Source organism: Carnobacterium divergens, from assembly GCF_900258435.1.
Taxonomy (GTDB): Bacteria; Bacillota; Bacilli; order Lactobacillales; family Carnobacteriaceae; genus Carnobacterium; species Carnobacterium divergens_A.
The window spans coordinates 2,557,889-2,673,231 of record NZ_LT992558.1; the positions used below are offsets into that span (position 1 = coordinate 2,557,889).

A 115,343-nucleotide genomic window follows, 5' to 3' on the forward strand; every position below is an offset into this window, starting at 1 on the left:
CTGTTTCAATGGCTTGATTCGTTTTCTTTAACTGACGTAATTCACTTTCAGAGTCTAAATATGCTTCATTCAGCTGACGGCTACTTGGTTGATTCATGGTTAGTTGAACCCCCATTCTTGATCGGTTTTCTTAATAGCTTCATGAATTTTTTTAAGATTTTTAACGTCAGTATCAACTCCTGTCTGAAACTCTTGAGTTGCTTTTTTCATATCTGACAGACAAGATTTTAACGTTGTCACTGCTTGACTGTTTGAGTATGAAATGGATTTTTTTAATGAAAAGTTCACTTCTTGAGTCGCTTGAACCATTTCTTTTGATAGACTGGAAACGACTGCTTCATTTGTGGCTATTTTTGTCATATGTAGCTCCTTATTTTATTGAATTATTCTAGATAATTAAAATAACAATTTTAATTTAATTCTATTTTATCATAGTTAAGGAGTTATTTTACAATATTAAAAAAAATCGTAAATCCTTAGTAACTAAGGATTTACGATTTAATTTATTCTACTCCCACTCAATAGTGAATAAGTTTTAATTGGATCAATAATACCCGCTTAACAGGATTATAGTCTATTTAAAATCTTATGAAATGAATGAATTTACTTAGATTGTTATCAAAGTGTTATCAAACTATAGTTAGGAGTTTTCCTAATATCGCTCTATGTTACTATATTCATACAAAGAAGAAATATTAAATATTCAAATGTTTAATAATATCATTTATAACTTTTTCAATTTCATCAAAAGAAACTAAATACCATTCTTTAGGATTTTCAATTTTTCCATTAGCTGTTGGTACAGAGATTTGTATTTGCTTATCTTCAAATCTCTGATGAATAACTGTTTCTAACTTTCGACCACTAAAATTCTGAATTTCCCATGTTGCAACTATCTTTACAGGAGCATATAAATAAGTAGCTTCATTTTCAGCATTTGCAATCCGTCTTTCAACGTTTCTACTAGCAAAGCCGATCTTATAAAGATTGTGGTATTTTGATATTTCTGGATTCAAGCTAAGAGATCGGACTACATAAATATATCCAGTAGTGAAATATTCACTAGCTCTTTCTTCAACGGTTGTTCCCTCCATAACATCATCAATTACTTCCGTTACCATTCGACCATGACGAGTTTTGTCAAAGAGATTTGATGCAAATGATCTCAATAAAATCCCTTTGTTTTCAGTTCCGTTTTCATAGATAAGATGAAGCTTTGCGTTACGATGACCGTGTTTATCTTCATAAAAATTACTTACTGTTAGAACGTAAAGCAGGATTCCATTATCAATATAAAATTTTCCCGGTTTAATGTTGTTTTCAGTATCAACAGGAATTATTTTCCGAGTACCATTTGCAATTTCTTTTTGGATAATCTTAAACAGAGGTTCATATCGTTCGAAATGACTAGCTCGTTTTCGGACACTATATTTATCAGCCGCAATAATTGTTCTCTTATATCTTGACAAGTCAAGCATTGAATCAATTTTATCTTTTTTCTCGAAAAATGTGTCATCATTGAGAATATCATCAAGAGATTTGGGACTTTTTTTCGAATTTTCTAAAACCTTATTTTGGCTATCAAGCAAGTTAAGTTCATCACTCTCAGAGAGCTTCTTTATCATTTCTGGCTTGTCACGATAGCCTTTAAGTCTGGAAAATAATTTTCTTTCTGTCATATCATGCGATCTTTCTGGTTCTTTTCCATCATGAATTCTTACCCATTCAACAATCTCTTGAAATTTTTCAAATTCTGGGTCAATTCGCTTAACTTGTTTCTTAGGCATTTCAGCTATTAGTTCGTCAAAAATTGGGTCTAAAAAAATATCATCAAGATTAAGCTTGTCCATCTTGTCTCTCTCTCCTTAGTTGTTCCAAACGTAATAAAGCATAAGCTAATCTTTGCTCGTATTGATCTGAACTAGACTTATCAGGAATTCTACCATTCTCATTTTTAAATTGAACAATTTGAGGATACAACATAACTAGTTCCTTTTCAGAAAAAGTGAATTTTATACCATCCATATAATCTTGGATAAAGCGTAAAGTTGGTGCATCAATTTCCTTTGAAATAACCTCATAAGCACGCTGAAAAGGATTCACTTCATCAATCAAATCAATGGCAATTTCATCAATATTTATAAACTTATTGGCCATTCTAAGAAATTGATTTCCGCTTGTCCCTTCCTCACGTTCAGCAGACTGAATGACAGCTTGTGAAACTAAATGCTGCCGGACCTCCTCAGTCTCGTTATTTGATAAATCAGGATAGGAACTCATTATCACACGCGGTATTAGTTGTTTATTAATAACTTTTGCATCGACACCCGCAGCAATAGCTTGCTGAATTTGACTATCTTGTAAAATAGTTGCTTTCAAATCATTCAAATCGTTTTGAATAATTTTTTTTGACCGATCAGTACTTGGCTCTTTTAAGCCTTTGATAAATATATCTGTTCCTTTTGATTTTTGGTCATCACTATCTTTACGTTTAAAGTTAAAGTTTGGAGCTAATACAGATTCCATCAAAAGACTTGCAGTGATAGCCTTCATGACATTATTAACCGCAAACATGACCTCCCCATCTTGAGCATCTGGTTGAGCAATTAAATTAGTAAATTGTGTATGAGTTTTATTCGAACTATCACGAGTCACACGCCCAATGATTTGTACAACTTCAGTTAATGAATTACGATAGCCAATTGTTAAAGCATATTCTGCGAAAGGCCAGTCAAACCCCTCTTTTGCCATACCTAGCGCAATGATAATATCCAAGTCATCAAGTTCAGACATATTCCGGATATATTCTTGAACTTTTTCACGACCTTCCTCATTGACTAAATCAGCAATTTTTAATACTCGTCCAGATTCTTCAGTTACTAGCCAAACTCCTGTATTTTCATCAAATTTCGCATCACCTAATTCTTCTAGAATACGGTCGACTTCATCGTATTTATCTTTGGTAGATTCACCGGAATTTACATTTGGAATATGAATAATTGTCTTTTTCGTAGTATCTAAAACTTCCGAAAGTGCGTCGGTGTATCGACCTCGATAAAAACTGTAACCCATTGCAAAACTCTTTAAATAGCTATATCCTTCGAGCTGCTCATAATAAGTATAAGTTACCTTATCAAATTTTTGCTCGTCAACACTCTCCAGAATTGGCACTGAATCCCCTCTAAAGTAGGAGCCCGTCATTGCAATAATATGTGCAGAAGAATTTTCCATAATATTACGCATGGTGTTCCCCAGAACAGAGTTATCATCTTGTGATACATGATGAAACTCATCAATGGCAAGTACTACATTATCAAAGTCTGAATCATTCAATTTATCGAATGCCAAACGTAAAGTTGCGTGGGTGCAAACCATAATATTGTCTTCTAAGTTTGTTGAACGAATAAAATTAACAAATTGCGACACTTTACTTTCATTTGTTCCACGATCTGTGAGATTATTTTTTTGACTAATCACCCAATCAGAAAAGAATCCAAATTTTGCTAGTTTTGTGGTTTGAAAAGATTTTCCAATGGAACGTTCAGGAACTGCAATAATTGCTTTTTTTATGCCTTGATTCGTTAACTTATCCAAAGTCACAAACATCAAAGCACGTGATTTCCCTGAGGCTGGGGGAGCTTTAATTAGTAGATATTGTGAAGCTCGCTTTTCATAGACTCGTGCCTGCATTTCACGCATTCCAAATGAATTTGTAGTTTGACTTTTTCCAGTACTATTATAATTAATTTCGAAAATATTTGATGTCATTTTTTCTCCTCATTTATCATTTTTTGATAGAGCCTCAATAATACACTTAATCGTTCTTCATCCGATTTAAAAGGTTCTTGTTTATAGGCTCGTTCTACAATGCCGTCAATTTTTTTATGTGCTTTTCGTAATTTTGTATTCATTGGTTTATTTGCACCACCGTAAAGCTCAGCAAGAGTCCCTCCTTCTTCCTCACGAACATCCAACATCTCTAAAACAGCTTCTTCAATAACATTTTTGCGTTGCGTTGAAAGCTTAGGAATTGGGAAAGTATTGTAAACTATACCCGTTGAATAACGATACCTTGTTTCCAATTTTCCACCAACCGCTCTAAGCCAAGTCATGTGCATACGAGATTCTAAGATACCTAGAAGCCAGATTGGTGCGTCATATAGAACAAATGTTGCATAAGAGGGGATTACTTTCGAGTCAATAATTGCAATAGGTAGGTATTCTCTAGCCTCTGAAGAAACTACAGGGATAATAAATCCTTGCCCTTTTTTATATCGAATCTCACCAAATGCATATGGAGTTTCAGCCTGTTGTTTTGTAACTTCTCTTTTACTACTTAATCTATACATTTTTACTTTTTCAATTCTGCTATTAATAAATGGAATTTTCTGTGCTGTGAATAAATTTTCATCCGAAATCCACAAACAATATTTATATGTTCCATTAATTATGTCATCAGCACTGACATATTTTTTGAAGAAATTTTTTGTTTCCGGAATTTTGGAAACAATGTCTTCATATTCAGATATTGAAAATGTCAAAAAACCATTATCGTAGGCTCCATTTCCTTTTTGCATTTTAGGGAAGCCAGAAAATTGAATTGTACTATTTTCAACAAGAACAATGTCACCATAACTTAAATATGGTGTAATATTTGCCACTTCAATACTCTCGCCTTCTGAAAGCAGATATTTACTGTTGTTTTCTCCTTTTGAAGCTATACCTATAATTGCTACTGTTACACCAGCGTTATTGCTAGCACTATTGCTCCACTTAAAAGAATTATATGCAAAATAAATTTCTATGTTGTAGGAAAGTAGCTTTTTCCATAAAATTGGAACTTGTTCCCCTTGAGTTATAGAGTTTGTTGTTACAAAAGCAAATTTACTTTTTGTATCTTCAATAAATTTAACACCAAGTAGAAACCACGCACTAATATAATCAAGTTTTTTAAATGATTTAACTCCATCAAAAATGATGCTCATTTCTTTTTTATTTTCTTCAGTCTGATTTCTAGATCCTATATAGGGTGGGTTTCCCATAATATAGATTTCATCATTTTTATCATATGCTACAACCTCATTCCAATCTATATGCAAGGCATTACCTTGCACAATATTTCCTGATTCTTGAAGAGGAAGTATTCTGGGTTGATAGTCAGCTAGTGATTCCATCATTTCTACATTCATTTGATGTTCAGCAATATAAAGAGACAGTCTTGCTACTTCATGCGCAAAATCGTCAAGCTCAATACCTGAGAATTGGTTTAGCCTTATCTTAGATCGTTTAAGTAAGTCCCCTTGATAGACATTCTTTTCATTTAAAACTTCATTAATTTCACGAATTTTAACAAGGATTTGAATTTCAAGTCTGCGAAGCTCTTTGTAGGTAATAATCAAGAAGTTACCCGAACCACAAGCAGGATCTAAGAACTTTATTTTACTCATTTGATCAAGCAAACCATATAGTTGGTTGATGATATCTCGTTGTTTTTCGCGTCGTTGTTTTTCACTAATATCGCGTTCTTTGTAATCACCTGCACGGTATGAAAGCCTTTTGTACTCTGCCTGAAGACTGTCCAAAAATAAAGGATTAATAACTTTCATAATATTAGATACACTTGTGTAATGCATACCTGATACTTGACGTTCTTCTTTATTTGCAACAGTTTGAATCATGGCTCCTAAAATATCAGGATTAATTTCATTCCAATTTAACAATTCTCCTGCTTCGATGAGTAGTTTTCGAGTAAAAGCACTAAAATTTAAATCATGGTGTGTTTCTCTAAAAAGGTTACCATTAATGTATGGAAATTCTTTTAACCATTCAGGCGTGTCATGTCTTTGATTTTCTGGAATATCTAAAATTAAAAATAATTTTTTTATGACTGAATTTAAATTGCTTCCATCGCTTTTTGTTCTTGTTTTAAGAATATTAGTAAAAGAACCTTTAGTGATAATTTCTGTATCTTCAGAGAAGTACAAAAAAAGTGAACGAATTAGAAAAAGATTAAAGGATTTTCCATCAGCTTCTTCTTTTGCAAGTTCAGGGTTAATCTTTACCAACTCATCATAGAGTTTTGTGAAACGCTCAGCAGCTTTAATATCTGCTGGATTTTCTTTTTGAAAATCTGCTTTCTCGATCCCGTTCCATGCAAGAAAAAACTCGATGGATGTGGGTAAATCTTTAAAATTAATAGCAAGAGAATCATTCGTCTTTGTATCTTTTGCATAAAGCATTTTAAAATCAGTTGTGATAAGATAACGAGGTTTTTTATTTTGCAATACAATTTCCTTATCAATTTCATCAATAGCACATAACGGATCATTTTCAACTTTTCGATAACGAACTTTATTACGTATAAAAAAATCACCTTCACTGGATTTTGCACGTGTGATACTTAATTTAGGGATATCAAAAAGTCCTAAAAATTCTTCAATAAAAGTCTCTTTATTCAAATTTTCAATTATTTTTTTTGTAATATTTTCAACTTCAATGATAGATAACAAATTTTTATTTAACATTTGGCATGCAGTCCTTTAATTATTTAGTTTTAAAATTATTATAACAAAATTTGTAACAGGGTTATCGTATCAATAGGAGAAGAGATACTACCCATTTAAATATATTGACTTATTATAGATTACTATAAACATATTAAAAACCACGATATGATTCATATATGATTCATAAATGAGATATACATCTTTGCTTCTTATACTTGATCTAGATAGATACAGGGAGATATCTAAACAATTACAATATACTATTCTGTTGTCCATCTGGATCATTTAGCTACCTAATTGAGATAAATTATTTAATTTTTATCTTCAGGAATATTTAAGCTTTCTTTTAAAATTTTAGTCCATGCTCTCTTGATTTCTTCATCAGTCATATTGAATCTTTCTTGACCAATCAATAAAATTTGAGAAATATTTTTCACTAACTCTCCTACTAACTCATTAGATTTATCAGATGACATTTTCTTTATATCTTCAATATTTAGATCCAATAAATTAACATCTATATTTCCGAGTAAATAATCTATAGTAGTGTTTAATTCAGTTGCAAGTTCAACAACTTTATCCAGTTCAGGTTCTCTCTTTCCATTTTCCCAGTTAGTATAAGTTACTCGATTAACACCTACTTTATCAGCTAATACTTGCTGAGTTAACTTTTTTTTTGTTCTCTGTTCCTTTAGACGCTCTGAAAGTTTTGACATGATAAACTCCTTTCAATTTTGTATCAATTTGAAACAAAAAACTCTTGACAATGTATCGATTTGATACTATTATTAATTGTATCAATGTGATACATTTATTATATCATGCTGGATGGATAATTAAAATAAGAAATAATATGGAGGTGAAAAAATGTATGAAGCAGAACAAATTGTTTCTATGATTGAGGAATTGAACAGTGTGTCCACTTTTCACCGATGGCGGAAGTTAGCAGAGGAATGTTGTGACATTTCTTTTCAGAAGAAAACAAAGCAAGTTGGTACAACGAGTTATACAAAATATTATTTGTTCTCTGATTCTGATATTGAAAATTTTAGAAAAGTCGCTATTCTTAGGAATAAAGGGCATCCAATCCGAGAGGCTGTTATTAAAACATTTGAAGTGGTAGCTGTTCCTGATCCATTACCTGAACAAAATAAACAGCTCATTGACAATTTAATACAAGCAGTAGCTGTCATGAATATTGAGGTGCAGAAATTATTGAAGCTATCAATGAATTATGAGCGTCAATCACACCTTTCTACTCAGAAAGTCTATCAATTAGAACAACAGATACAAGAACTCGAAGCAGGTAAGATGGATAAACCGTTCCAACGCAAAAAAGCCTGACAGATTTCCTTTTCAACCAAGGGCGAGCATCAGGCATAGCCCGACGGATTGAAAATAGGAAAAATGGCAGGAGGGAGCGAAGCGGACACACAGTGTTGTCTAATAGCACTGTGTCAACCACCTTTTAAGTGTGATAAATCCTTACTAACAGAGTGTTTTCCGTCATTAAATGCCTGCACGTTTTTTTAAATTGGAGGTGATAAAATCGAAAAGTAGAGAGTATATCACCGCAAAAATTGATTGGCTTCAAATTGTATTCAACTGCTCTATTGAGGAAGTAGTAGAAGCAGTTTTGCGTATTGACCTATCTTGTTTCTTGGTTGAGAATGGGCGAGTTAAACACAAATCTTATGATATTTGCTACACGTACGGATCAATCAAGATTTTCACAGAGGAAACACCTAAAACTGGAAATGTTGAATGCTATTTAGTTCTTAGCGGTGATGGCTGTACAATTTATGAACGCTTGCTACAAGCATTAGATATGAGATGGGCAGATTTTTTTCAACGTTTATTTCGTTTTTATGATGGTCTTTTCCAAGTAAAGCGATTAGATATAGCTTTAGATGATAGAAATGAAAAGCCCTACTTTACAGTAAAGCAACTTATTACAAAATGTGAAAAGAAAATGTTCTATTCCAAAAACCGAAAGCATGATATCTATGAAAGTAGCTTTATAGGAACAATGAAAAGCCGTACTTTATATATAGGCAAACGAAAATCAGACTTAATGTTTCGTATCTATGATAAAGATATGGAAACTGCGAAACAGAAAAAAAAGGCAGTCGAAGAAATTGGTTCTTGGAAACGTTTAGAATTAGAGCTTAAGCGTGATATGGCACATGTTATGGCTCAAATGATTGCTTATGAAGGAACGTCATTGGAAGAGTTGGTACGAGGAATTGTAAAAGAAGAACTCACTTTTTATACAGATGATACTTGTAAAAATATTTGGCGCCCTTGGGAAAGGTATTTAGGAAATATGGCTCCCATCCATATTCCAAGAACTTATGAAGTTACTGGTTTATTGAACACAGAACAATGGTTAATTTTTGGTGGTGGAATGGCAGGTATCAAAGCTTTCCAATTTTTGGCACAAAATAATGCTTTAGGACACTTACAAAATTTGGGCGAAGTAGTAAGTGAAGTAGAATTTAGCCGACCTCTAGCAAAAAAAATGGCTGACCATTTAACAGATATTGGAAGAACTGACTTAATAGAGGAAGTTTATGAAATGACAAAAAAAGAGAACTTAGAAAAGAAATCCAATGAGACTCCCTTGCTAAGCTCCACTTAAAACTCGACACTTTAAGTATAGCATAGCGTGGGTAATCAATGGAAGTAAAACTGGAGGGATTTTATTGATTACCGTTACAAAAGATGATTTGATTAATCTGGGTTTTGGAACAAGCCAGTCACAGACTATTATCCGATTAGCTAAGTACTACATGGTTCAGGAAGGCTTTGATTATTACAATAGTCGAAGATTAGGACGGGTACCTGTTCATGCAGTAGAAAGCATTTTAGGGGTAGCTTTATATACACAAAAGGATGTGAACTTGCATGGCAAATGTGTATAAGGATAAGAAAAAAGGCACCTACTATTATGTAGCCAGCTTAGGTTTTGATGATGTCACAGGAAAGAGAATTCAAAAATTAAAACGTGGCTTTAGGACACGAAAAGAAGCGATACAAGCATACAATGAAATAATGAATGATTATGGTAAGCTTGCTTTTAAAACCAATAGTAGCATGAGTTACAAGGAATATTTTGAATCCATCTTTCTACCATGGTACAAAGGACGAGTTAAGGAACGAACCTATAACAATCGGTTATCTTCAATGAAACTTCACTTTCAGCCGTTCTATAGGAAAAAAGTTTCAGCGATTACACCAATTTCAATTCAAAAATGGCAAAATGATTTAACTGGTAAAGTTAGTAATGCTTATATCCGGAATATCTATGGTTTATTTTCTATGAGCCTAGAGCGAGCATATAAATTAGGTATGATTTCTAATAACCCAGCTAAAACAGTAGGAAATGTAAAAAAGGTTAGGAAAAATGTAGAGTTTTGGACAAAGGAAGAATTTGAACAAATCTTATCTACCCTTGACCTCACAGAATATTATGAACATTTCTCATTTATTGTTCTATGGCTCTTTTTTATGACAGGTATGCGATTTGGTGAAGGACAAGCCTTACAATGGGAAACAGATATAGATTTTGAAAAACAAACATTGAGAATAGATAAATCTATGTTTTATCAAAATGCAACAGAATTTTTCATAACTGAACCTAAAACTCCTGCAAGTAAGCGAGTAATTGCGTTAGATGAAACAACAATCAATTATTTAAAAGAGTGGCAGAACGTTCAGCAAGAAATGACTGGTGAATCTATTTATATACTGTCTTATAATGGTTTACCAACGAATAAGCACACAATCCGCCATATTATCCAGAGACACTCAAAATTAGCGGAGGTTCACCCTATTAGGATTCATGGATTAAGACATTCCCATGCGTCCCTGCTTATCTCAATGGGTGAAAATCCTTTAATTATCAAAGATCGTTTGGGTCATGAAGATATTAAAACAACCTTAGGGACATATGGACATCTATATCCTAACATGAACCGAGAAGTTGCAACAAAACTTACCCATGTTTTGCAATGGGAGCAAAACGAAACAGTTAAAGAAAAGAAAAAAGCCTTTCAAGGCAATCAATATATCAAGAAAGAAGGAATTTAAAATGGCAGAATGGAAAATGAGAGATTTTGATTTAGTAGGACAATTAGGAACAGAATTATTATTGGTAGAAGTTTCACCAAAGCCAAAATATCAAAAAAATGAAGTTACAGGTAGAAATGAGCGAACAGGAGAAATTGATGGCTATATCTATGAAGTTCTAATGAAAGATAAAAAGTATAAGAGTATCAGAGTTTCGGTTCAAAGCGAATCCCCTATTATCACACAAGCTGAATTAGATAGACTTGGGGAAACTTTGGTAACTTTTGAGGGAGTGAGCTGTAACCCATATGTATCAAATAATTTTATTGCACTTTCATTCAAAGCAGAGAAAATAAATCTTAAGAAGAAACAACCCGCATAATAAGCAGCTAGAGGCATACCAAAATGGAATGCCTCTTTTTGAGTTTCTGCCTAAACAAAAACAACTCTACTTGGTTTTTCATAAAGAAATGGTCTTTATTTCTTTATGAAAAATCGAGTTTACCAAACGATAGTGCGGTAGCTTCCCAAACGACTAAAGTAGTTTAAACAAAAATAATCAATAATGAACTGTTATCAAAGTGTTATCACAACAAAGGAAAAGCCTTGAAAATCCCATCAAAACAGGATTTCCAAGGCCTCTTTTCTTACTCCCACTCCACAGTTGCAGGTGGTTTACTCGTAATATCATACACAATACGATTTACATGACTTACTTCATTTACAATACGAACAGAGATTTTTTGCAAAACATCCCAAGGGATACGTGCAAAGTCAGCTGTCATTCCATCGATTGAAGTTACCGCACGGATTCCAACAGTGTAGTCATACGTACGGCCATCTCCCATAACACCAACACTACGGATGCCAGGTAGAACGGTGAAATATTGCCAGATGTCGCGGTCAAGACCTGCATTAGCAATCTCATCGCGTAAAATCATATCACTTTCGCGAACGATTTCTAATTTTTCTTCAGTAATTTCGCCAAGAACTCGAATTCCTAGACCTGGGCCAGGGAATGGTTGACGCCATACTAAACTTTCAGGCATGCCCAACTCGATTCCTAATTCACGAACTTCATCTTTAAATAGAGTATTTAAAGGTTCGATTAATTTAAATTGCATATCTTCTGGAAGTCCACCAACGTTGTGGTGTGATTTGATTGTTTGGGCAGTATCGGTTCCACTTTCAACTACATCTGTATAAAGTGTTCCTTGTGCCAAGAAATCAATTCCGTCTAATTTAGTTGCTTCATCATCAAAAACATAAACAAATTCATTTCCAATAATTTTACGTTTTTGTTCTGGATCGCTTACGCCAGCAAGTTTTTCCATAAAGCGTTCTTTTGCATCAACGCGAATAATGTTCAAACCAAATTTACCTTCAAGGCTTCCCATTACTTGATCGCCTTCATTTTTACGTAACAAACCGTGGTCAACAAAGATACATGTTAATTGATCCCCGATTGCTTTTTGTAAAAGAACACCAACAACACTTGAATCTACTCCGCCTGATAAACCAAGTAGAACTTTTTTGTCGCCAACTGTTTCGCGAATTTTTGCAATTTCAAGCTCGATAAAGTTTGAAATACTCCAATCTCCTGCACACCCACAAATATCAAATGTAAAATGTTTTAAGATTTCGTTTCCGTTAACGGAGTGGCGTACTTCTGGATGGAATTGAACTGCATGGAAGTTGCGTTTGCTGTCATACATTGAAGCAATTGGACAATGAGCACTTGTTGCTGAAATAGTAAAGCCTTCTGGGACTTTAGTTACTAAATCACCATGACTCATCCAAACCGTTTCTTCTTTTGCTAATCCTTTAAATAATGGAGCAGTGGCGTCTTCAATCACGATTTCAGCTTTTCCGTATTCACGGTTATTGGCCGCTTCAACTTTTCCACCTAATACATCCGTCATCAATTGCATTCCGTAACAAATTCCTAAAATTGGAATTCCTAAGTCAAAGATAGCTGGGTCAATTTTAAATGCACCCTCATCATAAACACTGTTTGGTCCTCCTGAGAAGATAATCCCTTTAACGTTCATCGTTTTGATTTCTTCCGCAGTGATTTTATGAGAAAGTAATTCAGAATAGACACCGAATTCACGGATGCGTCTAGTAATTAATTGGTTGTATTGACTTCCAAAGTCAAGCACAATAATTTTTTCAATCGTTGTCATATCAGTAGCTTTGGCCACTTGCGCTCACCCCATCTTATTTTTTTGACTTGTCAAACAAGTCTTGGTTATTCGTATATTGTAGCGATTCTTTTGCCTTTGGTCAACATTTCTCACGCTTTTTGAAGCAATTTCTAATATTTTCTTAAATACAGTTGGTCGATTTTGTGATTGGTGGTTTTATGAATAATCAAATCGGCTCGATTTCGCGTGGGCATAATGTATTCTTCTAGATTCGTTAAATTCACTCGTTTCCAGACGTCTCGTGCCATTGTAAAGGCTTCTTCCTGATTTCCTATGGCATAGGAGTAATAGTAGTTTGTCGGGTCTTTAAAGGCTGTTTTAAGCAACAAGCCAAACCGTTCTAAATACCACTGTTCAATTAAATCTGGCTCTGCATCCACAAAAATGGAAAAATCAAAAAAGTCGCTGACGTAAATTTGTTGATTTTGAGGCAATTGTAACACGTTGATGCCTTCTACAATCAAAATATCGGGTTGGTCAATGTATTCAAATTCCTCTGGAATAATGTCGTAGATCTCATGTGAATAAAGTGGTGCCCCAACATGAGGAACGCCATTTTTCACGTCTCCTAAAAAGTTAATCAAGCGATTCATATCATAACTTTCAGGAAATCCCTTTTTATCCATAATGCCACGTTTTTCTAGCTCATGATTAGGGTATAAAAAGCCATCCGTGGTAATCAATTCAACACGCTTGGTTTTATAAACACGCGATAAAATCATCTGTAAGAGACGTGCTGTCGTGCTCTTTCCTACTGCTACGCTTCCTGCAATGCCAATAATAAACGGCTTTTTCTCTACATTTTTCTTTAAGAAACGCAATTTATTTTCTTGTAGATCTTCATATTGCTTTAAATAAATATCAACTAAATGGGCGATAGGGATATACACTTCTTCAACATCCGTCAAAGATATCCGATCATTTAATCCTTTTAGCTGTTCTAATTCTATTTTCGTCAAAGGAGCGACACTATTTTGATAAAATTCTTGCCATTCATCCCGCTCAATTATATGATATGTCGCTGATTCCTTCATAACAATTGGATCCTCCTAGGGTTAACTTCTTGATTATTGTACCAAAAAAGCAGTCATTTATATAGTTTTCCCACAAGTTTTTTTGATTTCTTTTATTTCTTAAGTTTCACCTTGAGTTCCTGTTAAGTTTTTCTTAGTTTCACGAAGAATTTCTAAAATTTAAGTCATTCAATTTACTATTTGCCATTTATTCGATAAAATAGACTGGTTCACTAGATTTCTCTTAAGCATTAAAATTTCCTTAAATATTGAGATATAATAGTAAAATCAGTTATTCTATGTTAAAATTTTTGGCGGTATGCTTTTTAATACGTTTTGCCTGTTTCTACTATATTAATGTAGAAAATAAGATTGATTATATAGGATAGGAGTTCTTGCAATGAATCAAGAGCCAAAAAAGGGATTCGGGACAGCTAATGGAAAAATTATCTTAATGGGAGAACACGCTGTCGTTTACGGAGAGCCAGCGATTGCAATTCCTTTTCCAGCAGTTTCCATCCAAACAACAATTGAACAAAAAATTGGACCTGCAACTCTTGACTGCACCTTTTATCGTGGCTTATTACAAGAGGCTCCATTACGACTCAACAGTTTATTAACAGCCATTTCTGAAACACTTGCCGTTTTAAAGAAATCTGCTGTTGATTTTTCAATTACAATTACAAGTATGGTTCCACCGGAACGTGGCATGGGGTCAAGTGCTGCCGTTGCCGTTGCGACAATCAGAGCTTTGTATGATTATTTCAATCAGCCTCTTGAAAGAGAACAATTGATGCATTTAATTGATGTTGCTGAAACGATTGCTCATGGCAATCCCAGTGGCTTAGATGCTGCCATGACGAGCGGGACAACCCCTCTTTATTATGTGAAAAACCAAGCTTTTGAAGCCTTTGATTTAAATCTTAATGGCTGCTTGATTGTTGCAGATACTGGCATTACGGGACAAACAAAAAAAGCGATTCAACTAATTGAAGAGCAATTTATCACCCATCAAGCAGCTACTCAACAAAAAATCACCCAACTAGGAACTCTTTCAAAACAAGCAAAACTAGCATTAAGCAGCAATGACAAAGAAACGCTTGGCGAAAGTATGAACCAAGCGCATCATTTCCTTCAACAGTTAGGTGTTAGCAATTCAACCTTAGATTTACTGGTGGATACGGCAATTGAAAGTGGCGCACTTGGTGCAAAATTAACCGGTGGTGGTTTAGGCGGTTGCATGATTGCCTTAGCAGAAACACAAACGGATGCTGACTGGATTGCACTAAAATTAAAGCAAAACGGTGCTAAAAATACGTGGATTTATCAGATGGGAGCAAATCAAATTGAAAAATAGTGGTCGCGCGATCGCACATACCAATATTGCCTTAATTAAATATTGGGGAAAAAAAGACGATGCTCTAATTTTACCAATGAATAGCAGTCTTTCTTTAACGTTAGATGCCTTTTACACAGATACAAAAGTTACCTTTGATTCAACACTTAAAAACGATCAATTTTACTTAAACGAACAGCTTCAAGATGAACTGGCAACTCAAAAAGTCAGCCGTTTTTTAGATTTAGTTCGTGAAAAAGCAGCCATTTCAACGTCTGCAATCATCCATAGTACCAACCATGTTCCAACAGCAGCTGGTTTAGCTTCATCTGCTTCAGGTTTAGCCGCTTTAGCTGGCGCTAGCAGTCAAGCTTGTGGTTTAAACTTAACGCCAACTGAACTTTCTCGCTTAGCTAGAAGGGGTTCTGGTTCTGCTTCACGAAGTATTTTTGGCGGCTTTGTTGAATGGCAAATGGGAAATAGTGATGAAACGTCCTATGCGGTTCCCGTTGATGATGCCAATTGGGATCTTGCTATGCTAATCGTTGTCGTCAACAAACATGAAAAAGCCGTATCTAGCCGTGTGGGTATGAAACGCACGGTTGAGACATCCCCTTTTTATCCAGGCTGGCTTGAAACAACGCCACTTGATTTAGCAGAAATGAAACAAGCCATTCAAGACCATGATTTCCAAAAAGTCGGCGAAATTACAGAACGAAATGGTTTGAAAATGCACGGCACCATGCTTGGCGCTAACCCTCCCTTTTCTTATTGGGAATCAGATAGCATCAAAGCCATGCAACTCGTTCGTGAGCTACGTCATGCAGGACTTCAGTGTTATTTTACAATGGATGCTGGTCCAAATGTAAAAGTGCTATGTAAAAAATCTGAGCTATCATTAGTCAAAGCTCGTTTTAGTCAATTATTTAAAGAAGAACAATTAATTTCAGCAGGCGTTGGTCCTGGTATTCGTTTACTCTAAATCTAGATTTTATTTAATTTGAAGGGAAGTTTAATTTTATGATTGAAGCTTCAGCCCCCGGCAAGTTGTATATTGCTGGAGAATACGCCGTCGTAGAAGCAGGACATCCTGCAATTATTGTCGCCGTTGACCAATTTATTACGGTTCGTTTAACTCACGCAGAAAACTATGGAAGCATTCGCTCTTTTCAATATGGCGAACTTCCTATTCTTTGGACAAGACAAAATGGCGAACTCGTATTAGACAAACGTGAGAATCCTTTTCATTATATTTTAGAAGCGATGAATTTAACTGAACGCTTTGCAAAGGAGCAAGGCAAAGAGTTATCTTTTTATGAGCTGACTGTCACAAGTGAATTAGACAATTCAAATGGGAAGAAATACGGTTTAGGTTCAAGTGGTGCCGTAACCGTGGCAACTGTTAAAGCACTTTCGAAATATTATGAATTGAACTTATCAAAAGAACAAATATTTAAAATCGCTGCTTTAGCGCATTTATTTGTACAAGGGAACGGTTCTTGTGGGGATATTGCCGCAAGCGTCTACGGCGGTTGGATTGCCTTTAAAACCTTTGATCGCGATTGGGTCTTAACAAAAGAAAAAGAATTAAGTCTAAGCGAACTTTTAAAATTAGACTGGCCCTCTTTATCCATTTTGCCTTTAACGCCTCCACGTGACTTGCGTCTCATCATTGGCTGGACAGGTTCACCTGCGTCAACTTCAAATCTTGTTGATAAGGTGAATGATCAACGTAAACTTGATGTTACTGCCTACGAAACCTTTTTAAAAAACAGCACAAACTGCGTGAATGCTATTATCGAAGCATTTCAAAATGGCGATATCGAAACCATTCAAAAACAAATTCGGGTAAATCGTCAATTACTGCTTTCAATGAGTGCCAAAACGAACGTCATAATTGAAACACCCGCCTTGAAAAAACTTTGTGATCTAGCAGAAACCTTTAATGGCGCTGCAAAATCATCTGGTGCAGGTGGAGGAGATTGCGGAATTGTCGTTTTCCAACAAAAAGAAGGCTTGCTTCCATTAGTGACAGCTTGGGAAGAAGTAGGAATCACGACGCTCCCTCTCCATGTTTTTACAGAAAAAAATGGCACCTCAAAAAAATAAATTCAGCTAGGAGGAATGTACAGTGTCCCAATTAAATCGTAAAAATGAACATGTTGAAATTGCTGAAAAATTTTTCAACAAACCAAAACAATCAGACTATGATGCACTAGCCTTTGTCCATCACTCTTTTCCTGAAATGGCTGTTAATGATGTGGATATTCGTACTTCCTTTTTAGATTTTCATCTGTCCTCTCCTTTTTATATCAATGCAATGACTGGTGGAAGTGAAAAAACAGAAAAAATCAATGCTCAGCTTGCGCAAGTAGCGGCAGCTACTGGTGTTGCGATTGCTTCTGGTTCACAAAGCGCTGCTTTAAAAGACCCTAGCGTCACTAATTCCTTCAAGGTGTTGCGCCAATACAATCCAACTGGTCTTATTTTTGCAAATCTTGGTGCAGATCATTCAGTTGAAAATGCACTTCGCGCCATTGACATGCTTCAAGCAAATGCGATTCAATTACACGTAAATGCCCCTCAAGAGCTGATTATGCCTGAAGGCGATCGTGATTTTCATCATTGGCTAACCTCAATCGAAACCGTCGTGAAACAAGTGGATGTGCCTGTGATTGTCAAAGAAGTTGGCTTTGGAATGAGCCGCAATACCCTTTCGTTGTTAAATGAAATTGGGGTAGAAACAGTTGATTTAAGTGGACGAGGCGGTACTAATTTTGCTGCCATTGAAAATGTTCGTCGTGCTTCTCATTCTCTTGATTTCTTAGAGAATTGGGGACAATCAACGATTGTTTCTTTATTGGAAGCTCAACCTTTCTTAACGAAAATGAATCTCCTTGCTTCTGGTGGCGTACGAAATTCCTTCGACATTATTAAATCCCTTTCTTTAGGTGCCAAAGCAGTCGGTGCATCAGGCTTCTTCCTACATTCTATTTTAAACGATGGCGTTGATTCAACCATTCAAACAATTGAAAACTGGCAAGAAGAACTAAAACTCATGATGACGCTCCTTGGTAAAAAGACCCTTCCTGAATTGCAAGAAACCGATCTTATTATTAGTGGATCTGTTCGTGATTGGTGCCTAGCTAGAGAAATTGATTACCAGCAGTTTGCGAAGCGATCTTAAAAAAGCACTTTCAAATATACCTATATCTCAAAATAAAGATAGATAACTCTATCAAATAAAAAAGTAAAACCTATAAAAACAGGTTTTACTTTTTTATTTTCACCAAACACGATAGTTTTGAGAAAATCTATGTTCTAGTGTAATCCAGTTTGAACGACTAGTTGTTCCTAGATAAGTATATCCATTTGGTGCATATCCATTACGAACACTAATAGAACCGTATTCGTAACGATGAAGATTAGGAGCCCAATTCCCCGTAGCTCTCGTTTGATACTGATGAAAATACCTTACAACCGAACCTATGTGGGCTCTAGATTGAATACTACTTTGAGTATTCTCAATTCCATTTGCACTAACTACTATACTAAAAAAATTAAATCCTATAAATGTGGCTAACGCACCAACAAAAATAATCTTTTTATTCATAACCAATCCCCTTTTTTATTTATTTTTATAACTTAAATAATAATAACGTAAAACAAATTAGAAAAACACCCTTTTTTTAATTTTATTTTAATGTTATTATAATTTAACACACTTGCAATTCAACATATAAAGGAGGAGGGTATTTTGAAAGAAGGAACCATCATTACGAACTTATCTGTGGACATAAAAAAAGAAAATTTAATAAAAGGCCTCTCAATAGAACTAAATAAAGGAACAATTACTTGTATTGTTGCTCCAAACGGGACTGGAAAAACAACTTTATTTAAAGCTTTAGCTAATCTATTACCTATAAAGACTGGAAATATAACTATTAATTCAGAGTCTTTCACAAATAAGAAACAATTTAATAAGAATTTTTTTTTTTTAGAAAATTCCCAACAATTAGTTCAAAATTTAACTGCACATGAAAATATGCGATTTATTTCAAAATTATGGGAACATGACTGTGACATTAATAAAATTATTGATTTTGTAGGAATTAGAACGTATAAAGACAAAAAAATAAAATGTTTATCTTTAGGTATGAAACAAAAAGTTTTGGTAGCAGTTGCTATTGCAAGCGGGGCTAATTTTATTATATTTGATGAACCTTTGAATGGGCTGGATATCGAAAACATTGAAAACATAGCAACTATTTTTTTATCATTAAAAAAGGAAGGAAAAACGCTATTATTGTCTTCTCATAATATTTTTGAAACAAGTAAAATATGCGATACTATCTATTTTTTAGTTAACGGTTCTGTAAAGGAAGCTTCTTTAGATTACAAAACCTTAAAAGAACAATATAATAGCATTTTCACTATTAGGAGGGACTAAATGTTAAAATTTGAATTATTAAAAATTTATAGAGAAAAAACGATTTATATTCTATCCGCACTGCTTGCTTTAGTCATTTTCACTCCATTTCTTTTAGGTCATTCTCAATTTGATTATATACAATACTACGAAAGTAACTTCAAAGAAAATAATAAAACTATCGAAAATATTAAAAATGACCCTACCGCTACAGAGACTGTAAGCGATTTAAAAGAAGTGAATGGTTATCTAGGAGAGCTGATTGCATCGATAAAAAATGAAAATAGTAAAAAAATGTTAGATAGTGAATTAAAGTATGAGCATAAAAATTTAGAAGATATGGAAGCTGGAAAATTAAACGCGGGTTCTTTAATAGATCAGAAAACTAAAGTTGCGGTACTCCACTATTTGACTACTCACGGTATTGAAAAAATAAGTGAGAATTCCAAAGATTTGGGAAGTGTCAATTATCTGAGTCTACTAATATCAATGCCACAATTTGTTTTAGTCCTTTTAATTTTAATAAGTTTTCACATTGCCTACATTTTTAACCTTGATTATAGAAAAAATAACTTTATTATTTACAATAATTCTCCTAAAACCTATCTAAAACTCTTTTTTGTTAAATTTTTTGCTAATATACTAGCCATTCTATTAAATATTATTGGTGTATTTGTTCTCGTACTTTCGATAGTAGGGATAAAAAATGGCTTAGGTAATACCAGATATCCTATTGCTACCATCCAAAATAACAGTGAAGTAAGTATTATTTCTACTAGTAATTTTGTATTTAAAGTCCTTTTCTTTCTTTTTTTATTTTGTATTTTCCTCGGACTAATAGGTTTATTTTTATCCATTTTATCTAGCAATTTACTCCTAAATATCTCCGTACTCATACTTCCTCTAGTATTGGGACAATATGACTTATTAAATACCTTTATAAATCATAATCTAAAGCCTTTTATTATTTTGAGTTACATTGATATCTCTCACATAATAGTTGGAGGAAGTGGATTTCAACCAATTACTAATCCTACTATTACTTTTAATAATGGTCTTCTATTATTGCTTTTTAGTATAAGCATTTGTTTAATACTCCTATTGATTATTCTAATTAAATTTCCTAAAAGGCTTATTTATAATAAATTTCCAAAATAACGTTCTAGACGATTAAGTAGTTTCCAGGCAAATCTATAAAAAAAGAACCTCCTATAAGAGGTTCGCTACATACATCATTTATCAACTGAATTATCTTTTTTTAGTTGTTCTCAATCGTTTTTTCAAGAACAACCAAATCCAAACACCGAATACCATTTTCGTAAATGGGTTCTGCATAGTTGCTAAAAAAATTTGATTTAATTGCTACCATCCGAAATCCACATTTTTGATAAAATGCTAAATTGTCTAAGCTAGAGTTCCCTGTCCCTACTTCCATTTTTTGATAGCGTTCACGGTAATAAGCTATCGCTAACATTAATGCCTGTCCACCAAAACCTTTCTTTTGCCATTCAGGTAAAAGACCAAAGTTAATCAATTCAATTGTTGTTTGATCAACTGGAATAAATAACATCACACCTATCGTAAACTGATCCATTAACACTAACAATAGCTCTCCCTTATCAAGGTACTTTTCAACTTCAGTAACCCCCTCATCTCCAATCAACAACAGGTCAAAATAAGGGTCTCGCTTCTTTTTTTCAATTGATTGAAAGTGTATCATCCATCTCTTCCTTTCTTTTTATCCTCGCATTTTCTATCATTTCCCTTTATAGTAAAGAGAGTATAAACAATGATTAGGAGTGTGATACAGTTGACTAACTTTAAAGCTTTACTGGCAAAAAATGAATCGGAGACCATCCAAACAGCAATTGAAGAACTTACTTTAAGTGATTTACCTACAGGAGAATGCCTTATTAAAGTCCATTATTCTAGCGTAAACTACAAAGACGCCTTAGCTACAAAAAAAGGCGGTGGGGTCGTTCGAAACTACCCGATGATACCTGGAATCGATTTAAGCGGTGAAATTGTTTCTTCTACAGATGCCAATTTTAACATTGGAGACAACGTATTGGTCACTGGCTATCAGCTAGGAACTGCTCATTTTGGTGGATTTAGCGAGTATGCCTGCGTCCCTAGTAAATGGATTGTTCCATTACCAACTGGCTTAACGTTAAAAGAAGCGATGATTATTGGAACAGCCGGCTTTACGGCTGCGTTATCCATTCACGCGCTGGAGCAAAATCCATTGGCAGTAACGGATTCAATTCTTGTGACTGGCGCTACAGGAGGCGTTGGAAGTATGGCTATTGCGATGCTAAACAAACTAGGCTATCAACAAATCACTGCTGCCTCTCGAAAAGCTACTGCTTCGACAGACTATTTACACAACATTGGAGCAACAACCGTTACAACACCTGCTGAACTTCAATTGGAAAAAATCAAACCGTTAGAAAAACAAATTTGGCAAGGAATCATCGATCCTGTTGGTGGTCACGGACTTACCCAATGGTTAGCCCAATTAAGCTACGGTGGGACACTCGCTTTAAGCGGTAATACTGGAGGCCTTCACTTTGATTCAACCGTTCTTCCATTTATTCTAAGAGGGATTCACTTAACAGGAATTGATTCCGTAAGTTGTCCTATGGCGTTAAGAAAAAGCCTTTGGAATCGCCTTGCAACTACTATGAAACCCGACCATTTAGAAATGATGATCGACAATGAAATTACCTTGAGCGAATTGCCTACTGCCTTTAACAAGATTTTATCCGGTGAAATGACTGGTCGTACTTTAGTAAGAATCCATTAAGCTAAAGAGTCTCGCCTAACGTTTTCGTTAGACGAGGCTTTTTTTTATTTGATGGTTTCGTTCGATATAAATCGTCCCAAAAAAGCGAGGACGATTGTTTTCAAAAACCAGATAGCTGTCATCATTGATGCCGTAGCCAATTGGTACCTTGGCTTTTTTTAGTCCTGCTCGTAACATTCGGTGTTCCCGCCATTTTGAATAATGTGCACTAATGACGCAATCCGTTACTAGTCCCAATCCTTTTTTCACACGGATTCCAAACAGATTATCCTTATAGGAAACCAACATTGTTTCTGGCATAATCAAGCTTCCCGCTGAAAATCCTACTAAAGGAACCCCTGAGTAATAGGCTTCAATTAACACTTTTTTTACTTCGCCTTTGCTGTAAATCCGGTGATATTTCAAGGTATTCCCAGAGCCAATCAAAATCAACTCTGCTGACTGGATAGCTTTTATGAGAATCTCTTTTTCCACATCATCTCCACAAATCGTTTCAAAATGAGTAAAGCCGGCTTCATAAAATAGCTGACGGCATTGTTCTTGATATTTTACCGCTCCACCTACTCGAAGCGTTAAATATAAAATTCGCGCCCCTGAGGATAAACCTTCTGTCGCATAATCAATGATTTCCTTACTTGGTGGCGGTGTTCCACCACCTAAAATAATTTTTTTCACTTTTTTATCCACCATTGATGCGCCTACTCTCTACTTTTTATTCAACATCATCCATTGATCTAAATCTTGAAATCCTAATCGTTTATAGATTTTCCCGGCTACTGGATTATGATAAAACAAACAAGCCGATTTTCCTTGCTCATGGCAATGGTTAACCAACTCTGACACCACCGCTGAGGCAAAACCATAACCACGCTCTTCAGGTAACGTCCCTACGCCAATAATCATTCCAGAAGTCTGGCTTTCAACCGAGACCTCTCCACCCGCTACAACTTTGCCAGCTTGATTTTTAACAATTTTAATCACTGCTTTACCTGAATTGATTTTATCCGCTACTTCTTCTTTCGCAACGTCCCAACTATCAAAGCACGTGGCTAACAGTTGACAATAATCGGAAATACTTTCAACTTCTAAATCCTCCACTCTTGTCGTATCCACTTTTTCCGCTAACTTCTGACATTCAGCAAAATAAGTACTTGTGGCAATCAATGATGGAAAAGCCTCTTGATAGTCCTTTAAAATCGCTTGTTTTCCTGATAAATAAGTAAAATCAAGGGTTCGAATCAAGGAAATAAATTCCTCGATTCCAGAAAAATCAATACTGTGGGTAGGGATGAGATTCTTTTTATACCGTAATAGAACGCCTTCAATTTCCAACGCCTCATTTTCATAACACCAAACATCTTGACTCGACGAATCAAAGCCATACATCTCAATGTCCCCTATTGTAAACAAGTTTAACTCTGGTTCTTTTTCTAAATAGTCTAATAACCGCTTTTTATCTTTTTCTGTGCATTTTCTAAGCAAAAAAGCCCCTCCCCTTTTTTATCAAGTAGCTGACCATGGTGTGTTGGTTGTCATACTATCCGCAAACGCTTCATTAAATTGATGGTTTGCGATTCTTTTTTGACGACGCTCTTCATATCCACTACAGACCATTTTTTCTTCTTTTGTAGCAGCCTCAATCAGTGGCACAACAATCGTTGGATGCTCAGCTGTTGGAACAGCCACAAAAGTCATAAAGCTTGTTGCCGCTAAATAACGCTTTCCAGTTAACAGCTCTTCTCCCATCACTTTTGCAAAAATCTCCATTGAGCGTTTGCCTACTCCTGTCACATAGGTTTCAACACAAACAGAATGATCCTCAAAAATAGGATGTAAAAAATCAAGCGAATCGGTTGACGCTGTTACACAAACAGCTCTGCTATGACGCGTAGCCGAAATAGATGCTGTGTCATCAATCAGACTCATTAATTTTCCACCAAATAAGGTCTTATGTTGATTTAAATCATAGGGAAAAACACGATGAGTTTGAACAACTCTCGACTCTCCACAAGTTTTTGTTAAACGCTTTGTTTCTTGATTCATGATCCTAATTCCTCCAATAGTTGATTCCTTCTTACTTATTATATCATTATTTCCTTTTAAAATTCCCTTTAATTGCCTTCAAATAAACTAGCAGATTTTTTTAACTTCCTCTATAATAAAAATCAGAGAGAGGAGATCCTTTATGCGTAAACTTATTTTATTTGGAGACAGTATTACAGCTGGCTATGCCAATGATTTTGTTTCTCCCATTTTAACTAAAAAATTAGCTACCTATTTTCCAGAAGAAACAATTCTAAATGTCGGAATCCCTGGAGACACGACAGTCGATGGCATTGCTCGCTTAGAAAAACACGTTTTAAGCAAACAACCAGATTTCGTTACTGTATTCTTTGGTTCAAATGACGCATCCACTGGTCTACTGGTGCCAATTGACGAGTATCGACTCCATCTAACTAAGATGATTGAAACCATTGGAGCGTCAAAAGTAATTTTAATCACACCTGCTTTAAGCAATCAGGCACTCCAACAAGCAGAACGCCCAAATAGTCGCTTAATCCATTATGGAAATATCGTCCGTGAATTGGCAACTCAATACCAAACAAAGCTAGCTGAATTGCAATTGGCTATGCTAGATCGACCTAATTATTTAGATTGCCTTCAAGAAGACGGTTTTCACTTTAGCGAAATCGGCTATGACGTTTTAGCCGAGGAGATTGCAAAAGCCATCAAAGCTTAAACAAGAAGACAGCCCTCTCAAAAAAGAGCTGTCTTTTTATTGATTAAAAAAGAGAAACCATTAAAGAAATCCCTGCAACGCCAAAAAGAATCGACCACATAATATTTTTAGTCCAATAAGCGACAAACAAAATAAGTACGGCAGGTACTAATTTTAAATTCGTAACCGGATTTATCGAAAACGCTCCTTGCCAGAAAAAGATATCTGAACAAATTAGCGCAGAAAAAATAGAAACTGGAATAAAGGACATCCATTTCACAAACTTAGGTGGAATTTCCCGATTGCTTAATAGCAACATCGGCAACATTCTTGGTAAATAGGTTACTACTGCCATTCCCAAAATTAAATAAAGCTGTTCACGACTCATCAGACACCGCCCCTTTTTTGGAAGTCAAATACTGATCTATGAAAAATCCCACAAAAGAAGCTAGAATAGCCGCAATAACTAAGGCAATATTATGCTTCAATAAAATCATTAACACCACCGAAAAAAAGCCTGCAACAATCCCTACTACTAAAAATAATGGAGAAACAAACTGCATCACTAATAAGCAAATAAACATCGCAATCAGCACATAGTTCATAATCGTTGTATTAATGCTTAAATTACTGCCAATAATTCCTCCTATAAAAGTACTTATTCCCCAAACGACATACGGAATAATCCCTGTTTTCAAGGCCTTCGTCTCACTCCATTCATGATTATGAAATTGATTGTAATTCACTGCATAGCTCTCATCTGCTAAGGAGTGCGTGTACAAGAAAATCATTGGAATCGAACTGTTTTTAAAATGCGTTGACATACTTGAACTCATTAGAACATGTCTTAAATTTAAAAAAAACGTCATCATAATCATTGCCGGCACTGTTGCCCCCATCACAAGCATCGAAGCCACCATAAATTGTGAAGCTCCTGCATATACAAGCAAGCTCATTAATAAAATACTTAACGGGCTGAATCCAGCATCATACAACACCATTCCACAAGCCATTCCCAATGATACAAAACCAATTGTTACTGGATAAATGACCTTTAAAGCCTCTAACCATTCTTGCTTTCTCATATTTATGTATCCCCACAATTGTATCTGCCATTATAGCATAAAATCTCATCTTTTTTTCATTTATTTTTAATAAAAATCCAGTCTAAAAAATTTCTCTATTTATCTCTTCACAAAAATGGCAAGAAACGTTAAAATAAAAGACGTAATAAAATGAATCATACTATATTAGTAGAAAGGAAAATTTAAATTGAATAAAATCAAAGTACACTATTTAGCTCTAAGTACATTTTTTTTACTAATGAGCTTTTCTTTACATAATCTATTTTTTATGTTTAAAGACTTTTTAACTATTCGAATTTTTATGTACATATTGGGATTAACCTGTATCTTTTTAAGCTCTATATGTGGAATTTACAATTTATTGAAATTTTCCCGTTATGAAAAAAGTTTTTATTTAACAGCATGGGTTATAATTTTTATCGATATACTCTATTTAACAGTGCAAACTTTTCTTTTTTTCTTTCAATTAGGTTTACTGTTGCCTAATTAGACAGCTCTCTTACGGATTAAAATAAAAGAAGATTACATATTCTAAAATAAGTTGTAAAAAAAAAGCATTCTTGTAGAGTTTACAAGAATGCTTTTTGCAACTAATTTTAAGAACAGCAACGGAATAAGCAACAAAACAATTGGTTCCTTTTTTATAAATAATATTTTTTACTAACCGATAAATCTTCATTTAATTCATAAACTAACGGTTGACCTGTTGGAATTTCCAATGCCATAATATCGTCATCTGAAATGCCCTCAATGTATTTTGCTAAGGCACGCAATGAATTGCCATGTGCTGCTACTAAAACAGTTTTGTGATCCAAGATAGCTGGAGCGATTTGATCTTCCCAGAAAGGAATAACGCGTTCTAGCGTTACTTTCAAATTTTCACCCATTGGAATACGACTTTTTTGTAAGTTTGCATAGCGACGGTCATTTGTTGCAGATCCTGGATCCGTTGGTGCCAATAATGGTGGCAAGGTATCATACGAACGACGCCATAATTGAACTTGGTCTGCACCATATTTTTCAGCTGTTTCTTTTTTATTTAAGCCCTGTAACGCTCCATAATGACGTTCATTTAAGCGCCAAGATTTTACTTCTGGAACCCATAATTGATCAGATTCTTCTAACACGATGTGACAGGTTTTAATGGCCCTTTTTAAGACAGAAGTAAAGGCAACATCAAATTCAAGGCCTGCTTCTTTGATTTTACGACCTGCTTCCGTTGCTTCTGCTAATCCTGCTTCACTTAAATCAACATCCACCCAACCGGTAAATTGATTCAAGGCATTCCAATCACTCAGTCCGTGACGTACAAAAACTAATTTCATTAAAATCCCTACTTTCCTCTTGTTGATACAACTATTGTACACCTAAATACTAGAATATGCGAAAATTTTATTTGTAGAACGAAAAGAGATTTGCTATGATACGTAAAGAGTCCTTTTCCAACAAATACTCTATCATTTTGAATGAAGGGAACGATTCATTTTATGTTAAAAAAAATCGTTTATAGCGCTTGGTTGATTAGTATTATTTATTTTATTTGTTACTTAACAATGCCTTTTCTTGAAAATGCAGTAAAAAACGGTGGCTTGATGATCTACATTCATGTCATTATGGATTTAATTTTAATTGGCGGCTTTTTCTTTGTATTTGTATCAATTATCCGTTTCTTTTTTGCAAATCCAGATAAATAAAAAAAACGAATTCCACTAATGGAATTCGTTTTTTTATTAATGTTTTAAGGCTTTGTAGTATAACGCTGAGACAAATACAGCTCCACCAACAATATTGCCTAAATAAACTGGAACAAAATTTTGAATCAGTTGACTCCAAGTTGCACCACCTTCAAAGATCGCAGCTGGAATCACGAACAAATTAGCCACACTATGTTGAAACCCAATCGCAACAAAGGTCATGACAGGAAACCAAATCCCTAACATCTTACCTGATGCATCTTTAGCACCGTAACATAACCATAAAGCTAATCCTACAAACCAATTACAGCCGATTCCTGAAATAAAGGCTTGCAGCGGACTAGCCGCAACTTTCCCTTGAGCTAAAGTGACTGTTTCATGTAAAAAAGCACCTGAACTTGTTAAGCCTACGATATGACCAAAAAAGTACGCTACGAAAAGTGCGCCAACAATGTTAGCTACTGTAATCGTCAACCAATTGATAAGCAATTCTTTCATTGTTACCTTTTTATCCAACCAAGCAGCCGAAACAGCCATCATATTTCCTGTAATCAACTCGCCTCCACCTAAAAGAATCACAATCAAACCGATTGGGAAAACACAAGCGCCAATAAAGCTTGCAAAACTTCCCCATTCTTCAATCATTGACGAGGCAACCCGAATATAAGCTAAATAGCCTAACGAAATCATCGCCCCTCCTACAAATCCAAGTAATAGCTTACTTGATAACGGTTTGGCAATTTTCTTTTTGCCCATTTGGATGGTAATGTCTAGAATTTCATCTGGTGTGTACATCGTTTCATTTCACTCCTACTGATTAATTAATTAAATCGTATTTTATCATTTATAAGTTCTAATACTTTCTTATTTTACTTGATTTTTTTGAAATTACAATCTTTTTTGTGTTTTTTTTCACAAGATTTAATAAAAAGTGGATTCAAAAAAAGAGATCGACAAAAACGATTCATTAGTCGTTTTTGTCAATCTCCTTTAACTAGTTGAATTAACGCACTTCTTTCACAACTGGACCATTCTCATAACCCACAATGACAGTATTCACACGATCTAAAAACAAGCCATGCTCTACCACGCCTGTTAAGCCATCTAACCACGTTGCTAAGGCATGTGGTTCCTTGATTTCTTTCATGTTTAAATCAATCAATAAGTGACCGCCATCTGTTACATATTTTTCACCAGCTTCATCTAAGCGAAATTCTGGTTGATAGCCTTTTGCCTCAAAAATTTTAAACAATTGAAGACTTCCGTAAGGCATGACTTCGATTGGCAATGGGAACGTGCCTAATTCATCAACCATTTTGCTTTCGTCTACAATCCAAATCACTTTTTTAGAATAATCTGCTACGATTTTTTCAAATAACAGTGCACCGCCGCCGCCTTTAATGCCTTGAAAGTCACGACTGATTTCATCTGCTCCGTCAATCGTAATGTCAATCACATCTACTTCGTCTACACTTTTAAGTGGAATGCCTAAGCCTTCAGCCTGTTCCTTCGTTCTTGTTGACGTCGTTACACCAATAATATTCAAACCTTCATTCACTCTACGTCCTAAAGCTTCCACCATGTAGTAAGCAGTAGACCCTGTTCCTAATCCAACTACCATACCCTCTTTGATGTATTCAGCTGCTTTTTCTCCAACCATCTGCTTTAAATTCACGTCTCGTTCCTCCTAAAAGTTATCTATTTATTTTAAGCCGCATAAACCAATTCAAATTGTTCGCACACAATCTCCATTGAGGGGCTAAACTCCCAATCCATTTCAGCGAATTCACGCTTGAAAAACGCTTCATGTTCTTCACGCCAGTAGGCTAGGGTTCGATCGCCTTCCCCTTCTTCGTAAGCGATGGTTTCTGGAACTTCTTCAAAAGAGTAAATTGTTACTTTACGATTTTGAACAATCCCCATTGCTTCACCATTTCCATCCAAAATAACTGAATAATCACCAGCTTTTGGAATCGGCTCGTTTTCTAATTTATAACCATGCAACGCACTACAAGTAGCTGTTTTCAACCCTGAAAGCACCAATGCTGAAAGTTCATCGGCCATTTCTTTTGAGTCGCCAAATGCCCAAACAGAGTACGTATCTGGTACGTTTGGATTTTGTAATTTAAAATTCTGCCAAAGCTGTTTTGCGGATTCATTTTCCATATCAAACACCATTCTTTCTTTCGCAACTAATAACACATTGCGTCGTGAATCAATAAAATAAATCCTCTCAATTTACTAGGACGTGTTAGTTATTTTATTAAATTTTGTTTAAGACCAGTCTTATTGTACCATATTTTTTTCAAGGATAGGAGATAATCTCTGAGAATGAAGATGTCTCTTATACTGTACCCCAATAAAAAAGCTTCAAATCTTTTAGACTTGAAGCTTTTCCTTCTTATTCTTTTTCGAGTTTTGATTTAATTTTTTCTTCTTGACCTGTCATTCTAGCATAATTATAAAAGCGTATTTTTGCGTCTTCCACCGTTTTTTCAAACAAATGATCTGCAACGCTAGGATTGGCTTTTGAAAGAGATGAGAAGCGCGTTTGGGTCATCATAAATTCTTTCATATCCGCAAATTGAGGCTTTTTGTAATCAAGAATCATTGGGATTTTCCCTTTTTCACTTAACAACGGATTAAAGCGATACAATGACCAATAACCAGAATCAACTGCTTCCTTCGTTTCCTTCAAGGCGTTGCCCATACCGCCTACCAAACCATGAACAATACACGGTGTATACGCAATAATCAATGAGGGGCCTGGGAATTTTTCAGCTTCTTCAAAAGCTTTAATCGTTTGAGCTTGGTTGGCTCCTAAAGCGATTTGTGCCACGTATACATTTCCGTAACTCATTGCCATCATCCCTAAATCTTTTTTAGAAGCGTACTTTCCACTAGCTGCAAATTTTGCAATCGCAGAAGTTGGGGTTGCTTTTGATGTTTGGCCGCCTGTATTCGAGTAAACTTCGTTATCCATCACCAACATATTTACATCTTCGCCACTCGCTAAAACGTGATCGATTCCGCCAAAGCCGATATCATAAGCCCAGCCGTCGCCGCCAATCATCCATTGACTCGGTTTAATGAAAAGATTCCGCTCTTGATAAATCTCTTCCAAAATTGGCGCTTGTTCTTTTTCTTGAAGCAGAGCAAATAACAGCTCATTGGCACGTTCCTTAGTCCCTTCACCTTCAAGCATGCCATTCATCCAATTTTCAAAAGCTTCTTTTAACCCATCACTTGGAATACCCGCTTCAATGGCTTCAATCATTTTAAGGGCAATGCCTTCCCGTCTTGATTGATTTGCTAAATGCATTCCGTAACCATATTCAGCATTGTCTTCTAATAAAGAGTTTGACCACGCAGGGCCACAACCTTCACTATTCGTTGTATAAGGAGTTGCAGGACTTGATCCTCCCCAAATAGAAGAACAGCCTGTTGCATTAGCAATCATCATTCGATCGCCAAATAATTGCGTCAACAATTTCACATAAGGGGTTTCACCACAACCAGAACAAGCGCCTGAAAATTCCATTAACGGTTGTTCAAATTGTGATCCTCTAACTGTATTTTTCTTAAATGGGTTTGCTTTTGCTTTTAACGTCATTGAGAACGCCCAGTTAACAGCTTGCTCTTTTTGTTCTTCATATGGACGCATTTGAATGGCTTTTTCTTTAGCCGGACAAGCGGCCACACACAACCCACAACCTGTACAATCATCTACTGCCACTTGGATACGGTAGTTCAATCCATCTGCTCCACGGATATCCCGTACAATATAACCAGCTGGTGCTTCTTCCATTTCTTCTTCATCTGCTAAAAACGGACGAATCGCTGCATGAGGGCAAACAAAGGCACATTCATTACACATGGTACAATTTTCAGGAATCCATTCTGGGACTTCTAAAGCAACCCCACGTTTTTCATAAGCAGCCATACCAACTGGGATTTCGCCACTTGTCATCTTGTTATCGATTAAGTTTTTAACTGTTAAAGAATCTCCTTCTTGACGATTCATCGGTTCTAAAATATTGAAAACAAATTTTGGCAAATGACTTGTGTCTCGCTCTTCTTCACTAACTTCTTCCGTTGCCCAACTTTCAGGAATCGTCACTTTATGAACTAATTCAACTGCTGCATCAATCGCTTTTTGGTTGGTCTCTGCAATTTTAATAGATTTTTTCCCATAAACCGCCATTGCATCAGCTTTCATCAAATCCACGACTTCCTCAAACGGCATAATTTCTGTTACCTTGAAAAAAGCAGTTTGCATAATTGTATTGATCCGTCGGCCTAATCCAACTTCATTCGCTAACTTAACCGCATTAATGGTATAAAATTGGATATCATTTTCAACTAGGTATTTCTTTAATTTAGTTGGCAGCATTTTGCTAAGTTGTTCATCGTCCCAAGCTGTATTTAACAAGAAAATACCGCCTTTTTTCAAGCCTTTAACGAGATCGTATTGATTTAAATACGCCGCAGTATGGCAGGCAACAAAATCAGCTGTTTCAATTAAAAAGCTTGATTTGATTGGCTCTTGACCAAAGCGTAAATGGGAAACGGTCAATCCGCCAGACTTTTTAGAATCATAGGAAAAATACCCTTGTGCATACAAATCAGTATGATCCCCAATCAATTTAATGGCTGATTTATTCGCTCCCACCGTTCCATCACTACCAAAGCCCCAGAATTTTGCTTGATACGTTCCAGCTGGTGTTAAATCAATTTTTTCCCCTTTAGGCAAGGATAAATACGTCACATCATCCACGATTCCAACTGTAAATCTCGGTTTCAATGACGTTTCATCTTGACTTAAATGGTCAAAAATCCCTAAAATATCGCTTGACGTCACGTCTTTTGATCCTAGACCATATCGTCCACCAATTACTTTTGGACGTATCGCTGAATCATAAAGGACACTTTGAACATCTAATAAAAGTGGCTCTCCACCTGCTCCTGGTTCTTTTGTACGATCTAAAACAGCAATTCTTTCGACTGTTTTTGGCAACTGCTCAATAAAGCTTGCAACTGGAAATGGACGATACAAGCGAATATTCATCAAGCCCACTTGCTTGCCTTGACTATTTAAATAGTCCACAACTTCTTCAATAACCGGCGTCACAGAGCCCATTGCAACAAGAACTTCTGTTGCTTCAGCATGCCCATAATAATTCACCAAATCATAATTCGTTCCTCGCAACTGGTTGATTTCATCCATGTAGTGTTTCACGATCGTTGGAACAGTTTCATAATGACTATTAATCGTTTCTCTTTGTTGAAAATGAATATCAGGATTTTGGTTTGTTCCACTAACCGTTGGATGATTTGGATTCATCCCATTATGACGAAAGACTGTCAGAGCGTCTTTGTTCATAAGACCTTTTAATTCATCGTATTCTAAGACATCGATTTTTTGAATCTCATGACTTGTACGAAAGCCATCAAAAAAGTTTACAAAGGGTAATGAACTTTCTAGTGTCGCTAAATGTGCAACAGCAGATAAATCCATCACTTCTTGAACACTGCCTTCACAAAGCATGGCAAAACCTGTTTGACGAGCTGCCATTACGTCACTATGATCGCCAAAAATATTTAGCGCATTCGTTGTGACTGCGCGACTGGCAACGTGAAAAACAGTTGGCAACAATTCGCCTGCGATTTTATACATATTGGGAATCATCAACAGCAAGCCTTGTGAAGCGGTGTAGGTCGAGGTTAACGTTCCGGTTTTTAGCGACCCGTGAACAACGCCTGCCGCGCCTGCTTCTGATTGCATTTCAACAACTTTCACTTCTTGCCCAAATAAATTTTTCTTGCCATCTGATGACCATTGATCCACTAATTCGGCCATTGTTGAACTGGGGGTAATTGGATAAATCGCTGCAACTTCAGTGAACGCATATGAAATATAGGCCGCTGCCGTATTGCCATCCATTGTTTTTTGCTTTCTCATGTCTTCTCCTCTTTTCAATTTGTTGTTTTAACTAAGTTTGTGCAAAAATAATTTTCTATTAACCCTTTTATTTTAATGTTCTTAGATCATAAATACAAGTCAATGAAGGTTTTTTCACGAAAACATCATGAATTATTGCTTCATATAAGGTTAAGAAATAATACAATTAGTGCTTTTTTGCTAATCGTCCTTACTTTTGTTAAAATAGGTAGGAATTTATCATATGTTTGATTTCTTTAATCATACTAAAATTGGAGGATATCTATGAATACCACTCATTTAAAAACCGTCACTTCCGATGATCTCGGTGAGCTTACTCTTTTAGTAGGAGACCCCGCTCGCGTGACACTCATCTCTCAGAATTGGGAACAGACACGAGTCGTCTCCCAAAATCGAGAACTCACTTTAGTCAGTGGCTTATGGAAGGGCAAAAGAGTTTCTATTTGTTCAACTGGAATGGGCGTAGGATCAACCGAAATTGCTGTAATCGAGCTGATTCAAAGTGGTGCTAAACAATTTGTTCGTTTAGGAGGATGTGGTGCTTGGAGTAACGACATTCAAGCAGGTGATTTAATGTTTAACCATGGAATGGTACGGGACAAAGGGATGCTAGCTAGTTATGTACCGGATACTTATCCTGCAACTGCTGATCCAGTTTTACTCGGAAAACTAACTGCAAAAGCAAGAGAAGATGGCTTTACTAGTCATGTTGGATTAGGCATGACCACGCAATCTTATTACTTAGGTCAAGGCAGAGACCCTCAACTTTCTAATGGACCCAAAGGAGATCCTGCTTTCATGTCTTTCTGGCAAGAGCGGCATGTGTTAAATTGTGATATGGAAACAGCTGTGCTTTATTTATTAGCCTCTCTCTATCAAATTCCTGCTGCTAATTGTTTAGTGGTACATCTTAGCCGTATGAATCAGGAAAAAATAGAAGATACAGACTATGAAATACTTCATCAAAATGCTGCTGAATTGGTGTTAACAGCTTGTTTAACATAAATGATTTCCCAGGAAATAAACAAAAAGAGTACCTAAAATATTAGGCACTCTTTTTGTTTTATTTTACTACATTCACATCAATTGCTTGATAGAAAGCTTTGTCAGTATCTCCGATATTCCATACTGCTAAAATAACATGATATCCCGTACGGTCTGATGGGATTGTTACCATTTGTGTAGGGTCTACAACTGGCAATGCTCCATTGTCATTTTGTTCAGTTACCAATTCAAAATTTTTGATATCTAATGGTTGATTTGGGTCCCAACCTTGTTTAGTCATGTAGTAGTCCCAAGATTTAGTTGAATGAACTGCCGTTAAATGCCAAGTAAATGGTTGTACACCTGTTTTAATATCTGTTTTATGCCATCTTTCAGCTGTTTGTTCATCTAATAATGAAAAACGAGAAATTCCTGCACTTGCTAATTTACCAGTCATAAAAGTATTTTTGTAGTTTTCGACACTTTGTGGTTCATACGCGGCATCCCCAATATCTTTATTTAATGTTCCACCTAATTCAGTTCCTTTAAAAATGCGACTTGCAGGTGAAGAAACATAACCATGTGCTGAAGCTGTTGATGTGTATGCTGCAACTCCTCCTAATACCAATGTAACCGTTAAAACAAATTTCAATAGATTCTTTTTCATAATCACTTCTCCTCTTATTCTATTTTGTTACTTTTTAAGAATAGCACACCTATATTTTTATAATTATAAAAATTAAATTATTTTTATTTTTTATTTAACACTTAATTTTTATTGTCATTAGACCAATTTAACACTATAGTCTCGTTCTTTATTTTTTAAGGATTGTACATCATTTTTTTTAACGGATTTTATCATTTATCTAACTCTTTTTATGCCACTTCATTCTTTTTTATTTCGAAATGAAAATACCAATTTTTATATAACATCGACATATAAATTAAATTATGATTAAAAACAGCAACTTTAGTTTATTATTTTTATGTAAAAAAATGCCATCTCTACTTAAGAAATGGCATTATCGTAGTTTATTTTACAACATTTACATCAATCGCTTGGTAGAATGCATTTACCGTGTCATTGATTGTCCATACTGCATAGATTACATGATAGCCTGTGCGATTTGCTGGAATGGTTACATTGTGGGTAGTTGGTGAAGTCGGAATCGCACCATTATCATTCACTTGACCAATTAAATCAAAGTTTTTAATGTCTAATGGTTGATTTGGGTTCCAGCCTTCTTTTGTCATAAAGTATTTCCAATTAGTTGTGCTGTGTTTTGCTGTTAATGTCCACGTAATAGGTTGAACGCCTGTTTTAATGTCTGTTTTATGCCATCTTGTTGCGGTTTGTTCATCTAGCGGTGCAAATTGTGTTAAACCAGCACTTGCTAATTTACCAGAAATAAAAGTGTTTTTTAATGTTTCAATACTTTGTGGTTCCCATTGAGCTTGTCCAACATTTGCGTTTAAATTACCACCTAAGTTACTGCCTTTATAGGCACGACTGCCTGGTGATGATACATATCCATGTGCCGATGCTGAAGCTGTGAAAATACCTAATCCCCCAACAACTAATGCTGCCACCAAAATAAATTTTATCAACCGATTCTTCATTAAAACATCTCCTCTTCCTATTTTTTGTTTCCGCTTACAAATTGAATATTAACATAATGTTATAATGTTGTCTAAAGATACCCTTTGATTTATTCATTCTTTTTAAGTAGTTAAAAGTATATTTATGTAATCACAATTATACCAATTATGATTAATTAGACAGGTATAAAAAAAGATATCCCTCTAAACCTGATAGGGAATATCTTTCACTGTTAGATTAATTGGTATTTTTTAAAACTTTGATAGATACCATCTCGATTGTGTGTTGCAGTCACATCATCTGCAATTCTTTTTAACTCCTCACTTGCATTTCCCATTGCTACTCCAACATTTACCAACTCAAACATTTCAATATCATTATGAGCATCGCCATAGGCCATGGTTCTTGAAACCTCTTCCTTAAGGTGTTCAAGCAATTGAGTAATCGCAACTCCTTTGTGAATTCCTTTCAAGACGATTTCGCCACTGTCTTTTCCAAAAACAGGAACCGTACTTCGCATCACATTAAATTCAGTCCCAAATTTTTCTTGAACCACTTCAAAAGGAACTTGATTGTTGATAAAGGAAACTTTATTAATAGTAGAATAATCGATAGAATCATTTTTTTCAGTCAAATAACTACAAAAGACATCTAAGGTTGATCTTAAACTTTGATAATCCTCACTTGCTTGATTTATGTCCGAAAAGACAATTTCATTCATTGTTGTTACACAGTTTAAGCTAGAAAATAACCCATCATTTGACTCTAAATAATAAGCCACACCATTTTCATCTAAAAAATCAATTAAATCTAACATTGTCTCTTCTTTAAATTTCAAATGACTTAGAACTTCACCATTGCTTTCAACATATCCTCCGCCAGCTCCTATTAAGCCATCAAAGCCAATCGACATGATTTCTTCATTAAGCTCTGATTTTGAACGTCCTGTACATAAATAGACCAAATGCCCTTTCTTTCTTGCTGCTTTAATCGCCGTTGTAGCTGACTCTGGTACACGTCCAGTATCGTCACAAAGCGTCCCATCTACATCTATAAAAATAATCTTATGACTCATTTTGTCTCCCCATCTCTAAAGTTAATCGTCTCTTTGTTTCTACTATAAAGTATGGGATGCATTTCATGTCAAGCATTCATTTGGTATCAATGATACAGCAGGTCATGAATAATCTCTTTTTTACTCATTTTACTTGGGAAGAACGTCGGCCAATTAGTCATTTCCGTCAACAACGCTTCGTGACTCTCATTTCCCATGTAGATATGAAAATGACCACTCTTATGAGGTTCTATAAGGTGATCGCTAAATTGAACATACTTTGGAGCCTGTGTTTCTTCTGTCTTAGAAGTAAAAAGATAACGAACTCCTTTTTTTCCCGATTCATAGGTTAAAATTTGATAGCCTGCAGATTCATACTCTGCCTCTTGCCACTCACCATCAATAAAATAAGCAATTTTATTAGCGTAAATGTCAATGGAATCTACATTTGATTTGTATCCTGCTTCATAATATTTTTTGTATTCATCGACAGTTTTATCCCCCGTCTTAGCTTTTTCTTTAAATACTTCCTCTAGTGAACCATCCACTAAATAGGGATAAATCGATTTCCAAGAGCCTTGCCAATCTGAAATGGAACGTTCTTTGACTTCATTATCTTCAAAAATTCCCTCGCTTGCTTTTGTGGCGTGATGATGAGTGTGTGTTTCGGTTTCTTTTTTTTCTAATTGACTAGAAGACGTCTCAGTTTTGTTTGTTTTTTCATTTTTCATACATCCCGCACTTACAATTGCAACTATCATTACTAAAACCAATGCCATCTTTTTTTTCATAATGCTCCCCTTTTTAACTCTTGCTTGTTTTAGTGTCTTTGTTCGTTCAATTAATGCAACTAAAATTATTTTGTCAGCTGTATCCCTTGTTTAGTTCTCTTTCTTTTATGTTCATGGATAAGTTTTAATGCTCTTTTTCGTGTTTTTCTATTTGTACTTTTAACTAAACGACGATAGGCGCTTGATAAATCTTGTTTTTCCATATAGAGTCTCTCCTGTCATTTTATTATATTGTGACTACCTAAAAATAGTCTACCAGCTTGCTTTTTTCACACCTGGAATTTGACCCTTCAATGCCAATTCTCGAAAGTTAATTCTCGATAAGCCAAATTTGCGTAAATATCCTCTGGGACGGCCATCTAGTTGATCTCGATTTCTTAAGCGATTCGGATTTGAATCTTTTGGTAATTTTGCTAAGGCTTGATAATTTTTTTGTTTTTTTAATTCTTTACGAATTAAGGCATAGTCACGAACCAGTTGACGTTGTTTTTCTGCTTTTACTATTTTTGATTTTTTTGCCATTGTCTTCTCTCCTTTAATAATTAAATTTCCTTTATTAGATTTAAATCGTAATCGTTACGCTTTATGTTTTTATCATACTATCATGTTGATTTTTAATTGTCAACTACTACCTTTCTCTTATTGCTTAGAAATAAAACCTAAAAAAGCACAGTTTTTAAACAAACTGTGCTTCTTAATTAAATTAATTTGCTGAATAAATATTGAAAAAGTCTGCTGCATTCCAACCGCCAATGTTTAGATACAAACGATCGCCTACATATTTTTCTCCTACAACTTTATACTTATCTTGATTATTGATTTTTCCAATTACGATAGCGTTTGGATTCGATGGATCATCATATAGTGGAAGTGGATTTTCAATTGAAAAATTCATTTTATTCCAATTCCTTTCAATAACATTTTTTTCAGGGAATATTCTCTTTAACTATCTTTTATCCATAATAGTGATCAGTTATTATCTTAATACCTATTCTATCTTCCTTTCTTCAGTCACACCTCTCTAAATTCTTGTTATTCTCTTTCAAGATATCGTCACTTTTCTTTCAAAAGTCTTTTTGAGGTGTATTTTAATTCAAAAAACAGGCAATTGCAGTCTACTTAGACCGCAATTGCCTATTTTTTTATTTTCGGTACATCTTAAACTCTAAAAACAAATCATTGTAAATCGCTAAATAGTCCGCACCTAAATCTTGATACACTTCTAGATGGGACATCGTTTCATCACTTGGATAAAACTGTTTATCATTTGCGATTTCTTTTGGTAGATACTTCATGGCATCCTTATTCGGCGTAGAATAGCCAATATATTCTGCATTTTGTGCTGCATTTTTAGGCTCTAGCATAAAATTAATGAAGGCGTAGGCTCCTTCTTTATTTTTAGCGGTTTTAGGAATAACAAAATTATCAAACCAAAGATTAGAGCCTTCACTTGGAATCACGTAATGCAGATGTTCATTGTTGTCTAACATTTCACTGGCTTCTCCAGAAAAAGTCACTGCAGCAGCACTTTCTTCTTGAATCATATACATTTTAATTTCGTCGGCTACGATGGCTTTGACATTTGGGGTTAAGGTACTTAATTTTGCTGCAGCCTCGTCTAGCTCCGTTTGGTTTTTACTATTTAGAGAATAGCCTAAACTATTTAACGACAGCCCCATTACTTCTCTAGCACCATCAATCAACATTAAATTATTTTTTAGTTCTGGTCGCCATAAATCATTCCAATGTTGCATATCACTCGCTTTTATATATTTATCATTGTAAATAATTCCTAACGTTCCCCAAAAATAAGGAATCGAATAGGTATTTTTTTGATCGAAAGCTAAATCCATAAAACGCGGGTCGATATGGTTTAGACCTTTGATCTTTGATTTGTCTAGCGGAACTAACATCTTTTCTTTGATCATTTTTTGAATCATATATTCGCTAGGAATTGTTAAATCATAGGCGGTTCCACCTTGTTTGATTTTTGTAAACATCGCTTCATTTGAATCAAATGTTTCATAGGAAATTTTATAGTTTGTTTCTTTTTCAAATTTCTTTATTAAAGAGGGGTCAATGTAATCTCCCCAGTTATAGAGGGTAATCGTATTGTTCCCTGAAAATCCTTGTGCTTTTTCTAAATGCTTTGCATAGGCGTAAAGTCCACCACATAGAATTAAAATGGCTGCGATTAAGGTTCCTAATTTTTTCATATCATATCCACCGCCTCAGCATGCTGCTTATGTCTTAGCTTTTGTTTTTTGCTGTAGTTGTGTTGTTGAATAAAATAATAACCTGAAACTAATGCTAGTGAGAAAACAAACATCAAGGCACTTAATGCGTTGATTTCTAAACTAACCCCTTGTCTGGCCCGTGAATAAATTTCTACAGACAACGTACTAAATCCATTTCCTGTTACGAAAAAAGTCACTGCAAAGTCATCAAGCGAATAGGTAAAAGCCATAAAAAAGCCTGCTAAAATACCTGGCGTGATACTTGGCAAAACAATACGACTTAGCACTTGAAGGCTATTTGCTCCTAAATCTCGCGCAGCCATAATCATCGAGTCATTCATTTCTTGCATTTTTGGCAAGACCATTAGCACAACAATTGGAATGCTAAAGGCAATGTGAGAAAGCAAAACTGAACCAAACCCTAGTCCTAAACCTAAAAAGGTAAAGAAAATCAAAAAGCTTGCCCCAATGATAACGTCAGGAGAAACCATCAAAATATTATTGAAGCTAAGCAACGTATTTCTTGTTTTTCTGTTTTTTGTATAATAAATGCCCATTGCCCCAAACGTTCCAATCATCGTTGCAATCAATGCTGACAGAAAGGCTACCAATAAGGTATTCAAGACAATGGTAATCAACCGTTTGTCTTCAAAAACCGCTAAATAATGTTCCCAAGTAAAGCCTGAGAAGCCATTCATATCACCGCCTGCGTTAAAGGAATAAAAAATCAAATAAAAGATGGGCGCATACAATAAACTAAAAACAGCGATTAAATACAAATTTGAACCTTTTAACAAGCCTTTTTTCATTTAAGTTTGCCCCCTTTTTTTTTCTTCTCCCCTGTTAAGAGCATAATGAAGACCATGGCAACAATTAAAACCACGCCAATCGTTGAACCCATCCCCCAGTTTTGTGTTACTAAGAAATGTTGCTCAATTGCCGTTCCAAGGGTAATCACTCGATTCCCCCCAATTAAACGCGTTAGCATAAATAAGGATAGTGAAGGAATAAAGACTGCTTGAACACCACTTTTCACACCGTTTAGTGTTAAAGGAAAAATAACTCGTCTAAAGGTTTCAAAATTATTCGCCCCTAGATCACGGCTAGCGCTAATATAAGAAGGGTTCAATTCTTCAATTGCATTAAAAATTGGCAAAATCATAAAAGGCAGTTCAATATAGGCTGCAACAAACATAAAGCTCACGTCTGTAAATAAAATTTGATGTCTGCCAATGCCAATAAATTCTAAAAAGTGATTGACGCTCCCATTCATGCTAAATATTCCAATAAAAGCATAAGCCTTCAAAAGCAAATTAATCCAAGTCGGCAAAATAATCAACATTAGCCACAATTGCTTGTGCTTCGTTTTATTTAAAAAATACGCCGTAGGATAGCTAATTAATAACGTAAATAAGGTAATTAAAAAGGCATACCAAACGGAATTAAAGGTCATTTTTAAATACGTACCTGAAGTAAAATACGTTTGATAATTTTCCAGCGTAAACTGACCCTCTACATTGAAAAAAGATTGATATAAAATCAATAATAGCGGGGCAATTACAAATAGCACTAGCCAAAAAACATAGGGAATAAAATAAAACGTTTTTGTTTGCTTTGTCATAACACCCCTCCTTAATCTTCCTCGTAACTTTCTAAACGTGCATCAAATTCTTCTTCTGTCTCATTAAATCGCATAACATGAATATCCTCTGCTTCAAAAAACAAGCCTACTTTTGCTCCAATTGTTGCTTTTTTAGTCGAATGAACCACCCATTCATTGGCTTCGCTATCGTGACAAATAATTTCATAGTGAACACCGCGGAACAATTGTGTATCAACGGTTGCAACTAGTTTGCCTTTTTCAACCGATGTAATGGCTAAATCTTCTGGACGAATCACGATCTCAACGGCTTCATTATCTCTCATCCCTGCATCCACACATTCAAAGGTATGCCCGACAAATTTCACTTCATAATCAGCCACCATATGACCTTTTACAATATTGCTTTCGCCAATAAAATTCGCAACAAAGCGGTTAATCGGTTCGTCATAAATATCCACTGGCGTTCCACTTTGAATAATTTCCCCTTTGTTCATCACAAAAATCTCATCACTCATCGCCAAGGCTTCTTCTTGATCATGGGTCACAAATACAAATGTAATTCCTAAACGACGTTGCAGTGCTCTTAATTCATATTGCATTTCTGTTCTCAACTTTAAATCTAACGCGGATAAAGGTTCATCTAATAAAAGCACTTCTGGTTCGTTTACTAACGCCCTCGCAATGGCTACTCGCTGACGTTGACCACCTGACATTTCACTAATCCCACGATTTTCATAACCAGATAATTGAACCATTTTTAGTACATCTTTTACTTTCTCTTTAATCAAAGTCTTATCCATTTTTTTAATCGTTAGCCCAAAAGCGATATTTTCAAAGACATTCATATGAGGAAATAACGCGTAGTCTTGGAAAACCGTATTTACTTTTCGCTTGTTTGCTGGAACATCGTTAACCTTTTTTCCATCTAACAAAATCGTTCCTTCTGAGGCTTCAATAAACCCTGCAATCAATTTTAAAATCGTTGTTTTTCCACAACCAGATGGTCCTAATAAGGTATAAAATTTGCCACGTTCAATTTCAAAATCAATTTGCTTTAAAACCGGCTCATCCTCGTCGTATTGTTTCACCACATGTTCAAATGCGATAATTGAATTTTTTGTCATTTTAAATAACTCCTTTAAGTAATTTCTTTATAAATAAGAGTTCGTTACCACAAGTAACAGCTGGCTTTCGCCATTAAAATCATTTTTTATCTGATGTTCTTTCGTACCATGAAAATAAATGGATTCGCCTTTTTTCGCATAATAACGTTTCAAGCCTATTTCAATACAAATCGCGCCTTTCGTTACATAACCAAATGTTTCTGAAAGAGAGGGCGCAAATTCTTTAAACTCTCCTGATTCTTTAAACGTAAGCAACACAGGTTCCATTTCATTTTCATTTGATTCAGGAACGAGCCATTTCATTTGATAGCCTTTTTCTTCGTCCTCAAAATCCGTCATTTCCTCTGCTGAATAAACCACACGTTGCTCTTTTTGCCCTTCTTCAAAAAAGTCTTTAGGGCTGCACCCTAACACTTCTAAAATATCAAAAAAAGTCTCCATTGAGGGTGAGCTTAAATCCCGCTCTAATTGAGAAATATATCCTTTACTTAAATCCGTTCGTTCTCCCAGTTCTTCTTGCGTTAAATTTTTTTGAATTCGTAAATTTTTGATTCGCTTGCCAATTTCCATTAAAATTCTCCTTTAGTTTCATTGGGTTTCTTGAATCTATTTTGATTGAAAGTTTACTTTTACTAAACTTCAAACGACAATTGTTTACTTTTACTAAGTATTAAGTTTACTTAAACCTTATTTATTATAACGTTTTTTTTCAAAAAAACAAGAAAAGAACCCAAAAATAATTGAAAAAATCAATTATTTTTGGGTTCTTTTCTGAATCGTTTCATTTAATAAAATAACCGTTACTCTTCATTTCCAATATCCATGACTGAGCTTTCTGTATAGTTTACAAAACGACGCAATAAATTCGCTAATTCACGGCTAATTTCACCATTTTCAAACATTTTTTGGATGTCGGTTCTTTCCGAATTTAAAGCTTTTAAACGCAACTCTTGCAATTGTTTTTCATATTCTTCTGAATAATCTTCACCAAAGCGTTTGATCCGTTCAATTTTATTACGGTATTCAACAATCAAATGGTACGCGATGGTTTTATCCACCTTCCCATCTTTTTTCAATTCTTTTTTCATGTACTCGGATAGTTTACGTATCGCACTTTTAGCTGCTTCTTTTTCTAAAGCAAGACGTTTACGATACTGCTCTTGATACGACGCGCCTTTTTTTAGTCTTAAAAGACCACGTAAACTTTTACGATAGGTTCGTTTCAATAAAATCCAACCGTGATTTAAACGTGAACCAATATCACTGTTTAACCCATTTTGACGTCTAGCAAGAACTTGTAAATATTGTTCAGCAGTTTCTTTATCCACTGACCCATTCTCTTTTAGTTCTTTCACTTTTTCAACTTCTGCTGCAATTGCAATTAACCGGATACTTACCTCGTCTTTTAAAAAGCGGGTAATCGTTTCTTGGCTGTTGTACTCCATTTGTAAGCGACGGATCATATGGTTGTACTCATGAATTAAATCATAGGATGCCATTCGATTTTCTGGCCGACTTTCTTGTTCAATTGTACGAATCGCCACTTGCATAATATGAATTCTAGCTTGTGCTTCCTTCAAGTCATCGTCTGCGGAATTGTCAGATTCTTCTTCAGGATAGTCCGCTAGTTCATCTCCTGAAGTCACTAAACGGCGTTTCGATTTGGTTAAGAAAGGCAATGCAACTGTTGCGGCAATCAAGGTTGCTACAATTACGCCAGATGCTAAAAATAGCATAATTGCTCTGCCAGGGAAAGCCTCACCAGAGTTTAATACGTACGGGACAGATAAAATACCGGCCATTGTCACAGCACCACGAACTCCTGTCAATCCTGACATCAACGCGATTTTAAAACTTGGTTTCACTTCTTTTTTGTGTTTTCCAAATGAAAAATCAAACCACATGTAACTGTAGGTCCATAGAATTCTTAAAATCAAAATCACTAACCAGAGAACAATCACGTACTCTACTAATAAAAAGTTCCCCATCAATGGATTTTTCAAAGCTGAACGCATCGCAAATGGCAACTCGATTCCAAGGATTAAGAACACCAATCCATTTAACAAGTAGATAATCACGTCCCATGTCCGCTCCGTTACAATTCGAACTTCAGCCATTCGATTTTCTACTAACACTTGCTTGTTATTTGCCACAACACCTGCAGCTACTACTGCAATAACGCCTGATGCGTGGAATAAATCTTCAACAATTAAGTAAATCATAAAGGGGGTTAAAATTTGAATCAAGGTATGCAAGACAACGTCCTTAATTCCTTGGCTGCTTAACCAATTTTTCAATGCATACAGCAAAAGCTCTAGAACAATCCCAAGAATCATTCCCACAATTGCCATATAGAAAAAATCAAGCGTAGCTGCTTTTAAAGAAAACGCACCTGTCACAGTTGCTGCAATTGCATATTTAAAGGCAATCAAGCCACTGGCATCATTAACTAAACTCTCTCCACGAACAAGTCGTAAAATTCCAGTTGGAAGTTTTACTTGTTCTGCAATCCCGTTTACCGCTACTGGATCAGTTGGCGATAAAATAGCAGCTAAGGCAAACGCTGCTGCCAACGGAATTTTATTATCAGTCATGGCAGTAATAATATACCCACCAACAATTGTCGTTAGAAAAACTAAAAGAATTGAATTCCCGAAAATTGGGATTCTTAATTTCCATAAATCCCGTTTAGGATAGTGCCTTCCGTCATTATATAGAAGTGGGGCAACAAACAAGAGCATAAACCAACTTGTCTCCAGTTCTATTTGAATTCCAAAAAATAATGCGGCCATCAAGCCTAATGCAACTTGAATTAGGGCTGTTGGAATTGAAACAATGTAGTGGCTGATGATATTAGACACCACAACTAGGACAAATAAAATAATGGCTCCTTCTAAAATTGGCAAAGGTCTATTCACTTCCTTATAAGTTTTTTATTTTAATCACTAGTGTAAATTATAGCATAAAAATACAGGATTGTTTTTATAAAGTTCGAAAAAAATTGAATTTTAACTACTACTTTCCCTTCACACCAAGCTATTTTATTCTTTCTTTTTTTTTCGTTATAAATGGAACTTCATTTTTTAATAGTATCTTTATGAAAATTCTTTTGATCAGCACCCATTAAAAAGAAAAAAATCGTGAAGACAAGCTTCACAATTTTTTTATTGAAACGGATTATAAAATCGACTGCCATTTATATAAAACAGGCTAAAACTTATCATTAAAATCGCAATTGCAACAATTACTGCAACATAATCCATCTTTTGATAAGGTCTTTCCGCATACCAGGTTCGTTTTTTATTTTTACCAAAACGCCTTAATTCCATCGCTGTACTAATAACCTCAATCCGATCAAGACTTGAAAAAATCAATGGCAAAATAATCCGTGCAATGCCTTTGATTCGAGAGAGCAAACGCCCTTTTTTAGACATTTCAAACCCTCTTGCTTGTTGCGCTTGAGAAATACTATAAAAATCTTCTTGGATATCTGGAATATAACGCATCGCTAACGCCACAGCATAGCTGATTTTATAACTAATTCCAATTCGATTCAAGCTTGAAGCAAATTCACTTGGATTTGTAGTTAATAAAAAAATCAACGCTAACGGAATCGTACAGAAATATTTCAAAATCAAGTTAAATTCGTAAAATAATTGCTCACTCGTAATCGTATATCGCCCAATACCTTCAATCAGAACTGTTCTAGATCCGTATAAATCGACTCCATATTCCGGTGAAAATAGGTAGACTGCCACGATATTCAACAGTGAAAAAAAGAAAATAAACTTTAAAACAAACGAAATTTGACGCCATTTAATATGAGATACCTTAAATAAAGCCAACGAAAACAAACTCATAAAAATCAAAAAACGCGTATCAAAGGTCGTCATACAGGCAACTGAAAATAAAATTAAACAAATTAATTTAGACGCACCATTTAAACGATGAATAGGCGTATTGTCTGGAATATACCCTAAAATTTGTTGGTCGCTCATTTTAGACGCACCTCACGATCATATGCTATAAATTTCTTCGTAAAACTAAAGGGATCCGCCATTCCAAGCACTTTAGCAAAAGTAAATAAGGTGGTTTCTTTTAACGATGCTTTTTCAATTAGTTCTTGATTTGTCAAAACATTGACGGACTCCGTATCGGCTAAAATTTCTCCATCTGCTACAACCAGCGCACGATTGGTATACTCTAACATTAAATGCATATCATGAGTAATCATCACAACACTCACACCTAGCTGATTAAGTTTTTCCAAAAATGTCATCATCTCTGTGTAATGTTTAAAGTCTTGCCCAGCCGTTGGTTCATCTAAAATAATCATTTCTGGATTTAGCACTAAAATCGCTGCAATCGTCACACGTTTTTTCTGGCCAAAACTCAATGCTGAAATAGGCCAATTCCGATAAGAATATAAGCCACAAACTTTTAAGACTTTTTCAACGCGTTCCTTAATTTCTTCTTCTGAAACGCCTCGCAATACTAAACCTAACGCTACTTCGTCAAAAATCATCGTCTTAGAAATCATTTGATTTGGATTCTGCATCACGTACCCAATATGATCTGCCCGCTCCTTAATAGACAATGTTGAAAAATCAGTTCCTTCCCAACGCATATCCGTAAAGCTTGGTTTAATAAAACCACAAATAGCCTTTGATAGCGTTGATTTACCCGCACCATTTTTCCCAACAATACTTAACATCTCTCCCTTATTAAACGTCACTGAAACGTCATCTAACACAAAGGGTTTGTCTTTACGATAACGATACGAAAGGTCTTCTAACGTCAATAACGGCGTTTCATGCTTTGGAATACGAATTTCAGGGATTGCGTTCAACCACTGTTCCATTTCCTCTTTCAAATACGGACTGTGTAATTTTTTTAAATTCGCTAAATCTGGCAATGCTTCTAAATCGACTCCCGCATATTTCATAGCGGTAATGTATAAAGGTTCACGAATTCCCGTTTCCGCTAAAATATCTGTGCGCAACAATTCATCCGGCCCACAATCTGAAATAATTCGTCCTTCTGAAAAAACCAAAATACGGTCAACATCACAATACAACACATCTTCTAAACGATGCTCGATAATTAAAACAGTTGTCTTCGATTCTTGGTGAATTTGATCGATTAATTCAATTGCTTGCTTTCCCGCAGCTGGATCTAAATTAGCTAGTGGCTCATCAAATAATAAAATTGGCACTTCGTCTACTAATACTCCTGCCATCGACACTCGCTGTTTTTGACCTCCTGATAAAGCTTGTGGTCGGTTGTCTAAATGGGATGAAATATCCACTACTTTTGACCATTTTTGAACAGCTTGCTTCATTGAACGTTGTGAGACTGCATCATTTTCCAAAGAAAAGGCAATATCTTCAGCCACCGTCAGCCCAATAAATTGACCATCTGGATCTTGCAAAACCGTTCCTACATCAAATGACAAATCTACAACGCTGCTTTCTTTTAACTTCTTTCCATTTACCATTACGGAACCGGTTATCGTTCCTTCATATATATTTGGAATCAGACCATTCATACATTGAGCAAAAGTTGATTTCCCAGACCCACTTGGCCCAACAATTAAGACTTTTTCCCCTTCGTAGATGGTTAAATCAAGATCATATAAAGTGGGCTCTGATTGACTATGGTATTGGAACGTAAAGTTTTCAAATGTAATTATTGGTTTCTTCATTTTAATTCTCCACTTCCATTATTGATAAATTTAAGTACCTATTAATGTTAAAAAAGCTGAGGGCTTGTTTTCCACTCAGCTTCACAATTAGATTTTACCACTAATACTAGTCTTTTTTCAAACTCCCTTTTTTCGTACGAGTAGCAGCATACACAACCATCATTAGCGTGCCTAAGATTCCTACTGAAATAATATTCAAAATACTCGCTAAAACGCCTTGTGCAAAGACTTTATTCGCCGGTTCACTGTATATTAAAATATCTAAAACAGGTGCAATTCCTGCCCAAACAACAATATTTCCAATTACTTGATACACATTAAAGCGGAAAATTTCTTTCTTTCCAAATTCACCTGCTGCCAGTTTAATTTTACTGCCTGCAAGACCATAAATCACGCCAATAATTCCTGAACACACAATCCAACTCCACCAAGCTCCACCATACGTTGTGAAATCCTTAAGTGTATGACCAATCAAACCAATCAAACCACCTGCAATCGGACCAAATAAAACTGCCATCAACGCTAAAAACGGATAGGCTGTTTCTAAGTTTGTATTTGGAATACCTGTTGGAATCACTGCAAAACGACCTAAAATAACAAATAATGCCGAACCGATTCCAATTGCTACAATGGTTTTTACTGATAATTCTTTTTTCATTTCTTTTCCTCCAATTTCCTTTTAGTCAAAAATTACTTTTGGTGCCTTACGCAATTGAATCGTCCAAGAAGACCCGGTTCCAATGTGATACAAACGTGAAAATGAATCTTGATTAACCGCTACACCCATATTGACTAATGAATTAACATAAACAAGCGGTTCCCCAATATGAACATCTGCAAATGATTTAGCAAACATCATAATATTTTGATACACTTGATTGCCTTCATGAAAAATAGACACTTGAATTGAATCGCCATGGACAATTCCAGCTTCTTTAAATAACGCTAATGGAATATTCGTCCATAAAGAACCAAATCGGATATCCAATACATCGATGCTCCCTGTTAAAATCCCTTTTGCTTCATTTGCATCTACTAATTCTAACTGTTGCAACGTTTCTGGCTCCACTACTTCGCCTAAATCTTCAAAATTGATTTCACCACTCGCCAATCGCGCACCGTTATAGGCATAAATATCCCGACCGTGGAACGTATGACTTTCCTCAGAATGAGGCAAACGGCTGGTTAATTCATCAATTCGACGTACTTCTGCTAACCCTTGATAGTGCTTAATATGTGTTAATGAACCATTATCTGGCGTGATGATATAGTGACCTGATTCCGTTTTACACACAATACTTCTACGATCACTGCCAACTCCAGGATCTACAACTGAAACAAAAACGGTTCCCTTTGGCCAATATTGTACGGTTTGATACAATCGATAAGAAGCCACCCAAATATCATAAGGTGGAATATCATGGGTTAAATTCTCCACAACCACTTCATCACTTACCATATGCGCTACGCCATACATCGCACTAACGGCTCCATCGCCTAAACCAAAATCTGTTTGCAATACTAAATATTTCCCCACTGTTGTCGTCCCCCATTTATACTTAATAACTCGTTTAAGTGTTTATGATTATTAGATTATTTTCATTTCTTTCTAATCTATTTCATTTTAAAGTTGTCGCTTTAAATAGTCAACTAATAGTCATTCAACTCTTCATTTTAATGGACTCAAAAAAAAGAAGGCCCCATCATCCAATAGTAGCACTTCTAATTCGGACATTATACAATTGGATCTTCCCCGATAATTCGAACTTCGGTTTCCAATACAACACCAGTATTTTTTAAAATAACTTCTTGGATATGAGCAATCAATTCAATATAATCCGTAGCCGTTGCTTGATTAATATTCACAATAAAGCCTGCATGTTTTTCAGAAATTTGAGCGCCCCCCCAAATCTTCCCTTGTAACCCTGCTTCTTGAATCAATTTTCCAGTAAAATAGCCTGTTGGTCGTTTAAAAACACTCCCGCAAGATGGGTATTCTAACGGTTGTTTCGATTCACGTAAAAACGTCAATTCTTCCATTCGTTTTTGAATCATTTCATGATCGCCTTTTTTCAAATCAAAAACGGCTTCTAAAATAATACTGCCATTTGTTTGTAGCACGCTGTGGCGATAGCTAAACTCTAATTCTTGATTCGATAATCGCTTTACTTCACCTTCAGAGGTTAAAACAAGCGTGCTTTCTAGCACTTCACTCACTTCACCTTCATAAGCTCCTGCATTCATAAATACCGCTCCACCAATACTACCTGGAATGCCACATGCAAATTCCAAACCCGTTAAACTTGCTTTTAAACCAGCATAGGAGGTATCGATTAACTTCGCACCACTTTGAGCAATGACTCGATTGCCCTCCACAACAATAGCTTTCATATCCGTCAAAATCATCACGACTCCACGAATCCCACCGTCTTTTACAATCAAATTGCTAGCATTGCCAAGTACGGTTAAAGGCAAATCAAATTCCTTGATCCACGTCACAAGCTCTACGACTTCTTTTTCAGTCTTTGGGAAAATAAGTAAATCAGCTGGTCCGCCGGTTTCAGTATACGTGTAGTTGGCTAAAGGTTCATTTTCTTTCATCGTCACATTGGGAAATTGTTTTTTTAATTGTTTAATAGACATGATTTACCTCTCCACTCTTAGTTTCATCTATATAATAGTACCATTTTGCTTCTAATTTGAAAAGAATCTCTCCCATTTCTTTGTAATTCTTTAAAAAAGGAACCTTTTAGTCTAAATTAAAATATCTTATGTTTTTCTTTAAATTTATTTGTTACACTATAGAGCAAAATAGATAAGAAGGTGAAGAGAATGAAATGGATAAAAAAAATCTTTCTTTTTGGAATCTCTCTATTATTAGTAGGTTTAATAATAATCGGAAGTTTAATTTTTTTAGGAACAAGAGAAACACCCGAGAAAAATGCAGATACTATGCTTATTTTAGGTGCACAAGTTCGAAAAAATCCAGCAGTACCAAGTAAAGTGTTACAAGAAAGATTAGATGCTAGTCTTCCCTATTTAAAAGAAAACCCCACTACTAAAGTTATTGTCAGTGGTGGACAAGGACCTGATGAATCAGATACCGAAGCAAACGTGATGAAGCAGTATTTAATTGCTCATGGCATTGACGAAAAACGGATTCAAAAAGAAGACCGCTCAACACGCACAGAAGAAAATATCGCTAATTCAAAAAAATGGCTCCATTCAAATCATGTTGTAATCGTAACAAGCGATTTCCACATGTACCGCGCGTTGATGTTGGCTAAGCGTGCAGATATCCAAGCCAGTGGGCTTCCTGCAAAATCAACGAGCTCTGCTACCTTTAAAAGCTATTGTCGTGAATTTTTAGCATTGCCTTATGGGATTTTGAAGGATTGGTAAAAACCTCTATGATTTCTTTTTAGAGCGAAATCATAAAGGCTTTTACAGGTTTATAACGTATGTCTAATTTCTCCAGTCACAATTTTTTGACACAGTTGATGACTAGTTAACGCTGAATCCATTGACACAGCTGCTTCACCCGTTTCAACTCCTTCAATAAATTTACGAATAATTGGAGCAAATCCTCTTTTTTCCAAAGTTGTTTCCCAATCGCCAAATTCAATTATCGTTTTTTCACCATTCTGATTGCCTTCATATTCCGTTAAATTAACCACTCGATGGGTTCCACCAACAGTTGACATCACTTCAGCTGTTTCTGTATTCGCTCCCGACATGTAGTTCATAGAGGCGATGCAAATTGAATTTTCAGTAATGATTTCCATTACACAATTTTTTAGATACTCTCCTTCTGTTTTCAAATAATACGATGTTTTTAAAATCGGTTCATCTAATAAATAAACAGCTGTATCTAACACATGGATAAACATATCATAAATTCCTCGTTGTACTTTTGTTTGACTGTTCGTTTTGTTCTTTTGAATAAAGAGCATATTCTTATCTGGTACGGCTTTTAGTTTTTGAATCATTGGCGCAAAGCGACGATTAAAACCTGTTACTAATTGCACTTTTTTTTCAGAAGCTAATTCCATTAATTCTTTTACTTCTTCAAGGTTCTCACTAATCGGTTTATCCACATACACATGAATCTTATTTTCTAGTAATTGTTTGATTATTTGACCGTGGGTTTCGGTCGCCGTATGAACAAATGCCATTGTAATACCACTTTCAATCAGCTGTTCAATGGTTGAATAAAGCTTCTCCACACGGTACTGTTTGCCAATTTGTGCTAATTTTTCTTGATTTCGTGTATAAAAATGCCAATCGACTTCGTCACTCATCGTCATCATTACTGGTAAATAAGCCTTCTGAGCAATTCCGCCTAATCCGATTACACCTATTTTTTTCATTTTTCATCCTCATTTCTAACTTTACTACCGTTCTCTTTATTCTACCAAATTATTTAATGAAACAATAATAGAATTGATCCATTTGATCTTAATTTTTATTTAGTGAGGTTCAACTATTATTTTGCATTCTATTGTTTCTTTAAGTACAATAAACTTATTACTATATAAAAGAATAAAAGAGGTGCCAAAATGAAATTGATTTCATGGAACGTCAACGGGTTACGTGCTGTCGTCAAAAAAGGCTTTGTTGATATTTTTAATACACTTGATGCTGATTTTTTCTGCTTACAAGAAACAAAACTTCAAGAAGGACAAATTGATTTGGACTTACCAGGCTATTTCCAATATTGGAACTATGCGGTTAAAAAAGGCTATTCAGGAACTGCCATTTTCACCAAACGTGAACCTTTAGAAGTTTTTTACGGCTTAGGAAAAGAAGAACATGATCAAGAGGGACGCGTTATCACACTGCGTTATTCTGACTATTATGTGGTAACTGTCTATACGCCTAATTCACAAAACGAACTCAAACGCTTAGATTATCGCATGACGTGGGAAGAAGATTTTTTAGCATACTTATTAACCTTAGATCAAGACAAACCCGTTATTATGTGTGGCGATTTAAATGTAGCCCACGAAAACATTGATTTAAAAAATTGGAAAACCAATCGAAAAAATGCTGGATTTTCTGATGAAGAACGTCAAAAATTCACTGATTTTTTAAACGAAGGATTTATTGACACATTCCGTTATTTTTATCCAGATTTAGAGGGCGCTTATTCTTGGTGGAGCTATCGCTTCAATGCAAGGGCAAACAACGCCGGATGGCGCATCGATTATTTCTGTGTCTCTGAAAAGCTAAAATCACAATTAATTGCGGCAAAAATCCACCATGACATTCTGGGTAGCGACCATTGTCCTGTTGAATTGGAAATTGACTTATAAAAATAAGATTTGAGAAATCTCTCGAATCTTATTTTTATAACTATCGTTTGCTTTTAATCCATTAACCTATTTTTTATCTGTACACTATTCCTTACTAACTAAGGAATATAGCTTGTTTCTACTGCTTTTATATGATAGTATTTCTTATGCGGTAAAAATAATACGATTGATAATTAGAAACTAATTGTTTGGATTATTTTTCGATTAACTCGATGATTTTACGTAAGCTTTTTATTTATCAGTACAAACCAAAATATTATTTTTGAAAGGGTGTCCCATTTGTCATTTTATCAACAAGATGAGGAAAAAATATTAAAAGATCTAACTAGTTCTATTGACGGACTACAAAATAGCGAGGTTAAAAAACGTCAAGAAAAAGATGGTTTCAATGAACTAAAAACTAAAACAACTGATTCTGCTTTAAAATTATTTCTAGGTACATTCAAGGATGCCATGGTCATCGTCTTACTAATTGTAGCGGTCATTCAAATGGCACTTGGAGATGTAATGGAGTCTTTGATTATTTTTGCAGTACTGATGGTTAATTCAATTGTAAGTGTGATTCAAACAAAGAAAGCTGAAGGTTCACTAGATGCTTTAAAACAACTATCCGCTCCTCTTGCAAAAGTCGTACGTAATGGCGTTAAAGAAGTTATTCCTGCTAGAGAAATCGTAGTTGGTGATATTGTTCTTCTAGATGCTGGCGATTATGTACCTGCAGACGGTCGCTTGTTAGAATCCGGTTCTTTGCGTGTGGATGAAGGCATGCTGACAGGTGAATCTGTTCCCGTCGAAAAAGACACTAAAACAATTGAAGGTGAAGTGCCATTAGGCGACCGCTTTAATATGGTTTATAGTGGTTCAATGGTCGTTTATGGTCGTGGACTTTTCGTTGTAACCGGTACTGCTAATAATACCGAGATTGGTAAAGTTGCAAGTCTGCTTGATAGCGCTAGTAATAAAGCTACTCCTCTACAAGTTAAATTAGATGCTTTTAGTAAAAAATTAGGGGTTGGCATTTTAGTTTTATGTGTTTTGATTTTTGCCATCCAAGCTGTTCGTATTTATCTTGGTGAGCCAAAAGATTTAACAACTGAAATCATCCATGCCTTTATGTTTGCTGTTGCCGTAGCTGTTGCAGCGATTCCTGAAGCATTGCAATCGATTGTTACGATTGTTCTTTCAGTCGGTACTAATAAAATGGCCAAAAAACATGCGATTATTCGTAAGTTACCTGCTGTTGAAACATTAGGCTCAACTAGTGTCATTTGTACAGATAAAACAGGAACTCTAACTCAAAATAAAATGACTGTCGTAGATTATTATTTACCAAATGGTCAAACAGGTGATTTCAACGCTGATCCTACTTCGTGGTCTATTTCAGAAAATCGTTTAATCGAAATTGCGGTTTTATGTAATGACTCTGGTATCAGTGAAGAAGGTCAAGAAATTGGAGACCCCACAGAGGTAGCCTTAATTGCATACAGCAATAAATTGAATTTACCTTACCAAAACTTACGTTCAAAATTCCCTCGTGAAGATGAATTGCCTTTTGATTCAGATCGTAAATTGATGTCCACTATTCATACGATTGACAACGAACGCGTTTTATTGACTAAAGGTGGACCTGACGTGGTCTTTAATCGTTGTACTAGTGTCTTATTAGACGGCGAAGTAGTGCCTTTGACAGATGAATTATTAACTCGTTTTTCAACACAAAATGAAGAATTTTCAAATCGTGCGTTGCGTGTCTTAGCTTATGCTTACAAACCGTTCAGCAAAGACAATACTTTAGATGCAGATGCCGAACACGACTTAATCTTAGTTGGGATTACGGCAATGATTGATCCTCCTCGTGAAGCCGTTTATGCAGCGATTGACGAAGCGAATAAAGCCGGTATCCACACCGTTATGATTACAGGTGACCATAAAACGACTGCTAAAGCAATTGGACGTGAAATTGGTTTAATGGCAGAGGATGATATCGCCTTAACAGGTCAAGAATTAGATGCTTTATCTGATGATGAATTGGATGCTAAATTAGAAAAAATTTCTGTCTATGCCCGTGTTTCTCCTGAAAACAAAATCAGAATTGTTCGTGCTTGGCAGAAAAAAGGCAATATCACTGCAATGACTGGTGATGGCGTGAACGACGCTCCTGCTTTAAAACAAGCGGACATCGGAATTGCAATGGGTAGTGGAACAGACGTTGCTAAGGACGCTGCAGCAATGGTGTTAACAGATGATAACTTTGTTTCCATTATCAGTGCTGTTGAAGTTGGACGTAATGTCTTTGATAACATCAAAAAAGCCATTGCCTATCTATTTGCAGGAAACTTAGGGGCTATTATTGCAATCATTGCGGCTTTAGTAATGGATTGGGTGAACCCGTTTACTGCTCTTCAACTTCTATTTATTAACTTAGTAAATGATTCCTTACCTGCAATTGCACTAGGAATGGAAAAAGCTGAGCCTGACGTAATGGACCGTAAGCCAAGAGATGTAAATGAAGGCATCTTTGCTGGGGACACCTTAAAATCTGTCCTTTATCGTGGTATTTTGATTGGGATTGCCGTAATTATTTCACAATACATTGGACTAAGTTATTCCAATGAAATGAGTATCGCAATGGCCTTTACAACCTTGATTTTAGCAAGAACGTTACAAACTTTTGCAGCACGTTCAAATACTCAAACAGCTTTTGGTGCTGGTTTCTTCAGTAACAAATATGTATTATTAGCAGTTGGTGTTTGTTCGGTACTTTACGCCTTTACTGTCTTGCCAGGTGTTCGTGAAATCTTCTCTATTCCAGCGAACTTTGGTTGGGATCAATGGCTTGTTGCTGCTGGTCTTGCACTTGGAGCTGTCATTTTAATGGAAATTACAAAAATCATTACAAATAAACTTAAATAAAAAAATCCTGTTCGTGAAATTTCACGAACAGGATTTTTTTTTAATTACTTTCCATTAGATGAGAAACATACGCTACTGTTTCAGGTTGTGTTGCTTCAATTTCATTAATTTTTTCAGCAAATTGTGGCAAATGTTCCTTATGGGCAACTAATAATTCATCCAATAATGTTTTAGCCATCGCTCCACCTGGTACTAAAGGATTCACTGTAAAGGCATGTAACGCTGCGCCATAATCGCCATCAATCGCGGCACGAATAACAGTTTCTTCCATCCCTTTCATCATCTGAATAATGCCTCTTGCCGCTGGTGGGAACGCGCCCCAGTTGTAAGGCTCTGGTCCGTGACTTGTAACGGGTCCCGATACTTCAACAATACAATCATATGGTAAATCTGTAATCGTTCCATTATTAGCTGTTGAAACAACCATATCTGTACGTTTGTCATTTTGAATCGAAGCAATCAGTTCACAAGCAGCATCACTATAGTGAGTCCCCCCACGTTCTTCTAATTCTTTCGGTTTATAATCTAAATTGGGATCTTTATAAAGTTCAAATAAACGAGCCTCTGTTGCTTTGACCACTTGTGCTCTTGTCTCACCCTTTTTAAATTCTTCAATTGAATGCGCTAACATTTCGTCTTCAATATAGTAATAACGATGATAGCCACATGGCAACATCCCTAAATCTTTAATTTGTTCATAATGGAATGGCACGTTGTGAATGTTTTTTAAATGACTTTCCGTTTCACTTTGCGGTCCATAAATCAGATCAATCAATTCAGCTGTCCGTTCTTTTCCTGTTTTATCCCAAACACGATGCCAATGGAAATGATTAATTCCTGCAAATTTAAAGAACAACTCATCTTCTGGTAAATTTAATTTTTCAGCAGCTTGTTTACGATGTCCAATCGGAACATTACATAAGCCAGCTGTTTTTTTCCATCCACCATGCTTAATTGCTGCTTCTGTCACCATTCCAGCTGGATTTGTAAAGTTTACCAACCATGCGTCTGGACATAATTCTTCCATATCTTTAATAATATCTAGAATCACTGGAATCGTTCTAAAGGCTTTGAACATTCCACCCGCGCCATTGGTTTCTTGACCTAAAACACCATGAGATAAAGGAATTCGTTCATCTTTGATTCGAGCATTTAATAACCCCACACGGAATTGTGTTGAAACATAATCGGCATCTTTTAAAGCTTCACGACGGTTTAATGTTAAATGAACGGTCCAAGGAAGCCCCGCTGCTTTTACCATCCGTTTAGCCATCTCACCAACAATTGCAAGCTTTTCTTTGCCTTCTTCAATATCTACAAGCCAAATTTCTTTAATGGGTAATTCATCTTTACGTTTAATATACCCTTCAATCAATTCTGGTGTATAACTTGAACCGCCACCAATAGTTACAATCTTCAATGCATCTCTTGTCATAAAAATCCTCCTATTATTAAAGCGTTTTCTTTCCTGTCTCTACTATAATCTGTGTAATGCATTACATGTCAAGGAACATTTCAAATAAAATTTTTTTAGGATTTCACTTTACAAAAGGAACGTTTGTTCGTATAATGGTTTTAACTATTTTAACTCGTTAGGAGGAACTCATATGAAAACCTATCAAATCCACGGGAAAGTTATTTCGGATATCAAAATTATCAGTACTTCAACTGGTACGCCTTTTGCTCGTTTTACTTTGGAGCATAAAGATAAACCTTATAATTGCTTGATTGCTGGACAAAAAGCCTTTAACTTTCTATATGAAGTGAAAAATGGAAGTTTTTTGCTACTAGAAGTTCTTCCTAACGAACGAAAACAATTAGTTGTTAAGCAGTATCAACTTAAACAAAAATTAACTACCTCATTTCAATATAAAGGTTTACACTATCCTCATAAGAAATTTAACCGCTAGACGTGGTTCTTTTCTTTTTCATAACTAGTATTTTCTTAGTAAAAAGTTTATACTATTAGGTATGAAAGAAACTTGTTTTGAGGTGAAAAAAATGAATTTTGTTGCACTGGATTTTGAAACAGCTAACCATGAACGACATAGTGCTTGTTCGGTAGCTTTAACAGTGGTTCGTAACAGTCAAATCGTTGACAACTATTACACACTGATTAAACCTGAGACTCCTTTTTTCTGGCGTAATGTCCAAGTTCACGGCATCCACGAACGGGATGTGGCAAATGCGCCAAACTTTGCAAAAGTTTGGGACGATATGAAGCCCTGTTTCAAAGAAAACAAATTGATTGTTGCTCATAATTTACCTTTTGATCAAGGAGTCTTGAATGGCTGTCTCGACTATTACGAAATTGAACGCCCGCATTTCCAAACACTATGTACCGTTCAATCAAGTCGTAGACTCTTAACGGAACTACCTAATCATAAGCTAAACACTGTCTGTGATCATTTTGGTATCAACTTAGAAAATCACCACCATGCATTAGATGACAGCAATGCTTGTGCGACTATTTTATTGCATTTAGAAAATAATTTTGGCACAGAACCTTTAAAAAAATTAGTAAAACACGTATAAAAAAAACGACCAAATCTCAAAGATTTGGTCGTTTTTTTAGGCATCAATCATTTTGCTCATTAGTTGAACATCTAAATATTCCCCATCATCATAGACACCACGTTTTAATAGCCCCTCTTGCTCAAAGCCCATTTTCTCATAGAGATGAATAGCTCGTTGATTTCGGTCTTGTACCGTCAATTCTAAGCGTCTGATGACCTTTGATTCTTCCGCCCAAATAATGAGTTCTTCCATCAGCATCGTGCCTAGCCCAAAGCCCCAAAAATCCTTAGAAATTGAGATGCCAATTTCTCCTATATGTTTCATTTTAGGTTTTGCTTCCGCTTTAACGCTTGCCGTTCCGATTATTTGCTCACCTAGTATGGCTACTAACAATAAATTGTTTTCAGAATTCAAAATGTTTTCAATAAAATATTTTTCATCTTCTTCAGATATCGCTAACCCCTCTGCACCATAAGAAAGAAAGCCTGTTTCTGTCGCAACACCTTCTAAAAAGCGCAACACCTCTTTTGCATCATCTGGAATCGCTTCTCTGATTACAATATCGATTTTTTCTTTTTTCATCGTGTGTCGCTCCTTTTGGTATCATTTATCTTCAAAATAATTCGCTACTATTTGTTCGTACTGTGCTCCCACTGGTTCAAAAACAAGATCTCGTTCCGAAAAAGCTTCTCCCATCGGCACCAATTTAATTTTTAAAAATTCCTTTGGCAAATCTTCTGGGATAAAGGTCGCCCATTCAACAATCGACACGCCTTCTCCTTGAAAATATTCTTCCAATCCTAACTCATCTCCGCCCACTTCTTCTAAACGGTAAACGTCCATATGATAAAGTGGCAATCGACCTGATTGGTATTCTCGAATCAAGGTATACGTTGGACTTTTAATGACTTCTTTAATACCTAAACCTTCTGCGATGCCTTTAGTAAACGTTGTTTTACCAGCACCAAGATTTCCTTCTAATAAAAGAACACTGCCTTCTTCTAAAAAATCCGCTAAGCTTTTAGCGATTTCCTTTGTTTCTGCTTCATTTTCCGCATGTTTTGTACGCATTGGCTCCGCTCCTTTTCAAATGGAGAAACGTAACGTTCTCAATCCTTTAATAAGTAGTATAACGAAAGTCTAAAGAAATTTCTATTAACTTCTTTACTATATAAGAAGTTTCTGCTAATAAAAAAGGCCTATTAGAAAATAGACCTTTTCTCTTAAAACATCATTTTTGTAATGCGTTCCACAGCTTTCATTAAAGCGCCCGTTGCTTGATCTTGCAGATTTTCTGCTTGATCAAAGGCTGCGATATTAACCTCATGCTTCGCTACATCGATACTGTCGGTCATTGCTTGACAGCCTTCAACAAATTCTTTGTAAGCTTTTAATAATTGACTATTTACACCCAATAATTTGATTGGTGCTTTTAAACCTTTTAATTTTGCTTCGATTGCAACGTATTTCTGGGTACCCTCTGCAAAATTTTCTTTGATTGTGTTTAATTCTTCTGTTGAAATAGCAGCTAAGTCCTTCTTATCTAAGGCTCCACGTAAAACTTCAAAGTATTCACTTAAACGTTCGCCATTATCTTCTGTATCTGTAACTGCTGTATTCACCGTTTGAATGTAAAAATTTGGATTTGCTTTCATTAAATTCCCTCAACATTTCTTTAGTAGTTTTTTTAATCGCTAGATAACATTCATTATACCTTTTAACTGAAATGAGGTAAATAGAATTTTTTTAAGTTATCTCTAGCTACCTTTATTCATCGATTTCTCCATTTAAATGAACAACTTAAACCACATTTCATTTTTGACTATTTATTTTACTTATAAATTACAAACGCGATGATTTTTATCACTATTGTGCTATTTAACTATTATATAAATTATATAAATGATAATATAAAACAGCTTTATGATAATTAAATTTATATTAAAAGGAGAAGATATGATGAAAAAAAGTATTTCAGTACTGTGTTTATCTATGATTATTTTAGGAAGTTCAACAATGATTGGTCAAAGTGTCGGTGCTTCAGAATTACAAGAAAATCAACAAGCAACTGTAAAAAATAATATCACAGAATTAAAGGTTGATTCTTATGTTGGAGAATGGGAACAGGATTATTTAGATCCAAACCCTGTCAAAGCTTGGAAAAATAGGGATACAAATCAAGTGGAGATACATGGTAATAGTTTATATAGTGTAGCAGGTATCGTTTTTGAAAGCCATTTAGATGTAGTTGGAAAACAAACAGGAAAATCCTATTACAGCAAATCAGCAGGTATTTTGGAACAGATTCCTAGCGTAGATATTATTTTAGACAACAAAGATATTATTGATGATGAATTAGAAGTTAGCCTCTATGCAGATTGGCAAGGTAACGGACCAATAGAAAGAAGTTATGCGTCTGCTACAATACACATGCAATAAAAAAACTTCTTAGAACTAAAGAGCAATCCTAAAAAATTAATAGTTTAGGTTTTTTTAAAATTTTGATATCCTTAACTATTTTAATTGAGCTTGGTCAATGATGTGGAATTTGCATCATTTGATTAGCTCTTTTTTCTCGTTCTATCCTTTCTTATTGATCATAAAAAAACGTTTAATACTAACCTCATACATAAAGAATTCAGCTAGTGTATAGAAAATAAAATAAAAAAAATAGAGCGAAAGATTCGCTCTATAGAAATTCTACAAGTTTAAGTTTCGTGCATTTAATTAGCACTATGGGAATACGCTCTTTTAGTTCATCAAGCTTTGTGCAGCTGTAATGATTGATAATTTGTATACATCTTCTTCGTTACATCCACGAGACAGATCTGAAACTGGTTTGTTTAAACCTTGCAAGATTGGACCAATGGCTTCGAAGTTTCCAAAACGTTGTGCAATTTTGTAGCCAATGTTTCCTGATTGTAATTCTGGGAAAACAAAGACAGTTGCTTGACCTGCTACTTTTGAATCAGGTGCTTTTTGTTGTCCTACAGAAGCGATATAAGCTGCATCAAATTGTAATTCTCCATCAATTAAAACATCTGGAGCCAATTCTTGAGCAATTTTTGTTGCTTCTTCTACTTTTTTAGCTTCAGGAGCATTTGCTGATCCTTTTGTTGAGAAGCTTAGCATTGCTACCTTTGGATCGATATCGAATAAAGCGGCTGTTTTTGCACTTTCAACAGCGATTTCAGCTAATTCTTGAGCATTTGGGTTCACATTGATTGCGCAATCTGAGAATAAATATTTTTCGTTATCGCGGCCACGTAACATGATGAATGCACCACTTGTACGAGAAACGCCTGGTTTTGTTTTAATAATTTGCAATGCTGGACGAACTGTATCTCCTGTTGAATGAACCGCACCACTTACTAAACCATCTGTTAAGCCCATGTAAGTCAACATTGTTCCAAAGTAATTTTCGTCTTTTAATAATTCTCTAGCTTGTTCTTCTGATACTTTTCCTTTACGACGTTCAACTAATGAGGCTACCATAGCGTCAATTTCTGCATAATTTGCAGGATCGATGATTTCGATATTGTCAACGTTAAAGCCACGTTTTTTAGCCGCTTCAGAAACTGCTTCAACACTCCCAATCAACACAGGAGAAACCAATTCTTCAGATGCTAAACGAACAGCAGCACCAATAATACGAGGCTCAGTTCCTTCAGGAAATACAACACGAATTTTTTTTCTTACAATTTTAAACTTTAGACTATCAAATAACTCCACAATACTTACCTCCAGCAAATTATCATATTTTCTTCTATTCTACCATATCTTATTCAAAAAAAAAATAACAGTTTTTTCAGCTGTTTTCTATAAGAAATCCCTAAAGAACAAATATTCTTAAATTAAAACTAATACAGTTTCTATATAATATCACCCAAAAAGTGTTACACAGTTTCTGGTAGCTGCCAATTGATTGGGGTTTCGCCAAATTTTATTAATGCTTCGTTCGTTTTTGAGAAAGGTTTTGAACCAAAAAATCCTCTGTAAGCCGATAATGGACTTGGATGTGGCGCTGTTATGACTGCGTGCCTTGTTGTATCGATTAATTTTAGTTTAGAAATAGATGGTTTTCCCCATAAAATAAACACAATCGGCGTTGCTCGGTCATTTAATTTTTTAATCACAGCATCTGTCAATGTTTCCCACCCTTGACCACGATGAGAATTTGCTTGTCCATTTCGAACTGTTAGAACTGTATTTAATAACAAGACGCCTTGATCAGCCCATGATTTTAAATACCCGTGATTCACAGGAGGAATCCCTAGATCCGATTGCAACTCTTTGTATATATTTACCAAAGAAGGGGGCGTTTTGATTGTTGGTTGAACTGAAAAGCTTAATCCATGAGCTTGGTTAGGTCCATGATAAGGATCTTGTCCTAAAATCACTACTTTGACTTTATCATAAGGCGTCCATTCAAAAGCCTCCCAAATGTGGTTCATCTCTGGAAAAATAACTTGTTCTTGATATTCTTTTTTTAAAAATTGTCTTAATTGTTGATAATAAGGCGCTTCAAATTCATCTTTTAACACCTCTTGCCACTCATTATGAATAAGTTCTTTCATTCTTTTATCCTCCTTTAATTAGGCTACTCCTTAAATTCTACTAAAAAAACCGTATTGTATCAATCGTTATTTAATATTATTATAAATCGCCATTCTCCTTTTTATAACGTAAAAAAAAATCTTTATCAAACTTTTTAAGTTTCTTTTCAGTCATTTAATGGTAAACTTAAAAGGAATCTAACATATTGGGGGATACATCATGATAGAACTTATTGCATCAGATATGGACGGAACTTTGTTAAATGAAAAAATGGTTATTTCAAAAACCAACGCTGAAGCGATTGCTGAAGCAGAACGTCGTGGCATTCGTTTTATGGTCTCAACTGGGCGTGGCTATACTGAAGCTCATCCTTTACTGGCTGAAGTAGGAATTAGTTGTCCGATGATTACACTTAACGGCGCGCAAGTTTACGATGAATTTGGTCAAATTATTGACAATATCGGAATTGATAAAGCAACAGTCCATGCTATTTTAAAAACATTAAAAGAACACAATATCTATGCCGAAATGGTCACTTCAAAAGGAATCTATTCAGAAAGTAAAGTTAAACGGATTGAATCTGTGGCTTCTTTACTAGTCAATTTAAATCCTGATACCACTTATAAAATGGGCGTTGTTCTCGCTGCTGCTCGTTTAGAACTAATGAATATTAACTATGTTGATGATTATCAAGAACTTGTAAATGATGAGTCAATTGAAGTTTTAAAATTAATCGCCTTTAGCGATGATGGTCAACGTACCTTGCAACCAATCAAAGAGCAACTTGAAAGCTTAGGGACATTAGCGATTACATCTTCATTTATCAACAATATCGAAATCAATCATAAAAACGCTCAAAAAGGCATTGCTTTAAAACGAACCGCTAAAAAATTAGGGATTCCATTAGAAAACGTGATGGCAATTGGCGATAATTTTAACGATGTCTCCATGCTAGATGTTGCGGGTGTTAGCTTTGCGATGGAAAATGCGGAAGAAGACGTTAAAAAACATGCGAAACACCTGACTTCTAATAACAATGAAAATGGTGTCGCTGAAGCCATTATGCGCAGTATCAATGAAAACTTATAATTTTCTATTGACAATGACACAGATTTAACGTAAAAATAAAATAACAACTTATGCTACACCCGATATATAAGGAGGAAATTCCCAAATGACAGTTATCCCAAAAACATTAACAATTGCCGGTAGTGATTCAAGTGGTGGCGCTGGTATCCAAGCCGATTTAAAAACATTTGAAGAATATAGCACCTATGGTTTGTCTGCTCTAACAACCATTGTTACCATGGATCCTGACAACGATTGGCATCACAATGTCTTTCCAATTGACGTTGCTATCGTGAAGGAACAGCTAAAAACAAATTTAGCAGGTGGAAAAATCGATGCAATGAAAACAGGAATGCTTGGAACGGTTCCTATTATTGACTTAGTTGCTGAAACGATTAAAACACATCAGTTAAAAAATATCGTGATTGATCCAGTAATGGTTTGTAAAGGTGAGGATGAGGTCTTAAATCCAGATAGTGCCGATGCATTAAGAGATCAGTTAATTCCCTTAGCAACTATCACTACACCTAATTTATTTGAAGCAGGTGTTTTATCTGGTTTAGGTAAATTAACCAATCTAGAGGACATGAAAAAAGCTGCTGAAAAAATCCATGCACTGGGTGCGAAAAACGTGGTGATTAAAGGCGGAAAAGCCTTAGCTGGTGATAAAGCCATCGACCTTTTTTATGACGGTTCTGAATTTACTGTGTTAGAAACAGAAAAAATCACCCCGGCCCATAACCATGGAGCGGGTTGTACGTTTGCAGCTGCAATTACTGCTGGACTAGCAAACGGTCTTTCTGTTAAAGACGCTGTTTTAAAAGCAAAAGACTTTGTTTCAGAAGCAATCCGTAGTGGCTTTGATTTCAATGAGTATGTTGGCCCTGTTTTCCATGGTGGCTATCGTTTAACAAAACAAGATAAAATTTAAGTTCTCATAAAAAAAAAGCAGAAATGAAAGTTAATAAATTTCATTTCTGCTTTTTCCTATTTCAACAAGTTCTTTTACACTATCCAGAGAAATATCTACCATATTTTCAACTGCTTTTTCTGTATAAAAAGCAATATGTGGCGTTAACAGTACGTCACTACGATCTAATAATTCTTGTAATCTTGTGTCTTCTATTGTTTTTCCACGCCAATCATGAGAAAAATAAGCTGTTTCATTTTCATAAGTATCCAAAGCAGCTCCTGCCACTTTCCCACTATTTAAACCTGACAATAAAGCATTCGTATCCACTAAGCTGCCTCGTGCAGTATTAACAAGATAAACACCCTGTTTCATTTGATTGATTGCGGCTTCGTTAATCATGTGAAAATTACTTTCTAGAGCTGGTGCATGTAAGGTGATTAAATCAGATTGTTGGAAAAGCTCTGCTATTTCTTCTACATAAGTAACGCGATCCTTTAAATCAGGATTTTGATACACGTCATACGCTAAAATTTTGCTTCCAAATCCTTGATAAATATCAATTGCACTCTGGCCAATTCGACCAGTGCCAATCACGCCAACTGTCATATGCTTCAATTCCTTTGAAATTAAACCACTCCAACGAAAATCTTGCTCTTCCATACGTTGATTAAATGCAGGGACACGACGAATTAATTGCAATGCTTGGCTAACTGAAAATTCCGCAATTGCACTCGGTGAGTATCCTGGTACATTGGTCACTTTCACGTTATTTTTTTTAGCAGCTTCGATGTCTACACTGTCATAGCCAACCGAACGAATTGCAAAACTGTGAATACCTAATTGAGCTATTGATTGGAACATTTCTGCTTCATAAGCGCTCGTTTGTAACGCACAAATACCCTCATAGCCTTTAGCTAGAAAAGCTGTTTCTGCAGTAATCCTTGCATCCGTCATTGCTACTTCGATTTTATTGCGTTTTGCCCATTTTTCGATATATTTTCTTTCATCTTCTCGAACATTATACGCAATTAACTTCATCTTCTCTTCCTCATTTCGTGAAATTTTCTTTTTTTACTTTAGCACATTCTCCCTCATTTGAATACTAACACATGACGATATTTAGGTTATTTTAATATTTTTTTACACCTAAAATTGAAAAAATCTTATGCTTTTCGTAACTGATTTAATCTTGGTTTTGTGCTATTCTATTCATAGAGGTGGATAATTATGATTCATTTATATATGAAACAACAATTTGTATCCATGCAAGAGCGTATTATTATTAAAGACGAGTCTGGAAAAGATTGCTATCTACTCATTGGAAAATGGGGAAATGTTGGCGATGGTCTTTATCTATATAAAATTGACGGTACATTAGTTGCTGAAGCAAAACAAACCCTACTGTCAATTTTGCCTAAATTCGATTTGTATCTTGCAGATCAAAAAGTAGGAAGCTTATCTAAACATTACGGCTTAAAAATGCCTTTTTTTAAAGTAAGCAAGCTTCACTGGCTGGTGACTGGGGATTTTTACAATCATCATTACCAAATAAAAAAAGGACACCAGTTAATTATGACGATGGAAAAAAGTTATTTGCCTACTGGAGACTTTTACGCCCTATCCATTGAAGATCCTAAAGATGCTCCGATTTGCTTATGTATCGCAGCAATACTCGATCATTTATTGCTCAATCGACTTCCTCAAAAGGTTCGAAATCGCCGTATTTCTTTTCAACCGTATTAAGACTCTTTTTTCTAAACTTACTAAAAATCGTTAAACCACTAAGTGATTTAACGGTTTTGTTATTTTTCAGTTATTTCTTTTTGCATATGGTTGTACAAGTGCCCACTGATCGTCACTTCACCGTTCTTTTTGAAGCCCATTCGCTCATACAATTTTTGTGCTTGCGGGTTTTGTTGATCGCAATTTAAACCAATTACTTTTTGACCGTCTTCTAAAGCAAAATCTGGAAGAGCTGCTAACAACTCTGTTCCAACTCCTTGCCCACGGAAAGATTCTTTTGTAACAATTGAATCAAGGTACCATTCATTTGGAACTGTTTCTGGTTCTGTAAATAGTTGAATCGATGTATCAAACCCTTTTTCTTGAATAATTTCTGTTAATGGTGCATCAATTAGCGGTTCAATTGCTCCTGGATAACCAAAAACAATCCCAGCTATCTCACCGTTCTTTTCCCACACATGGCCATGATTGTAGCTGTAACGATAATCTTCCGTTTGAATACCGGCAATCAATAATTCAATCACCTGTTCTCTTGACAAAGTTTTAAAAACATCTAATTCCATATCTTCTAGAATCACCATAATCATCGGCGCAATTGCTGCTGCATCTGCTTTTGTTGCTTTTCTAATCATTGTTATTCCTCTTTTCCTTTAGGTAGTTATTCGTAACGCTCGTTGAATAAATTCTGCAGTTGCTTGTTGTTGTTCTTCAATCAATTGTTGACTTGGTTTAGTATCATATAAATAAAGTTGTTCTGCTGCTGATTCTGTTAATCCAATAATTAATTTAGCCATTTGTTTAGGATTTAACGTGACATCCATTTCTTTTTTTTGAATGGCTTCTTCTAAAATAGCCCCAACAAATTCATAATAAGGATCATAGATGGTTTCCCATTCTGTTAAATAATCACTTGAAGCTAAACCCGCATACGTCAGAGCTATCACTTCAGAGTATCGCTTCGTCAAAGTAAAACTAACCTCAACCAGTTGATTGAGTTGTTCTGCAAAAGTCGCTTGTGGATTGACTTCTTTTTTGGCTACCGACAAAATTTCTTTCACTACTTCTTCTGCAATGGCCGGCATAATCGCTAATTTTGAAGGGAAGTATAAATAAAAAGTTCCTTGTGCAACGCCTGCATGCTTAACAATGTCAGAGATTTTGGTTTGTTCTAACCCTTTTTCCGTAAAAATCGCAATCGCTGCTTCGATTAATTTTTGTTTTTTATCTTTCATAAAGTCCTCCTATCAAAAATGACTGACTTTCATTCATTTTATTTTAAATAATCAAAATTGTCAACTATAGTATAAGTTCTGACGCTTTCATTCCATTCATTAAAGTATCTTAAATGCTTCACTCTAAACTCCTTACATTTCGTGTTACATCTTCTGACATAACGTGATTACATATTAGTTGCATGTTTTTTAATTTTGAAATAAAATGAATTCTTAAACAGGAGGAGATATGATGAAACAACATAGAAAACACTTATTTCTATTATCTATCACACTACTATTAGGTGTGCTATTTAACTTTGCAGCCCCACAAAAAGCAGCTGCTGAAACAACTAAAAAATACATTATCGGGACGGACGTAACCTTTGCCCCCTTTGAATTCCAAGATAAAAAAGGTGATTTTGTAGGAATTGACATGGATTTGTTAAAAGCCATTGGAAAAGATCAAGGTTTTGAGGTTGAAATCAAACCCCTTGGCTTCAATGCTGCAGTTCAAGCTCTTGAAACGGATCAAGTGGACGGTGTTATTGCAGGAATGAGCATTACCGATGAGCGTAAACAAAAATTCGACTTCTCAGACCCTTACTTTGAAAGTGGCGTCGTAATGGCGGTCGCAGATACAAACGATACCATAAAAGGCTACGACGACTTAAAAGGCAAAACAGTAGCTGTTAAAACAGGAACTCAAGGCGCTGAATTTGCTCAATCGATTAAAGATAAATATGGTTTTAAAGTGACGACCTTTGATGATTCTTCTAATATGTACGAAGACGTTAAAGCTGGAAATTCTGATGCTGCTTTTGAAGATTATCCAGTAATGGCTTATGCGATTACTCAAAATGTCCCTTTAAAATTAGTAACAGATAAAGAAAAAGGCGGCCAATATGGCTTTGCTGTTAATAAAGGCAAAAATCAAGAATTATTAAAAATGTTCAATGATGGCTTAACGAATCTTAAAAACAATGGCGAGTATGAAAAAATTCAAAATCGTTATTTAGGCGAAGCTGATAAGAAAGTTGAAAAAACAAGCACGTTAGCGTTAGCAAAAGAAAATGCGGGTCAATTAATGGCTGGACTTGGTAAAACATTGTTGATTACCTTGATTTCAATTGCGATTGCTTCTGTGTTAGGCATTCTTTTTGGCTTACTAAGTGTGACACCAAGTAAAATTTTACGTGGGATTGCAATGATCTATGTCGATATCATGCGTGGCGTACCGATGATTGTATTTGCATTCTTCGTCTACTTTACCATCCCACAAATGCTAGGAATCAAAATGCCTGCTACGTTAGCTGCGATTATTATTTTAAGCTTAAATGCCGGTGCTTACATTGCCGAACTTGTTCGTGGTGGTATCAATGCAGTTGACAATGGTCAATTAGAGGCTGCTAGAAGTCTCGGATTGCCTTATGGAAAATCAATGAGTAAAATTATCTTGCCTCAAGCCGTTAAAATTATGATCCCTTCATTTATCAATCAATTTGTGATTACACTAAAAGATACATCAATTTTATCCATTATCGGATTAGTAGAATTAACACAAACCGGTAAAATCATTATCGCTAGAACCTACGATTCAAATATGTGGTTTATCATTGGCTTAATGTATATTATCGTGATTACGTTCCTAACAAAAGTATCCAATCGTCTTGAAAGGAGAATCAACAATGGTTAAATTAAAAGTTGAAAATTTAAAGAAAAGCTATGGCAGTCTAGAAGTCTTAAAGGGCTTGGATTTAGAAATTCAAGAAGGCGAAGTTGTCTGTATGATTGGCCCATCTGGTTCTGGTAAGAGTACTTTCTTACGTTGTATGAATCACTTGGAAGAAATTAATGGTGGAACCGTGATTGTAGATGATTACGATTTAACGGACCCGACGATTGACATCAATCAAGTTCGCCAAAATATCGGGATGGTTTTCCAACATTTCAACCTTTTCCCACATTTAACTATTTTAGAAAATATCACATTAGCTCCAATTGAACTAAAAAAAGAAACAAAAGAGTCTGCAAAAAAACGGGCTTTAAGCTTGTTAGAAACCGTTGGCCTACAAGATAAAGCCAATGCCTATCCTAAATCCCTCTCAGGTGGTCAAAAACAGCGTGTCGCGATTGCAAGAGCTTTAGCCATGTCTCCAGACATCATGCTCTTTGACGAGCCGACAAGCGCTCTTGACCCTGAAATGGTTGGAGATGTTTTAGAAGTAATGCAAACTTTAGCTAAACAAGGAATGACCATGATTGTTGTAACGCATGAGATGGGCTTTGCTAAAGAAGTGGCCGATCGTGTTATTTTTATGGATGGCGGTTATATTGTCGAAGAAGGAACACCTACTGAAGTCTTCGATCATCCTAAAAATGAGCGAACTAAAAATTTCTTAGAAAAAGTGCTATAAAAAATAACCAAACTACGCTGAAATGTAGTTTGGTTATTTTTTTGTTATTCCTTAACTGTTAAAAAGTGAGCACAAATGGCTCCTATTAAATAAATGCCTGCCATGCTCCAAACAAAACCTGCAGTATCAAACAAGCTTAGCAACACCCCCGTCACCCCATACCCAACAAACTGACTTAGCCCACCGGCTAAATTATGGATCGACATTGCCGCTCCTGTTTCTTCAGGTGCCAACGCTACAAAAATAGCTGAAATAGGTGTAAAAGCTGCTAATGCTGCACCGAATAACGCCGCTACACCAAACATTGCTATTACATTAGGGCCATACAAATACGGAACATAATAAAATAAAACACAGGCAAGAGCCATTCCAACACAACCAAACCATTCCACCACACGATGCCACGGCAAATGATTGGCAACCATTCCCCAAATCAAATTAAATGCAATATTAACTAAATACATTAACCCCCAGATTTGAAGCCATTCTGACATTGTAAAGCCAATTTTATGACTTGTTAAAAAAAGAGGCATCGCAATAACGTAGCCATTTGCTGCCAATTGATTAATCATTTTTACGATGGCTGCTAAAAAGATTTTTGGCTTGCGAAATAGAATGGTTATGCTATCTTTAAAGGTTTCGCCTGTTCCCTGTTTCACCTCTTGTCTCACAGATATCGGGACATTTTTTAAACCAATTAAACTAATTAGACCAGCTATTCCCACAAAAAGAACCGCTAACCACAATGTCCCAACATAACCAATTTTAGGAATTGTTAAACTTGGTAGATAAGACCCAAATACACCTAGCCCAAGTGAATAGGCAAACCAAAATGCCCCCATTGCACTTGGCAATTTTTTAGTTGGCGTTATTTGAGTAAGTAAGCTGATAAAAGCATAGACAAATAACGGAAAACTTATCCCCCTTAAACCATACATTATTATAATCATCCTATAACTTCCTGGAAGAATTCCAAATACAATAAATCCAATCTGAAAAATGATCCAACTAACCGTTCCAAAGATCATTAATTTTTTAATCCCTATTAAATCTGATAAAATCGCTGTAAGCCATGCTGATAGTGCAACGGATACCCCGTATATCGTAAATACTATTGCTGATTGATTTGATAAAAATCCTAAATCAAGCAATTGTTTTGACAAAAAAGCCTGTTCTAATCCACTCCCTATCATAAAAATTGAAATTGCAGCGTATCCCCAGAAAATCGAGACGGATGCTTGCATCTTATTATTTATTTTTACTTCCATTCGTTCTTTTTCCATTCTCATTTACTTCCTTTATCTTGGTATGTAAACATAAAAACTCCTTTTTCTAGATCGTAACTAGAAAAAAAGGAGTTGATATCTGATTTTAGTTCAGTCATTAATTAATAATAAGAAAACTCAACTTTTTTCTTTACTTTTTTTATTTCTTTTTTAGAGATAACTGCTGTCAAATCTTTATTAATTTTTTTGTTTTTCAAATCTGATTTACTTACAATCACACTATTAAATGTCTCACCAGCTGGATTAGGTAAGTATTCATCAATATAAGCTAAGTAGTAGACCTCTTCTTTTTCCATATTCAATTTTTTTACAAACATTAATTTAACATCTTGATTTTTATTTTCCGCTTCAGACTTATATTCTTTTATCATTTGTTCAATTTCAGCCTTACCTATGGGGACTCCAATTTCTTTTAATGTAATTTTTTTTTCAGAAACACACCCTGCAATTAACAAAACTGGCATCAGTAGGGTTAATAAAAAATAGTTTTTTATCATTATTATTCTCCTCCAAATTTCCCAACTATTCTTACTGATTTTTCAATCGAAGATAATACATTAAAAATGCAACGACTGGAAAAATACCTAAAACAAAAGTAGAATAGCTCTCATTTTGATATTTCTCAACTATCTGATGAAATAAGTAAACTGAAACTAGACTTAAAATCAACCCAAAACAGTTAAGAACTCTCGGACCTGATGCAACAATCGTTGGAGAAAAGAACATTAAAATACAAGATGTAAAGGCAGCTAAAAAGCAAAGTCCTATAAAAATAGGATGATCTACACTCTTTAAAATACATAAAATCAATATTCCAAAAAACAATGTCCATAGAACAAATGGCAATACATAGTAGATAAATTCCAAAGAAAATAGTTTGGTATCCATAAATAATCTAACAGGAACTTTGCTGCGAGATTCAAAATCCATCATATAATCGGAACGAACATGATGTAAGCTTATCATCAGTGTACTCAATATTATAAGTATTTTTTTATACCAACTAGGTTTAGTAATGATTAGGGTTAAGATAGTAATTAAAACAACGGATACAATCATATTTTGACTGATCATTTGATACATCCAAAACATTCCTATTTTTGTACGCCCCAATAAAGATAAAGAACTAAAACCAGGAAAATAGCGAGCCTCTTCAAAAACAAATCTCAATTTATTTCCGGGGGATACGTACATAATGATAAATCCAATTAACATGAGTCCTGTACTTATCAATAAAATAGGATTAACTTTCTTCTTCTGGATGAATATTGTTATGTGATAACACAAGGCTGCGCCTAATGCACATGCTAAAACTTGTTCATTAGAAAATGAAAATAGAAATACAGCTATAAATAAAAGAATTGTTTTTATTGAAAAATGATGTTCAGTCTCTCTAAAATAAGAATCTGCATAAGGAATCATTACATACATTCCCAGTGCCATAGGCAACAAATAATTAAATGATCCTGTAATCCAAAAATAACCAGAATAAAGAACATCATATGAAATATAGCCTAGTATAAGTAACGCACTCACACTAGCAAACGGCTTCCATTTACTATTAAATATTCGTGAAATTGAATAACCCAATAATACGATCAATGCCGTGTTGAATACTCTCCAATATACGATAGGCAACTTAAAAATTAAATACGCAACCGCATCTGGAAATAACCTCGCAGACCAGTGGAAATAACGCCATTTTAAAAAATCAAATAAATGAAAATATTCTCCCGCATTTTTAAACCAAGCATCATCAGAAATTTCAAATATATCAAAATTTAAATGAAATAAATAAACAAGTACTACTATTGTTACAAGTAATAGATAACTACCACTTTTTTTAATAAAATCTTTTTGATTGATCATATATCCTCCAGGGAAACTTTTAATTCTATCTAAGTAAATTCATACTTTCTATTTATTTTCATTATAACATCACAAATAGCTTTATTATAGATTATTTTGAAAGTTGTTTTTCTAACCTTATTTTAAGATAAAAAAAAAGAATGAATTCATTAATGAATTCATTCTTTTATAATTTTGAACTACTAAACAAAAACCAATTATTATAAGTATTGTAATCTACATATCCAACTAAGATACCTTCATAAACATACTTATTGCCTAATTTGACTTGATTTTGTTCATATTCTTTTTGAACGGTAGTTGCAATGGTTTGATAAAAAACGTCGATATCTTCAATTTCACCAAATTTTGCTTCCCAACGTTCTAAAAAGGCTTCTTCATCTTGTTCTTTATAAAACTCGATATCTACCATATTCAGGACACCTTTTTTATTTAGTTTAAAATTTTAACCGTAACGGTTCTACGTCCCCATTGTAAACATTGCGCTACGCTTGAGAAGTGAACATCAATTTTATTTCCTTTGATCGCGCCACCAGTGTCTCCTGCAATTGCTGTACCATAACCAGACACTTCAACACGTGAACCTAATGGAATCACACGAGGATCAACTGCAATAACCATTGGATTTTGACGTAAATCAATTCCTAAAGCCGTATAAAAACTTGATGCACTTTCTGCAACTGAGTAAGCAGTTGATTCAACAATAACGGTTTTCCCTGAAGAAGCACCGCCACCCGTTGATGGAGTTGGAGCATTTGGTGTTGCTGGAGTTGCAACAGGTGCAGTATCTGCAGCTGGAACAGCAACAGTTTTTGTTTCTGCCGCTTTTTTAGCCGCTGCTTCAGCTGCTTGTTTAGCAGAAGCTTCATCGTCAACACGTTTTTGTTCTGATTGTTTTTGTTTATCTAATTCATCTAAAGCCGATTTGTTGTCGTCCATTGTTTTTTGTAGACTGACCATTTTGGTATTTAATTCTTTAGATTGTTTATCGACTGTTGCTGTTTTATCTTCAAGAGCAACTGCGTCTGTTTTTAATTTAGATTCTAATTTTGCTAGTTCTTCTTTTTCTTTCACTGCTAATTCTAATTTATCGTTATCAGCTGATTGTAATGTTCCAACCATGATGGCACGATTAAAGAAATCTGTTACACTTTCAGATTCCATCATAACTAAAACCATATTTTTATTCACTTCAGACGTTTGAAGAGTTTGCAAACGTTTCTTAGCTTGCTCGATTCGTTCATCAACACTGGCTTGTTTTTCTTTGATTTGAGTAGCCGTTGTTGATAAGCTTGCTTTTTTATCTGCTATTTGTGTATTTAAATCTTCAATTTCTTTATTTTTTTCATTTAGAGAAACCAATGTTTCGCTGATTTGGCTATCTACTGCTGCCATGCTACTTTGTTTTGCTTGTTGCTCTTTTGAAATTTCATCAAGAGAAGCTGCATGACCTACGCTTGCAATTAAGTTAATGCTGATGAATGCAATTATCATACTTGCAACCAGTTTTCTTATCTTCACAGAGTGACAACACCTTTCAGTTTTCATAATTCTTGTTTTCCTTTTTGCTCTCACAATTATAACGAATATTAAGCAACGATATATTTCACAAAGGTTACTTTTTGTTACAAACAAATTTTAAGGTATACTAAAAATGTAACAAAAGATATTAGGAGGAATTAAAATGAATAAAAAAGCTTATTTTGCGAGCCCTTTATTTTCTGAAATGGAATTGCTTTACAATGAACAACTTGTAAAAAAAATACGAACCACTTATCCAGAATTAGAAATTTATGTACCACAAGAGCAAATGGAAATTAACGATAAAAATGCCTATGCTGATTCAATGCAAATTGCAAAATACGACACAAACGCTTTGTTATCAAGTGATTTTATGATTGCAGTACTGGATGGAGCCATTATTGATGTGGGGGTTGCTACTGAAATTGGTGTTGCTTATCAGGCGGGCATTCCCATTTTAGGTTTATATACCGATTCTCGACAATTAGGTGCTACCAATCAAAAAAAACTAGAGGCTTTACAAATTGTTGGGGAATCTCAATTTTCTTATATGAATCTTTATACAGTTGGTTTAGTGAAATTAAATGGTGAAATTTTCTCGAATTCCACTCAATTAATTGAAAAAATTCGTGAATTTTAGACGAAAACGATGAAATATTACACAAAAATGACGACTTGTAATCTTTTTATATAACAAAAACTTCCAATTAGATGATTTAATTGGAAGTTTTTTTTGACTCTTTTTTTTGATTTTGTAATGCTTTGATTTCTTTAAAGTGTTTGATTTCAGGCATATTCATTTTTCGATAGGATTGCAACATTCTTTTTTGATTGAAGCGCAACGACGGGCTGATTCGTTTTTGCCTTACTTCTTCTTTTAATTCAGAAAGACCTTCATTAATTTCTGATTTTTTCGCTTCGATTTCATCACTTAATTTAGCAATTTCTTTTTGGAAAGCGTTCATACTTGCTACAGAATAACAGAAATCAAGAAAAAGCAGTCCAAATAGAAGCAGCGGCAACCCAATCCTAAACTCTGTGATTAATTGATTAACGCCTTTTAGAACAAGTGGCTGAATCCATTTAACAATTGCTACACAGCCTACTCCCCAAAACAATGAAATTGGGAGAGCTACTCGTCCATTAATATTAAGGGGCACCTCTTTATAATTCCACCAAGTCGTGTGAAATATTTTTTCTAACGCATAACTTGTCACATATTCTAATAACGTAACAACTACCGCTGACATCACATATAAGAAAAGAATATTTTTCTGATAAGGTTCAATGAAAAATAAAACTGCTAACACACCAAATCCATAAATCGGGCAATAGGGTCCTAGTAAAAATCCTCGGTACACAAATTTCTTAGCCTTTAATGAACAATAAACCGTTTCCCATAGCCAACCAATTACAGCATAAATAAAAAATAAGAGCACTACTTTTGGAAAAGATGCTGTCATACGTTCACTCCTTAAACCATTTTAACTTTATCATACTACTTTGTGATTTTTTTAGCAATTTCAACCTTTTAGACTGGTTTTCTTTTATGCTATACTTTAAAGATAAAACTGTATCTATATATGAAAGGAAGTTACGTCAGTTGATTTCATTATTAAAATATGCTCAAAAATATCGTTTCCAAATGATTATCGGCCCTGTTTTTAAATTGATTGAAGCCATTTTTGAATTATTTCTTCCATTATTAATGGCAAAATTAATTGATAACGGAATTAACAAAGGAGACACTGTCTACATTTATAAAATGGGAGGGCTCATGCTGTTAATGTCTGTTATTGGGTTAATTTCTGTTTTTATTTGCCAATACTCAGCTTCAATTGCTTCCCAAGGATTTGGAACAGAACTGCGAACGGCCTTAATGAAAAAAATCAATTCCTTTTCTCATGCTGAAATTGATGCATTTGGAACGTCTACTTTGATTACGCGGGCTACAAATGACATTAATCAAATGCAGCTAGCTTTAGCGATGCTCATACGTCTAGTGATTCGAGCTCCCTTTTTATGTCTTGGATCCATTATTATGGCGATATATGTGAACCCTAAACTTGCTTTAGTTTTTGCCATCTTATTGCCTCTATTTTGTGTTATTTTGTACTTTATTATGGCCAAAACGATTCCTCTATATCGTCGCGTGCAACTAAAAGTGGATCGTTTAGCTCAGGTCGTTGGAGAAAATTTAAGCGGTGTTCGAGTCATTCGTGCTTTTGCTAAAAGTGCTGCCGAAAAAAAACGTGCTCATGAAGTAAGTGACGATTTAGCTAAAGCTTATATTCGAGTAGGAAATTTATCGGCCTTAATGACACCTGCAACTTCCTTGATTATGAACACTGGAATTATCATCCTTTTGTATGCGGGAGGATTTCAAGTTAATCGTGGCGATATGAGCCAAGGCGATGTGCTTGCTTTGATTAACTATATTACTCAAATGTTGTTAGCCTTAATTATTGTGGCAAATTTAGTTGTCCTTTTTACTAAAGCTTCGGCTTCAGCTCAAAGAATCAACGATGTGTTGGATACTCCAGTTACCGTTACCAATCCGTCTCAACCAAAAGCATTTCCGAATGAACTCCATTCAAACTCTTCTTTTGCTGTTCGTTTTAAAAACGTTGATTTTACGTATCAACAAGATGCTGGAAATGCGTTAACGGCTATTCAATTTGATTTATTAAAAGGGAAGGTCTTAGGAATTACAGGTCCGACTGGTAGTGGTAAAAGTACACTTATCAACTTGATTCCTCGCTTTTACAATGCTACTAACGGCGCTGTTTATGTTTATGATTTGCCAGTTTCTGAATTTTCTCTCGAAGCCTTAAGAAAACAGATCGGCATCGTTCCACAAAATAGTAGCTTATTTACTGGATCAATTGCTGAAAACCTTCGTTGGGGGAAAGTAGATGCAACAGAGGCCGACATTCAAGAAGCTTTAGAAATCGCTCAAAGTGCTGATTTTGTCAATCAATTACCAGAAGGAATTCACTCACCTGTTTTTGAGGGTGGAAAGAATTTTTCTGGTGGACAACGTCAACGGTTAACTATTGCTCGTGCCTTAATTGCTAAACCTGCTATCTTAATTTTAGATGATTCGTTAAGTGCCTTGGATTATCAAACCGATTTAAATTTACGACAAGCTTTGCGTCATCGCTTAAAAGATACTACCTTAGTGATTGTATCGCAACGAATTAGTTCCATTCAATCTGCTGATGAAATTTTAGTTTTAAATGATGGCAAAATGGCGGCAAAAGGAACACATAAAGACTTATTAGCTCATTCTCAAATGTATCAAGACTTCTACTATTCTCAAAATGAAGCCAAGGGAGGTGTTGAGAATGCTTAAAAAATTAAAAACAAGTGACATCAAACGTGTCTTGCCTTATTTACTTCATTATCGTAGCTCAATCAGTTGGGCTCTTCTATGTGGATTAATCGGGGGAATCGCTTCCGTTAGTGCAACTTATTATACAGGGAAGGCGATTGATGCAATTGTTGGAAAAGGAAAAGTTCTTTTTCCTGATTTAGTTCACGTCTTATTGCTACTTGGTCTAGCTTTTCTACTAGCTACTGTTACACAATGGCTGATTATTTATTTTTCAAACCAAGTCGCTTATCGGGCTGTAAAGGACTTACGCATTGCTACCTTTGATAAAATCACAAAATTACCCTTGAGCTTTTTTGACAACACGCCTCATGGCAATGTCATTAGTCGTTTCACCAATGATTTGGATAGTATTTCAGATGCCGTGAGCATTACCTTGAACAATCTCTTTTCAGGCGTTGTAATTGTCTTTGTTTCTCTTGGCTTTATGCTTTATCTAAGTCCTATTTTAACGTTAATTGTTTTGGTTACAACCCCATTGATTTTTTTAATTGCTTGGATTGTGGCTTTTCTTTCTCAAAAAAACTTTACGAAGCAACAACAGATTGTTGGGGAAATTTCAGGTTTTGTCTCTGAAATGGTTACGAATCAAAAGATCGTTACTGCTTTTCATCATGAAGAGCAAGTTCAAGAGGATTTTGAAAAGATTAACCAGCGTCTATATACATGGGGACAAAAAGCACAATTCACTTCCTCGATTACAAACCCTTCCGCTCGTTTTGTTGACCATCTTGCTTATCTGTTAATTGGTGTAATTGGAGGTATTTTAGTCGTTAATGGGAATGGTTCCGTAACTGTCGGGACCGTTTCAAGCTTTGTGATTTATTCCTCTCAATTTTCAAAACCTTTCATTGAATTATCTGGTATCACCACTCAAATTCAGACTGCTACTGCCGGGCTGAGACGTGTCTTTGAAGTGCTTGATAGCAAAGAAGAGGTTCCTGATGACCTTGATGCTTTAGAATTAAAAGATGTCCGTGGTGAAGTTTGCTTTAATCACGTAGCTTTTTCTTATTCTCCTAATCGACCTTTGATAAGAGACTTCAATTTAGCAGTAAGTCCTGGTGAAACAGTTGCCATCGTTGGGCAAACGGGCGCTGGAAAATCTACTTTAGTTAATTTATTGATGCGTTTTTATGAGTTGAATAGCGGTTCGATTAAAATTGATGGTCAACCGATTACACGCTATACAAAAGACAGCTTACGCCGTTCTTTTGGAATGGTTCTACAAGATACTTGGCTCTTTTCAGGAACCATTAAAGAAAATATTGCTTATGGTAATGCAGCAGCTAGCGAAGAAGAAATTATTCAAGCGGCTAAATCCGCTCTTGCCCATTCATTTATCATAAAATTGCCCAACGGTTACGACACTGTTGTTGGAAATGGCGGCGTTTCAATTTCAGGCGGTCAGCAGCAATTGTTAACCATTGCCAGATCTATGCTAAGTGACCCTCCGATGTTGATTTTAGATGAAGCAACCAGCTCAGTCGATACGCTAACGGAACAAAAAATTCAAGAAGGCTTTCTTAGAATGATGAAAGGACGTACCAGCTTTGTGATTGCTCATCGATTATCGACCATTCAAGAAGCGGACTTCATTTTAGTGATGGAAAATGGAGATATTGTTGAAATGGGGGCCCATCAAGAACTGCTTCAGCAAGAGGGTCCTTACCACCGTCTATATGCTTCTCAGTTTGAAAAATAAAAAAAACTAAAAAAGAAAGATAAGATTCATTTCAACTAAAGGAATGAGTCTTGTCTTTCTTTTTTAGTAATCTACTGATTCGCTTTCATGGGTGTTCAATAGCAGTCCGTCTAATTGAACTTCTATTAAAGTAACCTTCTTAACCTGATAAAAATTTTCAATAACTGCTTTTTGAATATCTTGAGTTGTGAAGGTTGTTGGAAAAACTAATACCTTATGGATTTTACGTTCTGTTACTTCATCAGTTAAAAAATCAACGGCATAAATAGATACGTCTTCCCACAACTTTGGATTAAGAATCACTCTTCTTCCCCCATCCCTATCGCTGCTTCTCCATACAATAAATTCCCAGCTAACACGGTATATAGTTCTTCTAAATAAAGCATATTCGGATCATCTCCACCAAAATTATTCCCTCCGCTATTTAGCGTAAGTACTAGAGTATTTTGATTTAGTAATGGATCTATTTTATTTGTTGCATTCTTAAATTGTTTTTTATTTTTAGTTAATAGAATGGGGATTTTTCCGTTTGGTGGCGAGGTGGAATAAGATCGCTTTGAACTTTCTTTAACTTCTGGGTCGGGCGTATTGACAGGTGGAACCGGTTCTACAGTAACAGTAGGATTAAACGGATCTACTGGTTTGGTTTCTTGGAACGCATCGTTGTCAATTTCATATAAATAACCACTTTCTTCTGCATGAGCAACAGTAGGGGTATCCAATACAAGCACTTTAAAAGAAAAAATGCATCCAAATAACAAATACGTTTTCGTATAAGATGTTGGTTTAAAATAGTTCAAGTGGGATACCTCCTTTTTTTAGTGGTTTTTTGCCTTTGGCAGTTGCAATGCATCTACCAAAGTTTGCCCAATCTCCTGCTGTTGGTGGAGCATTCCACACAATGACCTTCGTATCTTGATTAAGCTCACTAGTGGGGTAATCACAAAGTAAAATATCAATATCATCTGTTAATTGATGACTGATTTCAATGTTAATAAAATCAAAGGTTTGAATATTTCGATAAATAAACTGGTTATAATTTGCCCCCAACGAAAAATCAATACACACTTTTACAGGGTAAGAAAAAAAAGAGGGCGGCAAGACATTGATCAACAAGAATATATAATGATTCGATAGATAAATGTCATTTTGCTGAATCAAATAAAATTTTTTCGACTTTGATGCTTTATCAATAAAATGGCGACAAAATTCGATTACCTCTGGGTAATTTTCTTCAATAAACCGCGCTTGAACGGGAACATCTAATTCTGTTTGCAGACAATTGAAATTTAAAACAGGATAGTGGATTTTTACAAGATTTTGAATTAATTCTTCCTTAAAGAATGTTTCATCAAGGTTGCCAAACTGTTTTTGAAACTCTGTAATAAAAAAATTCGTTAAACTATCCATTTCTTGGCTTTCCAATTCAAGAGGAAATTCATCTAAACTTTCAATAAATAATACGAGCAAATCAATTTCATTGTGACTGACTTCCTCGTTAAAAACTTCTTGATACGCTTCCCTTAAACTACGTTCAAAAGAATCATTCTCTAACCCCATTATAGTAGTGGGATCGTTTTTTATAAATTGTTCATTTTCAATTCGAATTCGGCAAATGCTGATAAAATAAAGGAATTTTGTTTTGCTTGTTTGCGTCATATAAATATCCATTTTAGCTTCAATCAGTTTGATGAAACGCATACTTTGTTCCTTTAAGCTTGTCGAAAAAGGATAATCGTCCATGCCATAGACCGCAGTGTATAAATTGTTCATATACATTCGAATAGCAATCTCATCTCCAACAAATTTAAATCGTGAAGAAAGTTTTATTCCAAGTTTTGAAAGCTTTTCTTTAAGTTGATTCACTTTAGCGTATACTTTTGTGCGACTTGTATAAAAAAGATCTGCATAATCATTTGAATTTGTAAACATGTCTTCAAACACATCTTGAATGATTTGAAAGCCTAAAGACTCCTTTACATAAATATTTTTTAATGTATCTGTAGAAAAGCTGCTATTTTTTTTCAACTGAATTACTTGATTTAACTTTTGAATCTGAAGTTGTTCGTCTAATTGATACTTAAGAATATCCTGCCTTAATTCTTCATAAGTATTCAACAAAATAAACTCAGACACACCCATTTTTTCTTTTAAATCTGAAATCGACACTTTTTGTTGGAAACTTTCTTCAATCGTATGAATTAAGAGCAGTTTACGGACATCTGTTTTAGATAAAAAACTATTCATCCCTCTCCACTCTCCTTCCATTAACTAATTTATTTTTTAAGTGATTTTAAATGACTGAAAAGAAATCCCAATAATTTTTAAAATTGGAATTTCTTTACCTTATTATTTTTTTGATTGCGAATCTGATGTCGGACGTTTTTTACGACGAACATTTTTTCTATTTCGTGCTGCTTCCTGTCTTCGACGCTCTTCTTGTTTTTTTCTGTTACGTCTTATAATAAAGAAAATTAAAAATAGTGCGATTAGAAGTAGTAAGATGCCGACTAAAATATAAACCCATGTCCAATCTTTTTTAATTGAAACATCTTGGCTATTGTATTTTTTTGCATCTGTCTCACTAATTGTAAAGTCTTTAGTGAAGCTCCATTTCCCTTCTTTTGCTTGTGCTTCTAATTTCAAGGTGTATTTCCCAGCTTTTAATTTATCTCCATTTAATGAAATGGGATAATTAAAATTAGAATTTGGTGCCATTTGCATGTTCTTTTTTGAACTGGTATACAACGGTGTGCTTTCATTCTTTTTTGTAATGGTCGCTTCAACATCTAAATTGTTGATGTAGTCTGATTTTACGTTATGCAAATTCGCATTTATGACGTTACGTGCATTCACTTGGGAAGGAACAACCTCGTTTAATTCTAATTTTGCCTCCACAGCTTGATCGTTTTGATTTAATAATAAGGCTACCACATAGGCATATTTATTTTGAATGGCTAATCCTTGTGTATCGGATGAAGTATTCCCATCATTTTTAGAGGTCTCTTTTTCTTTAATCGTAATCCCTCCAGCTAGAATACCGTCAAAAGTACGATCTGGCATTTTAATTGTGATAGGCAATTTTATTTCTTGATTTGCTGGTATCGTAACTTCCGATGCAACGCTGACAATTTCTTTTAAATCAATTGGCAAGGTTGAATCTTTTTTTGCCTTTGTTGCTCCGTATTCTACGACGCCATTTAAATTGGTTGTTGCTGAATTCACGCTTGGTTCTACTGTTACGTCTTTTGTTGTGTCATTTCGTAATTTTAATTCAACAACTTGTTCACTTTTAGGGGCTACTCTTAAATCAAAAAAGGTTTTCGTTTTATCTCGCTGATTATCTGGAATAATGGATTCCACAGCAAAATTTAATTCAGAAGCTTTTCCAATCATAGGAGCTTGACTCAAGGCACTCAAAAGTAGGCACAAGCTTAAAAAAATCAGGCTTATTTTTTGTTTTGTCATACTAATAAACTCCTTCTTAGAAATGAACTGAAAAGCATCCACAATAAAGCGATGCTTTTCAACTTATTTCATTTTTGATTAGTTTGTTGGAATATCAGCTAATGTCCAAGTCACTTCTGCTGAATACTCTTCTGCATATTTCGTTGTAGAACCTGGTACTGATAACGTTACGCTTGTGTTCTTTGTTGTATCGTCACCGAAACGATAAACCCATGTTCCAGCACCTTCATCTGCTTTGGCTGCCATAATTTCTTGACTCACACCAACGCCGTCTGCATCCATTGATAGGTTTAATTTTTGACCTGTTGCATTTAAAACAGAAGGGATTGCTGAAGTCGAAGCTGAAACAGCTTCACCATTTGCAATGGAAATTAAAGCTCCATCTAATTTCTTTTTGCTCGTTGCTGATGTTAATTGTGTTTCTTGTTTCACTTGGACGGTCCAACCTTTTGCACCACCACGTTTATCTGTTACTTGCAAGTAGTTAGGACGCTCTGTTCCATCTGAAAGCATTTGTGCTTTTGCATTGTAGACTTCATCTTTTGTTGTAATTTTTTGTTTATCAAAACCAAATGAAGAGGCAAAATCAATACTTAATGGGCCTGCTGTTCCTTCTTCTGGGTCTGTTCCGTCTGGATTAGTTGGTGTTACTTCACTTCCTGGATTAGATGGATCTGTTGGTGGTGTAATGGAAGTATCTTGCTCAAATGTTACTTTTGCATTTGATTTGTAGGTTCCGACTGTTGCTTCATTTACAACATTTCCTCCAATTGTTAAAGCCATTAAAGTTGCTGCACTAAGTGTCATTATTTTTTTATTCATGTGTAAATCTCCCTTTTTTAAGTTTTTTTATTTTTATTTACTTGGTACGTCGCTTAATGTCCAAGTTAAATTTGTTGAATATTTAACGGCGTCTTTTGGTGTTGTTCCTGGAATTGACAGTGTAATTGCTTTATTTTTCTTAACTGTTTCCCCATCTACTTGAGTGTCTTCCAATGTTCCAAATACATTTAACCAAGTTAATGCTCCTTGTCCTTCTTTAGCGCTCATTACTTCAGAAGCTGCTCCCGCTGAATCTAGAATTACGTCGCTAACTGTTGGTGCTACAACATTTGTTGTATTGCTTACCGCTGCTCCGCCTGTTAACGATAATACAGAACCCGTCAATTCTTTATTGGTCGTTGTTTCATTTTTTAATTGACCTTCTTGCTTGACTGTTAACGTCCAACCAGCGTTGTTCCCACGGGTATCTGTAACTTGCACGTAGTTAGCTCTTGCTGTTCCATCTTTTAATTTTTGTGGTTCTGCAAAGTAAATGGCATCTTTGTTTGTAATTTTATTGCTTCCAAAGCTTAAGCTTGAAGCGTAATCAATACTTAATGGACCTGCTGTTCCTGGATCTGGATCCGTTCCATCTGGGTTCGTAGGTGTTACTTCTTTGCCTGGATTTTCTGGATCGGTTGGTGGAGTAACCATATTATTTGGAACGAATTCTACTGATCCTGTTGAACGATAGGTGCCACCATCTGCAGCGTTAGCTACTGTTGAAAAACTAGCAGCTGTTAATAGTAACGCTGTACTTGTCATTATTTTAGTTAATTTCATTTTTAAATCCCCCTATTTTGTTTTTTTGATACAATTGAAAACTTCCTACAACAATCATTATTCCTATTATGAAATAAGAGTGTACTGATTTTTCCCCTGTTTGCGGAAGCTTTGTTAAAACGACTTCTTTATCTTTTAATTCTTTTGCATCTGTTGGTTGAGTTTCTTTAGGTTTTTCATAATCTCCATAAAAGCTTATGTCCCCTGTTGTACTATGGCTCTTCTGATTTGTCTCTGCGTCTGTTTCCATAAATGAAGAGAAACTGAACAATACTATCATCAAAAGAAGTGCGATTCCTCTTTTTTTATTCATCGTTTCCCTCCTATGGTGTGTCCTGCAAGGTCCACTCGATTGAACCCTTATAGGATTCTGGATAAGTAGTTTCAGGTTTTATATCTAAAGCTAATCCATCACCATTTGGCAACCAATTATCTGTAATCGAAATAGGCTTGCTGTCCGCATTTGTTTGTTGATAAATCATAATGGAAGAGGTTCCTAAAATAGATTTTTGACCGTTGTTGGTATATTGAACAGCTGTAGGCAACGTTTTATTGCTTGTGCTAGTCAATACTTGATCCATCTTCGCACTCAATGTCCATGAGCCTTTAATCGAACGTGTATCTTGGACGGTTAAGCTACCTGTTAATGATTGTAAAGGGTACTTTTTATTAACAGCTGGTATCTTAAGATTTTCTCCAAAATCTAAATCTGTCGGAGCTGAAACAAAGGTTAATTTTCCATCGACAATTTCAGTTTTTGTTGTATTTGATTTGACCGGATTGGCTATCCAATCGTTTGTATAGTTTCCGCTAGCTTCTCCAACTGTTGTGATTATCGTTGCTAGTGGCGCATCCTCTTTAACTGTTGCTTGATAGCTCATTGTGATGTTTTCATTCCATGGAATTTGATCTGCTTCACTAATGGTGGCTTTCACAGATTTAGTAGGTGCATCGTAAGTTATCTGACCTACTGACGTTCCATCCTCCCTTTTTAAAGAGAACGTTCCGACATCGGTTAAAGTATCCTCAATTGGCACTGTAATCGTTAAGTCTTTATAGAATACGGTTGGCGTTACACTTGTTAATTGACTGTCTAGCACTGTGTTTACTTTAATAGCTTCTGTTAAAGCCACTTTTTCAGCTGAACTTCCATCTAGCTTCGTAACAGTTTGAGTTAATTTAAAGCGATTTTGTTGATAAATGAACAGAACTTCTTGGGTCTGATCTTCTATGACACCCGTTGCATTTCCTTGAGTACGCAAGTATAAATAACCATTTAAATCAATTGGTTTTTCAGTGTAGCTATTTCCAATATCGTCTACAATTGTTTTATCTTCTGCAAGTTTGTTGCCTTCTTCATCTTGGTAATGGAACACAACCGTTCCTGTTCCTGGTGTAACCTCTACTTGAATTTCTTTTTGAACATTGCCAAATGTCACCATTACCGGATATACACCTACTTCTTGTTTCATTTTAGATGTATCGATTGTAAGAGAACTTAGGTCTGTCACTTCATTCCCAGTTTCTAATTCCCAAACTTGAATGGCTGATTCTTTTTGAATAAATGCTTTCAATTCAGCTTCTGTTTGCGGATATTGTGGCAGTTTGAAGGTTATATTTTTAGCTTTTAACGCGGTTGTATTAGAAACAGCAGTGTCTGCGTCTTTAATAAAAATCGGAATGTTTAAAGTCGTTTTATTTCCTGCTTTATCCGTCAATATCACTTCATACATCGGCAACACTGGACCAAACTGATTCATGTCTGGTTGAGAAATTGATCCAGCGGTTACAGTTACTCCTGCTCCTGTTGTTCCGTCTGATTTATCTTGAATGTCTTTAACAAATTTTGTGCTATCACTTGGAAAGACCCCGCCTTGTTCTAAGACTTGGATAACCGCCGTTCCTTCTGGTGGCGTTACATCCTCTACTATGACTGGCGCTGATACTTTCGTTTTAAAGTCTAAATTTGCTGTTGCAGTTACTGATGTGTATGGCTTAATAAATCCATCAGGAATCGGGATGCTATAAGTACCGTCTGTTCCAGCGTAGCCTGTTAAAGTCTTTTTAACACCCACTTCTGTGTAATCAATATAGACTTTAGAATTTTTTGTTGCCGTACCCGTTACATTAGTTTGTGCATCTGTGATTGGATCTAAAGCAACATCTACTGTTCCTAGTGAAATCACTTTTGCAGTACCCATGTTGAAATCTGTTGCAGTTATTCCTGCATTTGTTGAATTAATAACTGTTGAATTGCTCCCGTTGGTTGTAACATCTGTCAGCACGTTCGAACGGTCTGGCATTGACCAACTAAACAATGGCAAATCATCTCGATCTCCAGTTCCAGCAACTCGCCAGTAGTTTACGATTGGAGAGTTGATATGCATTTTTCCAGATGAATTTCCTGTTCCTTGCCAAGCAAACATTTGTTGCGCAGTTTTATTGTAAAGTAAGACACTTAATGGATCATCGAAATTTAAGTTGGTTCCTGAGTAGGCTCTTTCAAAACGAGCAAAATTCCCACTTCCTCCAGTTGCTTTCATCACTAGACGCGCACCTTTGGCTACATTTAAATCTTCTGTTAACCGAAGTACTGGCTGATCTCCACCTGTTTTTTCAAACTCCACATTGGCATTCTCTCCAACATGGAGATACTTCCCTGGATTATTACGGAACAACCCATTATTAGTCGTAATTTTAACAGTAGCATTTTGTTCAATATCCATCGTGATTGGATTGGTTCCATCACGGTAAAACATGCCGTTTCCTTTCGAATCAATCATAATATTCGAGTTTTCTTTAACTGTAAATGAATTTTCTGATCCGCCAGATAGTCCTAGCCAAAACATACTATCTGAATTTGATGTATGATTGATTGTAATATTCCCATCCATAATGACATTTCTTGCTTCAGCTACTTCTTGATTTGTAGCAGACGTGCTTTGAACACGGGCAATGTAAATGCTTGTCTCTCCTAGATACTTTGTAATTCCATTAACGTTATGGGTAATTTGAGGACCTTGATAGTCAATATTTGTATACGACAAGCTAACTTCTTTTGTGTTATCTTGTACGTTCAAAGGACCATAATAATTTCGTCCGATAATCTTCATATCTTCTAATCCGTAATCTTTTGGATCTGAATTATTATTGCTTACATAAATATTATCTGTACCTCCGATTGTGCCGTTACTTTCAGTTAATGTGTGGATCTCCCCAGTAGAAGGATTTTTCCCTGAAATACGCAAATACGGTTTGCCATTTGGTATCTTAATGCTTTGATTTAAATTAATATCATTTCCAAAATAAATCTGAGTCGTGCTTAAATCTGTGATGGCTGCACTTAATTCTGCTGCGTTCGTAACAACTGCTGTTCCAGCTTCCAAAGCGAAGGTTTCCAGAGCGCTTTCTATGCTGCGTGCACTTGCTGTTGCCGGGGTTAATTCATCTGAAGAACTAGCTAATTCTTCCATTCCGACTGCATGGATAGAAAGCACGTCTGATTCATTCACTTGATTATTCACACTTTTTTTAGCAGTAATGTCGTAATTGTCACTATTTTTTGAAATTAAAGATATCTGTAGCTCTTGTTGTTCACCTGCAATCCAATCAATTTCCAAATTTCTTGATGCAGAATCATAGGTAACCACGGCTATTTTCTTTCCGTCATTCAACTGACTTGTACCGGATTCATCAAATTCCATTCCTAGGGGCAAGTAGATAATAGTTTTTGAAATTTCCTTAATTGGTTCAGTAGCTTTTAGTTCAATTTCCTCTGTACTCCCGCTGTCTTGATTTTCTTTGTCCTCATTTTTAACTGTCGCAGGTGTTGCTCCTGTATCGGAGACTGTTACGATAAATGGACGATTGACCATTACTTCATTATTAGATGTTGTTAACCTTAAAGCTGTATCTGCTAAAACAGAAACAGTTTGATTTTTTGTAAAATAATAGTTTCCCCCAATTAACATGACTATTATTATAGAAGTTATACTCAAAATTTTAATATAACGACTCATTTTTTTATTACCTTTTCTTCTTTCTCTTTTTTCCAATTTACTTTTCCTCCTCCCTCACGTATTTATTTTTCAGAAAAACTAAATCCTTTTGTTTTTGTTTGTATGGATTTTAAAAAATTAAACTAAGGTTTACCCTCAAGCTTTTTCAAATAAATTTTTCCACTTGCTGTTCCTCTCTTAATAATAGTATCAAAAATAAAACAAAATAAAACATTCTGACGTTCATATTTCTTTCCTATATTTCCAATTTTTTGGTAAAAAATGTGTGAAATCCTATTGAAATAAACATTTACAGATTTTATTCAAATCGTTATTTTACTGATTTTATCGAAAAATAAAACAAAAAAATAGCTCCATTTTCAGGAACTATTTTTTTCTTTACCCAATTCTTGCTATAAATGGATAAAATGTAGCTTTTTAATCAACTACTTTTTTTATTTAGTTAGAAAATTACTCACTGCATCCTTTAAAAATTGAGCCCCCCTCGGCCAACACGATTGTCATAATAAGCAACAAATCTTGAATCCTCCAAATACATAGTTACTAATCCAATAGGAGCTTTGGCGGAATAAGTCGTCCATGTATAGGATAACCACTCTTTATGCATTGTCGCCAATTTTTTTGCTTCTATACTACTTGTATTGTTTGTATCCATTGCTTTTTTCAATTGTATAAAAATGGCTTCTTCAAAAGCTTTAAATCTTTCCTGACTCATGTTCAACATTTTTTTGATTCGCTTTACACATTTGAGCCTTTCCATATCGAACTTGACTTTCTCTACCATATTTTTCTTCATTTTGCTGAACGCGCGCTCTTTTTAAACCTTCTGGGTTCAATAAATTGATTTCATCATAGAATCGTAACGTTCGACAACTAATGACTGCTAAAGCACTTAAACCTTTAACTGCGTACTTCATCTTTTCCGTAACGTTAAGCTAAAAAATAACCAAGAAATAACTATTTCTTGGTTACCAAATTTAAAAACGCAATTCATTTTTTTTAAAGATACTAATAATCCAGCCGAGTGCTAAACCGACGATTGCTGGTAGAACCCAGCCCATTCCGATATCAAATAGCGGCAAGTAGTGTGTATAAAAAGATAAAATACCTTGTGAAATGCCCGTTTCTTTGATACTTTCAGGCATCGCATTTAATCCATCAGCAAAGCTGACAAAAATGGTGAAAATGGTTGTTAAGACGTAGACAATTTGACGATTTTTAAACAGTGGCGAAAGCAATCCCAATAAAATTAAGGTGATTGCTAATGGGTATAAAAACATCAAGACAGGAATAGACAGCGTGATGATATTGGTTAAGCCCACATTTGCAATGCCGCACGCTAGTAACGTAAAGGCTACAACAAACTGCTTATAACTTAAGAACTTAGGAAACATTTCATGGAACGTCTCTGAACAAGCAGAAATTAACCCAATCGCTGTTTTCAAGCACGCAACCGTTACAATAATTGCTAATAAAATACTACCAAACGAACCAAAATAATAGTCTGCAATTTGAGCCAATGCTACGCCGCCATTGTCAGACAGCTTAAATTTTCCAACACTCATAGCTCCAATATACGTTAAACTTCCATAAATAATTCCCATTAAAATCAAACTAACCGTTCCAGATTTCAACGTATCCATCGCGATATTTCGTGGATTGTGAACACCTAAGCCTTTAATCGTTTGAACAACAATGATTCCAAAAGCAAGAGACGCTAACGCATCCATGGTATTGTAGCCTTCAGTAAATCCTTTAAAGAAAGGATTCGTTACATAAGCCCCATGAACATCAGCTGCTTGAATGCTTCCCATCGGTTTAATAAAAGCCGTCACAATCAAAACTCCTAAAAAGACTAAAAATAACGGATTTAAAATTTTCCCTACATACATCAAAATCTTGGTGGGTTTCATTGAAAAGATAAGTGCCACCCCAAAGAAAATAACTGTAAAAATAATTAATCCAAGGGAATGATAGCTTGACGGAATAAAAGGTGCAATCCCAATTTCATAGGAAACCGTTCCAGTTCTTGGCAATGCAAAGAATGGCCCTATTGTTAAATAAAGTAACACAGTCATACACATGCCATAAAGCGGGTGTACCCGACTTGCTAAATCAAATAATCCATCACTCTTTGAAACCCCAATTGCTACAACTCCTAGAAATGGCAAACCAATTCCAGTAATTAAAAACCCAAGTGTCGCAGGTCCAACATTGACGCCTGCTTCTTGCCCTAAATGCACTGGAAAAATTAAATTTCCAGCTCCAAAAAATAATCCAAACAACATTGATCCTATAAACATATAAGATGATAATGACAATCGTTTATCCATCCAAACTCTCCCTATTTTAAATTTTAAAAAAAGACTCTTAACCAATGGTAGCTTGTTTAAAAAAAAAGCGCAAGTGAATTTCAGAACTTTCCACTTTTTAGGTCCTACTCTTTCAATCTTCTTTTTGCTATACTTAAGATAAAGGAAGCAAATGGAAGGGCGTGTTTTAGTGGCAAATATCAAAGATATTGCAAAAGCTGCAGGTGTTTCTTCAGCAACAGTGTCTCGTGTCATCAATCAAAACGGTTACGTGAGTGAAGAAACGCGAAAAAAAGTCGAGTTGGTTATTCAGCAATTAGATTATGTTCCCAACTTAAATGCTGTTTATTTGAAAAAAGGAGCTACGAAAACCCTTGGCATTGTTGCTCCTTATTTTTCAGATTCTTTAACTGTTTTTTTACGCGGTTTCACTCTTTCTGCCCAAAAAGAAGGCTATAACGTCACTTTGTTTATGACGGGTGACGATAAACAAAAAGAGCTAGATGCCTTTGAAATGCTTCGTCGCAAGCAATTAGATGGTCTTTTACTGCTCATTCGTTTAAATGATTGGAAACAATTGGAACCCTTCACAAAATACGGTCCCATCGTGACTTGGCAACGTGTAGAGTCTGATCATATCCCTTCCGTCTTTATGAACCACTACGACGGTTACATGTTGGGATTAGAACACCTTTATGCTACTGGTTGCCGAAACATTGTGAATTTGTATGGCAGTACAAGTGGTTTAAATACTAAAAGCCGTATGAAAGCCTATCTTGATTTTTGTGAAAAATACCAACTAACCCCTAATCTTCAACCTCAGTTTAAAGGGTTGAATTCAAGTGAAGATGGAGAAAAAGTGGCTCATTGGTGGAAAGAACAATCCACTAAACCAGATGGCTTTGCAACAAGCTCTGATGCCGTTGCTGCTGGTTTAATTACCGAAGCCAAACGGCTAGGTGTGCGAGTTCCTGATGCTTTTTCAGTTGTCGGTTTTGACAATATTGAAATCGCACGCCTCTTAGATATCACCACAATTGATTACCCTATTGAAAAACAAGCTCAAAATGCCTTCACACTTATTTTTAATCACTTAACTCATCGTGAAAACCCCTTAATACCATTAGATTTTCATTTAATCAAACGACATACAACAAAATAAAGCAACTCGGAGAAACTTTCCGACGCTGCTTTATTTTATTACGCATATTCAGAAAATTTCTTTTCCAAAACAACTTGAATCACTGAAAACAAACTACATATCCCCCAGTAAATCAATGCGACTAAAATATACATTGTCATATAATCAAATTCTCGTCCACCAACAATCTTAGCTTGTTGAAAAATCTCTGGTACTGTAATCATTGCTGCTAATGACGTCCCCTTAATCAAGTCCAATAAAACGTTGCTTAACGGTCCTACGGCTGTTCTTAACGCTTGCGGGAGAATAATCTTACGCATAATAAAAAAATGCGTTAACCCTAAGGCATAAGATGCTTCCCATTGACCTTTGTCAATACTGTTCAAACACGCTCTAAAAATCTCAGCAATATAAGCAGAACTATTCAAACTAAAACCAATCAAGGCTGCTGTGATCGCTGAAAATTGAATTCCGATGAAAGGCAACCCAAAATACAATAGAAATAAAAAAACAATCATGGGTGTTCCTCGCATAAAAGAAATGTAAAGCCTCGCGATAAAATTTAGCACTTTAATAGAAGACATTCGCATCAGCGCTAAAAAGAATCCCAAAATCAAGCCTACAATCATGCTAAAAACCGCAATGAACACCGTATACCCTAATCCCGTTAAAACAAAGGGCAAACTATCGAACGCTAATTCAGGATTAAAAATAGCTCTCCATTGAATGTCTTTCATGATTAAAACTCCTAGTCTACTTTTATTTCTTCTGTAATTTTAACATCTGTCTTTTTAGAAACATCTGCTCCGCCAAAATACTTCTCTGATAATTTTGTCAGTGTCCCGTCTTTTTGCATTGCGCTTAATTGTTCATCTACTTTTGCTTTTAATTCTGTGTCATCCTTTTTCATCACTAACCCAATACTTGTTGGTTTATAGTAAATTTCTGGAATCATCACTGGAATTTCAGGCATAGCTTCCACAGTCATTTTTTGTAAATAGTAGTCATTTAAGATCACATCCGTGCGACCATTAGCCACATCTGATAAATATTGATCGTTGGTCACATTATCATAAATAACCGGCTCGGCTCCATATTTTTTCGAGATATCCATGTAAACAGTTGTCGCTGCTCCTGCTGATTTTTTCCCTTTTAAATCCTTTAATGAATGAATCCCAGATTGATCTGATTTACGTACAATCATACTGCCAAATGAATATTTGATTGGTTCTGAAAAATCAAATTTCTGCTCACGACTTTTTGTGATTTCAACATCACTTGCTGTAATATCCACTTGTCCATTATTAACTGCAGCAAACATTCCATCTGCTCCAATTTCAGAGTATTCCACTTTCAAGTTCAACCGTTTGCCCACTTCATTCATTGTATCAACAACATATCCTGTTAACTCATTTGTTTTTTTATCATGAAAAGAAGTTGGGTAAAGCGTTCCTGGAGTGGCTACTTTAAGTGTTCCAGCTTTTTCAATTTTCGCCCATTTCTTGGCACTTTCAGTATTTTGTGTTGCGTCTTCTTTATTTTTTGTTCCATTACAACCTGCTACTGTAACTGCTAGCATAACCACTAAAGCAGCAATCCATTTTTGTTTTCTTTTATTCACTATCAAAACCCCTTTTTCTTTATTCGCGCTTGTTTGAATAGCGCTTTAAAGAATATAACAGCAGGTGGAAACCGAGTCAATTTGTAGTACGTTTTTTGTAGATTTAATTTTTTCTGATTTCTCTTTCAACTAGCATTGTTAGGGTTTTTCTTACTTTTTAAAAAACAATATTGTTTTTTAAAAACAAAAAAAGAATAGAGATTTCCTCTATCCTTTAATAACTCCGACTGTAATCAACTACATTTTTTGGCAAACTTTCATTTCTTATATATGCCATCAAATTTTCTAGAAAAATTGCTCCTAAGCGTTTTTTAAAATGTTCTGCAATTCCACTAATATGGGGTGTAATCAATACTTCTGGCATCTTCCACAACGGAGAATCGCTTGCTAAAGGTTCTTCTTCAAAGACATCTAACCCTGCAAATGCAATATTATTCGATTTAATCGCTTGGATCAAATCACTCGTTTTTACAGACGCACCTCGACCTACATTGATAAATAGCGTATGCTTTTTCATTTGATTAAAGAGTTTTTCGTTATAAAAACCATTGGTTTCATCTGTTAAAGGTAAACTATTAACTACGATATCTGCCTTAGGCAATTCTACCATCATCTCCGTTTGCTTGATAACCGTATCCATATACTCAACTTGTCGTCCACTACGATTAACCCCAATCGTCTCCATTCCAAAAGCTTTGGCAAGACGTCCTACTTCAAAACCAATCTTTCCAGTTCCTACAATCATAATGGTTTTTCCTTGTAATTCAATTAAACGAGTGACTTGATCCCACATCGCATCTTTTTGGTCTTCACTTGCTTTTTTGATCCCTCTTGTATAGAACAATAGCATCCCAAAAACAGATTCCGCTATTGGTATCCCGTGAATCCCACTACCGTTTGTTAAGGTAATACCGTGCTTTTGAAATAAGTCTAAATCTAAATAATCTACACCAGCTGAGCTTGCTTGTAGCCATCTTAATTGAGGAAGTTTATTTTCTGAAATTAGCTCCGTTAGTTCTTTTTTCCAGCCATAAATAATTTCAACCGTTGCTAGCATTTCTTTAGGATCTTGATCGGTGATAAACTCGAACTCAGGAGCACATTCTTTCAGTTCAGAAAGTTGCTCTGCGGTAGTATCTTGTATCAGCCAAATAGCTTTTTTCATTCTAATCACTCCCTTTCAACTTCTATTATCTCATGACTTATTTTTTGTTGAAAGGGATATGATTTTATCAAAAAAAGAACTTGCAAAAAAAAACAAGTTCTTTTTCTTCTTATTTAATTGTAGGATGTGTTTCTCTGACGGTAAAAGTTGGCAACACTTGTTGTATTTGCTCACGTTGTGGTTCATACCATTCTGGTAGCATCAAGCTTTCTCCCATTGTTTCAATTGATTCATCATGAGCGAAACCGGGTGTATCTGTCGCAATTTCAAAAAGAATTTCACCTTTTTCTCTAAAATAAATGGCTTCAAAGTAATTGCGATCTTGGACTGGTGTGACTTGGTAACCATCCTCACTTAGCACTTGCTTCCATTCAAGTTGGTCTGAGGCATCTTTTGCTCGAAATGCTATATGATGAACCGTTCCACTTCCCATCGTCCCTCTTTCAGAAACAGTTTTCAAAACTTCAATCGTATTTCCAATTTCACTAGTTGATTTAAAACGAAGATGGGTTTCATTTTCAGCTATTTTTTCTAAGCCCATCGTATTTTCTAACAACTCTCCAGTACGTTCTGGTCTTCGAGAGTTCAGCGTTGCTCCTGCAAAACCGATAATGGCTACTTCTGGAGCAACACCATTGAAATTCCATTGATTAAGCTGTGAACTTTCTCTTTCGACAATTTCTAATTTTAACCCGTGAGGATCGCTAAAAGTTAAATAACTTTCATCAAAACGAACTTCTTTCTTTGTTTCTATTTGATAAGATTGCAACCGATCTTCCCAAAATTTCAAGCTGTTTTTGGGAACCATAAAGGAAATTACCTCAACTTGTCCAGCGCCTTTTTTGCCCGTATAAGCGTTAGGCCAAGGAAAAAAGGTTAAAATTGATCCTGGACGTGCAACGTCGTCTCCAAAATATAAATGATAGGTTTGTGGATCGTCAAAATTAATCGTTTTTTTAACTAAGCGCAACCCTAAAACACTCGCATAAAAGTCGACATTTTCTTGTGGATTTCCAACAATTGCCGTAATGTGGTGAATTCCTAAACTTTTTTTCATTTTATTTCTTCCTCCCATTGCTCCATTTTAATCACTTGGATAACCGGTTTAGTTTGTTTACTTTTTAACGCTAACGGTGTTACATCTGCACCCGTTGAATCATACACGGTTGTATTTAATAGAATATCGTCCAAACTGCCACGAAATAGGTTTAAATAGGTTTGGCGTAATTCTACTTGTAAGTGCTTTTCTGCAGCTGATAATCCTTCATTTTTTGACTTGTTAGCTAATTGGTTAATCTTCATTAATAATTGTTTCATTTCGTCACCTCTTTAAGTTAGTGAAATGATTTTTCGAGTGCTCTCTCATTTCTTACTCTTATTCTAACATGTTACTTACTTTTTGTAAACTAATTACATATTATTAGTGGTTGATTGTCATTCTTTTTAAATAATAACAATTTAACAAATACTTAATAATTCTTTCATAATCGCTTAAAAAAGATTGTTTCCCTGCCTTTTTAAGCTTATGATAAACTGGTTATAACTATCATATTTTTGAGAAGAAGGGATGTTTGCTTTAATGAAAGAAGAAAAAAAGTTAAGGTGGTATAATGTTGCCCTAATCGCCTTTGTTTCAGTTTGGGGATTAGGTAATGTTGTAAACAACTACGCGAATCAAGGCGTTTCCGTTATTACATCATGGATTTTAATTATGCTCCTTTATTTTGTACCGTATGCCTTAATCGTTGGTCAACTTGGCTCCACTTTTAAAGATGGAAACGGTGGCGTTAGTACATGGATTAAAGAAACGACAACGAAGCGCTTAGCTTATTACGCTGCTTGGACCTATTGGGTCGTGCATATTCCATACTTAGCACAAAAACCACAAGGAATTTTAATTGCCTTAGGTTGGGCCGTACGTGGAAATGGAAACTTAGTAAATGTAACACCCGCTTTACAAGTGTCATTGATTAGTTTAGTCATTTTCTTATTTTTCTTATGGGTTTCTTCAAAGGGATTAGCAACATTAAAACGTATCGGTAGTATTGCAGGTATGTCAATGTTTGTTATGTCATTATTATTTATTCTCTTAGCGGTTACTGCTCCAGCGATTACAGGTGCTTCTTTTGCAACACCTAATATGGGAGACATTAAAACCTATTTACCAACTTTTAACTTCGCTTACTTTACAACGATTTCAATGCTTGTCTTCGCTGTTGGTGGTGCAGAAAAAATTTCTCCTTATGTAAACAACACTAAAAATCCAGCTAAAGAATTTCCAAAAGGAATGTTAGCTCTTGCTGCAATGGTAGCCATTTGTGCGTTACTTGGTTCATTTGCAATGGGGATGATTTTTGATAGCAACAATATTCCAAAGGATTTAATGGCCAATGGAGCTTACGTCGCTTTCCAAAAATTAGGGGTTTATTATAACGTAGGAAACTTCTTTATGATTCTTTATGCAATTGCTAATACGTTAGCGCAAATTTCTGCTTTAGCCTTTTCAATCGATGCTCCACTTAAGATTTTATTAGGTGATGCTGACGAAGAATTTATTCCTCGTAAACTAGCTAAATTAAATAGCAAAGGAACGCCAGTAAATGGATACGCAATGACAGGAATTTTAGTTAGTATCTTAATCGTTGTTCCAGCAATCGGAATTGGCAATATGAACGAACTATACAACTGGTTGTTAAACTTAAACTCAGTTGTAATGCCTCTAAGATATCTATGGGTATTCTTAGCTTATATGATGTTAAATAAATTACACAAAAACTTTACGTCTGAATATAAATTTGTTAAAAATCCAAAAGTCGGTTTCCTAATTGGGGCATGGTGTTTCTTATTTACTGCTTTCGCCTGTATCTTAGGAATGGTACCAAAAACAGATTTCAATGCAAATCCATCTGCTTGGTATTTCCAATTAAGCTTAAATATTGTTACACCCATCATTTTTGTTGCCTTAGGAATGATCTTGCCAGCAATTGCTAAAAGAGAATTTGCTAAAAAATAAAAACGACTAAATAGCTAGCTTATCTCATAAAAAGATAAGCTAGCTATTTTTTGTTGTGTTTATTTTATAAGATACTGTATCCTAATGTTTTGATGTCACGGTTAAACATTCGAACAGTGTCTAAAGAAAGTTCCTTTAAATCCATGCCAATCATCGACATTTTGTTAATAATTTCTGGTGTACATGTAATGATATCAGCTCCTGCTTCTTGGGCTTGGAAAATATTTAATACTTCCCTTGAGCTTGCCCAAAGCAATTCCGTTCCTGGTTTTGTATGACATTCTTTTGCGGATGCCTGCATTAATGGCATTGGATCTACTCCAGTATCCGCTGCTCTTCCTGCAAAGACGGAAACAATATTCGTTGTTCCTTCTTTAAATGCTGCCACCGTTTCTTCGACTTGTTGAATCGTTAAAATTGCTGTTACATTTAAGGATAGCCCTTTTTCAGAAAGCTTTTTAATTAACGGTATTGCCGACTCTCCTTTTGTATTTGTAATTGGAATTTTTACATACACATTTTTCCCAAAGCTTGCAATTTTTTCGGCTTCTTTTTCCATCGTTTCAAAATCATCGGCAAATACTTCAAAAGAAATCGGCAAATCTGTAATTTTTTCTAGTGCTGCTTTGGCAAAATCTGTGTAACTTGTAATCCCTGCTTTTTTCATCAAAGAAGGATTCGTTGTAAAACCAGTAATCTTGCCCGTTTCATAAGCGGCTACCATTTTATCAATTTCTGCTCCGTCTGCGTATACTTTTATTGTTAACTCTTGTGTCATTTCAATCGCTCCTTCTTCTTTTATTTATTCTTGGTCCATTTCAACATTGTTAATCGCAATTTTTGATGGTCGAATAATACTTGGTAAAATTAGAACAACTACCAAAATACCGACTAATCCATAAATACCAAATGTTCCCATAAATTCGCCTGCTTTTCCGAGAGTAATGCCAATCACGCCAAAGTCGATGTCACCAAAAGTGGTGTTGCTAAATCCTAAACTACCTAAAACGGGCAATAATAATGCGGGTAGGAAAGCTAAGCCTAAGCCATTTACGAAAGCGCCTAAAACTGCACCACGACGTCCACCAGTAGCATTTCCGTACACGCCGGCTGTTGCTCCACAGAAGAAATGAGGCACTAAGCCTGGAATAATCAACACGCTTCCTGCAAATCCTAAAATAAACATTCCTAATAATCCTCCGATAAAGCTGCTTACAAAGCCTAGAATAACCGCTGTTGGAGCATATGGGAAGAAGACTGCACAATCAACTGCTGGCACTGCATTTGGGATAATTTTCGTAGCAATTCCTTGGAAAGCTGGAATCAAGTCGGCTAAAATCATTCGTACACCGGCATAAACGATGGTAACCCCCACCGCAAATTGCAAGCCGCAAATAATTGCATATAGATACGGCGACTTACCGTCAGACAAGGTTTCAACAAAGCTCGAACCTGCTGCAATTGCCGCAATCAAGTAAAAAATGACCATTGTCAAAGCAGTTGAAATCGTCGTATTTCGCAAGAAACTCCATTTTTCAGGTACTTTAATGTCTTCCGTACTTCGACTGCCTTTTCCAACTAATTTTCCAATCGAACCTGCAACAAAGTAACCTAAGCTGCCAAAGTGACCAATTGCGACTTCATCACCATCGGTTACTTGTAACGTGAATTTTTGATTGATAGCTGGTGAAATAGCACTCCAAGCGCCTAAGAAAAAGCCGCCAACTAAAATCATTTGCCAGCCACTAAAGCCAACTGCTCCTAGCACAGCTGAAAGTAAACACGCCATAAAGAAGCTATGATGCCCGGTTAAAAACACATATTTGTAGCGCGTAAAACGAGCAATCAACAAGTTAAAGATTAGTCCAAATACTAAGATTGTCATCGTTTCAACGCCAAGCAAATCCTGAGCTACTGAAGTAATCGCTTCGTTATTAGGCACAACGCCTTTAATATGGAAGCCTGCCTCAATCATTTTCGATAACGGTTCAAGATTAGATGAAATGACCCCTGCTCCTGCTGCTAACATTAAATATCCTAAAATGGGGCCAAGAGTTCCAGTTAATACCTTATGTGCGGGTGATTTAAGCGAAATCAATCCTACCATTGCCATCAAGCCCATTAAAATAGCCGGCTCGCTTAATACATCTTTTAAAAATTCTAATACTGCCATTTACTACCCCTACCTTCTTTTTTAGTTGTTATTCAATTCAATTAAAGTCGGCAATACATCTTCTATAATTTTCTTTTTATTCATATAACTTCTAGTAAAAACAACTTTTTGGCCATTTTTAAAACTATCGGCAAATTCTTTAACCGTTACAAATAAATCAGCATCTTTTCCAGTTGCAGCATTAGAATCAATTGATTCTGCATCAATTGCAATGCCATTTTCTTTTGCTATTTCTTCTATTTTTAATTTCAACATTAAGCTGCTTCCAATCCCGTTTCCACAAACTGTTACGACTTTAATCATTTTGAACACTCCTTATTATTTTTCAATTATTTGACTTATTTTTTGGTGCATCGCTGCCGCATCCTTTGTTGCAATCAAAGCCTCAATCTTTTCCTCATCTTCTAATATTTCTGAAAGCTGTTTTAATGCGGTTAAATGGCCTACACTGTCGATTGCTGCTAAAACAAAGATCAATTGAACTTGACGATCCTCATCTTGCTCTTCTCCCAAATTAAAATCCACTGGATTTTCAAGGTGCAGTAAACTAATGCCTAGTTTCTTCACACCGTCCTCTGGCCTTGAATGTGGTACAGCTGTTTTAGGGGCTAAAACAATATAAGCGCCCATTTCATGCACATTATCAATCATTGACGTAATGTAATGCTCCGTGATATACCCAGCTTTCATCAAAGGATTAGCTGCTAGTGCAATAGCCTCCTGCCACTCTAGTTTTTCATTCGTAAATTGAATAAATCTCTCTTCTAATAATTCTGTCAAAACTTTTCCTCCCGATAATTGATTTAACCCAGCTCCATAAATTGAACGAGACAAGGCTTCATAAAGCTCTTCTTCGTGATGGATTGTAGCATTTCTAGCAATAATTTTGATTAAATTGGAAACTTCCACCGCTTTATTTAAAGGTTCAATTGCAAAATCATCAAATACTTTTCGTTTTAACATTTCTTGCTCCACGTAATTTAACAACGGTGCGGAAAGATACAATTTTTTTGCTGTGTGAAAGTAGGTCGTTGAAAATACCATATCGTATTCTTGTTCATCTATTTTCTTCGCTTGTTTCAAATCATGAATGCGATTAAATTGAATCATTGGGAACAGTTCTTCTAATTGATGATTCATGATTAATGAAGAGCTAATGCCATTAGGACAAATGGATAACGCTTTCAAAGTTCTAAACATTGGTTCCTTTCGTTTCAACTGCCCCCCGAAGTGAATGGTGAAATAGGCTAATTCATTTGGCGGAATTGGTTTATTTAATAACGCCTCAAAAGGAGCGAGCCCTTTAGCAACTAAATAATAAAGCTCTTCATATTCTGCCATAATTTGTTTTGCATATGGATTTTCTAAATGACTATCAAATAAAATGCGAAAATACGCTGGTACTAAATGTTCATATAAACTCAACTGCAATGCTTTTTTATCTGAAAAATTAGTTCCTGTCATTAGCTGAACACGGTTGATAATAGCATCCGTCACTTTCAGCAAGGTCTCATCCTTATAAAAACGTGGGGTTCCTTGCAAAGCACTCAGCAGATGTACCGTCACGAAAATCGCTTCATTTTGTGATGTATTTTGAAAAAATTCAGCTGTGACTTTTTCTCCTAATTCATACAAAGGTTGGCTTTGAATAAAACGCTGCTCAGATTCTGAAAATATCGGTTCCCTCGCATTTTCTCTTTCCATCAAAAAACACAATAGAAACAAAAATTCTTTCATTCTTTCTGCTACAAATTCAACTTGATAGCTTTTAGCAATTTTATAAAGTCGTTCACTGATTGAATCAATCGGCAGAGTTACTTGCCATTTACTAAAAATTAATCGAATAATCCATTCGCCAATGGACAATTGCAACAATTTACCGAGAGAATACTCTGCTAATTTTCTAATATCTAGTTCGGTTCCTTGAAAATCATACCCTTCGCTTCTCGAATAACTAAACGCAACATTCTTCCTTTGACACAATTGCCTCACTTTTTTCAAATCCAAAATAACGGAACTTTTACTTAACTGCATTAAGTCTTGATAATGGCTGTGGGAAATAGGTTCTTTTTTAATAAATGTATAGAGAATAATTAAATAAATACGCTCTTCTTGCATCAAAACATCACGATGATTCAATTGCTTTTGTTCCTTGCTCCACCCCTTTTTTAGCCCTTCTGGAATTAGAATCTTTCCTTGTACTAATTGAATCACAGGTAATTGAAGACTGGAAAGCTCCAGATTGGCTTGACTAATTTCATAATGTGCTTTTTTCTTAGAGATTGACTGCTTTCTGGAAAAAGCGTTAACGGATACATGATTATGTTCTATTAAAGAATCAATAAACGTAACAATTTCATTGGTTAGCATGCTTGCCCTCCTCTTATCCTTAGAATATAATAAAACGCTTTCATATTCTATCTTAATTGAGACTTAATTGCTAGCCGCATTTTCTAAAGTGATTGGTCTTTGCTAGTTTGAATCATCTGATTAAAAAGAAAGAAGCGGATGGATTAGCTTATATGAACTAATCCTCCAGCTTCTTTTTTTAATTCTATTAACGGCGAATTGATTGGGCCATGCGATAATACGTATGGCGTTTTCCTCGAATAGCAATTGATAAGGCCATTAAATTTTCAGGATCTGCCACCCCTGAATACCCCGCATCACCAATATGTTGAATGTCCACGCCAGCTCGTTTACTTGATAAGGCAAATTCTCGGATCGTTTGAGGGTCTGAACTTTCTTGACTGGTTCCAATTGCCGTCATAGATAAAGCTCCTTTGGACTTAATCAATTTCACCGCCTCATGGACTTCACTTTCCAATAAACCTAGGACCGTTCCAACGGCCGGCATTAAAATAATATCTGCTCCATTTGCAATAAAATTTTCAATTGATTGTTGATCAACTACCGGCTCCGCAACGCCAGCTCCATGCATTTTCCCAGCAATAATCAATCCATCAAAATGCTCTTTTGCTAAAAGAATAGCCTCCTCTATCTCTTGATTACTCACACCTGTTGATGGATTTCCTGTTAAACAGATAAAATCAAACCCTAATTCATTGGCTTTAATAAGTGTTTCTTTAGTCGCTCTTCGTCCCACAGGAAGTTGAAGTAGGTCTTCCACCGCTTCAGCGGTCACATCGACTGGTTCCAAATTCACTCCGACAGGTCGTCCAACTAATTTTTTTAACGTTTGAATCGGATCTTTTAGCCCCTGTTCCAACCCTTGAATCACTGGATTAAAAACATCCAATACATTTAATAAAATTAAATCTGCCCCAAAAGCTGCAGCTGTTTCTGCATTCGTCAAATCCCCTAATAAAGGCTGTGAAATCACTACGTTTTCCGATAACACCGTCCGTCCTTCACTGGCTAAAATCGCTTGCTTTAACTCTTCTTTGCTCATTTTTTCAAAATCACTGGCATGACAATTTAATAAACGTTTCATAAAAATCCCCTCACTTTTCATCGATTGCTTTAAGTTTACCATAAATCCGCTTACATCTTGATATTCTTTTCTCCTGATTCAACTTTTATGATACACTTAAATTAGAAAATCAGCTGATGAAAGAAGGAAAAATAGTGACTCAAAATCAAGAAATCGCAGTCGTCGGTGCTGGAATCGTAGGCGCGACAACGGCTTTTTATTTAGCAAAAAAAGGCTATTCCGTCACCATTTATGATGAAGGCATAGGTCAAGCAACTGCCGCTGCTGCCGGTATCATTTGTCCATGGTTGTCTCAACGACGAAATAAAAAATGGTATCATCTAGCAGCAAGTGGGGCAAAATTTTATCCTGAATTAATGACGGATCTTGGAGAATCTTTAACGGACTCAGCCATGTATCAACAAGTGGGAACGTTGTTGTTTAAAAAAAATGAAAAACTTCTTTTAAAATTAGAAAAATTAGCAACAGAACGTAGAGAAACGGCTCCTGAGATAGGCGATTTAACGATTGTTGCTAGCCAACAGTTACAAGACTACTTACCGATTTTGGAAAGTTCTCAAGCTGCTTTATTTGCAAGCGGAGGCGCTCGAGTAGATGGCGAATTGCTGACTAGAAAACTCATTGAGGAAGCCCTTAAATTAGGCGCAACGTTTCAACAAGGAAAGGTTGCTTTAACAATTGACGCAAAAAATCAGTTTTTTGTTCAATCGAAGAAATATGCACAGGTCGTTCTTGCCGTTGGCGCTTGGTTGCCTGAACTCTTAGAGCCACTTGGGTTTACAGTAGATATTCGCCCACAAAAAGGGCAACTCCTTTGTTTAGAAATCCCAGAAGAAACCTCGAACTGGCCCGTGGTAATGCCCGATGGTGAAAAGGATATTATTCCCTTTAACAATGGCAAAATCATCGTAGGCGCAACTCACGAAAATGATAAAGGCTATGATTTAACCCCCACAGCACCAGAGCTGCAATTAATGCTAAGAGAAGCAAGTGAATTAGCGCCTTCATTAAAACAAGCGACTCACGTATCCACCAAGGTTGGAACAAGAGCGTATACTTCTGACTTTGCCCCTTTTTTTGGTCAAGTTTTAGAATGTCCTCAACTCTATGTTGCAAGTGGATTAGGTTCTTCTGGTTTAACGACTGGACCTATTATTGGAAAAATGCTCGCACAAGCAATTCACCAAGAAGAAACCGAATTGGATTTTGCAGATTATCCAGTTGCTGATTATGTTGCAAAAAGAAAAAAATAAACTGGTTTTATCGGATGTATAAAAAAAGAAACCTTGTAGTGACAATGCCACTCTACAAGGTTTCTTTTTTATCTCAACAACAGGATTCCATTCACACCATTCAATATAATCACAAAAATAACAACAACTTGATAGATTTTTAAGACAACTTGTTCAGAAAATAGTCCACTTAATTTAGCACCCATAAAACCACCTACAATCGCTGCAGGGATAATCCAGTACAACATCGTTAAATCATATTGACTATATCTTCCAGAAATACCAATAATGCCTAATTTAGCAAGTTGTGAAAAGAAAATTGTAATAATAGAATACACCGTCGCATCCTTAATATCCAAGCCAAAACAAAGCATCAGTAGCGCTACATTGATGGGGCCACCACCAATTCCTAAAAACGTGGATAATCCACCTAGAAATATACCTATCAAAAGATAAATTACGATAGATTGAAAAGCGAACGTTGACCACTTTTGTTTCGTATAGAGCAATGCAAACAGCAAAGATGCGATTGTTACCAAAATCTGTAGCCATTGGACAGCGCTCTCTCCATCAAATAAAAGCAATGTCCCTTCAAACAAACCATTGCCTAAAAAACCGCCCAATACCGAACCTATCGATAGCGCAAGCACAGGAATAAGCTGAACCTTAATACCTTGATTTAGTTGCTTAATAGTCGAAACAATTGCCATTGTAAAAACAGCCATACTTGAATAAAACGAAATCGCACTTAAACTATGAGCACCAATTGCATCTAACAAAGGCTTAATCATCACGCCTCCACCCATACCTGAAATAGCACCAATCGTATTCGCAAAAAGAATGATAAGAAAATAAATAAGTCCCGTCATGTTTAACCTCTCCTTCATCAAACACTCTTACTTATTATCCTATCATTTTTCCTTACATTATTCAGTAGTTTAAATTTTCTTAAGTCAATGCAATGTCTCTTTTCTTAAAGATAAACATAGTTACAAGATAAATAACTACGCTATAGCCTAGTAAGGCAATGCTTGTTTGCATCAAACTCAATTCTCCCGGCATCACGCCACCTTGTGAAAAAGTATTTACATTCAAGAGGTTGAAAATACTCCATTTTAAAATAGGCCATTTTGGAATAGCTATCATTAACATTCCGTTAATAATGGTGCTAGCAAAGACGGTTAGCATTCCAATTCCAACAGCTAATGCTTGTGAGCGGAAAACTGCGGAAATCATTAACGAAATCGCGCTGTAAAAAACAATCAATAAATAATTGGTTGCAGCTAACATCCCTGCTGCTTTGATTGCTGAGACTGCTCCTAAACTTGCTGAAGCAGGCAACATAAAGGATTGTATCGGGAATAAAATCAATCCTACAATCCCAGCACTAAGCATCGTAAACAATGTAATAAATGCACCAAATAACAAACAAACAATCAATTTAGACAATAGAATCTGACTGCGTTTAAAGGGACGAATCAATAGCAATTTAATCGTTCCGTCACTAAATTCAGATGCAACTGAAATACTGGCAACGATTACTACCACCATATTCACAATACTTAACATCCCTGCTAATCCTGCAAAGAAAGAACCTGCTGATTGACCACCATTATTTGATGTAATCGGTGTGACACCACTTTCATAATACTTCTCATAATAAGCAAGTTCATTTTTAGCACTTTTTAGCTCTTCTGGATAATCCAGTTTCTCTTTTTTTGACGCCATTAAATAACGATCACGACTAAGTAACATCGCGTCTTCCAGTTTGGTAACTGGTTTTCCCTCGTCATCAAAAGTAAAAAGCGGTTCATCTTTTTCCAGTGTTTTTGTTACAGATTTCCCATTTTCTTCAACTGTATACTCAGCTGATTGTTGAGAAAAATAAACTTGTAAACTTCCTGCAGCTAACGTTAAAACAAAAATCAAACCAAGATACACATAAAATGATTTTCTAAAGATCAATTTTCTCGTTTCATTCACAACCAAATTTATCATTTTAAGCTTCCTCCTTTAGTGAGTTCTAAAAATCGCTCTTCAAGATTGGCTTTATGCGGTGTGATGCCGTAAAAAGATATTCCCACTTGAACACCATGTTCAATCAACGCAGGTATCTGATCTTTTTCAATTTCAATTGTCAGCATATCTCCTTCAGTTTGAAGAATTGACAGTCCCATTAAAGCAACTTCTCTTTGTAGCAGCGTTTGTTGTGGCGTCTCAATTGTTACTTGAATTCTTCCAATGTTTGAAGCTGCTTCTGCTAGATTTTCAATATGTGTTACTTTTCCTCGTTCAATAATTATAATTCGATTTGCTAATAATTCCATTTCAGATAATAAATGACTTGAAATCAAAATACTCGTTCCGTCTTTAGCAATCTCTTCAATTAATTGTCTGAAATCATACATTCCTTTAGGATCTAATCCATTTAGCGGTTCATCTAAAATTAACAATGCTGGGCGGTGTAGAAGTGCTTGGGCAATTCCTAAACGCTGACGCATTCCTAATGAGTAAGTTTTTACTTTTTGATGAATCGTTTCGGTTAAACGAACTCTGGTCACCACTTCCATAATCATTTCATCGGTTATTTTTCTAGGACTCATTCTAGCAAATTGCTTTAAGTTTTCCCAACCAGATAAATAGTTATAAAATTCGGGATTCTCAATAATTGCTCCTACATTTTCCATACATTTATTAAATTCTTTATCTAAGTCATTCGACGCAATTTCTACAGTACCTTTGTTGCGGCTAATAAGCCCTGTCAACATTCTAATAATCGTTGTTTTCCCAGCTCCATTAGGTCCGAGTAAACCAACTATTTCACCTTTTTGGACGGTAATCGCTACATTGTCAACAATTAGCTTTTTCCCAACACGTTTCGTTAATTCTCTTGCAACCAACACATTCTCTTGCATAACTCCTCCTCCATTCATTTCACGATATTTTAAGTATACCAAACTTCTGCTTTTTTCATGACAATCTCTAGTTGGAACTTTGCCTACTCCTTAAGACCTATTTTAGAATAGCAAGGATAGCTTTTTTATTTTTATTATTTTTACTAATTTTATCTTAAGGCCACTAAAAGCAATATATATATTGCTTATCCTCTGATTTAGTGTATACTTAGTCTTATAAATATCTCCCGTTCTTTAATACCCAGAAAGTTGGAAAATGATGAAAAATGAAAACTTAAAGCACGCACGTCTAGAAAAAAAGCTTTCCCAACAAGAATTAGCTCAACTCGTGGGTGCAACAAGGCAGACAATTGGCTTGATTGAACTAGGAAAGTATAACCCCTCTTTACACCTGTGTTTAGCCATTTGTTACGCTTTGGAACAAAAATTAGATGCTTTATTTTGGAAGGAGTCTGATAGAACATGACATTAGCACAATTATTAATGAAGAGGTTCAATAAAAAGGAAAGTGACGCACTTGATGAACGAGAGTCAAAAGAATACCTAAAAGCTTTAGAAATTAGTTTCACGGGATTACTACTGACTGCTACCATAGGTTCCATTTTATTAGATACTTTAAAAACCCAGTGGGGTTACACTATTCCCCTCACTTATTTTCAGCTATTTATGTTACCTATTTGTATAGCAAATGCTTATATTTGTTTTTATTTGGCTAAACAAGCCATCGTGCCACCAACAGCATCTGCTATTTTTACGCTATTTGTTCTGCCGATAACCTGTTTAGGCTTAGGTCTAGATTTGCTCTTCATTTTAAAGATTGATTCGTTAGTCTTGGCAATTCTACTCTTCCCTCTGATTGTTGCCGCACCTTTTCTACTGTATTTCCTATTAAAAATAGTCTATCAACATGGGGTTAAAAAAATGGAACGTCACTTATTAGAGCTCTAAATAAAAAACAACGGACACAAAAGTCTTTAAAACTTTTGTGTCCGTTGTTTTTTTATGCATGTAATTAAACACCTGTATTGTCTTTCTTGAATGGACCATATTCACCAGTAATTGGATCCATTTTTTCTAATCCTCCAGTTGAAGGCGTGTATTGGAACATTCCAACCATATTTGAAATTTCAGTTCCATCTACGGTATGAGCATGTCTGATTTCAACTTGGAACAAATCAGCATTTTCTTTGGTTACATAGTATTGATTATCTGTATACGAATAGCCAGTCAAACCCGATACTGCTGTAATAATTTTTATTTTTTCACTATCTGGGTTTGTAGCAGCCGAGCTGTCACTACTTGCGGCACTGCTATCTGACGAGCTAGAAGAGTCAATCGTTCCAGTGGTGGCTTTTTCGCTGTCTGATTTTTGCGCTAACCAAGCAGCAATCTCATCATCCGTTGCTTGTTTGATGTCTTTTCCAGTTGCTTTTTTAAATTCAGCCGCAGCAAGTTCAGAATTGCGTTCTGTTTTATATTTTGAGCTTGTTGTGGCTTGTTGTTGCTGTTGTTGTTCTTTAACTAACGCTGCTTGCGCTTGATTGATTTTCACTTTTAGTGCTTCTGCTTCTTGTTTTAATGAGTTAAAGTTAGCTGCAGTTAAATCTTTTGCTAACAATTCATCAATAGTTCCAGCCGCATCGTCTAATTTACCTGCATCAAATTGTTTCTTACTTGTATCGTACAAAGCTTGATAGACTTCTTTATTCGTTGTAGCTTCTATTTTAGCTAATAGGCTTTCTCCAGCTTTGATTAAATCGTTTGACCCTTTTTTCTCGTTCACCACGTTCGTTGCCTCGGTTTTAGCTTGATCTAATTTTTCAGCCTTAAAATCACTTTCTGCTTTAATATAATTTTTAGTCTGATCTAAGAATGTTGTTGCTTTTGTGTCCTTTTCTTTGTAACTTAAGGCTTTTTCAAATGATTTTTCTGCCTCAGTATAGTCTTTATTACTAATTGCTAATTGTCCCTCGCGCATTGCTGTATCATACTGATCGTTCTTAGATGTGGTAGCTTCTCCGCTCCCATTGTTACAAGCCGCTAATACAAAAAGACTCATAACCATTACCAACACAACACTTACTTTATTTTTTACCTGTTTCATTTTATCGTCTCCTCCCATAACATCATTCTTTTTATACTTTTATTATACCTTATTTAACTTCGCAACCCTTTCAATATCCCTTAAAATTAAAAAAATCTTACTAATTCGTTCTGTCATGCTCGCTAATAGTTTAATTAAAACACTGATAAAATGGGTTTTTATAAAAAAAAACAGTTTATTTGTGATTTATTTCACTTACATAAGTTACATAAGTTTAACTTAATTACATATTGTTCACTATTTCACATACTCGCAGTATGATAAGAGTGTTCAAAGGACATGGCCGTGTTTGACGCAATTGAAATTATAACAAAATCGTTTGTGATTAAAAATACATTATAAATTTGGAGGAACAAAAAATGAACCTTGGTGAAATTATCAAAACTACTTTAACCGATATGAATATTATTAGTGCTATCACTTCAACTGTCTTTATCATTATGCTTGGCTTCTTTTGCAGAAAGAAAGGAATTTTTTCAGCAGAAGTTGGGAAATTACTTTCTAAAGTCGTTTTAACTGTTGCCCTTCCTGCCTTAGCTTTTAACGCTTTTATGCAAGATATTGATCCTGACACATTAAAACAAGGTATGAACGTTTTGATTTGGGGAATTGCAATCTATATTATCTTGATTTTCGTTTCAAAACCATTTTTCCTTAGCTACAAAGGAGATAAACAAGATACTTTACGTGTTTTAACTATTTTCGGCTCTACAACATTCTTTGGAACACCTATCGTAAGTGCCATCTACGGACCAGTTGGTGTGATGTTCAGTTCAATCTTTAACATTGGTTACCGTATCTTCCTTTATTCATATGGCTACATTAAAATGAGTGGCTTAAAAATGGAACTTAAAAATATTAAAACAATGTTCTTAAACCCAATCGTTATCGCTACATTCGCTGGACTTTTCATCTGGATTTTCCAAGGTTACTTGCCACAAGTAACTGTTGCTGGTATTGATGGTGGAGCTGCTCATCAAGTGGCGTTCCTACGTATCGACCAAACTGCATTATGGTTATTCAAACCTATGACTTATCTTGCTGGACTTGCTTCACCTCTTGCTTGGTTATCCATTGGTTCAACTCTTGGCGAAGTAAGTTTCAAAAAAGCTGCTTCTGATAAAACTTCTTGGTACTACAGTGTTGTCAAAGTAATCTTAGTCCCTGCAATTAACATCGTATTACTAGCTCTACTAACTGTCACTCATATTTTACCAGTAAGCTACGAAGCTCTTGCTACGATCGTAATTATGATGGCTACACCAACTGCAACGGTTGCTGCTGCTTATGCCATTAGCTTTGACAAAGATGCCTTACTTGCCTCAAATGCTTCTCTAATTTCCACTGTTACGGCTGTTGTAATGACACCTATCTGGATTGTTATTTTAGAAGTAATCAGTAAAACTGGCTTATTTTAAACCTTATTAAAACAACTTTAAATAAAAATTAACGGAGGAATTTATCATGACTATTCAAATCGCTTGTTACGGAGTACGCCCAAATGAAGTAGCTTTCTTCAATAACTTAAACAAATACAACTTCAACTTAACGTTGATTGAAGACTTATTAACACATGACAATATTGAAACTGCTGAACATCATGAAGCTGTGTTACTACGTGGAAACTGTGTTGCTGATCGTCAAAACATTGAAAAAATGGCCCAATATGGTGTGAAATATTTATTCACTAGAACGGTTGGCTTTAATCATATCGATTTAGAAGCAGCTAGTGAATACAATATGGAAGTAGCTCGTGTCCCTTCTTATTCACCAAATGCAATCGCTGAACTTTCATTGACTTTAGCAATGATGTTATTACGCCACACCGCTTACGCTACCATGAGAACAGCCAACAAAAACTTTATCGTTGATAGCGAAATGTTTAGTCGTGAAATTCGTAATTGTACCGTTGGAATTATCGGAACGGGTAAAATTGGTTTAACTGAAGCAAAATTATTCAAAGGCTTAGGCGCTAAAGTAATTGGTTACGATGTCTTTGAAAGTGACGCTGCAAAAGAAGTTCTTGAATTTAAAGATTTAGATACTTTATTAGCAGAAAGTGACGTTGTCAGCATGCACGTTCCTTACTTCCCTGGACAAAATGATAAAATGATCAATGCAGACTTTTTAGGAAAAATGAAAAATGATGCCATTTTAATCAACACTGCTCGCGGTGAATTGCAAGATGATGACGCCATTTTAGCAGCACTTGAAGCAAATGAATTAGCTGGTTTTGGAACAGATGTCTTTGCTAATGAAAAAGACTTATTCTTTAAAGAATTCGCTCCTTGGGAACCACTTCCAAGTCCAACTGTTCAACGTTTAGTCGATATGTATCCTCGTGTGCTTGTAACTCCTCATATCGGTTCAAATACAGACGAAGCTTTATCAAACATGATTGAAACAAGTTTTGATAACTTCAACGATATTTTAACAACCGGACAAACTGAAAACAATGTTCCTTTGCCAACAATGGCTTAAAAAAACGACTCTTTCAAATTGAAAGAGTCGTTTTTTTTATAAATATTTTTCAATGACTTGTTGTTGGTCTTTATTTTTCTTATAAAGCGTGATAGGGCGCCCTACTTCACGGTATTCCATTTCCTCTGTCAGGTAACCAATTTCAGCTAAAAAAGCGAGGTATTTTTTGGTAGATATTCTAGATAATCCTACTTTACTAGCAAGTGATTCCGTTGAAAAATGAACTTTTTCTTGGTTAATTTGAGCTTGAATTTTTTTCAATGTTAATTTTGACAAGCCTTTGGGTAGGTCTTCGTGCGCTTGTGTAGCCCGTTGCTCTGAAAGCTGACCTACATTAAAAAATTTATCTAAACGCGTTTGATTGGTTTTTTCATCTTCTTGAAACACCTTGTTTAGCTCCAAGTATTTAGTAAAGGCTACTTTAAAGCGTTCAAAAGTAAATGGCTTGATTAAATAATCCACCACACCATAATATATCGCTTCTTTAACCGTAGCCACATCATTGGCAGCCGTGATTAGGATAACAGATAGTTCTTTTTTTGTTTCATGCAGTTCTGCTAAAAACTCAATGCCTGTCATCCCCGGCAAGTAAACATCTAATAGCAACAAATCAACCGTTTCATGATCAAGAATCACTCTAGCATCTGCAACGTTTCGGACATTTCCAACGATTTCAACTGCCGAAAGCTGTTGAATGTATTGCTGATTCAACATCGCTACCATCGGATCATCTTCAATTATTAAGACTTTGGTCACTCTTCTTCCCCCATTTCATACGGTAATTCAATATAAAAACGTGTTCCTTGTGGTTCATTTGTCGTTACTTCAATAAATCCTTGATGATTCGTCACAATTTTTTGAATGAGATTTAAGCCGAATCCACGATGCTCACCTTTTGTTGAAAAGCCTCTTTTAAACATCTTTTCTTTTATTTCAAGTGGAATACCAACACCTGTATCGGTTACTTGAATAATAAAAATTTCTCCTTCTAAATCATAATTCAATAAAAGTTCTACGGTTTTTAACTCTTGGTTTATCACGGCCTCTTTAGCGTTATCGAGAAGATTCCCTAAAATTTGCAATAAAATATGAATACTGTTGCCCATTTTAAGTTCTGGTAAATAAGAGGCTTCAGCTAGTACAATATCTACATCTTGTTCTTTTGCCTCATTGATTTTCCCAAGGATAAAGCCTGCTACTGCAGGGACTTTGATTTTTTCTGTTACAAATCCAACTTCTTCTTGGTAGTCATAGCTTAACTGTTGAATAAACCCGGTTACTTCCTC

At 35.4% G+C, this 115,343-nt stretch carries 116 protein-coding genes (1 of these 116 cut by a window edge); 36 read left to right on the top strand and 80 right to left on the bottom strand.

The window, feature by feature from the left end:
- Window positions 1–99: 99 nt before the first annotated feature.
- The 5 genes from CDIMF43_RS12850 to CDIMF43_RS12870 form a co-directional block, all read right to left on the bottom strand.
- Window positions 100–360, bottom strand: coding sequence for a DUF3130 family protein (locus CDIMF43_RS12850; protein ID WP_074401575.1), 261 nt, complete (start codon window positions 358–360; stop codon window positions 100–102).
- A 335-nt stretch (window positions 361–695) separates the two neighbouring features.
- Window positions 696–1,850 carry a GIY-YIG nuclease family protein gene (locus tag CDIMF43_RS12855; RefSeq protein WP_109842234.1) on the bottom strand — a complete coding sequence of 385 codons (1,155 nt, stop codon included), beginning with the start codon at window positions 1,848–1,850 and terminating at the stop codon, window positions 696–698.
- The gene (locus CDIMF43_RS12860; protein WP_109842235.1) at window positions 1,837–3,768 is read right to left on the bottom strand and encodes a DEAD/DEAH box helicase; all 1,932 of its coding nucleotides are present in this window, start codon (window positions 3,766–3,768) and stop codon (window positions 1,837–1,839) included. Before CDIMF43_RS12860 ends, CDIMF43_RS12855 begins: the two co-directional genes overlap by 14 nt.
- A complete protein-coding gene (locus CDIMF43_RS12865) occupies window positions 3,765–6,524 on the bottom strand; it encodes a class I SAM-dependent DNA methyltransferase (RefSeq protein WP_109842236.1) in 2,760 nt (919 codons plus the stop codon). The genes CDIMF43_RS12860 and CDIMF43_RS12865 overlap by 4 nt, the downstream gene beginning before the upstream one ends.
- A 293-nt stretch (window positions 6,525–6,817) precedes the next feature.
- Window positions 6,818–7,222 (bottom strand): helix-turn-helix domain-containing protein, encoded by a 405-nt coding sequence (locus CDIMF43_RS12870; RefSeq protein ID WP_109842237.1) that lies wholly within the window; start codon window positions 7,220–7,222, stop codon window positions 6,818–6,820.
- A 151-nt stretch (window positions 7,223–7,373) separates the two neighbouring features.
- Between CDIMF43_RS12870 and CDIMF43_RS12875 the strand changes: the two genes are divergently transcribed.
- The 5 genes from CDIMF43_RS12875 (at window position 7,374) to CDIMF43_RS12895 (ending at window position 10,959) form a co-directional block, all read left to right on the top strand.
- Window positions 7,374–7,850 (top strand): hypothetical protein, encoded by a 477-nt coding sequence (locus CDIMF43_RS12875; protein ID WP_109842238.1) that lies wholly within the window; start codon window positions 7,374–7,376, stop codon window positions 7,848–7,850.
- A gap of 169 nt (window positions 7,851–8,019) precedes the next feature.
- Entirely contained in the window at window positions 8,020–9,147 is a 1,128-nt protein-coding gene (locus CDIMF43_RS12880) for a replication initiation factor domain-containing protein (protein WP_109842239.1), read from the top strand.
- 64 nt (window positions 9,148–9,211) lie between these two features.
- Entirely contained in the window at window positions 9,212–9,430 is a 219-nt protein-coding gene (locus CDIMF43_RS12885) for a DUF3173 domain-containing protein (protein WP_109842240.1), read from the top strand.
- Window positions 9,414–10,598: a site-specific integrase gene (locus tag CDIMF43_RS12890; RefSeq protein WP_109842241.1), complete on the top strand. Its 1,185-nt coding sequence runs from the start codon at window positions 9,414–9,416 to the stop codon at window positions 10,596–10,598. The genes CDIMF43_RS12885 and CDIMF43_RS12890 overlap by 17 nt, the downstream gene beginning before the upstream one ends.
- Before the next feature lies 1 nt (window position 10,599).
- Complete coding sequence (locus tag CDIMF43_RS12895; RefSeq protein ID WP_109842242.1) at window positions 10,600–10,959, top strand: hypothetical protein; 360 nt, start codon at window positions 10,600–10,602, stop codon at window positions 10,957–10,959.
- 265 nt (window positions 10,960–11,224) lie between these two features.
- Here CDIMF43_RS12895 and guaA read toward each other — a convergent pair whose 3' ends face one another.
- Together guaA and coaA are read right to left on the bottom strand one after the other, a co-directional pair.
- Entirely contained in the window at window positions 11,225–12,763 is a 1,539-nt protein-coding gene (guaA, locus tag CDIMF43_RS12900) for a glutamine-hydrolyzing GMP synthase (RefSeq protein WP_074401818.1), read from the bottom strand.
- Window positions 12,764–12,894: 131 nt separating this feature from the next.
- Window positions 12,895–13,818, bottom strand: coding sequence for a type I pantothenate kinase (gene coaA, locus CDIMF43_RS12905; RefSeq protein WP_034568285.1), 924 nt, complete (start codon window positions 13,816–13,818; stop codon window positions 12,895–12,897).
- Between the two features lie 379 nt (window positions 13,819–14,197).
- Here coaA and mvk point away from each other — a divergent pair, with 379 nt between their 5' ends.
- Genes mvk through fni form a run of 4 tightly spaced genes read left to right on the top strand, consistent with a single transcriptional unit; the run spans window position 14,198 to window position 18,320 of the window.
- Window positions 14,198–15,154: a mevalonate kinase gene (gene mvk / locus CDIMF43_RS12910; RefSeq protein ID WP_074401574.1), complete on the top strand. Its 957-nt coding sequence runs from the start codon at window positions 14,198–14,200 to the stop codon at window positions 15,152–15,154.
- A complete protein-coding gene (gene mvaD / locus CDIMF43_RS12915) occupies window positions 15,144–16,115 on the top strand; it encodes a diphosphomevalonate decarboxylase (protein ID WP_109842243.1) in 972 nt (323 codons plus the stop codon). Before mvk ends, mvaD begins: the two co-directional genes overlap by 11 nt.
- A gap of 38 nt (window positions 16,116–16,153) precedes the next feature.
- A complete protein-coding gene (locus CDIMF43_RS12920) occupies window positions 16,154–17,242 on the top strand; it encodes a phosphomevalonate kinase (protein WP_109842244.1) in 1,089 nt (362 codons plus the stop codon).
- 22 nt (window positions 17,243–17,264) lie between these two features.
- The gene (gene fni / locus CDIMF43_RS12925; RefSeq protein ID WP_109842245.1) at window positions 17,265–18,320 is read left to right on the top strand and encodes a type 2 isopentenyl-diphosphate Delta-isomerase; all 1,056 of its coding nucleotides are present in this window, start codon (window positions 17,265–17,267) and stop codon (window positions 18,318–18,320) included.
- Between the two features lie 99 nt (window positions 18,321–18,419).
- Here the strand turns inward: fni and CDIMF43_RS12930 are convergent, their stop codons facing one another.
- Window positions 18,420–18,746, bottom strand: coding sequence for a hypothetical protein (locus tag CDIMF43_RS12930; RefSeq protein ID WP_109842246.1), 327 nt, complete (start codon window positions 18,744–18,746; stop codon window positions 18,420–18,422).
- Between the two features lie 144 nt (window positions 18,747–18,890).
- Here CDIMF43_RS12930 and CDIMF43_RS12935 point away from each other — a divergent pair, with 144 nt between their 5' ends.
- Together CDIMF43_RS12935 and CDIMF43_RS12940 are read left to right on the top strand one after the other, a co-directional pair.
- Window positions 18,891–19,583 carry an ATP-binding cassette domain-containing protein gene (locus CDIMF43_RS12935; RefSeq protein WP_109842247.1) on the top strand — a complete coding sequence of 231 codons (693 nt, stop codon included), beginning with the start codon at window positions 18,891–18,893 and terminating at the stop codon, window positions 19,581–19,583.
- Window positions 19,584–20,720 carry a hypothetical protein gene (locus CDIMF43_RS12940; protein ID WP_109842248.1) on the top strand — a complete coding sequence of 379 codons (1,137 nt, stop codon included), beginning with the start codon at window positions 19,584–19,586 and terminating at the stop codon, window positions 20,718–20,720.
- Window positions 20,721–20,820: 100 nt separating this feature from the next.
- Here the strand turns inward: CDIMF43_RS12940 and CDIMF43_RS12945 are convergent, their stop codons facing one another.
- Window positions 20,821–21,282, bottom strand: a complete 462-nt coding sequence (locus CDIMF43_RS12945; RefSeq protein WP_109842249.1) for a GNAT family N-acetyltransferase — start codon at window positions 21,280–21,282, stop codon at window positions 20,821–20,823.
- A gap of 81 nt (window positions 21,283–21,363) precedes the next feature.
- Here CDIMF43_RS12945 and CDIMF43_RS12950 point away from each other — a divergent pair, with 81 nt between their 5' ends.
- On the top strand, window positions 21,364–22,368 hold the full coding sequence (locus CDIMF43_RS12950; protein WP_414734764.1) for an oxidoreductase: 1,005 nt from the start codon (window positions 21,364–21,366) through the stop codon (window positions 22,366–22,368).
- Between the two features lie 27 nt (window positions 22,369–22,395).
- On the opposite strand, the gene CDIMF43_RS12955 is transcribed toward CDIMF43_RS12950, so the two are convergent.
- Genes CDIMF43_RS12955 through CDIMF43_RS12965 form a run of 3 tightly spaced genes read right to left on the bottom strand, consistent with a single transcriptional unit; the run spans window position 22,396 to window position 24,411 of the window.
- Entirely contained in the window at window positions 22,396–23,043 is a 648-nt protein-coding gene (locus CDIMF43_RS12955) for a Type 1 glutamine amidotransferase-like domain-containing protein (protein ID WP_162532955.1), read from the bottom strand.
- A 30-nt stretch (window positions 23,044–23,073) separates the two neighbouring features.
- A complete protein-coding gene (locus CDIMF43_RS12960; RefSeq protein ID WP_109842251.1) occupies window positions 23,074–23,850 on the bottom strand; it encodes a GNAT family N-acetyltransferase in 777 nt (258 codons plus the stop codon).
- A 21-nt stretch (window positions 23,851–23,871) separates the two neighbouring features.
- The gene (locus tag CDIMF43_RS12965; RefSeq protein WP_074401566.1) at window positions 23,872–24,411 is read right to left on the bottom strand and encodes an acyl-CoA thioesterase; all 540 of its coding nucleotides are present in this window, start codon (window positions 24,409–24,411) and stop codon (window positions 23,872–23,874) included.
- A 142-nt stretch (window positions 24,412–24,553) separates the two neighbouring features.
- Between CDIMF43_RS12965 and CDIMF43_RS12970 the strand changes: the two genes are divergently transcribed.
- Window positions 24,554–25,108 (top strand): GDSL-type esterase/lipase family protein, encoded by a 555-nt coding sequence (locus CDIMF43_RS12970; protein WP_109842252.1) that lies wholly within the window; start codon window positions 24,554–24,556, stop codon window positions 25,106–25,108.
- A 43-nt stretch (window positions 25,109–25,151) separates the two neighbouring features.
- On the opposite strand, the gene CDIMF43_RS12975 is transcribed toward CDIMF43_RS12970, so the two are convergent.
- The 3 genes from CDIMF43_RS12975 to gpmA all read right to left on the bottom strand — a co-directional run bounded on the left by CDIMF43_RS12975 (window position 25,152) and on the right by gpmA (window position 27,497).
- Complete coding sequence (locus CDIMF43_RS12975; protein ID WP_109842253.1) at window positions 25,152–25,475, bottom strand: AzlD domain-containing protein; 324 nt, start codon at window positions 25,473–25,475, stop codon at window positions 25,152–25,154.
- Window positions 25,465–26,172, bottom strand: coding sequence for an AzlC family ABC transporter permease (locus tag CDIMF43_RS12980; protein WP_109842254.1), 708 nt, complete (start codon window positions 26,170–26,172; stop codon window positions 25,465–25,467). Before CDIMF43_RS12980 ends, CDIMF43_RS12975 begins: the two co-directional genes overlap by 11 nt.
- Before the next feature lie 641 nt (window positions 26,173–26,813).
- On the bottom strand, window positions 26,814–27,497 hold the full coding sequence (gene gpmA, locus CDIMF43_RS12985) for a 2,3-diphosphoglycerate-dependent phosphoglycerate mutase (RefSeq protein ID WP_034568270.1): 684 nt from the start codon (window positions 27,495–27,497) through the stop codon (window positions 26,814–26,816).
- A 162-nt stretch (window positions 27,498–27,659) separates the two neighbouring features.
- Between gpmA and CDIMF43_RS12990 the strand changes: the two genes are divergently transcribed.
- A complete protein-coding gene (locus CDIMF43_RS12990) occupies window positions 27,660–27,866 on the top strand; it encodes a pyrimidine-nucleoside phosphorylase (RefSeq protein ID WP_109842385.1) in 207 nt (68 codons plus the stop codon).
- A 36-nt stretch (window positions 27,867–27,902) separates the two neighbouring features.
- Here the strand turns inward: CDIMF43_RS12990 and CDIMF43_RS12995 are convergent, their stop codons facing one another.
- The 4 genes from CDIMF43_RS12995 to nifJ all read right to left on the bottom strand — a co-directional run bounded on the left by CDIMF43_RS12995 (window position 27,903) and on the right by nifJ (window position 33,828).
- Window positions 27,903–28,661, bottom strand: coding sequence for a formate/nitrite transporter family protein (locus tag CDIMF43_RS12995; protein ID WP_109842255.1), 759 nt, complete (start codon window positions 28,659–28,661; stop codon window positions 27,903–27,905).
- 208 nt (window positions 28,662–28,869) lie between these two features.
- On the bottom strand, window positions 28,870–29,541 hold the full coding sequence (gene rpiA / locus CDIMF43_RS13000; RefSeq protein WP_109842256.1) for a ribose-5-phosphate isomerase RpiA: 672 nt from the start codon (window positions 29,539–29,541) through the stop codon (window positions 28,870–28,872).
- Window positions 29,542–29,573: 32 nt separating this feature from the next.
- Window positions 29,574–30,032: an ASCH domain-containing protein gene (locus tag CDIMF43_RS13005; protein WP_074401816.1), complete on the bottom strand. Its 459-nt coding sequence runs from the start codon at window positions 30,030–30,032 to the stop codon at window positions 29,574–29,576.
- Window positions 30,033–30,267: 235 nt separating this feature from the next.
- The gene (nifJ, locus tag CDIMF43_RS13010) at window positions 30,268–33,828 is read right to left on the bottom strand and encodes a pyruvate:ferredoxin (flavodoxin) oxidoreductase (protein ID WP_109842257.1); all 3,561 of its coding nucleotides are present in this window, start codon (window positions 33,826–33,828) and stop codon (window positions 30,268–30,270) included.
- A 264-nt stretch (window positions 33,829–34,092) separates the two neighbouring features.
- Here nifJ and CDIMF43_RS13015 point away from each other — a divergent pair, with 264 nt between their 5' ends.
- Window positions 34,093–34,833 carry a nucleoside phosphorylase gene (locus CDIMF43_RS13015; RefSeq protein ID WP_074401560.1) on the top strand — a complete coding sequence of 247 codons (741 nt, stop codon included), beginning with the start codon at window positions 34,093–34,095 and terminating at the stop codon, window positions 34,831–34,833.
- A 58-nt stretch (window positions 34,834–34,891) separates the two neighbouring features.
- Here the strand turns inward: CDIMF43_RS13015 and CDIMF43_RS13020 are convergent, their stop codons facing one another.
- From CDIMF43_RS13020 to murB, 18 genes are all read right to left on the bottom strand, one after another.
- Complete coding sequence (locus tag CDIMF43_RS13020; protein WP_074401559.1) at window positions 34,892–35,479, bottom strand: lytic polysaccharide monooxygenase; 588 nt, start codon at window positions 35,477–35,479, stop codon at window positions 34,892–34,894.
- Between the two features lie 365 nt (window positions 35,480–35,844).
- On the bottom strand, window positions 35,845–36,432 hold the full coding sequence (locus tag CDIMF43_RS13025) for a lytic polysaccharide monooxygenase (protein WP_074401558.1): 588 nt from the start codon (window positions 36,430–36,432) through the stop codon (window positions 35,845–35,847).
- Between the two features lie 212 nt (window positions 36,433–36,644).
- Complete coding sequence (locus tag CDIMF43_RS13030; protein ID WP_109842258.1) at window positions 36,645–37,487, bottom strand: Cof-type HAD-IIB family hydrolase; 843 nt, start codon at window positions 37,485–37,487, stop codon at window positions 36,645–36,647.
- Between the two features lie 86 nt (window positions 37,488–37,573).
- On the bottom strand, window positions 37,574–38,257 hold the full coding sequence (locus tag CDIMF43_RS13035; protein ID WP_233218329.1) for a ZinT/AdcA family metal-binding protein: 684 nt from the start codon (window positions 38,255–38,257) through the stop codon (window positions 37,574–37,576).
- A gap of 65 nt (window positions 38,258–38,322) precedes the next feature.
- Window positions 38,323–38,460 (bottom strand): putative metal homeostasis protein, encoded by a 138-nt coding sequence (locus tag CDIMF43_RS13040; protein WP_109842259.1) that lies wholly within the window; start codon window positions 38,458–38,460, stop codon window positions 38,323–38,325.
- A 49-nt stretch (window positions 38,461–38,509) separates the two neighbouring features.
- Window positions 38,510–38,779 carry a 30S ribosomal protein S14 gene (gene rpsN, locus CDIMF43_RS13045; RefSeq protein ID WP_074401554.1) on the bottom strand — a complete coding sequence of 90 codons (270 nt, stop codon included), beginning with the start codon at window positions 38,777–38,779 and terminating at the stop codon, window positions 38,510–38,512.
- A 181-nt stretch (window positions 38,780–38,960) separates the two neighbouring features.
- Complete coding sequence (locus CDIMF43_RS13050) at window positions 38,961–39,152, bottom strand: hypothetical protein (RefSeq protein ID WP_109842260.1); 192 nt, start codon at window positions 39,150–39,152, stop codon at window positions 38,961–38,963.
- 247 nt (window positions 39,153–39,399) lie between these two features.
- Window positions 39,400–40,473 (bottom strand): ABC transporter substrate-binding protein, encoded by a 1,074-nt coding sequence (locus tag CDIMF43_RS13055; RefSeq protein WP_109842261.1) that lies wholly within the window; start codon window positions 40,471–40,473, stop codon window positions 39,400–39,402.
- Complete coding sequence (locus tag CDIMF43_RS13060; RefSeq protein WP_034568244.1) at window positions 40,470–41,303, bottom strand: ABC transporter permease; 834 nt, start codon at window positions 41,301–41,303, stop codon at window positions 40,470–40,472. Before CDIMF43_RS13060 ends, CDIMF43_RS13055 begins: the two co-directional genes overlap by 4 nt.
- Window positions 41,300–42,115, bottom strand: a complete 816-nt coding sequence (locus CDIMF43_RS13065; protein ID WP_109842262.1) for an ABC transporter permease — start codon at window positions 42,113–42,115, stop codon at window positions 41,300–41,302. Before CDIMF43_RS13065 ends, CDIMF43_RS13060 begins: the two co-directional genes overlap by 4 nt.
- A gap of 11 nt (window positions 42,116–42,126) precedes the next feature.
- Window positions 42,127–43,221, bottom strand: a complete 1,095-nt coding sequence (locus CDIMF43_RS13070; RefSeq protein ID WP_074401548.1) for an ABC transporter ATP-binding protein — start codon at window positions 43,219–43,221, stop codon at window positions 42,127–42,129.
- 27 nt (window positions 43,222–43,248) lie between these two features.
- On the bottom strand, window positions 43,249–43,791 hold the full coding sequence (locus CDIMF43_RS13075) for a helix-turn-helix domain-containing protein (RefSeq protein WP_074401546.1): 543 nt from the start codon (window positions 43,789–43,791) through the stop codon (window positions 43,249–43,251).
- Window positions 43,792–44,021: 230 nt separating this feature from the next.
- Window positions 44,022–46,127 carry a cation:proton antiporter gene (locus CDIMF43_RS13080; RefSeq protein ID WP_074401543.1) on the bottom strand — a complete coding sequence of 702 codons (2,106 nt, stop codon included), beginning with the start codon at window positions 46,125–46,127 and terminating at the stop codon, window positions 44,022–44,024.
- A 258-nt stretch (window positions 46,128–46,385) separates the two neighbouring features.
- On the bottom strand, window positions 46,386–47,219 hold the full coding sequence (locus tag CDIMF43_RS13085) for an energy-coupling factor transporter transmembrane component T family protein (RefSeq protein ID WP_074401542.1): 834 nt from the start codon (window positions 47,217–47,219) through the stop codon (window positions 46,386–46,388).
- Window positions 47,216–48,925 carry an ABC transporter ATP-binding protein gene (locus tag CDIMF43_RS13090; RefSeq protein ID WP_109842263.1) on the bottom strand — a complete coding sequence of 570 codons (1,710 nt, stop codon included), beginning with the start codon at window positions 48,923–48,925 and terminating at the stop codon, window positions 47,216–47,218. The genes CDIMF43_RS13085 and CDIMF43_RS13090 overlap by 4 nt, the downstream gene beginning before the upstream one ends.
- 106 nt (window positions 48,926–49,031) lie before the next feature.
- Window positions 49,032–49,583, bottom strand: coding sequence for an ECF-type riboflavin transporter substrate-binding protein (locus tag CDIMF43_RS13095; protein ID WP_109842264.1), 552 nt, complete (start codon window positions 49,581–49,583; stop codon window positions 49,032–49,034).
- 21 nt (window positions 49,584–49,604) lie between these two features.
- Window positions 49,605–50,462 (bottom strand): SAM hydrolase/SAM-dependent halogenase family protein, encoded by an 858-nt coding sequence (locus CDIMF43_RS13100; protein ID WP_034568234.1) that lies wholly within the window; start codon window positions 50,460–50,462, stop codon window positions 49,605–49,607.
- A gap of 197 nt (window positions 50,463–50,659) precedes the next feature.
- Window positions 50,660–51,568 carry a UDP-N-acetylmuramate dehydrogenase gene (gene murB, locus CDIMF43_RS13105; protein ID WP_074401538.1) on the bottom strand — a complete coding sequence of 303 codons (909 nt, stop codon included), beginning with the start codon at window positions 51,566–51,568 and terminating at the stop codon, window positions 50,660–50,662.
- Window positions 51,569–51,757: 189 nt separating this feature from the next.
- Here murB and CDIMF43_RS13110 point away from each other — a divergent pair, with 189 nt between their 5' ends.
- Window positions 51,758–52,327 carry a YdcF family protein gene (locus CDIMF43_RS13110; RefSeq protein ID WP_109842265.1) on the top strand — a complete coding sequence of 190 codons (570 nt, stop codon included), beginning with the start codon at window positions 51,758–51,760 and terminating at the stop codon, window positions 52,325–52,327.
- Window positions 52,328–52,377: 50 nt separating this feature from the next.
- Here CDIMF43_RS13110 and CDIMF43_RS13115 read toward each other — a convergent pair whose 3' ends face one another.
- On the bottom strand, window positions 52,378–53,295 hold the full coding sequence (locus CDIMF43_RS13115; RefSeq protein WP_109842266.1) for a Gfo/Idh/MocA family protein: 918 nt from the start codon (window positions 53,293–53,295) through the stop codon (window positions 52,378–52,380).
- A gap of 189 nt (window positions 53,296–53,484) precedes the next feature.
- Between CDIMF43_RS13115 and CDIMF43_RS13120 the strand changes: the two genes are divergently transcribed.
- Window positions 53,485–54,240 carry an exodeoxyribonuclease III gene (locus CDIMF43_RS13120; protein ID WP_109842267.1) on the top strand — a complete coding sequence of 252 codons (756 nt, stop codon included), beginning with the start codon at window positions 53,485–53,487 and terminating at the stop codon, window positions 54,238–54,240.
- Between the two features lie 279 nt (window positions 54,241–54,519).
- On the top strand, window positions 54,520–57,153 hold the full coding sequence (locus tag CDIMF43_RS13125; RefSeq protein ID WP_074401533.1) for a cation-translocating P-type ATPase: 2,634 nt from the start codon (window positions 54,520–54,522) through the stop codon (window positions 57,151–57,153).
- 40 nt (window positions 57,154–57,193) lie between these two features.
- Here the strand turns inward: CDIMF43_RS13125 and CDIMF43_RS13130 are convergent, their stop codons facing one another.
- Window positions 57,194–58,588, bottom strand: a complete 1,395-nt coding sequence (locus CDIMF43_RS13130) for a 6-phospho-beta-glucosidase (RefSeq protein WP_074401532.1) — start codon at window positions 58,586–58,588, stop codon at window positions 57,194–57,196.
- A gap of 172 nt (window positions 58,589–58,760) precedes the next feature.
- Between CDIMF43_RS13130 and CDIMF43_RS13135 the strand changes: the two genes are divergently transcribed.
- Together CDIMF43_RS13135 and CDIMF43_RS13140 are read left to right on the top strand one after the other, a co-directional pair.
- Window positions 58,761–59,063 (top strand): hypothetical protein, encoded by a 303-nt coding sequence (locus tag CDIMF43_RS13135; protein WP_034568227.1) that lies wholly within the window; start codon window positions 58,761–58,763, stop codon window positions 59,061–59,063.
- A 91-nt stretch (window positions 59,064–59,154) separates the two neighbouring features.
- Window positions 59,155–59,688, top strand: coding sequence for a 3'-5' exonuclease (locus CDIMF43_RS13140; RefSeq protein ID WP_082985697.1), 534 nt, complete (start codon window positions 59,155–59,157; stop codon window positions 59,686–59,688).
- Between the two features lie 36 nt (window positions 59,689–59,724).
- Here CDIMF43_RS13140 and CDIMF43_RS13145 read toward each other — a convergent pair whose 3' ends face one another.
- The 3 genes from CDIMF43_RS13145 to CDIMF43_RS13155 form a co-directional block, all read right to left on the bottom strand.
- Window positions 59,725–60,252, bottom strand: a complete 528-nt coding sequence (locus tag CDIMF43_RS13145) for a GNAT family N-acetyltransferase (protein WP_034568225.1) — start codon at window positions 60,250–60,252, stop codon at window positions 59,725–59,727.
- Window positions 60,253–60,273: 21 nt separating this feature from the next.
- A complete protein-coding gene (gene tsaE, locus CDIMF43_RS13150; protein ID WP_109842268.1) occupies window positions 60,274–60,741 on the bottom strand; it encodes a tRNA (adenosine(37)-N6)-threonylcarbamoyltransferase complex ATPase subunit type 1 TsaE in 468 nt (155 codons plus the stop codon).
- 152 nt (window positions 60,742–60,893) lie between these two features.
- Window positions 60,894–61,325, bottom strand: coding sequence for a hypothetical protein (locus tag CDIMF43_RS13155; RefSeq protein WP_109842269.1), 432 nt, complete (start codon window positions 61,323–61,325; stop codon window positions 60,894–60,896).
- 304 nt (window positions 61,326–61,629) lie between these two features.
- On the opposite strand from CDIMF43_RS13155, the gene CDIMF43_RS13160 reads away from it, so the two are divergent.
- Window positions 61,630–62,109, top strand: a complete 480-nt coding sequence (locus CDIMF43_RS13160) for a hypothetical protein (RefSeq protein ID WP_074401526.1) — start codon at window positions 61,630–61,632, stop codon at window positions 62,107–62,109.
- Window positions 62,110–62,421: 312 nt separating this feature from the next.
- On the opposite strand, the gene pta is transcribed toward CDIMF43_RS13160, so the two are convergent.
- Together pta and CDIMF43_RS13170 are read right to left on the bottom strand one after the other, a co-directional pair.
- Window positions 62,422–63,402, bottom strand: coding sequence for a phosphate acetyltransferase (pta, locus tag CDIMF43_RS13165; protein WP_034568221.1), 981 nt, complete (start codon window positions 63,400–63,402; stop codon window positions 62,422–62,424).
- A gap of 164 nt (window positions 63,403–63,566) precedes the next feature.
- The gene (locus CDIMF43_RS13170) at window positions 63,567–64,247 is read right to left on the bottom strand and encodes a uracil-DNA glycosylase (RefSeq protein WP_074401525.1); all 681 of its coding nucleotides are present in this window, start codon (window positions 64,245–64,247) and stop codon (window positions 63,567–63,569) included.
- Between the two features lie 199 nt (window positions 64,248–64,446).
- On the opposite strand from CDIMF43_RS13170, the gene CDIMF43_RS13175 reads away from it, so the two are divergent.
- Window positions 64,447–65,316, top strand: a complete 870-nt coding sequence (locus CDIMF43_RS13175; protein WP_034568219.1) for a Cof-type HAD-IIB family hydrolase — start codon at window positions 64,447–64,449, stop codon at window positions 65,314–65,316.
- A gap of 85 nt (window positions 65,317–65,401) precedes the next feature.
- Window positions 65,402–66,226: a pyridoxine/pyridoxal/pyridoxamine kinase gene (pdxK, locus tag CDIMF43_RS13180; RefSeq protein WP_109842270.1), complete on the top strand. Its 825-nt coding sequence runs from the start codon at window positions 65,402–65,404 to the stop codon at window positions 66,224–66,226.
- A gap of 30 nt (window positions 66,227–66,256) precedes the next feature.
- Here pdxK and CDIMF43_RS13185 read toward each other — a convergent pair whose 3' ends face one another.
- Entirely contained in the window at window positions 66,257–67,246 is a 990-nt protein-coding gene (locus CDIMF43_RS13185; RefSeq protein WP_109842271.1) for a D-2-hydroxyacid dehydrogenase, read from the bottom strand.
- Between the two features lie 189 nt (window positions 67,247–67,435).
- On the opposite strand from CDIMF43_RS13185, the gene CDIMF43_RS13190 reads away from it, so the two are divergent.
- Complete coding sequence (locus tag CDIMF43_RS13190; protein WP_074401522.1) at window positions 67,436–67,951, top strand: LURP-one-related/scramblase family protein; 516 nt, start codon at window positions 67,436–67,438, stop codon at window positions 67,949–67,951.
- Window positions 67,952–68,010: 59 nt separating this feature from the next.
- On the opposite strand, the gene CDIMF43_RS13195 is transcribed toward CDIMF43_RS13190, so the two are convergent.
- Together CDIMF43_RS13195 and CDIMF43_RS13200 are read right to left on the bottom strand one after the other, a co-directional pair.
- Window positions 68,011–68,583, bottom strand: coding sequence for a GNAT family N-acetyltransferase (locus CDIMF43_RS13195; RefSeq protein WP_074401521.1), 573 nt, complete (start codon window positions 68,581–68,583; stop codon window positions 68,011–68,013).
- Between the two features lie 18 nt (window positions 68,584–68,601).
- Window positions 68,602–69,183, bottom strand: a complete 582-nt coding sequence (locus tag CDIMF43_RS13200; RefSeq protein ID WP_109842272.1) for a TetR/AcrR family transcriptional regulator — start codon at window positions 69,181–69,183, stop codon at window positions 68,602–68,604.
- 232 nt (window positions 69,184–69,415) lie between these two features.
- Here CDIMF43_RS13200 and CDIMF43_RS13205 point away from each other — a divergent pair, with 232 nt between their 5' ends.
- Together CDIMF43_RS13205 and CDIMF43_RS13210 are read left to right on the top strand one after the other, a co-directional pair.
- Window positions 69,416–70,858, top strand: a complete 1,443-nt coding sequence (locus tag CDIMF43_RS13205; protein ID WP_034568213.1) for an amino acid ABC transporter substrate-binding protein/permease — start codon at window positions 69,416–69,418, stop codon at window positions 70,856–70,858.
- Complete coding sequence (locus CDIMF43_RS13210; protein WP_074401518.1) at window positions 70,851–71,579, top strand: amino acid ABC transporter ATP-binding protein; 729 nt, start codon at window positions 70,851–70,853, stop codon at window positions 71,577–71,579. Before CDIMF43_RS13205 ends, CDIMF43_RS13210 begins: the two co-directional genes overlap by 8 nt.
- A gap of 44 nt (window positions 71,580–71,623) precedes the next feature.
- Here the strand turns inward: CDIMF43_RS13210 and CDIMF43_RS13215 are convergent, their stop codons facing one another.
- The 5 genes from CDIMF43_RS13215 to CDIMF43_RS13915 all read right to left on the bottom strand — a co-directional run bounded on the left by CDIMF43_RS13215 (window position 71,624) and on the right by CDIMF43_RS13915 (window position 76,255).
- The gene (locus tag CDIMF43_RS13215) at window positions 71,624–72,862 is read right to left on the bottom strand and encodes an MFS transporter (RefSeq protein WP_162532956.1); all 1,239 of its coding nucleotides are present in this window, start codon (window positions 72,860–72,862) and stop codon (window positions 71,624–71,626) included.
- Window positions 72,863–72,966: 104 nt separating this feature from the next.
- Window positions 72,967–73,362, bottom strand: a complete 396-nt coding sequence (locus CDIMF43_RS13220; RefSeq protein WP_074401516.1) for a hypothetical protein — start codon at window positions 73,360–73,362, stop codon at window positions 72,967–72,969.
- Between the two features lie 31 nt (window positions 73,363–73,393).
- Window positions 73,394–74,734: a DUF6056 family protein gene (locus CDIMF43_RS13225; protein WP_109842274.1), complete on the bottom strand. Its 1,341-nt coding sequence runs from the start codon at window positions 74,732–74,734 to the stop codon at window positions 73,394–73,396.
- A gap of 166 nt (window positions 74,735–74,900) precedes the next feature.
- Window positions 74,901–75,146, bottom strand: a complete 246-nt coding sequence (locus CDIMF43_RS13230; RefSeq protein ID WP_074401514.1) for a hypothetical protein — start codon at window positions 75,144–75,146, stop codon at window positions 74,901–74,903.
- Between the two features lie 20 nt (window positions 75,147–75,166).
- Entirely contained in the window at window positions 75,167–76,255 is a 1,089-nt protein-coding gene (locus CDIMF43_RS13915) for a 3D domain-containing protein (RefSeq protein WP_269845360.1), read from the bottom strand.
- Between the two features lie 163 nt (window positions 76,256–76,418).
- Here CDIMF43_RS13915 and CDIMF43_RS13240 point away from each other — a divergent pair, with 163 nt between their 5' ends.
- Complete coding sequence (locus CDIMF43_RS13240; RefSeq protein WP_074401513.1) at window positions 76,419–76,895, top strand: nucleoside 2-deoxyribosyltransferase; 477 nt, start codon at window positions 76,419–76,421, stop codon at window positions 76,893–76,895.
- Window positions 76,896–76,971: 76 nt separating this feature from the next.
- On the opposite strand, the gene CDIMF43_RS13245 is transcribed toward CDIMF43_RS13240, so the two are convergent.
- Window positions 76,972–77,718 (bottom strand): putative ABC transporter permease, encoded by a 747-nt coding sequence (locus CDIMF43_RS13245; RefSeq protein ID WP_109842275.1) that lies wholly within the window; start codon window positions 77,716–77,718, stop codon window positions 76,972–76,974.
- A gap of 140 nt (window positions 77,719–77,858) precedes the next feature.
- Between CDIMF43_RS13245 and CDIMF43_RS13250 the strand changes: the two genes are divergently transcribed.
- On the top strand, window positions 77,859–79,610 hold the full coding sequence (locus CDIMF43_RS13250) for an ABC transporter ATP-binding protein (RefSeq protein WP_109842276.1): 1,752 nt from the start codon (window positions 77,859–77,861) through the stop codon (window positions 79,608–79,610).
- Window positions 79,603–81,354, top strand: a complete 1,752-nt coding sequence (locus tag CDIMF43_RS13255; protein ID WP_074401510.1) for an ABC transporter ATP-binding protein — start codon at window positions 79,603–79,605, stop codon at window positions 81,352–81,354. The genes CDIMF43_RS13250 and CDIMF43_RS13255 overlap by 8 nt, the downstream gene beginning before the upstream one ends.
- A gap of 63 nt (window positions 81,355–81,417) precedes the next feature.
- Here the strand turns inward: CDIMF43_RS13255 and CDIMF43_RS13260 are convergent, their stop codons facing one another.
- The 11 genes from CDIMF43_RS13260 to brnQ form a co-directional block, all read right to left on the bottom strand.
- Window positions 81,418–81,657 (bottom strand): hypothetical protein, encoded by a 240-nt coding sequence (locus tag CDIMF43_RS13260; protein WP_082985696.1) that lies wholly within the window; start codon window positions 81,655–81,657, stop codon window positions 81,418–81,420.
- On the bottom strand, window positions 81,654–82,154 hold the full coding sequence (locus CDIMF43_RS13265) for a hypothetical protein (protein WP_109842277.1): 501 nt from the start codon (window positions 82,152–82,154) through the stop codon (window positions 81,654–81,656). The genes CDIMF43_RS13260 and CDIMF43_RS13265 overlap by 4 nt, the downstream gene beginning before the upstream one ends.
- The gene (locus CDIMF43_RS13270; protein WP_162532957.1) at window positions 82,141–83,601 is read right to left on the bottom strand and encodes a helix-turn-helix domain-containing protein; all 1,461 of its coding nucleotides are present in this window, start codon (window positions 83,599–83,601) and stop codon (window positions 82,141–82,143) included. The genes CDIMF43_RS13265 and CDIMF43_RS13270 overlap by 14 nt, the downstream gene beginning before the upstream one ends.
- Before the next feature lie 102 nt (window positions 83,602–83,703).
- Window positions 83,704–84,822, bottom strand: a complete 1,119-nt coding sequence (locus tag CDIMF43_RS13275) for a DUF916 and DUF3324 domain-containing protein (protein WP_109842279.1) — start codon at window positions 84,820–84,822, stop codon at window positions 83,704–83,706.
- 78 nt (window positions 84,823–84,900) lie between these two features.
- On the bottom strand, window positions 84,901–85,644 hold the full coding sequence (locus tag CDIMF43_RS13280) for a WxL domain-containing protein (RefSeq protein WP_109842280.1): 744 nt from the start codon (window positions 85,642–85,644) through the stop codon (window positions 84,901–84,903).
- Between the two features lie 33 nt (window positions 85,645–85,677).
- The gene (locus CDIMF43_RS13285) at window positions 85,678–86,427 is read right to left on the bottom strand and encodes a WxL domain-containing protein (protein WP_074401505.1); all 750 of its coding nucleotides are present in this window, start codon (window positions 86,425–86,427) and stop codon (window positions 85,678–85,680) included.
- Window positions 86,414–86,740, bottom strand: a complete 327-nt coding sequence (locus CDIMF43_RS13290) for an LPXTG cell wall anchor domain-containing protein (protein WP_074401504.1) — start codon at window positions 86,738–86,740, stop codon at window positions 86,414–86,416. The genes CDIMF43_RS13285 and CDIMF43_RS13290 overlap by 14 nt, the downstream gene beginning before the upstream one ends.
- A 10-nt stretch (window positions 86,741–86,750) precedes the next feature.
- On the bottom strand, window positions 86,751–90,482 hold the full coding sequence (locus CDIMF43_RS13295) for a MucBP domain-containing protein (RefSeq protein WP_109842281.1): 3,732 nt from the start codon (window positions 90,480–90,482) through the stop codon (window positions 86,751–86,753).
- A 430-nt stretch (window positions 90,483–90,912) separates the two neighbouring features.
- Window positions 90,913–91,161: a TipAS antibiotic-recognition domain-containing protein gene (locus CDIMF43_RS13300; RefSeq protein ID WP_162532958.1), complete on the bottom strand. Its 249-nt coding sequence runs from the start codon at window positions 91,159–91,161 to the stop codon at window positions 90,913–90,915.
- Window positions 91,142–91,363 (bottom strand): MerR family transcriptional regulator, encoded by a 222-nt coding sequence (locus tag CDIMF43_RS13660; protein ID WP_162532959.1) that lies wholly within the window; start codon window positions 91,361–91,363, stop codon window positions 91,142–91,144. The genes CDIMF43_RS13300 and CDIMF43_RS13660 overlap by 20 nt, the downstream gene beginning before the upstream one ends.
- 60 nt (window positions 91,364–91,423) lie before the next feature.
- Entirely contained in the window at window positions 91,424–92,779 is a 1,356-nt protein-coding gene (gene brnQ / locus CDIMF43_RS13305; protein ID WP_074401500.1) for a branched-chain amino acid transport system II carrier protein, read from the bottom strand.
- Between the two features lie 169 nt (window positions 92,780–92,948).
- On the opposite strand from brnQ, the gene CDIMF43_RS13310 reads away from it, so the two are divergent.
- Complete coding sequence (locus CDIMF43_RS13310; protein ID WP_109842388.1) at window positions 92,949–93,920, top strand: LacI family DNA-binding transcriptional regulator; 972 nt, start codon at window positions 92,949–92,951, stop codon at window positions 93,918–93,920.
- A gap of 38 nt (window positions 93,921–93,958) precedes the next feature.
- Here the strand turns inward: CDIMF43_RS13310 and CDIMF43_RS13315 are convergent, their stop codons facing one another.
- The 5 genes from CDIMF43_RS13315 to CDIMF43_RS13335 all read right to left on the bottom strand — a co-directional run bounded on the left by CDIMF43_RS13315 (window position 93,959) and on the right by CDIMF43_RS13335 (window position 98,002).
- A complete protein-coding gene (locus CDIMF43_RS13315; protein ID WP_109842283.1) occupies window positions 93,959–94,636 on the bottom strand; it encodes an amino acid ABC transporter permease in 678 nt (225 codons plus the stop codon).
- Between the two features lie 11 nt (window positions 94,637–94,647).
- On the bottom strand, window positions 94,648–95,478 hold the full coding sequence (locus tag CDIMF43_RS13320) for a transporter substrate-binding domain-containing protein (RefSeq protein WP_074401812.1): 831 nt from the start codon (window positions 95,476–95,478) through the stop codon (window positions 94,648–94,650).
- 256 nt (window positions 95,479–95,734) lie between these two features.
- Window positions 95,735–96,685: a phosphoglycerate dehydrogenase gene (locus tag CDIMF43_RS13325; RefSeq protein ID WP_074401498.1), complete on the bottom strand. Its 951-nt coding sequence runs from the start codon at window positions 96,683–96,685 to the stop codon at window positions 95,735–95,737.
- A gap of 109 nt (window positions 96,686–96,794) precedes the next feature.
- The gene (locus CDIMF43_RS13330; RefSeq protein WP_074401497.1) at window positions 96,795–97,742 is read right to left on the bottom strand and encodes a ring-cleaving dioxygenase; all 948 of its coding nucleotides are present in this window, start codon (window positions 97,740–97,742) and stop codon (window positions 96,795–96,797) included.
- A complete protein-coding gene (locus CDIMF43_RS13335) occupies window positions 97,739–98,002 on the bottom strand; it encodes a DUF896 domain-containing protein (RefSeq protein WP_074401496.1) in 264 nt (87 codons plus the stop codon). The genes CDIMF43_RS13330 and CDIMF43_RS13335 overlap by 4 nt, the downstream gene beginning before the upstream one ends.
- A 262-nt stretch (window positions 98,003–98,264) precedes the next feature.
- On the opposite strand from CDIMF43_RS13335, the gene CDIMF43_RS13340 reads away from it, so the two are divergent.
- Window positions 98,265–99,698 carry an amino acid permease gene (locus CDIMF43_RS13340; RefSeq protein WP_074401811.1) on the top strand — a complete coding sequence of 478 codons (1,434 nt, stop codon included), beginning with the start codon at window positions 98,265–98,267 and terminating at the stop codon, window positions 99,696–99,698.
- Window positions 99,699–99,762: 64 nt separating this feature from the next.
- Here the strand turns inward: CDIMF43_RS13340 and CDIMF43_RS13345 are convergent, their stop codons facing one another.
- The 5 genes from CDIMF43_RS13345 to CDIMF43_RS13365 all read right to left on the bottom strand — a co-directional run bounded on the left by CDIMF43_RS13345 (window position 99,763) and on the right by CDIMF43_RS13365 (window position 105,325).
- Entirely contained in the window at window positions 99,763–100,476 is a 714-nt protein-coding gene (locus tag CDIMF43_RS13345; RefSeq protein WP_109842284.1) for a transaldolase, read from the bottom strand.
- Window positions 100,477–100,500: 24 nt separating this feature from the next.
- Window positions 100,501–101,871 carry a PTS ascorbate transporter subunit IIC gene (locus CDIMF43_RS13350; protein WP_109842285.1) on the bottom strand — a complete coding sequence of 457 codons (1,371 nt, stop codon included), beginning with the start codon at window positions 101,869–101,871 and terminating at the stop codon, window positions 100,501–100,503.
- Between the two features lie 21 nt (window positions 101,872–101,892).
- Window positions 101,893–102,174, bottom strand: coding sequence for a PTS sugar transporter subunit IIB (locus CDIMF43_RS13355; protein ID WP_074401494.1), 282 nt, complete (start codon window positions 102,172–102,174; stop codon window positions 101,893–101,895).
- A gap of 15 nt (window positions 102,175–102,189) precedes the next feature.
- The gene (locus tag CDIMF43_RS13360; protein ID WP_109842286.1) at window positions 102,190–104,241 is read right to left on the bottom strand and encodes a BglG family transcription antiterminator; all 2,052 of its coding nucleotides are present in this window, start codon (window positions 104,239–104,241) and stop codon (window positions 102,190–102,192) included.
- 187 nt (window positions 104,242–104,428) lie between these two features.
- On the bottom strand, window positions 104,429–105,325 hold the full coding sequence (locus tag CDIMF43_RS13365; protein WP_109842389.1) for a DUF7916 family protein: 897 nt from the start codon (window positions 105,323–105,325) through the stop codon (window positions 104,429–104,431).
- Window positions 105,326–105,459: 134 nt separating this feature from the next.
- On the opposite strand from CDIMF43_RS13365, the gene CDIMF43_RS13370 reads away from it, so the two are divergent.
- Complete coding sequence (locus CDIMF43_RS13370) at window positions 105,460–106,578, top strand: NAD(P)/FAD-dependent oxidoreductase (RefSeq protein ID WP_233218331.1); 1,119 nt, start codon at window positions 105,460–105,462, stop codon at window positions 106,576–106,578.
- Between the two features lie 68 nt (window positions 106,579–106,646).
- On the opposite strand, the gene CDIMF43_RS13375 is transcribed toward CDIMF43_RS13370, so the two are convergent.
- The 3 genes from CDIMF43_RS13375 to CDIMF43_RS13385 form a co-directional block, all read right to left on the bottom strand.
- On the bottom strand, window positions 106,647–107,426 hold the full coding sequence (locus tag CDIMF43_RS13375; RefSeq protein WP_109842288.1) for a sulfite exporter TauE/SafE family protein: 780 nt from the start codon (window positions 107,424–107,426) through the stop codon (window positions 106,647–106,649).
- A gap of 79 nt (window positions 107,427–107,505) precedes the next feature.
- Window positions 107,506–108,555: an ABC transporter permease gene (locus tag CDIMF43_RS13380; protein ID WP_109842289.1), complete on the bottom strand. Its 1,050-nt coding sequence runs from the start codon at window positions 108,553–108,555 to the stop codon at window positions 107,506–107,508.
- Complete coding sequence (locus CDIMF43_RS13385) at window positions 108,552–109,472, bottom strand: ABC transporter ATP-binding protein (protein ID WP_109842290.1); 921 nt, start codon at window positions 109,470–109,472, stop codon at window positions 108,552–108,554. Before CDIMF43_RS13385 ends, CDIMF43_RS13380 begins: the two co-directional genes overlap by 4 nt.
- 256 nt (window positions 109,473–109,728) lie before the next feature.
- Here CDIMF43_RS13385 and CDIMF43_RS13390 point away from each other — a divergent pair, with 256 nt between their 5' ends.
- Both CDIMF43_RS13390 and CDIMF43_RS13395 read left to right on the top strand, forming a co-directional pair.
- On the top strand, window positions 109,729–109,938 hold the full coding sequence (locus CDIMF43_RS13390; RefSeq protein ID WP_199198173.1) for a helix-turn-helix transcriptional regulator: 210 nt from the start codon (window positions 109,729–109,731) through the stop codon (window positions 109,936–109,938).
- The gene (locus CDIMF43_RS13395; RefSeq protein WP_109842291.1) at window positions 109,935–110,420 is read left to right on the top strand and encodes a hypothetical protein; all 486 of its coding nucleotides are present in this window, start codon (window positions 109,935–109,937) and stop codon (window positions 110,418–110,420) included. The genes CDIMF43_RS13390 and CDIMF43_RS13395 overlap by 4 nt, the downstream gene beginning before the upstream one ends.
- Window positions 110,421–110,484: 64 nt before the next feature.
- On the opposite strand, the gene CDIMF43_RS13400 is transcribed toward CDIMF43_RS13395, so the two are convergent.
- Window positions 110,485–111,576, bottom strand: coding sequence for a hypothetical protein (locus CDIMF43_RS13400; RefSeq protein WP_109842292.1), 1,092 nt, complete (start codon window positions 111,574–111,576; stop codon window positions 110,485–110,487).
- 359 nt (window positions 111,577–111,935) lie between these two features.
- Here CDIMF43_RS13400 and CDIMF43_RS13405 point away from each other — a divergent pair, with 359 nt between their 5' ends.
- Both CDIMF43_RS13405 and CDIMF43_RS13410 read left to right on the top strand, forming a co-directional pair.
- Window positions 111,936–112,994, top strand: a complete 1,059-nt coding sequence (locus tag CDIMF43_RS13405) for an AEC family transporter (protein WP_034568178.1) — start codon at window positions 111,936–111,938, stop codon at window positions 112,992–112,994.
- Window positions 112,995–113,046: 52 nt separating this feature from the next.
- The gene (locus CDIMF43_RS13410) at window positions 113,047–114,057 is read left to right on the top strand and encodes a 2-hydroxyacid dehydrogenase (protein WP_252850141.1); all 1,011 of its coding nucleotides are present in this window, start codon (window positions 113,047–113,049) and stop codon (window positions 114,055–114,057) included.
- Window positions 114,058–114,093: 36 nt separating this feature from the next.
- Here the strand turns inward: CDIMF43_RS13410 and CDIMF43_RS13415 are convergent, their stop codons facing one another.
- Window positions 114,094–114,813 carry a response regulator gene (locus tag CDIMF43_RS13415; RefSeq protein WP_074401484.1) on the bottom strand — a complete coding sequence of 240 codons (720 nt, stop codon included), beginning with the start codon at window positions 114,811–114,813 and terminating at the stop codon, window positions 114,094–114,096.
- Window positions 114,810–115,343, bottom strand: partial view of an ATP-binding protein gene (locus CDIMF43_RS13420; protein ID WP_233218332.1) — the 3' portion only. Its footprint extends 1,116 nt past the window's final position; 534 of the gene's 1,650 nt are visible here — the last part of the coding sequence; the start codon falls outside the window, past its right edge; it ends in the stop codon at window positions 114,810–114,812. Before CDIMF43_RS13420 ends, CDIMF43_RS13415 begins: the two co-directional genes overlap by 4 nt.

Bases quoted from the DNA above. Each gene is read 5' to 3' on its own strand.
- CDIMF43_RS12850 (WP_074401575.1), bottom strand. From the start codon at position 360: ATGACAAAAATAGCCACAAATGAAGCAGTCGTTTCCAGTCTATCAAAA.
- CDIMF43_RS12855 (WP_109842234.1), bottom strand. From the start codon at position 1,850: ATGGACAAGCTTAATCTTGATGATATTTTTTTAGACCCAATTTTTGAC.
- CDIMF43_RS12860 (WP_109842235.1), bottom strand. From the start codon at position 3,768: ATGACATCAAATATTTTCGAAATTAATTATAATAGTACTGGAAAAAGT.
- CDIMF43_RS12865 (WP_109842236.1), bottom strand. From the start codon at position 6,524: ATGTTAAATAAAAATTTGTTATCTATCATTGAAGTTGAAAATATTACA.
- CDIMF43_RS12870 (WP_109842237.1), bottom strand. From the start codon at position 7,222: ATGTCAAAACTTTCAGAGCGTCTAAAGGAACAGAGAACAAAAAAAAAG.
- CDIMF43_RS12875 (WP_109842238.1), top strand. From the start codon at position 7,374: ATGTATGAAGCAGAACAAATTGTTTCTATGATTGAGGAATTGAACAGT.
- CDIMF43_RS12880 (WP_109842239.1), top strand. From the start codon at position 8,020: ATGCCTGCACGTTTTTTTAAATTGGAGGTGATAAAATCGAAAAGTAGA.
- CDIMF43_RS12890 (WP_109842241.1), top strand. From the start codon at position 9,414: ATGGCAAATGTGTATAAGGATAAGAAAAAAGGCACCTACTATTATGTA.
- CDIMF43_RS12895 (WP_109842242.1), top strand. From the start codon at position 10,600: ATGGCAGAATGGAAAATGAGAGATTTTGATTTAGTAGGACAATTAGGA.
- guaA (WP_074401818.1), bottom strand. From the start codon at position 12,763: ATGACAACGATTGAAAAAATTATTGTGCTTGACTTTGGAAGTCAATAC.
- coaA (WP_034568285.1), bottom strand. From the start codon at position 13,818: ATGAAGGAATCAGCGACATATCATATAATTGAGCGGGATGAATGGCAA.
- mvk (WP_074401574.1), top strand. From the start codon at position 14,198: ATGAATCAAGAGCCAAAAAAGGGATTCGGGACAGCTAATGGAAAAATT.
- CDIMF43_RS12920 (WP_109842244.1), top strand. From the start codon at position 16,154: ATGATTGAAGCTTCAGCCCCCGGCAAGTTGTATATTGCTGGAGAATAC.
- CDIMF43_RS12930 (WP_109842246.1), bottom strand. From the start codon at position 18,746: ATGAATAAAAAGATTATTTTTGTTGGTGCGTTAGCCACATTTATAGGA.
- CDIMF43_RS12940 (WP_109842248.1), top strand. From the start codon at position 19,584: ATGTTAAAATTTGAATTATTAAAAATTTATAGAGAAAAAACGATTTAT.
- CDIMF43_RS12945 (WP_109842249.1), bottom strand. From the start codon at position 21,282: ATGATACACTTTCAATCAATTGAAAAAAAGAAGCGAGACCCTTATTTT.
- CDIMF43_RS12965 (WP_074401566.1), bottom strand. From the start codon at position 24,411: ATGAATCAAGAAACAAAGCGTTTAACAAAAACTTGTGGAGAGTCGAGA.
- CDIMF43_RS12970 (WP_109842252.1), top strand. From the start codon at position 24,554: ATGCGTAAACTTATTTTATTTGGAGACAGTATTACAGCTGGCTATGCC.
- CDIMF43_RS12975 (WP_109842253.1), bottom strand. From the start codon at position 25,475: ATGAGTCGTGAACAGCTTTATTTAATTTTGGGAATGGCAGTAGTAACC.
- CDIMF43_RS12980 (WP_109842254.1), bottom strand. From the start codon at position 26,172: ATGAGAAAGCAAGAATGGTTAGAGGCTTTAAAGGTCATTTATCCAGTA.
- gpmA (WP_034568270.1), bottom strand. From the start codon at position 27,497: ATGAAATTAGTTTTTGTACGTCACGGACTGAGTGATTGGAATGCCTTG.
- CDIMF43_RS12990 (WP_109842385.1), top strand. From the start codon at position 27,660: ATGTTAAAAAAAATCGTTTATAGCGCTTGGTTGATTAGTATTATTTAT.
- CDIMF43_RS12995 (WP_109842255.1), bottom strand. From the start codon at position 28,661: ATGTACACACCAGATGAAATTCTAGACATTACCATCCAAATGGGCAAA.
- CDIMF43_RS13005 (WP_074401816.1), bottom strand. From the start codon at position 30,032: ATGGAAAATGAATCCGCAAAACAGCTTTGGCAGAATTTTAAATTACAA.
- nifJ (WP_109842257.1), bottom strand. From the start codon at position 33,828: ATGAGAAAGCAAAAAACAATGGATGGCAATACGGCAGCGGCCTATATT.
- CDIMF43_RS13015 (WP_074401560.1), top strand. From the start codon at position 34,093: ATGAATACCACTCATTTAAAAACCGTCACTTCCGATGATCTCGGTGAG.
- CDIMF43_RS13020 (WP_074401559.1), bottom strand. From the start codon at position 35,479: ATGAAAAAGAATCTATTGAAATTTGTTTTAACGGTTACATTGGTATTA.
- CDIMF43_RS13025 (WP_074401558.1), bottom strand. From the start codon at position 36,432: ATGAAGAATCGGTTGATAAAATTTATTTTGGTGGCAGCATTAGTTGTT.
- CDIMF43_RS13030 (WP_109842258.1), bottom strand. From the start codon at position 37,487: ATGAGTCATAAGATTATTTTTATAGATGTAGATGGGACGCTTTGTGAC.
- CDIMF43_RS13035 (WP_233218329.1), bottom strand. From the start codon at position 38,257: ATGAAAAAAAAGATGGCATTGGTTTTAGTAATGATAGTTGCAATTGTA.
- CDIMF43_RS13040 (WP_109842259.1), bottom strand. From the start codon at position 38,460: ATGGAAAAACAAGATTTATCAAGCGCCTATCGTCGTTTAGTTAAAAGT.
- rpsN (WP_074401554.1), bottom strand. From the start codon at position 38,779: ATGGCAAAAAAATCAAAAATAGTAAAAGCAGAAAAACAACGTCAACTG.
- CDIMF43_RS13050 (WP_109842260.1), bottom strand. From the start codon at position 39,152: ATGAATTTTTCAATTGAAAATCCACTTCCACTATATGATGATCCATCG.
- CDIMF43_RS13055 (WP_109842261.1), bottom strand. From the start codon at position 40,473: ATGAAAAAATTAGGAACCTTAATCGCAGCCATTTTAATTCTATGTGGT.
- CDIMF43_RS13060 (WP_034568244.1), bottom strand. From the start codon at position 41,303: ATGAAAAAAGGCTTGTTAAAAGGTTCAAATTTGTATTTAATCGCTGTT.
- CDIMF43_RS13065 (WP_109842262.1), bottom strand. From the start codon at position 42,115: ATGACAAAGCAAACAAAAACGTTTTATTTTATTCCCTATGTTTTTTGG.
- CDIMF43_RS13070 (WP_074401548.1), bottom strand. From the start codon at position 43,221: ATGACAAAAAATTCAATTATCGCATTTGAACATGTGGTGAAACAATAC.
- CDIMF43_RS13075 (WP_074401546.1), bottom strand. From the start codon at position 43,791: ATGGAAATTGGCAAGCGAATCAAAAATTTACGAATTCAAAAAAATTTA.
- CDIMF43_RS13085 (WP_074401542.1), bottom strand. From the start codon at position 47,219: ATGAGCGACCAACAAATTTTAGGGTATATTCCAGACAATACGCCTATT.
- CDIMF43_RS13090 (WP_109842263.1), bottom strand. From the start codon at position 48,925: ATGAAGAAACCAATAATTACATTTGAAAACTTTACGTTCCAATACCAT.
- CDIMF43_RS13095 (WP_109842264.1), bottom strand. From the start codon at position 49,583: ATGAAAAAAGAATTATCAGTAAAAACCATTGTAGCAATTGGAATCGGT.
- murB (WP_074401538.1), bottom strand. From the start codon at position 51,568: ATGTCTATTAAACAATTAAAAAAACAATTTCCCAATGTGACGATGAAA.
- CDIMF43_RS13110 (WP_109842265.1), top strand. From the start codon at position 51,758: ATGAAATGGATAAAAAAAATCTTTCTTTTTGGAATCTCTCTATTATTA.
- CDIMF43_RS13115 (WP_109842266.1), bottom strand. From the start codon at position 53,295: ATGAAAAAAATAGGTGTAATCGGATTAGGCGGAATTGCTCAGAAGGCT.
- CDIMF43_RS13120 (WP_109842267.1), top strand. From the start codon at position 53,485: ATGAAATTGATTTCATGGAACGTCAACGGGTTACGTGCTGTCGTCAAA.
- CDIMF43_RS13130 (WP_074401532.1), bottom strand. From the start codon at position 58,588: ATGACAAGAGATGCATTGAAGATTGTAACTATTGGTGGCGGTTCAAGT.
- CDIMF43_RS13135 (WP_034568227.1), top strand. From the start codon at position 58,761: ATGAAAACCTATCAAATCCACGGGAAAGTTATTTCGGATATCAAAATT.
- CDIMF43_RS13140 (WP_082985697.1), top strand. From the start codon at position 59,155: ATGAATTTTGTTGCACTGGATTTTGAAACAGCTAACCATGAACGACAT.
- CDIMF43_RS13145 (WP_034568225.1), bottom strand. From the start codon at position 60,252: ATGAAAAAAGAAAAAATCGATATTGTAATCAGAGAAGCGATTCCAGAT.
- tsaE (WP_109842268.1), bottom strand. From the start codon at position 60,741: ATGCGTACAAAACATGCGGAAAATGAAGCAGAAACAAAGGAAATCGCT.
- CDIMF43_RS13155 (WP_109842269.1), bottom strand. From the start codon at position 61,325: ATGAAAGCAAATCCAAATTTTTACATTCAAACGGTGAATACAGCAGTT.
- CDIMF43_RS13160 (WP_074401526.1), top strand. From the start codon at position 61,630: ATGAAAAAAAGTATTTCAGTACTGTGTTTATCTATGATTATTTTAGGA.
- CDIMF43_RS13170 (WP_074401525.1), bottom strand. From the start codon at position 64,247: ATGAAAGAACTTATTCATAATGAGTGGCAAGAGGTGTTAAAAGATGAA.
- CDIMF43_RS13175 (WP_034568219.1), top strand. From the start codon at position 64,447: ATGATAGAACTTATTGCATCAGATATGGACGGAACTTTGTTAAATGAA.
- pdxK (WP_109842270.1), top strand. From the start codon at position 65,402: ATGACAGTTATCCCAAAAACATTAACAATTGCCGGTAGTGATTCAAGT.
- CDIMF43_RS13185 (WP_109842271.1), bottom strand. From the start codon at position 67,246: ATGAAGTTAATTGCGTATAATGTTCGAGAAGATGAAAGAAAATATATC.
- CDIMF43_RS13190 (WP_074401522.1), top strand. From the start codon at position 67,436: ATGATTCATTTATATATGAAACAACAATTTGTATCCATGCAAGAGCGT.
- CDIMF43_RS13195 (WP_074401521.1), bottom strand. From the start codon at position 68,583: ATGATTAGAAAAGCAACAAAAGCAGATGCAGCAGCAATTGCGCCGATG.
- CDIMF43_RS13200 (WP_109842272.1), bottom strand. From the start codon at position 69,183: ATGAAAGATAAAAAACAAAAATTAATCGAAGCAGCGATTGCGATTTTT.
- CDIMF43_RS13205 (WP_034568213.1), top strand. From the start codon at position 69,416: ATGAAACAACATAGAAAACACTTATTTCTATTATCTATCACACTACTA.
- CDIMF43_RS13210 (WP_074401518.1), top strand. From the start codon at position 70,851: ATGGTTAAATTAAAAGTTGAAAATTTAAAGAAAAGCTATGGCAGTCTA.
- CDIMF43_RS13215 (WP_162532956.1), bottom strand. From the start codon at position 72,862: ATGGAAAAAGAACGAATGGAAGTAAAAATAAATAATAAGATGCAAGCA.
- CDIMF43_RS13220 (WP_074401516.1), bottom strand. From the start codon at position 73,362: ATGATAAAAAACTATTTTTTATTAACCCTACTGATGCCAGTTTTGTTA.
- CDIMF43_RS13225 (WP_109842274.1), bottom strand. From the start codon at position 74,734: ATGATCAATCAAAAAGATTTTATTAAAAAAAGTGGTAGTTATCTATTA.
- CDIMF43_RS13230 (WP_074401514.1), bottom strand. From the start codon at position 75,146: ATGGTAGATATCGAGTTTTATAAAGAACAAGATGAAGAAGCCTTTTTA.
- CDIMF43_RS13240 (WP_074401513.1), top strand. From the start codon at position 76,419: ATGAATAAAAAAGCTTATTTTGCGAGCCCTTTATTTTCTGAAATGGAA.
- CDIMF43_RS13245 (WP_109842275.1), bottom strand. From the start codon at position 77,718: ATGACAGCATCTTTTCCAAAAGTAGTGCTCTTATTTTTTATTTATGCT.
- CDIMF43_RS13255 (WP_074401510.1), top strand. From the start codon at position 79,603: ATGCTTAAAAAATTAAAAACAAGTGACATCAAACGTGTCTTGCCTTAT.
- CDIMF43_RS13270 (WP_162532957.1), bottom strand. From the start codon at position 83,601: ATGAATAGTTTTTTATCTAAAACAGATGTCCGTAAACTGCTCTTAATT.
- CDIMF43_RS13275 (WP_109842279.1), bottom strand. From the start codon at position 84,822: ATGACAAAACAAAAAATAAGCCTGATTTTTTTAAGCTTGTGCCTACTT.
- CDIMF43_RS13280 (WP_109842280.1), bottom strand. From the start codon at position 85,644: ATGAATAAAAAAATAATGACACTTAGTGCAGCAACTTTAATGGCTTTA.
- CDIMF43_RS13285 (WP_074401505.1), bottom strand. From the start codon at position 86,427: ATGAAATTAACTAAAATAATGACAAGTACAGCGTTACTATTAACAGCT.
- CDIMF43_RS13290 (WP_074401504.1), bottom strand. From the start codon at position 86,740: ATGAATAAAAAAAGAGGAATCGCACTTCTTTTGATGATAGTATTGTTC.
- CDIMF43_RS13300 (WP_162532958.1), bottom strand. From the start codon at position 91,161: ATGAGTCAGGAAAGATTTAAAGCTTTTGAAGAAGCCATTTTTATACAA.
- CDIMF43_RS13660 (WP_162532959.1), bottom strand. From the start codon at position 91,363: ATGAAGTACGCAGTTAAAGGTTTAAGTGCTTTAGCAGTCATTAGTTGT.
- brnQ (WP_074401500.1), bottom strand. From the start codon at position 92,779: ATGGATAAACGATTGTCATTATCATCTTATATGTTTATAGGATCAATG.
- CDIMF43_RS13315 (WP_109842283.1), bottom strand. From the start codon at position 94,636: ATGAAAGACATTCAATGGAGAGCTATTTTTAATCCTGAATTAGCGTTC.
- CDIMF43_RS13320 (WP_074401812.1), bottom strand. From the start codon at position 95,478: ATGCTAGCAGTTACAGTAGCAGGTTGTAATGGAACAAAAAATAAAGAA.
- CDIMF43_RS13325 (WP_074401498.1), bottom strand. From the start codon at position 96,685: ATGAAAAAAGCTATTTGGCTGATACAAGATACTACCGCAGAGCAACTT.
- CDIMF43_RS13330 (WP_074401497.1), bottom strand. From the start codon at position 97,742: ATGAAAAAAAGTTTAGGAATTCACCACATTACGGCAATTGTTGGAAAT.
- CDIMF43_RS13335 (WP_074401496.1), bottom strand. From the start codon at position 98,002: ATGAAACAATTATTAATGAAGATTAACCAATTAGCTAACAAGTCAAAA.
- CDIMF43_RS13340 (WP_074401811.1), top strand. From the start codon at position 98,265: ATGAAAGAAGAAAAAAAGTTAAGGTGGTATAATGTTGCCCTAATCGCC.
- CDIMF43_RS13345 (WP_109842284.1), bottom strand. From the start codon at position 100,476: ATGACACAAGAGTTAACAATAAAAGTATACGCAGACGGAGCAGAAATT.
- CDIMF43_RS13350 (WP_109842285.1), bottom strand. From the start codon at position 101,871: ATGGCAGTATTAGAATTTTTAAAAGATGTATTAAGCGAGCCGGCTATT.
- CDIMF43_RS13355 (WP_074401494.1), bottom strand. From the start codon at position 102,174: ATGATTAAAGTCGTAACAGTTTGTGGAAACGGGATTGGAAGCAGCTTA.
- CDIMF43_RS13360 (WP_109842286.1), bottom strand. From the start codon at position 104,241: ATGCTAACCAATGAAATTGTTACGTTTATTGATTCTTTAATAGAACAT.
- CDIMF43_RS13365 (WP_109842389.1), bottom strand. From the start codon at position 105,325: ATGAAACGTTTATTAAATTGTCATGCCAGTGATTTTGAAAAAATGAGC.
- CDIMF43_RS13375 (WP_109842288.1), bottom strand. From the start codon at position 107,426: ATGACGGGACTTATTTATTTTCTTATCATTCTTTTTGCGAATACGATT.
- CDIMF43_RS13380 (WP_109842289.1), bottom strand. From the start codon at position 108,555: ATGATAAATTTGGTTGTGAATGAAACGAGAAAATTGATCTTTAGAAAA.
- CDIMF43_RS13385 (WP_109842290.1), bottom strand. From the start codon at position 109,472: ATGCAAGAGAATGTGTTGGTTGCAAGAGAATTAACGAAACGTGTTGGG.
- CDIMF43_RS13390 (WP_199198173.1), top strand. From the start codon at position 109,729: ATGATGAAAAATGAAAACTTAAAGCACGCACGTCTAGAAAAAAAGCTT.
- CDIMF43_RS13395 (WP_109842291.1), top strand. From the start codon at position 109,935: ATGACATTAGCACAATTATTAATGAAGAGGTTCAATAAAAAGGAAAGT.
- CDIMF43_RS13400 (WP_109842292.1), bottom strand. From the start codon at position 111,576: ATGAAACAGGTAAAAAATAAAGTAAGTGTTGTGTTGGTAATGGTTATG.
- CDIMF43_RS13405 (WP_034568178.1), top strand. From the start codon at position 111,936: ATGAACCTTGGTGAAATTATCAAAACTACTTTAACCGATATGAATATT.